Below are 115343 nucleotides of genomic sequence, written 5' to 3' on the forward strand. Positions count from 1 at the left end.
TTGTTTTCCGGTGTGCGGATTTCGAGGCGTACCGCAACCCGGCTCTCATACCGTTCCGTCTGATCCGTGGTGAAAGCGCCCTTGAGGCCCTTCTTGATTTTCAGCGGGGTTTCGGTCACCGAGGCATCGGTGATCACCATCACCAGCTTGTCCGGACCGCCTGTGGCCTGCAGTACATCCTGAGCCCACCTCTCTGCGGCCGGGCCAGGTGCGACGGGCATCTTGTGCTCCACATTGGGCGCGGCGAAAGGCATGCGGAACTCGTTGATCACCTCGACCGAACCGACGGCAAGCCGGATCGGAGTCTTGTGCCGGAAAGTCAGCTCCGGAAACTCCACTGCCGGCGGTGTGGCACAGGCACCGAGCAGCGGTGCCGCGAGGACAAAGAGAAGAAAAGCGAATCGGACCCGCATCGAGACCCCCATGGATTCAAAAGATTAATGAGCCGAGAGACCCATTCTAACCCAAGTGGTGCGGCAGCATTGTGATCAATCGTCAGTGCCGGCCCGAAGTTTTTCCATGCCGGCTTCGTCATAATCCCAGCGCGTTTTACAGAACTCGCAGACGACGAAAATCAGATTATCCACTGTCATGTCCTGGATTTCCTCGTCGGACAGCGACTTCAGGACGGATTCAACCCGATCTTTCGAGCAACGGCAGCGTTCAGCCACGGGTTGGGCCGGATAGGCCCGGATTCCGCTTTCGTGGAACAGGCGGAACAGCAGGCGGTCGGGCGCAATGCGGGTCCCGGCGATTTCATCCGGAGTGGCGCTGCTGACCATCACCATGGCGGTGCGCCAGGCATCCTCGTAGGCGTCCATGTCGTGCACTGTGCGGGCCTTGCCCGGCTCCGGTGCCTCGCCGCCGTCGAGCGGCATGCGTTGCAGCATCAGTGCGCCCGCGCGCCAGATACCGAACTCGTCCTTGCGCACGGCGACATTAATGCCGGTCTCGAGCTGCTCCGACTGGCGGAAATATTCGTGCGTGCATTCCGCCAGCGTCTGTCCGGACAGCGGCACGATGCCCTGATACCGCTCTGTGTCCGCGCCCTGGTCGACAGTGAAGGCGATATAACCGCCGCCGATCATCCGGGGAACGGTCGCTTCGCCGTTTTCCGCTGCCTGTTTTGCGGCATCTTCATCGAACGCGGCATAGCCGCGCAGATGTCCGTCGCTGGTGAAATCCGCGACCATGGTGCGGACCGGCCCGTCGCCCTTGATTTGCAGCGAGAACACGCCCTCGTATTTGAGCGCGCCGGCGAGGCAGACCGTGATGGTCATGACCTCGCCGAGCAGTTTTGAGACCGGATCCGGATAGCCGTGCCGGTCCAGAATGGTGTGGACGGCCGAATTCAATCGCACCATGCGGCCGCGCAGGCCGAACGGATCGACCTGGAAAGGCAGCAAAAGATCGTCGTGACCCGACTCTGCGAAAATGTCGGCGGTGCTCATCTTGATCTCCGGATCAGGCGTAATGGTTCTACGAAAGGCACCAGTTGAGGACGGCCTTCTGCGAATGCAAGCGGTTCTCCGCCTCGTCGAAGACGATGGATTGCGGGCCGTCGATGACTTCCGCCGTCACTTCCTCGCCGCGATGCGCCGGCAGGCAATGCATGAAGATCGCATCCGGCTTCGCCTTCGCCATCAGATCTCCGGTCACCTGGTACGGGCCGAGCTGATTGTGCACGTTGGAGCTGTCGTCGCCCATGGAGACCCAGGTATCGGTCACCACGCAATCCACGTCCCTGACGGCCTCTTCCGGATCGTGCGTCAGGATGACGTTGCCGCCATTCTTCTTCACCCATTCCAGCAGGGCCGGGTCCGGGCTGCGTTCCGGCGGGCAGGCGATGCGGAGCTCGAAGCCGAACTTCGTCGCCGCGTGAATCCAGGAGGAGGCCATATTGTTGCCATCGCCACTATAGGCGATTGTCTTGCCCCGGATCGGTCCGCGATGCTCTTCGAAGGCCATGATGTCGGCCATCAGCTGGCAGGGATGGGAATGGTCCGTCAGGCCGTTGATCACGGGAACGGTGGCATGCTCCGCCATCTCGCGGATCGTAGCCTCGTCAAAGGTCCGCATCATGATGCAGTCGACATAGCGGGACAGCACCTTGGCGGTATCGCTCACGGACTCGCCGCGGCCAAGCTGCAGGTCGGCCGCGTTCAGCACGACGACTTCGCCGCCGAGCTGCTTCATGCCGACTTCGAAGGACACACGGGTCCGGGTTGACGGTTTCTCGAAAATCATCGCCAGAGTTTTACCGGCGAGTGGCTTTTCGGTGCCGGCATCGCCGCGCTTCATGGCCATGCCTTCATCGACAATGGACCGAAGGGTCAGCGCATCGATCTGGTCGAGATCGAGGAAATGGTTCTGTTGGGTCATATCGAAGTTCCAGAATCGGGGGCGGACACCGGCCGGTCCATCATCGGGACCGGCCGGGTGCCTTTTCAGGCGTCCCAGTCCGCGCAGACTTTCTCGAGAATGTCGCACGCTTCGGCGACATGGCTTTCGTCGATGATCAACGGCGGCAGGATACGCAAAACGTTCCCGGCTGCGCCGACGGTCAGCAGGCCGGCTTCGCGCAGCTTGCCCTGGAGGTCCGCATTCGTGACCTCGCAGACCAGACCGAGCATCAGTCCCTTGCCTTTGACCCCCGAAATGATCTTCGGATAACGTGATGCAATCGCTTCCAGGCGCTTGTGGAAGTCGTCGCCAAGTTTCGCGACGCGATCCAGCAGGCCCGGCTCCAGCAGTACGTCCAGCACCGCGTTGGCAACGGCCATCGCCAGCGGGTTACCGCCGAAGGTGGAGCCATGCGTGCCCGGCGCCATGCCGGAGGCCGCCTTCTCGCTCGCCAGGATGGCACCGACCGGGAAGCCGCCGCCAAGACCCTTGGCAAGCGTCATGATATCCGGCGCGACCCCGGCCCATTCATAGGCCCAGAGCTTGCCGGTCCGGCCCATGCCGCACTGGATCTCGTCGAAAATCAGCAGGGCGCCGAATTCGTCCGCCGCCTGGCGGAGCGCCTTCAGATACTCGACATCGGCGGTGTTGATGCCGCCTTCGCCCTGGATCGGCTCGACCAGGATGGCCGCGGTCTTGGCGCCCATCGCTTCGCGCATCTCGTTCATGTTGCCGAAAGCGACATGACGGAAGCCTTCCGGGCGCGGGCCAAAGCCGGTCCGGTAGGTCTCGTTATCGCCAGCCGACAAAGTCGTCAGCGTCCGGCCGTGGAAGGCGGAGGTGCAGCAGACGATCTCGTTCCGCTCCTTCTCGCCGCGCTCCCACTGGTATTTGCGGGCAATCTTCAGCGCGCCTTCATTCGCCTCGGCACCGGAATTCGCGAAGAACACCGTGTCGGCGAAGGAATTCTGTACCAGCCGGTCGGCCAGCCGTTTCTGTTCCGGAACCTCGTAGAGGTTGGAGACATGCCACAGCTTTTCCGACTGGCTCTTCAGCGTTTCGACCAGATGCGGATGGGCGTGACCAAGGGAGTTGGTGGCGATCCCCGATGCGAAATCGAGATATCGTCGGCCTTCGGTGCTATACAGATAAGGGCCTTCCCCCCGCTCGAAAGCGATATCTATACGCCCGTATGTGGGCATCACCGTGGTAACCAACGTCCTTCTCCACCATAAAAAATGGCGGCACCGAAAACCGGCGCCGCCGGATATCGAAAAAAGCACGGAATCCGGGGGACGCCAAGGGGAATATGGCGCCGCACCGGGGATATCCCGTGAATTTGCGCGAATCGAGGCCGGAGGCGTGCTTCCGGCGACACCGATCATAGTCGTCAGGTCCAGCGAAAGAGACCAAGCGCCGAGCGCACCTCGTCCAGAGTGGCCTGTGTAATCTCCCGCGCCTTGTCGGTGCCGTCACGCAGCATCCGCATCACCTCGCCGGGATCTTCCGCGAGCCGGGTCCGGCGCTCTCGTATCGGCCAGATCAGGGTCTGCAGGATCTCTTCGAGGTGGTTTTTCACTTGTATGTCGCCAAGCCCGCCGCGCCGGTACCGGGCTTTCAGGTCAGAGACCGTGCCCTGATCGTCCGAGAAAGCGTCCAGGTAGGTGAAGACGACATTGCCCTCGACTTTTCCCGGGTCGCTGACCTTGAGGTGATCGGGGTCCGTATACATGCGCCGGACAGCGTCGCGGATCTCGTCCGGGGAGGCGGAAAGCGGGATCGCGTTGCCAGCCGACTTACTCATCTTGCCGATCCCGTCGATGCCCGGCAGGCGGCCAACAGCGGGGATCAGGGCGCGGGCTTCGGGCAGGACGTCGCAACCGGCCAGTCGGTTCATCCGCCGAACGATCTCGTTTGTCTGCTCGATCATCGGTGCCTGATCCTCACCGACCGGCACCAGCGTCGCCCTGAAGGCGGTGATGTCGGCGGCCTGGGAGACCGGATAGCAGAGGAACCCCGCCGGAACGTCCCGCTCGAAACCGCGTTGCTGGATCTCGGTCTTGATCGTCGGGTTCCGTTCCAGCCGGGAGACGGTGACATGGTTCAGGTAAAGCATCGTAAGCTCGGCAAGCGCGGGCAGGGCCGACTGGACCGCGATGGTGGTCAGCTCCGGATCGATGCCCACGGCCAGATAGTCGAGCGCAACTTCCAGGACGTTATTGGCGACTTTTTCAGGGTCGGCCGCATTGTCCGTCAGAGCCTGGGCATCCGCGAGCAGCAGATACTGCCGATGGGAATGCTGGAGCGCGACACGGTTCCTGAGGGACCCGGCATAGTGGCCGAGATGCAGGGGGCCGGTGGTTCGGTCTCCGGTGAGAATGACGGGTTGAGTGTCGGTAGCTCTGTCGGGCGTGTGATTGGGGGCGATGTTCATTGGCTGCTCCGGGAAGGAAGCCGCCGTAATTCGGAAAGATGTCAGGAAAAGTCCCATGCTCGCCGGATCGCGGCGGCAGGGATCGAAAAATGAATAACGACGTGCCGCTCCTAAGGGGAGGGCCAGTAAAACCGAGTCTGAGTTTGCGCGTGGTTATCCATGGGAGATTGATGCCATTTCCGAGCCCTGCAATGCAATGATCTTTGGTGCGGAGCTGGAATTAAAGCTCGTGGGGCAACGGATATCCCCACCCCCTGTTTCTGAAAAGTCGGAAAAGTCCATAAAATCCAATGCGATCCTTCATGACTCGTAAAGCTCTGGCGGATATAGTGCAGTCACTTGAATAAGCGGAATCACCAGAAAGGAGTCCGCCATGACCGCACCCGTGCAGTCGAGCCTCGCTGTTTTTGCGTTCCGCGCAGACAAGCAGCAGCAAATTGTCCAGGCCCAGGTTGTCTCCAGTGCCGTTGAAACGGCCAAGCAGATCGCCCAGTCGACTGGAGCGCAGAGCGCTTCGTCATCAGGTGTCGACATTACGGTCTGAGACCAGACGACTCTCATACATTTAAACCGACGCGGTATGCGGGCTTTTTGATGCCCCTGTTCCGCGCCGGTTTTGTTTTCAGCGCCGGCGTTTTTTCAGCCGGTCGATCTCCCGGAGCTGTACCTCGAACGCTTCGATCGCGTGGCGCTCCGCCTTGTCCAGCGTGCTGCGGTCCAGCTTGTCGACCAGCACCTGCATCGCCTCGCCCATACGCCCGAGCTGACGGCCGTAAGAGCCGACCTCGGTCAGGATTTCCTGCTCCAGATCGGGATCGGATGAGCGGCCGAGATTGACGTTGATCAGGCTGAAATTGCTCCCGGCCCAGTCGAACACCCATCTCCACGGATTGATCGCCTGCGTGACGTTGCCGGAGAGCGGCAGATTCACGGTGCGGGGGGAAACGCTATCTGGCATCGCGGCGCTCCTTTTCGAAAAATGAGACCAGCATCTCACAAATAACTACACGTCATAATAGAAAAATAGTAATATAAAATTACTCAACTATTTGCGGAGAGGGATGCGCGATGGCGGATGTGCTGGATGAGGCGCGGGTCAAAGACCTGCAGGAACTGCTGCCCGGCGCTTATTACGGGATGGTCTGGCTGGGGCTGGCGAATGCCGCCTACACAAGTGAGTGGAAGCACAATGTCGAGAGCATGACGGAAGATCTGAAATGCGCCATCCAGGACCCGCAATTCATGCCTCTGCTCCCGCAGCCGGGAAATGTCGGCAAGAAAGACGCCCCGACGCTGGCAGGGTCATGGTCTCTTGACTGGGGGCCTGCGATTGCGTCGGACTGGAGCAATCTTGTCTATATTGCGTCTTATCGCAGTGGACCCAGCCAAACCGGTGCGCCGCTCTTCTTCGTTGTCGGCATTCGCGGCACGGATACCAGCACTGGCGGCAAAGGTCTGCTCGACCAGATCGATCAGGATCTGCGCTCTTTCACTACCCACCCGTGGTCGGACTATCTGAACGATGGTGTGAAAATCGGATGGATAGAGAAAGAAAAGGTGGGACCGCCGCCGACTCGTCGATCTGGACAAGCCGCTATCGCCGGCAATGTGGCGACCGGAACCATCCAGGGTTTCAACAAAATCGCGGGCCTGTCCGGCCGCTTCCATCGGGACGGCGATCTGCAAAAGCAGGCGTGCCCTGTTGTGGAGGCTTTGGAGGAGCTTATGGGGGAGGCGAATGTCCCCATTATCGTCACGGGGCATAGCCTCGGCGGCTGCCAGACGCAGGTCATGACCTCTTATCTGGCCTGGCAATTCCCCGATCAGAAGGTGATCGGGCATCCGTTTGCCCCTTCGACAGCCGGGGACGCCGATTTCGCCAAGCAGGCGGCCTTTTCGACCGGGTGCTTCTGGTGGAACTCCCTGGATTTTGTCCCCTGTGGTTACGGTCCGCTCTCGGATTACCTGCCGGGCGCGGAGGGTGGCTACAAATTCAAACTGGCCATCGCCTGGGCGATCGGGAATTTCTGGACCCGGTATGATTGGCCGGATACCGATCCGGCTGAGGCCGGGCCTCCTTTGCCTGCGAAAGATGTGCTGGAGATCGCGCTCGGTCTTGGTGGGCGCGATGTGGAAAAGCTCGATTTCGAGCGCCCGGTGCTTGGTGGTATGGCGGACATGAAGCTGAACGGCAAGCTGCCGAGCTTCCAGACAATGCGTGCGTTTCTGATCGCCGAAGGGCAGAAAAACCCGGATCTGAAATCGTCACTCAATCAGCTGCTCTGGCAGCATTTTCCGCCGAATTACCGGCTCCTGCTGTGGGACGATTACAGCTCCGAGATGGTCTATTTCGATTACGAGACCTACGATCCGCGCAAGCATCAACTCTGAAACGATGCAGGTCGCGGTTTCATACCGGCGACGTGCATCGGTGGGCGGTTAGCTCCGGAAATGCTTGCCGAGCTTCAGGCCCTGGCCCTGATAGTTCGAGCCGATGCCGCCGGCGCCATAGATCTTGTCCGGGATCTCGATCAGCGGCTCGTAGACCAGGCGGCAGACGATCTGTCCGTCACTGATGACGAACGGCACGTCGTGGGAGCGGACTTCAAGCACGCCGCGGGTCGCCTCGCCGCCGGCCTCGGGCATGCCAAAGCCGGGATCGAAAAAGCCGGCATAATGCACCCGGAATTCGCCGACCTTCGTATCGTAGGCACGCATCTCGGCGGCATAGTCGAGCGGTACGGAGAGATATTCCTTCGAGGCGAGGATGTAGAATTCGTCCGGATCCAGCACCAGTTCCGCCGGGCGGTCCTTCTGGCGGTAGAGCGGCTCCCAGAAGTCCTGCACGTCGTAGCTGCCCGGCCGGTCGATATCGATCAGGCCGGTATGCTGCTTCGCCTTGTAGCCGATCAGCCCGGTCTTTGGCTCGCCGGTCAGGTCGACACTGACAGCGACCCCTTCCTTGATATCGGCCTCCTGGCCATGCACCAGCACCACGCTGTCCTGCAGCCGCCGCATTGCCGCGTCGCTGGCGACCGGATGGCCGCGCCGGAAACGGAGCTGGTTCAGCCGGGAGCCGGTACGGGCCAGCACGCTGAAGGTGCGTGGGCTGATCTCGGCATAGAGCGGGCCCTCATACCCTTCCGGCACGCTCTCGAACTCGGTGCCGTAATCGGTGATCAGCCGGGTGAAAATGTCGAGCCGGCCGGTGGAGCTTTTCGGGTTCGCCGTGCCGGAAACTTTTGCTGGGAGCGAGACGCTTTCCTGCAGGCGGACGATATAGACGCAGCCCTTTTCCAGCACAGCCCCTTCGCGCAGGTCGATCCTGTGCATGGCGAGGCTGTTCAGCCGGTCATCCACGGTGGCGTTCCGGCCGGGCAGGAAGCTGGCGCGCACCCGGTAGGCCTCGTCGCCAAGCCGCAGATCGATACTGGAAGGCTGGATCTGGCCGTCGATGACCGGCGTGTCGGACGCGATCTGTCCGTCCCGGATCATCTCCCGGATGGTCTGGCTCGGCAAAATCCCGGTGGTGCGCTTTTCGCGCGCGGTCAGGGTGCCGCCGTCCGGCGCTGTCATCGAGGCGTCTGCGGGCATGTCTTAATCCGCCAAATAAACCGTAATCGGCGCAAAATAGCAGACGCCGCCGCCGGGACCAGCGGTTTTGTACGTTAGCTGCGGATCTTGTAGCCGCGCTTCAGCAGCATGTAGCAGAGCGCCATCAGGATTGCGTTCATCACGATCAGCACGGCAGCGCCGATCAGCGGGTCGCTGTCGGACCAGCCGATCAGCCCGTAGCGCACGCCATCGATCATGTAGAAGAACGGGTTGAGGTGCGCGAGCTGGTTCCAGATGCCGGGCAGCCGGTCGATCGAGTAGAAGGTGCCGGAGAGGAATGCGAGTGGCTGGATCACGAAGTTGGTGACCGAGGAGAGATGGTCGAACTTCTCCGCCCACATGCCGGCGGCGATGCCGATCAAAGCCATGGCGAGCGAGGCGGAAACCGCGAAGAAGATGGCCACCGGCCAGTGCGCCGCATGGAAGCCGACAGCGAGCGACATGGTGACGACGGTGGACACGCCGACGATCATGCCGCGCGTCACGCCGCCGAGGGCGAAGGCGGCCAGCAATTCGCCCGGTCCGAGCGGCGGCATCAGCACATCGACGATATTGCCCTGCACCTTCGAGATCATGATCGAGGAAGAAGTGTTCGCAAACGCGTTCTGCATCATCGCCATGACGACGAGGCCGGGCGCCAGGAACTCGGCATAGGAAATACCGCCGCCGAGTTCGATCGAGCGCTGCAGGGCCAGGGTGAAGATGGCAAGAAACAGCAGGGAGGTGACGACCGGGGCGAACACGGTCTGGGTGATCACCTTCAGGAAACGCCGGACCTCTTTCTCATAGAGTGTCCAGACACCGATCCAGTTCACCATTCCGACCCTGCGTACAGTCGGAATGGGTATGGTGTTCGCGTTGGTATTCGAGGCGAAAGGGCGGTCGGACATGAACTGGGCCGTTGGCTGGGGTGCGTTGCCGGCGCACAATAGGCGCGGACAGCATGTGACAGCAACCAGATGGGGTGTGAGGCGCGCTAAGCAAGCCGCGCCGGACCCGGAACCCGAATGAGTGATTTCACCGAAGGTGGCGGCGCCCCTAATAAACGCCGCGAGAAAAAGCCCCCGAAACCCATCACTGAGAGCTATCTGCGCAATGTCGCGCTTTGGTATATGGAGCGCTATGCCAGCTCGGCCGCGAACCTGAAAGCGGTGCTGATGCGGCGGGTCCGGCTGTCCTCCGCCTATCACGGTAGCGATCCGGCGGAAGGCGCGGAGATGGTCGATGCCGTGGTCCAGCGGTATACCGAGGCGGGTATTCTGAACGACCGGCTGTTCGCCGAGACCCGGGTCCGGTCTCTTGTATCGCGCGGCACCTCGACCAAAATGATCAGACGGAAGCTGATGGAAAAGGGTGTTTCGTCGGATGATATCGACGCGGCGCTGGCCGAAGTACTCGATCAGGAAAACGGTGAGCTTGCATCGGCGGCGCGCTATGCAAGACGGCGGCGGATTGGGGCGTATCGGCTGGCGGAAAAGCGCGAAGAGAACCGCGACCGCGACATGGCGGCACTGGCCCGGCAGGGGTTCGGTTTCGGGATCGCGGCAAAGGTGGTAGACGCGGAGGATCCGGAAGCGCTGGAGGCGGAAATCGAGGGCGCGAACGGACGCTGGGACGGGCGCTAGGGGCTGCGCCCTGAGGTGTGGGGACGCAGCGCACAAAAATCGCTTAACCGTAGAGAAACGGTTGTTATAGTTACGGCCAATTAAACATAACGAATGCGGTGGTCAGACCGCGCAATACTCAAGGGGGTAACAATGTGGGACGTGCATGATTTTCCGGTGCCGGCGGACATCGCCAAGACGGCCCATGCGGACGCAGCCAAGTACGAGAAAATGTACAAGGAGTCGGTCGAGAACCCGGAAGGTTTCTGGGCCGAGCACGGCAAGCGGCTCGACTGGATCAAGCCTTACAGCAAGGTCAAGGACGTCTCTTTCGACGCCAAGGACCTGCACATCAAGTGGTACCATGACGGCACCCTGAACGCGGCCGCGAACTGCCTCGACCGGCATCTCGCCGAGCGTGGCGACCAGGTGGCGATCATCTGGGAAGGCGACGATCCGAAGGACGACAAGAAGATCACCTATCGCGAGCTGCACCGCGATGTTTGCAAGTTCTCCAATGCTTTGAAGGATCTCGGCGTCAAAAAAGGCGACCGGGTGACGATTTACCTGCCGATGATCCCCGAGGCCGCGGTCGCCATGCTGGCCTGCGCCCGGATCGGCGCGGTGCATTCCATCGTTTTCGGCGGTTTCTCGCCGGACGCGCTGGCGGGGCGTATCCAGGATTGTGAATCCGGCATCGTCATCACCTCGGACGAAGGGTTGCGCGGCGGCCGGCCGATTCCGCTGAAAGCCAACACGGACAAGGCGCTGCAGGAATGCCCCGACTGCAAGACAGTGGTTGTGGTCAAGCGCACCGGCGGCAAGATCGATTGGGTCGAAGGCCGGGACCACTGGTATCACGACATCTGCGATGCGGCGTCCGAGGAGTACCCACCGACGGAAATGGGCGCGGAAGATCCGCTGTTCATTCTCTACACCTCGGGCTCGACCGGTAAGCCGAAGGGTGTGCTGCACACCACTGGCGGCTACATGGTCTTCGCCTCGATGACGCATGAATATGTCTTCGATTATCAGGACGGCGAGATCTACTGGTGCACGGCCGATGTCGGTTGGGTCACCGGGCACAGCTACATCATCTACGGGCCGCTGGCGAACGGTGCCACGACCCTGATGTTCGAGGGCGTGCCGAACTATCCGGACTACAGCCGCTTCTGGCAGGTTTGCGACAAGCACAATGTGTCGATCTTCTACACGGCACCGACCGCGATCCGGGCGCTGATGCGCGAAGGCGACGGGCCTGTCAAGGCGACCAGCCGCAAGAGCCTGCGCATCCTTGGCTCGGTCGGCGAGCCGATCAATCCGGAAGCCTGGATGTGGTATCACGAGGTGGTCGGCGACAAGCGTTGCCCGATTGTCGATACCTGGTGGCAGACGGAGACCGGCGGCATCCTGATCACGCCGCTGCCGGGGGCAACCAATCTGAAGCCGGGTTCGGCGACGCTGCCTTTCTTCGGCGTGAAGCCGGTCCTTGTCGATGCGGACAACAAGGTGCTGGAAGGGGCGGCAGAGGGCAATCTCTGCATGGCCGACAGCTGGCCGGGCCAGATGCGCACGGTCTATGGCGACCATGAGCGGTTCATCCAGACCTACTTCACCACCTTTCCCGGCCGCTATTTCTCCGGCGACGGCTGCCGCCGGGACGAGGACGGCTATTACTGGATCACCGGCCGCGTCGACGACGTGATCAACGTCTCCGGTCACCGCATGGGCACAGCCGAGGTCGAAAGCGCGCTGGTTGCGCACGACAAGGTCGCCGAAGCGGCGGTGGTCGGCTATCCGCACGACATCAAGGGCCAGGGCATCTACGCCTATGTCACCCTGAATGCCGGGCTGGAGCCGTCGGAAGAGCTGCGCAAGGAGCTGGTGACCTGGGTGCGTAAGGAGATCGGCCCGATCGCTTCTCCGGACCTGATCCAGTGGGCTCCGAGCCTGCCGAAAACCCGCTCCGGCAAGATCATGCGCCGCATCCTGCGCAAAATCGCCGCCAATGAGCAGGACCAGCTGGGCGACACCTCAACGCTGGCTGAACCGGCCGTGGTCGACGATCTGGTCGATAACCGGATGAACAAGTAGGGACTGAAGCTTTCGCCGACTCCGATCTGTCGAGTCCGGCGATCCTAGCTCTCACTCATTAAAAAAAGCCCGGCTTCAGCCGGGCTTTTTTGCGTGATGAAGCCGGCGGGCTCAGGCGGGATTTCGCTGGACAAGTTGCTTGGCGATGATCAGGCGCTGCATCTCGTTCGTGCCCTCAGCGATGGCGAGCAGCGGGGCATCCCGGTAATAGCGCTCGATATTGTATTCCTTGGCATAGCCATAGGCACCATGCAGCCGCATGGCCTCCAGGCTGTTATGCAGAGCGGCTTCGGTGGCGAAGAGTTTCGCCATGCCCGCTTCCATGTCACAGCGCTCGCCCCGGTCGTAGGCGGCGGCGGCCTGTTCGGTCAGCAGTCGGGCAGCCTCGACCTGGGTTGCCATGTCGGCGAGTTTCAGCTGGATCGCTTGATGTTCCGCGATCGGTTTGCCGAAGGTCTTGCGGATCTGGGAGTATTGCACCGATTCCTCAAGGCAGGCCCGGGCGATGCCGACGCCGCGCGCGGCCACATTGATCCGGCCGAGCTCCAGACCGCCGAGGATCTGCTGCATACCGCGGCCTTCGACATTGCCGACCAGGTTTGCGTCCGGCACGAAGCAATCGTCGAGAGTGAAGCCGGCGGAATCGATGCCCTTGTAGCCGAGTTTCTCCAGCTTCTTGGTGACGTTGAAGCCCTCACCTTTTTCGATCAGGAACAGGCTCATGCCTTTGTGCCGGGGTTTTGCCTCGAGATCGGTCTTGGCCAGCACGGCGAGTATATGGCCGTGATAGGCATTACTGATCCACATCTTGGTGCCGTTGAGGAGATAGCCGCCCTCGGTCTTGTCGGCGCGCAGACGGATGGCCTGCAAATCGGTGCCGGCGTCTGGTTCGGTCAGGGCGATGCCGCCGCGCAGCTCACCGCTGGCGAAGCGTGGCAGCCAGGCGGCCTTTTGCGCTTCCGTGCCGGAGCGCTCGACCGCGGCGGCCATGATGAGATGGGAGTTGAAAATGCCGGAGATCGACATCCAGACCCGGCTGACCCGCTCGACGATTTTCGTATAGGTCGAGGCCGTGAGGCCAAGCCCGCCCCATTCTTCGCCGATGGTGGCACCGAACAGGCCGAGCTCCGCCATCTTGCCGACAATATCCTCCGGCCAGGCATCTTGGGCTTCCAGCTCATGGGCATAGGGCGCGACATCGCGGGTGAGGAAGCGCTCGACAGCGTCCAGAATCATGCGCTCCTGTTCAGCACGCTCTTCGAGCGACAGGCCGGACTGGTTCGCGGCGACAGCTGCGTTCATGGATTTTTTCCTCCCGGGAATCCCGGTTCTAGGTACTGGCGGAACGCCATTGGTTTTTGTTTTTCAACCGAAAATACCGGTTTCTCTATGTCTTTGAACTTAGAATATAGCGGAAGATCAGTCCTGATAGGGCAATAACCAGAAAAATCCGGATTATGTGGAAGGCCGCGATCAGCGGAACGCCGAGTTCCAGCACGGCGGCGGTGATGCTCATTTCCGCCATGCCGCCGGGAGAGACGGAAAGCACCATGGTGGCGGCCGGCAGGCCGGTCACCTCCGCCACGCCGAGACCGAACAGGATGTTAAGCCCAACCAGAACCAGCGTGCTGAGCAAGGCGTGGGGCAGGAAGCGCTTCAGCGGCAGCACCAGCTCGCGGCGATAGCGCAGGCCGATGAAACAGCCGATCAGGACCTGAGAGAGATTGAGCAGCTCACGCGGCATGCCGGAAAGATGCAGATCCAGCACCGTTACCAGAGCGCCGGCGGCAAGCGGGCCGAGCAGCCAGCCGTTGGTGATCTTGCGCCAGGCCATCAGGCCACCGAACAGCAGGGAAAGGATGATCAGGACCGGAAAGCCCTGCAGGTCGAACGGGAGATTTTGCGCCTCGAACGGCGAATGCCCGACAGCCCCGATAAGGGTGAGCGTGGTCGGGATGGTGGTGACGACGCAGAGAATACGCAGGGACTGGGCGAGCGAAACCGGCGCCATCTCGCCGCCCCACTTCGTTGCCTGCAGGGCCATCTCGACAACGCCGCCGGGCACGCTGGCGAAATAGGCGGTGGCCATGTTCACTTTCGCGACCTTGCGCAGATAAAGTGCGGAGAGCAGCCCGAACAGGATCGAGGCCAGCGCGCAGATCACCATTACCGCGATATGGTCCACCACGAAGGCGGCGACGGTGGGTGTGAAATTGAGGCCGATGCCGGTGCCGAGCAGCAGCTGGCCGGTCTGCCGCGCGCCTTTCGGCATGGTGAGCGTGAGTCCGGCCATGCTGAGAACGCCGACCGAAAGCATGGGGCCGAGCAGCCACGGCAGAGGCACGCCAAGGAAGGCAAATGCCCCGCCGGCTCCCGCCGCGAAGGCGAAGCTGGCGAGATGGCGAACGGGCGCTGGAATGGACATGGCGGGCGGGCCTGGCTTGGCCGGTTTCCGGAGTCGGTTGCGCGGCCATCAAATGAGTTGATGCCTGCACTTAGGCAGGCTGCGGCGTTCCGGTCAATCTGTTGACGGCGCTTTGGTGCCCGTGCATGGGATGAATTCCACAAGGTCGAAAAACAGGGGCCCGTCGATGACCGAAGAGAGCTTGCAGGATCGGTTCCTTGGGATGGTGCAGGATAACCCGGTGAACCGGATCGTTCTGGAGCGGATGCCCGATCTCGGTGTCGAGGATGGCTGGCTGGTCGCCGGTTGTCTTTTTGGGACGGTCTGGAATGTGCTGTCCGATCGACCGCTGACCGAGAATATCCGGGACTACGATATTTTCTATTACGATCCGGACACCAGCTATGAAGCGGAAGACGCAGTGATCCGCCGTGGGGCGGATCTGTTCGCCGATCTCGGGGTCGAGGTCGAGATCCGCAATCAGGCACGGGTTCCGCTCTGGTACGAGGCGCGGTTCGGGGTGCCTTATCCGCCGATATTCGAATCCCGCACCGGTATCGATCGTTTTGTGGTGGCGGGTACCTGCTGCGGCATCTCGCAAGAGGGCGAGGTGCATGCGCCTTATGGCTTCGAGGATATGTTCGCAGGCGTCCTGCGCTACAATCCGGTGAACCCGACGCCGCACCAGTTTCAGTTCAAATGCGGAAGTTACCGGGAGCGCTGGCCGTGGCTGAAAATCGTGGAAGAGGAAGCAACCGCGCGTACCTCTTGAACAAGGAACCGTGCTAGTCACATCTGCATAGTGAAAGGGGACGAGCATGGATGAGAAGCAACAGCCTGACGATGTGCCGGATACAGCGGGCGTAATCCTGCCGCCGCCGGTCATTCTGTTGATCTTCATTGTCTTCGGTGCGGTGCTGGAAATTTTTGTGCCGCGTCCGTTTGCGCCTGACTGGGCGCAGACCTATCTCGGCCCGGCCCTCGTCGTTGGAGCGGTTGCCGTCGCCATCATCGCCGAGCGACAATTCAAACGCGCCGGGACCAGCGCGAAGCCCTGGGTGCCGACGACGGCCATTGTCACCACCGGATTATTCTCGGTCAGCCGTAATCCAATGTATGCCGCCCTGGTAGCCCTGTTGTTCGGCCTGGCGTTTGCCGGCAATACGCTGTGGATCCTGACGGCGACCGTCGGATTTGTTGGCGTCATGCATTACGGCGTCATCCTGCGCGAGGAAGCCTATCTCGAACGTCTCTTCGGAGCGGCCTATACGGATTACAAGGCGCGGGTCCGGCGCTGGATCTAGAAGGCTGTCTTTCCTCGATTAGTGGTCACTATTTCTTTTTCGTGCGTCACCTGCGTGCGACAGTCCGGTCTGTTCTTTTGCGGGGGCTCTGGCCATGGGCGAACGGATAATCCTGATAACGGGCGCGGCCAGCGGCATCGGCGCCGCGGCAGCCCGGAAACTGGCGCAAAGCGGCGACCGTTTTCTGCTGCATACGCGCGCTAATCTCGATGGCCTCAATCGCGTGGCGGAGCAGGTGCGTTCGAAAGGCGCAACCGCTGAAACCGAGCTGAAGGATCTAGGGGAGCCGGGCGCGGGCCAGTATCTGATCGAGGCCTGTGTCGAGCGCTTCGGCGGGCTTGATATCCTTGTCGCCAATGCCGGTTACGCGGACAAGGCACCGTTGGGCGAAGCCGGAACGGAAAAGTTCGAGCAGGCGCAGAACGCCATTTCCCGCTCCTTCTTCGAGATGGCGGAGGTGGCCCTGCCGCTGCTGCAAGCTTCGGCCCGGGGCCGGGTTGTCGCGGTGGGAGCCTTTGGGCCGCATGTCTGGCGCACCGACCTGCCCGCCTTTCCGGCGACGGCGGCGGCAAAGGCTTCGCTTGAGGCAACGGCGCGCGCCCTTGCCCTCACGCTGGCACCGTCCGGGGCGACCGTGAATGTCGTGGCGCCAGGCTTCATCGAGAAAGATCCGGGCACGCATTCGGCCATGACGCCGCAGGGCGTGGCGGCACTCTCTGCCCGTATTCCGATGGGGCGGCGAGGCACGGCGCACGAGGTGGCGGCGGTGATCGGCTTTCTCGCGTCCGGCGAAGCGAGCTACGTTACAGGGCAAGTTATCCATGTGAATGGCGGATTGATTTAGGGGAAAGTAATGACTGAAGGACGTATCGCCGGGGTTATCGGCCTTGGCTCGATGGGGATGGGCGCGGCCCGCTCCCTTGTCGCGGCCGGGGTCGAGACCTGGGGAACGGATGTGCGCGCCGAGTCCGTCGCGGATTTTGCGGCGAACGGCGGCAAGGGCGCGGCAAACCCGGCAGAGCAGGCATCGAAAGTGGATGCGCTGCTGGTGCTTGTGGTAAACGCGGCCCAGACCGAAAGCGTGCTGTTCGGCGAGACCGGTGCGGTCAAACATATGAAAAAAGGCGCCGTCGTTGTTGCCAGCAGCACGGTCCCTGCCGCCTATGCACGAGAGCTTGAGGGCCGGCTGGCGGAGCATGGCCTGCTGATGGTTGATGCGCCGGTCAGCGGCGGCGCGGCCAAGGCGGCGACCGGCGAGATGACGGTGATGGGCTCCGGCACGCCGGCGGCATTCGAGGCGGCGGACTTTCTGCTGAACGCGATTGCCGCGAAGGTCTACCGGCTGGGCGATCAGGCCGGGCCGGGCTCGACCGTAAAGACCATCAACCAATTGCTTGCAGGTGTGCATATCGCGGCGGCGGCGGAAGCCATGGCGCTTGGCATTCGTGCCGGTGTGGCGCCCACAGACCTGTTCGAAGTGATTTCCAATTCCGCCGGTGCTTCCTGGATGTTCAACAACCGGGTGCCGCACATCCTCGACGGGGATTACGCTCCGCTCAGTGCGGTGAATATCTTCGTGAAGGATCTTGGCATTGTGCTGGAGACCGGCAAGGAGCTGACCTTCCCCTTGCCGCTGTCGGCGGCGGCACACCAGCAGTTCCTCGGTGCGGCAGCGGCCGGGCTGGGAACAGAGGACGATTCCGCCGTCATCAAGGTGTTCCAGAAACTCGCCGGGATAGACTTGCCGGAAAGCAAGGACGATTGATCAGAGCAGGCAGAGCAGGCCGTAACAGGACGCGCCGAACAGCTTCACCGCCAGCAGGTAGCCGATCAGGTCGAGCAGCAACGTGAAACCGAGAATCGGCAGGGCAACGAAGCCCATAAAATAGAGCGCGGCCCAGCGTGTGAAGCGGCGGCCGGGAATCCGGTGGCCGTGAATCACGGGCGGTTTTTTGAATTGTGCGAGCACGGACATGGGCTAAGACTAGCCGCGGAACGGGGACGGGGGAACCTTGAATGGCGGCTGCCGCCAAAGCCCAGAAAGCCAAAGAGAAAAGCGACCGGCCACTGAAAGATAAGCGTGGTGAGGAGCAGGACGGCATCGTCGCGCTCTGGGACGCGGTCGATCAGCGGCGCTGGGACGAGCTGATCGCAAAGGCGGACCGCTCGGCGCTGGAGCAATCATCGGCGTATGGCATGGCCATGTCGCGCGCCTCCGCCTATACCCCCGTCACGGCGGTCTTCATGCGCGGCCCGGAGCGGGTGGCGCTTGCCCTGATCCTCGAATGGCGGTTTCCGGGCGGTTTTCGGATTGCCAAACTAACGCGGGGCCCGGTCTTCCTGGCGGATGTTTCGGAGACGGAACGCGCGGCGATCTTCAATCTCATAAAACAGCGTTATCCGGTCGCTCGGCTCAATCTCTTCTTCATGACCCCGGAACTCCCCGCCAGCGCGGACAGCGATGCGCTCCTGCGCGGCATTGGCATGCGCCCGATGGTGACCGGCTACAGCACTGTCTGGCTGGATCTCCGGCGTGACCTGGAGACGCTCCGGGCCGGTTTGCATATGAAATGGCGGAACCAGCTCAAGCTCGCGGAAGCGGAGCCGATCCGGGTGCGCAGCGGTTTTGGCGGCGCGCCGCTGGAATGGCTGCTGACCCGGCATGACCAGCACAGGAAGCGGCGCAAGTTCCGGGCACCGGCAGGCGCCTTCGTTGCCGCCATCGCCGATAGCGGACGCGACAAGCGCGCGACACAGGTTTTCACCGCCTATGTCGGCAGCGAGCCGATCGCGGCGATCCTCACCATCCGGCACGGTAATTCCGCGACCTACTATGTCGGCTGGACCGGTGTGGAGGGGCGCGAGAAGCAAGCCCACAATCTGCTGCTCTGGAAAGCCATCATCAAGCTCAAGGAAACCGGTGTGGAATGGCTCGATCTCGGCGGCGTCGACGGCTTGCACATGCCCGGCGTCTCTCGCTTCAAGCTCGGTGTTGGCGGCGAGTTGGTGACGCTGGCGGGGACGTATCTCTAGCGATCAGGTTTCTTTCGTTCTCGCCGCAGCTTTGGCCCGGAGGGCCGCGAAGCCGACCAACCGGTCTTCAACCAGCCGATTGACGCTGCCCGACGGATATTTCCCGCCGGCCCCGCGCTTGCCGGCCTTCTTTCCCGTCAGCACCTCGATGCCTTCCGCGATCGTGGCAATTGGCAGGATGCGGAACTTCTTCTCGCGGCAGGCCTCGACGACATCTTGCCGCAGCATCAGATGCTTTATGTTCGAGGCGGGTATCAGCACGCCCTGTTTCCCGGTCAGGCCGCGCGCCACGCAGACATCGAAGAACCCCTCGATCTTTTCGTTCACGCCACCGATGGCCTGAACCTCGCCCATCTGGTTCACCGAGCCGGTGACGGCCAGAGACTGGTCGAGAGGGAGCTTGGAAAGAGCCGACAGCAGGGCGTAGAGCTCTGCCGAGGAGGCGCTGTCTCCGTCGACGCCGCCATAGGACTGCTCGAAGGTCAGCGTCGCCGCGAGCGCCATCGGGGCATCTTCGGCGTAATTCTGCGCCAGATAGCCCGAGAGAATCATCACGCCCTTGGAATGCAGCGGGCCCCCAAGCTCGACCTCGCGCTCGATATCGATGACCTTCCCGGCACCGACCCTGACCGTGGCGGAAATCCGGCTGGGCTTGCCGAATGCGAAATTGCCGATGGACAATACTGACAGACCGTTGACCTGGCCGACCTTCGCGCCGTCACTGTCGATCAGCACCGTGCCGCGTGTGATTTCCTCGACCGTCCGCTCCCTGAGGCGATCGGCCCGATGAATTTGCGCGGTGATGGAGGCCTCCACATCCGAGCGGGAGACGCTTTTCCTGCCTTCTTCACCGGCCCAGTAGTCGGCCTCGCGCATCAGGTCGGCAATCTGGCCGACACGGGTCGACAGCCGTTCCGAATCCGCAGCCAGCCGGGCGGCGTGTTCCATGACGCGTTCGATCGCTGCGCAAGCGAAGGGCCGCAGCTTGTTGTTGCGGGCGATGGTCGCGACCAGCCGGGCAAACAGCTGGTCGTTTTCCGGTGTCCGTTCCATCGCTTCTTCGAAGTCTGCGGCAACCTTGAAGAGATCCTGAAAATCCGGGTCGAGTGCCGAGAGCAGCAGATAGAGCCGGTAGTCACCGAACAGCACGATTTTCAGGTCGAGCGGGATCGGGTCCGGCTGCAGCGAGACCACAGTCGCCGTTGCCGTGGTCATGTTGGGGGCCTCTATGGTTATCTGTTCAGCATAGAGTGCGCGTTTCAGAGCTTCCCAACTCATCGGGTTCAGCAGCAGTTTGTCCGCGTTGATCAGCAGGAACCCGCCATTGGCCCGATGCAGGGCGCCGGACTGAATGAGCGAGAAGTCCGCGATCAGTGTGCCCATATGTGCGTAGTATTCGATCCGGCCGATCAGCTTGCTCAATGCCGGATGGTCTTCGACGATGACCGGTGCGCCGCCCGCCGGGCGGTTCGCGACCAGAACGTTGACCTGGTAGCGATGCATCGGGTCGTTCTCGACCGCGCTTTCGCCGCTGTCGTTCGGGATAGCGTCCGGGCCACCTTCCTCGGTGTTCAGGAACAGGCCGATATTCTCGACCATATCGTCGGCGACGGCCTTCAGGTGCTTGAGGGCCGCATCGGCCCCGGTCATTTCCTTTTCGACGTCCGCAATTTCTTGTTCGATGACGCGGCGGGCGGTCTCGCGGTTGATTTTTCTCAGGGTACGATGGCGGTCTCGTTCGATATTCGGCAGGGAGCGGAGGGTTTTTTGCAGCACCTCCATCATGCTCTTGGTCGCGTCCTGATAACGCTTCCGGGCGGCCTCGGGGAGCTTCTGGAAGGTTTCGGGTGCCATCGGCGTCTTGCCGGAAAGCGGCGCGAAAGCGAAGCCCTGGGGCGTTCTGATCAGCGTTAGTCGTTGTTTTCGAGCCTTTTTGTCGACGGCTTCGAGGGCATTCTGCTGCTTTTCCGCAGCCTCCTTGTTCACGGCATCGATCCGCAGGCGGTAATCCTCGCTTTCGAACAGCGCAGGGATCACCGCATTGAGGTCGGTCACCAGCTCCAGCATGGCGCGCCGGAACGGCTCGGCCCGTCCGGGGGGCAGGGCAATTGCGGTTGGCGTGTAGGCGTTCTCGAAATTGTGCACATAGACCCAGTCCTGCGGTGCCTCGAGCTCTGCCTTGCGCTGTTCCAGGAAGCGCTTCACCGCCATGTGCTTGCCGGAACCTTTCGGCCCGATGACGAAGAGATTGTATCCTCGCTGCTGCATTCGGGTGGCGAAGCGCACGGCTCCGAGAGCGCGTTCCTGACCGATCAGGGCCTCGATATCTTTAAGGTCTTCGGTGCTCTTGATTGAAAGCGTCCCGAGATCTGTCCTGGTGTAGAGGTCCTTGGCGGCGAGGGGCTTCACGGGCATTACTGGATTCCTTAGGGGCTGACCCTAATACGGGTCGCCGGATCGAAGCGGGTGAAAACCTTAGTCTGTAGAAGGCTGATTGGGCTAGTCGCCGCCGTCGCGAATTTCCAGCACGCGGTCGCGCAGCCGGGTCAGACCCCGGTCAGGCATGCCCAGCTCGTCGAGATGCTCTACCGTGTTGAAAAGATAGTCCGCGCAGGGGCCGAGAAAGCCGCTGGCCCGCTCGATTGTCTGGGCCATCTCCTCTTCGGGGAGCTGGCCGACATAGCGTTCGTGGGTACGGTTCATCACGAAACCGAGGGCCTTGAAGGGGCCGTCCGGCCCGGTCATGGAAAGCCAGCGCGGAATATAAGCATCGCTCACCATTTCCCGACGCCAGACAATTTCGAGTTCCTCGGCAGCTTTTTCCTTCTCGATGCGGAAAGCGACGCCGCGGCAGCATCCGCCCCGGTCCAGGGCGAGCGTCAGGCCGGGCACCTCGGGCGATCCGCGTCCAAGATGCGTCTGCAGGCAGAACCGCCGGTGATAACCGTGGGCGGTAGCGCAGCGCTTCTCGGCGAAATGAAAAGACGGGTTCCAGATCAGTGATCCGTAGCCGAACAGCCATACGTCCGTCTCGGGCTGGTCAGCAGCAAACATGGAGATGAGAGATGCGTGAAGCTCCTCGTCACTCAGTACCTTGTAAGTGAGGGCATGTTTTCGGATCAGGTCGCGGATGTGACCCGAGCGGATCGTGTCGCGATTGAGGGGGACATGTTGCTGATCAGCCATGTAAACGAGCCTAGCGGACTTGGCGGGCCGGGCAAGTCCGACAGTTGGATCGGTCTTGTGCGATTTCAGGTAGAATGAAAGGGGTTACACACCGGTTCGATATTGCGCGGCGAACCGCATGGTCGTGACCGGGCGATCACAAATGCGTGTGTTCGTCACGCCAAATGCGTGAAATTATGGTCGATCAACCCGTTCGGGCGGCTGAGATTTGTGACTGGCGCCGCATATGGTACGGATTGTGCGTGCGGATTTTATGGGAAGGCCTTGATAGCTCTCAAAATCCAAGCGGGCGACCGCATCGGGTTTAAGGTATAGGTCAGGTTTTCGGGGGAAGGCATATCCGTTCATGGCGGAAAAAGTAGATTTCAATGGCGTCCATTTTTTGATCGTCGACGGCAATGCGCTTTCGGCTGATCTGGCGCGTGACCTGCTGCTAACGATGGGGGCGGTGACGGTGTTCGTGGCGCACAGTTTCGATGAGGGAATTGAGGTTCTCGGCTCCGATTCCGTTGACGTCCTGTTGACCGAACTCCATTTGCCTCCCCGCAGTGGCCTCGAGCTGATCCGCATGGTGCGCGACGGTAAAACCAGAGCGCACAAGCAGATGCCGATCCTGGTGATGTCCGCGATGTCGGCGAAAGAGCATGTCTTCGAAGCCCGCGACGCAGGCGTGACCGAATTCATTGCAAAGCCCTACGGCGTTGAAGGTTTCTACCGGCGGATGGTCGGTATCGTTGCGCGGCCGCGTGCTTTCGTAGACAGTAACGAGTATTTTGGTCCTGACCGGCGCCGCCGTCAGGTGCCTTATAATGGGCCGGACCGGCGGGATTAGCAGCTAGGATGTCGAATTGACTGTGGCAAAATCAAAGCTTTTGCCTCCGGCGGAGGATTTGACTCAGCGTGCCGCCAACAGCACGACCGGGATGGACTTGCGCCTCAGTCCCGGGGTCCTGCGCCGTCTGGAAGAAGTGGTCAATGAATCCCGCGAGAAGTTCGTGGTCGATCTTGCGGCACGCCTGCGCAAACTGCGGGCAAGCACGCAGGCCCGGACCGATGGCCAGATGAGCGATGTGGATCTGCTGAAGCTGGTGTTCGAGGAAAGCCTGCAGATCAAGGGCATGGGCGGCACAATCGGTTATCAGGTCCTCAGTCTGATCGCGACGACCCTGAACGATTTCGTGACCGAGCGCCAGACGCTGGGCCGTATCCAGTTTGAAATCCTGCAGCTGCACATCGATGCCATGTATGTCGTGATCGCTGACCGCATCACGGATAATGGCGGGATCCTGGAAGATCAGGTGCTCAGCGGTCTCAGGGCGGCTGTCCGAAAATTCAGCTGAGCGCAAACTCGTGACAGAATGACGTCGTGCCCTTATCTTAGGAGTACGTGTTTAACTGGAGCCTCCGATGGCCGACTTCGACAGAACGGACCGCAAAGCACTGGGCATTCTTTCGGATACGGTTTCCGAGAAGCTGGGGCCGTCCGACAAGGTCACCCGGGAAATCCGGCGCGCCTATACGTCAGGCAAGCAGATCGACCGTTTCATGGCCCGTGCCGCTTTCGACGCCTTGCCGGACTGGCAGCGTAGCGACATCGGTTCGGCCGCTGAACACTTGGCCCATGCGATCATCCGGGAAGAGCTCGGGGAGGCTGCCCCGTTCGGTACCGAGCGCGATTGGCGGGATATGGACGCATCGCAACGCAGGGCGCGTCCGGCAAGACAACCGGCGGCTGGTGGAGACATGCAGTCGCCGCCGCGCTTTCTTTCCCGCACAACCCGTTAGCGAGCGGGGCGTGCGCGTCGCCACATGCCCAGCCCCCAGTTGTGACTGTTTTGAATGATCGGCATTGTTTTTCGATGCCCGTATCGGCTAGTGTTTGGCGCAATTTGAATATAATTTTGTTTTGCTGGACGCGATCGCGATCCACTTAAAGATTAGGGCTGGTATTTGACCGGCTGAGCGAGCCGGTCCAGTTGAGGAGTTGACGATGCGCGGCAGGGAGCCGGTGCAACAGTTCATTGTCGTTGAACATGTTGCCAAAGAATTCGCGCGGTTCCTGAACCGTGTCCAGAATGACCAGGTCGATATCCTGGGCTCGTTCCTGATCGAGAATGAGTGGGAGAAATACAAGAAAGACAGTGAAGGCGTCGTTCAGTCGCTTGAGCTGGCTGGCTTCGCGATCGTCCCGAAGGAGCCGACGGACGGCATGATCGCGGCGGCCGACAAGACGCTTGCCGGCGGCCTGATGGGGCAGCGTGGCGCTCGGGTCTATGTCGAAGCGGTCTTCGGCGCCATGGTTGACGGCTGGATCGAGACCTACAATCCGAACCTGATCCTCGACATCTTTTCGATGGCCCTGTCACGGGCATCCAATCCGCGTGCGCGGCGCGACAGCGGCGGAATGGATTCCTCGTTCCAGCGTTTCCGCAAGCATTCCCAGGATATGCTGGCCGGGCTGATCAAGAACGGCCAGGTTGTCGTTCCCGACGAGCCGACTCCCGAGATGGTCGCGGCCGGGGTTGCCGAGACTGCGGAAATCCGCAACCAGACGAACCAGCAGGTCAGCATCGGCGCGGATCCGACCTACCTTGCCAATCTCTATGAAAACATGGTCGAGGCGCGGCCCAAATAAGGACCGCCTCCGGTTCCGGGATTTTACGGCTTCAGGATTTTCCGCCCGGTTTGAACGCGGCGGCCAGAAGAGTGACCGCCTGTTTATGGCGGGCACTGCCGGCCGGTGGCGGCGGTGCGGAGCTGCGGGTGCTCGACATGGTCTGGGCCCCGCCCTTGCTGATCGCTTCCAGAAGTGTTGCGGCATTGTCCTTCGGACGGGCGCGCTTGCTCGCCGGTTTGCGCCGCGGGGCACCGGTGGACATCGCCCGCTGCACCGCAAGAGCACAAAGATTGTTGAGAAACGGTCCGACCAGCGCGGATTTCAACTTGTCGTCGCTCTCGGCCCAGACCCTGAGCAGCAAGGCAGCCTCGTGACGATTGTTGCCTGTTGCCTCCAGCGCTTCGAGGGCTTTTGTTCGGGCGTAGTCTTTAGCCATTCGTCACCTGCCAGATCGCGGACCGAATCCGTTCCCATACAATAGCATAGATCAGGTCGGTCCGCGCATTCCGTTACTGAGCCGAAGCTTTCAGTCTTGTTTCGCGCCGCGCATTTCGATCACACGCTGCGGGAACGGAATTTCGATACCGTTGGCGTCGAGAGCTTCCTTCACGGCTTTGTTGAAGGCGAACAGGGTCGGCCAGTAGTCCGACGCATTCACCCAGAACCGGAGGCCGATATTGACCGAGCTGTCGGCCAGCTCACGCACGGTGACCTCAGGTTTCGGGTCGGCCAGAACCCGCTCGTCATCCTCGGCCAGTTTCATCAGGGCGCCGAAAGCGGTGTCGATATTGCTGCCGTATCCGATGCCGACGACGATATCGATGCGCCGGGTCGCGTGCCGGGAGAAGTTGCTGACAGCACTGTTGATGATCTGGCTGTTTGGCACCGAGATGAAGACATTGTCCGGTGTGGTCAGCTCGGTGGTGAAAAGCCCGACCTCGGCTACGGTGCCGCCAGTGCCGCCCGCGCTCACATAGTCGCCGACCTTGAAGGGCCGCAGGAACAGGATCATCACGCCGGCCGCAACATTGCTGAGCGTGCCTTGCAGGGCGAGGCCAACGGCGAGGCCGGCGGCACCGAGCACGGCGATGATACTGGTGGTCTGCACGCCGAAGCGGTTCAGCACCGCGACAACGGTAATGATGACCACGAGATAGCGGACGATGGAGGAGATCAGCGGTTTGATCGTGCCGTCCATCCACGCGATCTTGTCCACGGCACCCCGTGTGGCGCGTCCGGCCCAACCGGCGACAATCCAGCCGAAGAGGAGGATCAGAACAGCACCAAGGACATCAAGGCCATAGGTGGCCAGGGCAGCCTGGGTTTCTTCCCAGAGAACGTTCACTTCACCGGCAACATCAATTTCCATGAGCCGAATCCTTCATTTATCTAAAATTGTTTGTTGATTTGGTCGTCAAAGCGGAGGCGGTGTCAAGCGCCGCGCCAGATGGATCAATCCGCCGAGGCCGCCAGTTTGCTCAGGGCGTCGCCTGAAACCGTGTAGCGCAGAGCGTTTTCTTCATGTTCGAAGCCAAGGCTGCGATAGGCCTCGCGGGCCGGGTTCCAGTCCAGCACGGTTAGCGATATCCGGCCGTGCCCCTCGGCAATCGCTTCGGCAGCCACCGCCGCGACAAGCCGGCGGCCGATCCCCTTGCCACGTGCCGCCTCGGTAACGAAGAGATCGTCGATATAGCAGGCGGACCGGCCGATCCAGGTCGAGTAATTGGCGGAATAGATCACGCTGCCAAGCAGCTTGCCCGTGCCGTCGTCTGCGACGAAAGCCTTGAAGCGAGGAACAGCACCGAAGCCGTCCCGCAGCAGGTCTTCTTCCGATGCGCGCAGCAGGTGGGTTTCCTTCACATAGTCCGCGAGTCCGCGGACCATCTCGAACATCTGGTGAACGTCTTCGCGGGTGGCGCGGCGGATGGTGATTATGTCGGTCATGGTCAGTTCCGATGGAGCATGAGAGAGGGTCAGGAGGCGCGGGATTTGATGTCTTCGAGAAGATCGTCGGGGATATCGACACCGTCGCGTGCCGCTGCCTCACGGAGCTTCAGACGGCGGTCGCCGGGGAGCCGGGCACCATCCTGTGCCAGGATCTCGCCGAACATCTCCTCGGCCCGCTCGTCAAAACTGTCGGCACCGCCGAACGCGGCGGGATCGAAGAGCAGGATCATGTGACCGATGGAGGGCGGGGCACCGGTCGGCTCGAAGAAAGACGTACCCTGATAGCCGAAGTTAGAGCCGGTGAGCGCGCCACAAAGCAACTCGATCATGAGCGCGAGAGCCGCGCCCTTTGCGCCGGCCCCGGCTCCGCCAAGCGGCGCCATGGAGCCGGCAAGGGCCGCCTTTGCGTCGGTCGTCGGATTGCCGTCCGCATCGAAAGCCCAGTCGGACGGGATCGGCTCTCCTGCTTTTGCAGCAAGTGTGACCTTGCCGCGGGCGACGGTGGAGACGGACAGGTCGATCACCATTGGTGTTTGGTCGGAGCGCGGCCAGGCGAAAGCAATCGGGTTGGTGCCGTAAAGCGCGCGGGACCCGCCCCAGGGTGCGATGGCGGATGGGGTGTTGGAAAAGGCCAGGGCGACCAGTCCGGCATTTGCCGCGTCCTCGACATGATGGCCGGCGGCGCCGAAATGATGGGAATGGGCGATCCCGATGGCCGCCATGCCAGCTTCACGAGCCGCTTTTATTCCTTCTTGGAGGCCCAGCTCGACGGCCGGGAAAGCAAACCCGATATGGCTGTCCACATTGATCACGCCCGGGCGTGTGCGGTTGATCGTGGGCTTGGCGAAGCCGTCGACTTTTCCGCATTTGGCCTGTTCCGCATAGGGCGGGACACGGGCGACGCCGTGCGAGGAAATGCCGTCCGCCTCCGCCCGGACCAGAGCTTTCGCCACGATCTGCGCCGTATCCGGAGCCACCTTGCTGTTCTCGAAAGCTTTCGCGATCAGGGTCTGCAGCGCGTCGAGCGAAATCTGCATGGGGCGTTCTCCGGTGAGGTTCGTCCAAGGGAGCCAGGGCGTGGCTGAACTTGCGACGGGCCTTCTTTCTTGTCAACGCGACCTTACCGGCATGCGGGCGGGTCCGGATTGGCAACAGACTCTATCTTGGTTCTGGCTTGGCTTTGGCTTGCAGCCAGCCCGGTTTGGAGTACTCTTTCGCTCCCGCCATGCGCTAATCCGCGTCTTCCTTGACTGGAGTCCTTATGTCCGACACTACCCTCATCTGGAAAACTGCGACCGAAATCCGAGACCTGCTGGCAAAGGATGAGGTTTCACCGCTTGATCTGTTGGACTCTCTCGAAACACGGATTGCCGAGGTCGAGCCGAAGATCAACGCGTTGCCGACCCTCTGTTTCGAGCGCGCCCGCGACGCGGCCAAGGCTCTGATGGAGAAGCCCAAGGACGAGCGCGGCACGCTGCTGGGGATGCCGGTCGCGATCAAGGATCTGGAAGAGGTGAAGGGGGTCCGCACAACGTACGGCTCGCCAATCTTCGCGGATCATATTCCCGACCACTCCGACCTTGTCGTGCAGACGCTGGAAAAGAATGGCGGTGTCGTTTACGCGAAAGCCAACACACCGGAATTCGGCGCCGGCGGAAACACCTTTAACGAAGTGTTGGGTACCACGCTGAACCCGTGGAACCAGAAACGCAGCGTTGCCGGATCTTCCGGTGGGTCCGCTGCGGCACTGGCCTCCGGCACAGCCTGGCTGGCTCAGGGCTCGGATACCGGAGGTTCGTTGCGCAATCCGGCCAGTTTCTGTTCCATCGTTGGCCTGCGGCCGAGCCCGGGACGGGTTGCACGCGGCCCGGACGGTCTGCCGTTCGCAAACCTGCCGGTCGCGGGGCCGATGGCGCGGAACGTGACCGATGTGGCCATGATGCTGGACGCCATGTCGGGCGAGCATCCGCGGGACCCGATCTCGCTGGCCTCTCCGCTGGAGAGCTTCAGCGATGCGGTCAAGGCTCAGCGACTGCCCAAGCGGGTCGCTTTCTCGCGGGATCTGGGATGCACGCCGGTGGACCCGGAAGTTGCGAAGATCTGTGAGGAAGCCGCGCTCCGGTTTGAATCCCTCGGCGTGAAAGTCGAGGAAGCGCATCCGGATTTTCATGACGTCCAGGACATCTTCCAGGCCTTGCGCGCGGAAGGTTTCTACATGACCAAGCGGAAGCTCCTGGAAGAGCATCGCGACAAGCTGAAGCCGGAAGTAATCTGGAACATCGAGAAGGCGCTGGATTACAGCATCGAGGATTTCACCCGTGTCCAGTTGGCGCGCGGCGCTTATATCCAGCGGGCTGTGGACTTCTTCGAAACCTACGATCTGCTGCTGTCTCCGGCGACCTGCGTGGCGCCCTATCCGGTTGAGCAGCGCTATGTCGCGGAATGCGACGGGCATACGTTCGACAATTATGTCGAATGGCTGACCATGGCCTATGCGATCACGCTGACGACGTTCCCGGCCCTGTCGATGCCGGCCGGGTTCACCTCGGAAGGGCTGCCGGTCGGCCTGCAGGTCGTAGCCGGTCCGCGCGGCGAGGGAGCCTTGCTCTCGGCTTCCGCTTTGCTGGAGACGGTTCTCGGTCAGGCGACAGCGGTGCCGATTGACCCAATCTGAGGCCACTCCGGGATGGGCTCTATTCGGCGGGAGACGGCTGGAGTAGGATGTGAGGGTCTTCGTTGAACGTGCAGAGTGATCGTGACGCCGAAGCCCTGGAAATCCTATATCTCGCCACTACCGTCGCCAGGCCGTCAGTTTTGTCTGCACGCTGTCGATGTGCCGGTGGGGCGGTTTGGTGCTCTGGGGGCGTTTGTCCAGATCTGGCGGGACAAATGGCGTGACGGCAAGCTGCCGTCCTGGTCGGCCTTCGATTTCTATGATTTCGGCGGCTGGCACGGCTGGATCCATATCGACGAGACCATCTCGGAAAGTCCTTTCGAAATGCGCTGCCGCCTCTGGGGCTCGGAGCTCGTCGATCGTCTCGGGATAGACGAGACCGGCAAGTTGCTGAGCCACTCACCGGCCATGGTCGAGCGAAACCTGATCCCTTTCTACCAGGATATTCTCTCGATTCCGGCCATCGGCACCAATTCCGGCTTCGTCACCAGCTATGATCGGGCATCCGAATGGAGCGTGATCAAACTTCCCTGTCCCGGATATGGCGCCGAGCCGGATGTCATCCTGTCCTGCAGCATGGCGGGTACGGCGCTCGTCTTCCAGCCGGAGGATTTACTGGAAGGACGTGCGGACTAGGACTGTTCGAGCGGGCTAGACAATCTCGACCGAGACCTCTCCGAATTTCCCGAACCGTGCCTTCACCTGATCTCCCTTGTTGCCGAAATGGACGCTCGTTGTTGTGCCGGTGCTGACGAAGGCTCCGGCGGGCAATGCCACCCGGTCTGCAAGCCATGCCAGCACACCAAGCGGTCCGCCATCGACGTTGCCGGCATTGCCTGTTGCAACCTGATCGCCATCGACATGCAGCGTGACTTCGGCATTCATCAGGGTATCGACATCCCAATCCGTGATGGGCTCTCCGTGTACCCAGCCGTAGGACGAGCCGTTGTCGGCAATCACGAGGGCCGGGCCGGCGCGGGTCCAGTCCTTGTGACAGGAGGAGACGATCTCGAGCGCCGGCAGGACCGCGTCCACGGCTCCGGCGACGCTTTCGGCCGTGTGCGGTGCGCCTTCCGGTCCGAGCGGTTTGCCGAGCCGCAGCGCGAATTCCGGCTCCAGCACGATGAAAGGATAGTCGCTGCGCGCGATCCGGGCCGGGCTTGCCATCGCTGTGTCCGATAACAACGCGCCATGAAACGGACCGTTCAGACCGAGCAGGTCACGCGCGGACTGATTGGTGCAGCCGACCTTGCGGCCAATAACCTTGCCGCCGCGGCGACGCTCCATCCCTTTGAGAACATTGATCTGAACGCTGTAGGCGTCGTCAATATCGGTGTTGCCGCACCAGTGTTCGGTCTGCGCGGGCATCTTTGCGTCCAGCCGGGCAGCCAGAATGCAGTCCGCCAATTTATCCATATCAATCATGTGGTTGGTTTCCTCCCGTTTCTTGCGCCTATCTAAGCAGTTGAGGGGGGCGTGCTCCATGGATATATTCCTTTGCTGCAGTGCAAAAAAATATGTCGGGAGGTCTAATGTCACCTGTTGTTTCTCACGCTCCGGAGAAGATCGGACGCTACTTTCTGGAAGATCTGGAGATCGGTATGCGCGCCGAGTTCGAGCGCCAGGTGACCGAACCGATGGGCGAGGAATTCGCGGAAGTTACGGGAGACCGGAACCCGCTCCATTTCGACAAGGAGTATGCGCGCGGCACCATTTTCAAGGACCGCATTGCGCACGGGATGATTTCGGCCGGGTTCTTCTCCACGCTGTTTGGCGTTGTGATGCCGGGGCAAGGCAGCATTTACCTGAAGCAGAATTTGAAATTCACGGCCCCCGTCCGCTATGGCGATGTGGTGAAGGCCGTCATCGAGGTGGTGAAGATCGAGCCCGAGAAAAGCCGGGTTCTGTTCGCTACGCGTTGCTCGGTGGATGAGCAGTTGGTGATCGACGGGGATGCTCTGATCATGGTACCCAGCCGTCCTCTCTAGGATGGCGGGATCATGCGGATCATACGTAGCCTTGCGGACGTAACCACCGATGACCGCGGCGCAATAGCGGCGGTCGGCAATTTCGACGGTGTCCATCTCGGGCACAAGGCGGTCATCGGACAGGCCCAGCACGCGGCGCAACTCGCCGGTGCACCTGCGGCCGTCCTGACCTTCGAGCCCCATCCCCGCATGCTGTTCCAGCCGGACGCTCCGGCTTTCCGGCTGACCTCCGCTGCGGCGCGCGCGGAAGCCATTGCCGCGCTCGGAACCAACATCCTGTTCGAGCTGGGCTTCGATGCGGAGTTTTCCCAGGTTTCAGCCGAAGATTTCATCACCGGTATTCTGCACCGCGGCCTCGGGTTGCGGCATGTGGTGATCGGCCATGATTTTTTCTTCGGTCATCGCCGCCGCGGCACACCCGAGATGTTGCAGGAATACGGTATCCGGCTCGGCTTCGGGGTCAGCATTATCGACCCGGTGACGGAACAGGACGGAGCGGTCTATTCCTCCAGCCGGATCCGGCAATGCCTGAAAGAAGGCGATCCGCGCGGAGCGGCAGCCCTGCTTGGCCGGCCGTGGGAAGTGATGGCGACCGTGATCCAGGGTGACCAGCGCGGCCGCACGATCGGGTTTCCGACGGCTAACCTGCAGCTTGAAGACATCATGCACCCGGCGCATGGCGTCTACGCGGTTCGCGCACACGACGAGGACAGTGATATCTGGTGGTCCGGGGTGGCGAATTTCGGACGTCGGCCGACCGTGAATGATCGGGGCCCGTTGCTGGAAGTGAACCTGTTCGACGTCTCGCCCGATCTCTATGGGCGAAAACTCCGCGTGCAATTCATTGACTTTATCCGCCCGGAAATGAAATTTAGCGGCCTTGACGAGCTGAAGGCGCAGATCGCGCGCGACGCAGATGCCGCGCGCCAGACACTGTCCGAATAAAAGGCGCGGGCCTTAAGAGTGCCCGCCAAGAGAGAAAACCGATGAGCGTGGACTATAAGACGACCGTCTTTCTGCCGAAGACCGACTTCCCGATGCGCGGCAACCTGCCGACCCGTGAGCCGGAGATTCTGGCGCACTGGGAAGAGATCGGCCTCCGGAAGAAGCTGCGCGAGAGCCGCGCCGGCGCCGAGAAGTTCATCCTGCATGACGGCCCGCCCTACGCGAACGGCAACCTGCATATGGGCCATGCGCTCAACAAGGTGCTGAAGGACGTCATCAACCGCTCGCAGCAGATGCTCGGCAAGGACGCGAACTACGTGCCCGGCTGGGACTGTCACGGTCTGCCGATCGAGTGGAAGATCGAGGAACAGTACCGGGAGAAGGGTCTCGACAAGGACACTGTCCCGGTCATCGAGTTCCGCCGCGAATGCCGCGAGTTCGCCCAGAAATGGGTCGATATCCAGACCGAGGAATTCAAGCGGCTCGGCGTCTCCGGCGACTGGGAACAGCCATACCTGACGATGACCTTCCCGGCGGAAGCGCAGATCGCCCGCGAGATCGGCAAGTTCATCATGAATGGCGGGCTCTACAAGGGCGCCAAGCCGGTCATGTGGTCGGTGGTCGAGAAGACCGCTCTGGCCGACGCCGAGGTCGAGTATCACGATCACAAGTCGGTCACGATCCATGTCCGGTTCCCGGTAGTGGAAGCGAAGCATCCGGCCGTCGAAGGGGCCGCGGTGGTGATCTGGACCACCACTCCCTGGACCATGCCGGGCAACCGCGCCGTCGCGGCCGGTGAAGAGTTCGAGTATGTGGTCATCGAGGTTGGTGAGGTCAGCGAAAACAGCCTCGCCAAGCCGGGCGAAAAGCTTGTCGTCGGGGTGGATCTGCTCGACCAGGTCAAGCAGGCCGCAAAGATCGAAAGCGCCACCGAACTGGCCCGCGTGACCGGTGCCGATATCGCCGGTTCCGTTCTCGCCCACCCGCTGCGCGGGCAGGGCTATGATTACGACGTGCCGCTGCTGCTGGCCGATTTCGTCACGACCGATGCCGGTACCGGCTTTGTCCATATCGCGCCGGGCCACGGCGCGGATGACTTTGTGCTCGGTAACGAGAACGGCCTCGAGATCCCGCAGACGGTGGCGGACGACGGTTATTTCTACGATCACGTTCCCATCTTCGCCGGTATGCATGTGCTGGAAGATAACCTGAAGATCTCCGCCATCCTGCGCGATGCGGGCGGCCTTCTGGCCCGGGGCAGCATCACCCACTCCTATCCGCATTCCTGGCGCTCCAAGGCGCCGCTGATCTTCCGCAACACGCCGCAATGGTTCATCTCCATGGAGACGAACGAGCTGCGTGAGACCGCGCTGAAGGCGATCGACGAGACCCGCTTCGTGCCGCAGGCCGGGCAGACCCGACTGCGCTCGATGATCGAGCAGCGGCCGGACTGGTGCATCAGCCGTCAGCGTACCTGGGGCGTGCCGATCCCGGTTTTCGTCGAGAAGAAGACCGGTGAAATGCTGCGTGATCAGGCGGTGATCGACCGGATCGGGGCTATTTTCGAAGAAGAGGGCTCCGACGCCTGGTTCACCAGCGAGCCGTCCCGGTTCCTCGGCAACGATTACAACGCGGACGATTACGAGCAGAACAAGGATATCGTCGAGGTCTGGTTCGAAAGCGGGTCGACCCACTCTTTCGTGCTGGAGCAGCGCCCGGACCTGCAATGGCCGGCGGATCTCTATCTCGAAGGCTCCGATCAGCATCGCGGCTGGTTCCATTCCTCGCTGCTGGAAAGCTGCGGGACTCGGGGACGCGCGCCGTATAATGCCGTGCTGACGCACGGCTTCGTGCTGGACGAGAACGGCCGCAAGATGTCCAAGTCTCTTGGCAACATCACCGCGCCGCAAGATGTCATCGGCCAGAGCGGCGCCGACATCCTGCGTCTCTGGGTGGTGAATTCGGACTATTCCGAGGATCTGCGCGTCGGCAAGGAAATCCTGAAGCATCAGGCCGACCAGTATCGCCGCCTGCGTAACACGCTGCGCTATCTGCTTGGCAATCTCGACGGCTTTACCGAAGCCGAACGGCTGCCGGTTGACGAGATGCCGGAACTGGAGCGCTGGGTGCTGCACCGGCTCTGGGAGCTGGATGCCATGATCCGGGAAAAGGTCGAGGCATTCGATTTCCACGCGCTGTTCACCCAGCTGCACAATTTCTGTGCCGTGGATCTGTCGGCTTTCTATTTCGATATCCGCAAGGACAGCTTCTATTGCGACCGGCCGGACTCGGTCCGCCGCCGGGCCGCGCGCACGGTGCTGGATGAGGTCTTCAACCGGCTGACCGCCTGGCTCGCGCCGGTGCTTTGCTTCACCGCAGAAGAAGCCTGGACAACACGCGGGATGGGGGCGGAGGAATCCGTGCATCTGCGGACCTTCCCGGAAACGCCGGAAAGCTGGCGCGACGATGCGGTTGCGGCACGCTGGGCCGAAATCCGGAATGTCCGCCGCGTCGTCACCGGCGCGCTGGAACTGGAGCGCAACGCGAAGCGGATCGGCTCCTCCCTGCAGGCAGCCCCGGATGTCCATGTCAGCGAAGCCGCCTTGAAGGCGTTCGACGGTCTGGATGCAGCCGAGATCTTCATTACCTCGGGTGCCGAGTTGATTGCCGGTGAAGGTCCGGAAGAAGCTTTCCGTCTCGAAGACGTGGAGGGCATTGCGGTGGTTCCGGCCCTTGCCGATGGCGGCAAGTGCGAGCGCTGCTGGAAAGTCCTGCCCGAGGTTGTCGAGCCGCCGGTCTGCAAACGCTGTGCGGACGCGGTCAGCACCCTCGAGACTGCGGCCGAGTAATCAGGTGCCGGGTAGTCTGAAACGCAACCTCACCGTCGGCGGCTTGTTGGCCCTTATCGTCGTGCTCGCCGATCAGGTGACCAAGGAGTGGGCGCTGGCGACCCTGTTTCGTGACGGGGCCGTCGTCGAGGTGACGCCATTCTTTAATCTGGTCGCGGTATGGAACCGGGGGGTCAGCTTCGGCCTCTTGGCGAGCGACGACCCGATGACGCCATTCTATCTGTCCGGTTTCGCGGTCGCCGTGGTGATCGGGCTTCTGGTCTGGTTGGCGCGGGCTCCAAGCCAGTTGCTGCGGATCTCGCTCGGCCTGATCATCGGCGGGGCGATCGGGAACGTGATCGACCGGTTGCGCTATAATGCGGTCGTCGATTTCATCGACTGGCATGCGTTCGGGTACCATTGGCCAGCTTTTAATCTTGCCGATAGCGCGATATCGGTTGGCGTAGTATTTCTGTTGTTTGATAGCTTTCTTGGTGACTCGCATCGCTCCGATCCCCAGATGACAGGGAAAGACGGAGAATGAACGGGACAGCCATCGACCGGAGTAGCATGGAATGATCAGGGTCAGTCGTACTGTCGGCTTCGCCCTCTGCGCCGCAGTAATCGGCCTGCAGGGGTGTAGCGATATTCAGAAAGCGATCGGCAACACCAAACAGGCACCGGATGAATTCGCGGTGGTCGCGCGCCCGCCGCTCAGCGTGCCGCCGAACTTTGCCCTGCGCCCGCCGACCCCGGGGGAGCCGCGGCCGCAAGAACGTGACGTGACGAAGAGTGCCGAGCGGCTGGTGCTGGGAAGCGGCAACCAGAGCACGGTTTCCGGCACTGCAGGAACGGTTCCGTCGTCGGCGCCGAGCGCGGCTGTTTCCCGGCAAACGCCAGGCGAGTCGAAGATGCGGCAATTGCTGAATACGGCCAGTGCCGAGCCGGGTATCCGTCAAACGGTCAATCAGGAGACCGGCTCTTTCGTCTACGAAGAGGAATACCTGATCGACAATCTGCTCTTCTGGCGTGAGAAGGCGCCGCGCGGCGTTGTTGTCGACGCACAGGCCGAGCAGAAGCGGTTGCAGGAAAATGCAGCACTCGGCAACGAGCCGACAGCCGGCGATACGCCGATCATCCAGCGCAAACGGAAGGGCCTGTTCTAGGCGGGTCGGCCGGCAGATCGACGAAGATTGAAAGGCGCGGTGTTCTGAACCGCGCCTTTTTGTTTTGACGAATAATGGCGATCCGGCGCGGCCGCCTTGTTCCTGCCGTAAACTTTTCCATATCTCGTATTGCCGGAATTCAGGGACAGGCCGTCACCCGAGGCAGGAGACTGACAGTGAAATCAAGGATGATCCCGGAACGCATGATGCTGGCTTTGATGGCGATTGCGGTTCTGATGATCGGCGGAGCGGCCGACGCGAAAGTCTACGAGCCGGAGAGCATCACGCTCGCGAACGGCATGCAGGTCGTCGCCATCACCGATCGCCGGGTACCCGTGGTCACCCATATGGTCTGGTACAAGGTCGGCGGGGCGGATGAGGCGCCGGGCGAGACAGGCCTCGCGCATTTCCTCGAGCACCTCCTTTTCAAGGGCACCGAGACGGTTCCCTCCGGCGAGTTTTCCCGCACCGTTTCCCGCAACGGCGGGGAAGGAAACGCTTTCACCGGGTACGACTACACCGCTTACTTTCAGACCATCGCCTCGGACAAGTTGCCGCTGGTGATGGAAATGGAAGCCGACCGGATGGTGAACCTGACGCTGGACCCGGACGAGGTCGCGTCGGAGCGCGAGGTGGTGCTGGAAGAGCGCCGTTCCCGGATCGACAACAGTCCCGGCTCGTTGCTGGGCGAGCGTACCAACGCGGCGCTCTATCTGAACTATCCTTATCGCCGCCCGCTGATCGGCTGGGCGCATGAGATCAAGGCGCTCACCCGGGAGAACGCGCTGGCTTTCTACCGGAAATGGTATGCGCCGAATAATGCCGTGCTGGTGGTGGCGGGCGACATCACCATGGATGAGCTGAAGCCGTTGGCGGAGAAATATTACGGTGTCATTCCGGCGCGGGCGGTGCCTGACCGTAACCGGCCGATGGAGCCGGAGCAGATCAGCGCCCGCCGGGTCGCATTTTCGCACCCGCAGGTCGGCCAGATCAGCTGGAGCCGCCGCTATCAGGCGCCGAGCCGGTTCTACGGCGAAAGCGATCAAGTCATGCCGCTCGCCGTGCTGGCGGAAGTGATCGGCGGCGGGGCGACCAGCAGGCTCTACAAGGCATTGGTGATAGACCAGAAAATCGCGCTCTCGGCCGGTGCGTCCTACAGCGGCAGCAGCATCGGTCCGGGAACATTTTTCTTCTATGCCGTACCGGCGGAAGGAAAGACCGTCGAGGAACTGGAGGCGGCTTTTGAAGCGGAGCTCGCGGCCATTCTGCGTGACGGCGTCGATGTGCAGGACGTTGCGCGCGCGGTCAAGTCGATGAAGACCAGCGCAGTCTATGCCCGCGACAGCGTGACGGCTCCGGCCCACGCCGTGGGGCAGGCGCTTGCCATCGGGCGCACCATCGAGGAAATCGAAAGCTGGCCGGACCAGGTGGGTGCGGTGACACAGGAACAGGTCATGCAGGCGGCGCGGGCAGTTCTGGGAACGCCGGCGCATGTCACCAGCATCCTGCGCCCGAAACCGGCTAGCTGAGGAGAGAATGATGCGGACCCTTTTCGCGCGGGCTTCTGTCCCGTTTCTGATTCTCGCCACTCTCCTGCTGGCCCGGCCGGGAATGGCGGAGGCCATCGAGATCCAGCGTGTGGTCAGTCCCGGCGGCATTGAGGCCTGGCTGGTCGAGGACCACAAGAACCCGATCATTACTCTTTCCGCCAGTTTCGCGGGCGGTGCCGCTGCCGATCCGGAGGGCAAGGAAGGCCTGGCCGTCCTGACCGCGAGCCTGCTGGATGAAGGGGCCGGTCCCTACGACAGCGATGCTTTCCGCCGCAAGCTGGAAGACATGGTCATCGGGCTTCGCTTCAATGCCCGCAATGACAGTTTCGGCGCCAGCCTGCAGACCCTGACCGAGAATTCGGACGAGGCCTTCGATCTGCTCCGTCTTGCCATGACAGAGGCGCGGTTCGATGCCGAACCGGTGGAACGCATCCGCGCGCAGATCGTTGCCGGGTTGAAGCGTAACGAGAACAGGCCGCAGACGATTGCCAGCCGGGTCTGGTGGCGGGCGGCTTTCCCGAACCATCCCTACGGCCGCCCTTCCAGCGGCACGGTGGAAAGCGCCGGACGTATCACAACGGCAGACATGAAGGCATTCGCCAAACGGGTGCTGACACGCGGCAGCCTCAAGGTTGGCGTGGTCGGGGACGTTACGCCGGAGCGATTGGGCGTACTGCTCGATAAAACATTCGGCCCGTTGCCGGAAAACGGCGCCGCGACACCTGCTGTGCCGGCGGAACCGGCAGCCATCGGAGAGACCTTCGTGGTCGAGAGTCCGGTGCCTCAGTCGGTTGTCGTGTTCGGCCATCGGGGCATTCCCCGGGATGATCCGGACCGGTTCGCGGCCTCCATCCTGATGGAAATCATGGCGGGCGGGTTCGGCTCGCGTCTGACGAATGAGATCCGTGAGAAACGCGGCCTGACGTATGGCATTTATGCCTACACGCTGCCGCTTGAGGATGCGCAGATGATCATGGGCGGCGTTTCGACCCGGAACGACAAAGTTGCCGAGACGGTCGGGCTGGTGCGGGAGATCTGGGCAGACATGGCACAGAATGGTCCGACCGAGGAAGAAGTGCGTGATGCCAAGACCTATATCAACGGCTCTTTCCCGATGCGCCTGACCAGTTCCCGGCCGATTGCCGGATTGCTGGTCTCGCTACAGCGGGACGGGCGGCCCATTGATTATCTCGATGGCCGGGCGGACCGGATCAATGCGGTCACGATGACGGACCTGAAGCGGGTGGCGAAGCGCTTGTTCCTGACGGACGAGCTGACATTCTCCGTGGTCGGGCAGCCGAAAGGTCTGACCGCTACGGCTCCGGCGCCGGAGTCGCGCTCCTGAGCGGGCGAGGATGCGATTATATGCTTGAAGGCTCCGTTCCGGTGGTGGCTCCCGTTCAGGGCATCTGCTAGATTCTTTCATCATGAAGACGTGTCCCTTGGTGGCCGGCCCGCTCCGGCATGATTTTTCCGCGACATTCGAGGACCGGATCGGCGATGCCGGTCTCTCTGTTGCCGGTCTTGAGGCGTTGGCTCCAGCTGCAGCACAGTCTCTGGCGGACCTCCGGAAAAAGAAGGAGAGCGGCACCTTGCCATTGCTCTCGCTGCCCTGGCGGCGGGACGACCTTGAAGAGGGCGCACTGCTGGCAGCCGAGCTGAGTGCCTGGGCCAGACACGTACTGATCCTCGGCATCGGCGGCTCCAGTCTTGGTGGGGCGACGATATGCCGTCTGGCGGAGAAGGGCGGCACCTTCTCGCCGGACGCGCCGAAGCTTCATTTCCTCGATAATATCGACCCGGCAACCTTCACCTCGATCTTCAAACGCATCGCGCTGGAGAAGACGGCGGTGCTCGCCATCTCCAAATCGGGTGGTACGGCGGAAACGCTGTGCCAAACCCTGATCTGCCACGATGCTTTCGTTGCGGCAGGGCTCGATCCGGCGGAACATTTCATCACGGTCACCGAACCCGGACCGCGCCCGCTTCGCCAATTTGCGGAGGAGACCGGGTGCCGTTGCCTTGAGCACGATCCCCATATCGGCGGGCGCTATTCGGGCCTGACGTTGAACGGATTGCTGCCGGCCATGATCGTCGGACTCGACGCCGAGGCCATCCGGCGCGGGGCAGCGGCGGTAACCGATGCGGCGCTTGCGCCGGCGAACCCTCTGGAAAGTGCCCCGGTTCTCGGTGCGATGGTCAATATCGGCCTCGGGCGGGAGCGTGGCGTCACCCAGACCGTGCTGATGCCCTACAGCGACCGGCTGGACCGGATGGGCGACTGGTTCACCCAGCTTTGGGCGGAAAGTCTCGGCAAGCACGGTAACGGCACCACACCGATCGGCGCGCTTGGTGCTGTCGATCAGCACAGCAGCCTGCAGCTCTTCCTCGACGGTCCGCGCGACAAGCTGGTGACACTGGTGCAGAGCGCGGTTGCGGGCACGGGCGGTACGGTCGGTGCGAACGCGATGGCGCTGATGGGCGACGGGCTCTCTTATCTCTCTGGACGGACCATGGGTGATCTGATGGATGCCGAGCAACGGGCGACGGCGGAAACCCTGATTGCCAACAGGCGGCCCACCCGGATCATCCATACCGATGCCATCGACGAGGAAAGTGTCGGCGCGCTGATGATGCACTTCTTCCTGGAGACGATGGTAGCGGCCGATCTGATCGGCGTCGATGCGTTCGACCAACCCGCCGTCGAGGATGGCAAGGTCCTGGCGCGGCGCTATCTGGCGGAGATGGCCGGGTGAGCGGCAACGCTTCCAGGATTGAGGAAACCGTCGGACGGATCCGGCGCCTGCCGGACGGACTGGTCAACCGGATCGCCGCCGGCGAGGTGGTCGAGCGCCCGGCCAGCGCGGCCAAGGAGCTGATCGAGAACGCGCTGGATGCCGGGGCGACCCGCGTTGACGTGGTCATGCGCGACGGCGGCCGGACCGCTATCGCCGTGACCGATAACGGCATGGGCATGAGCCGGGAAGAGCTGGAAGTCGCGGTCGAGCGGCACGCCACCTCCAAGCTGAAGGGCGAGGATCTTACCCATATCACCAGCCTCGGTTTCCGGGGCGAGGCACTGCCTTCCATCGGCGCTGTCAGCCGGATGACGATAACCACCCGCGCGGCGTCTGCGGGCCCGGAGGAGAGCGCTTGGAGCCTCTCTGTCGAAGGCGGCAGGGTCACACCGCCGGAGCCTGCCGCGCTCGGCCAGGGCACGCGCATCGAGGTCCGGGACCTGTTCTATGCCACGCCCGCGCGCCTCAAGTTCCTGAAAGCGCCGCGCACGGAATACAGCCACGCTGTCGATGTCATCGAGCGGCTGGCCATGGCGCATCCCAACGTCGCCTTCACGCTCGGTGACGGCAACCGCACGACGATCCGGCTGAACGAGGCGGAAGGCGACCTGTTCCAGGCCCGGCTGGTCCGGCTCGGTGCCGTCATGGGCCGTGATTTCGAGGATAACGCCCTGCCGATCGAGGCGGAGCGCGAAGGCATCCGGCTGTCCGGCTATGCGGGCCTGCCGACCATCAACAAGCGCACCACCAGTCACCAGTTCCTGTTCGTGAATGGCCGGCCGGTGCGGGACAAGCTGCTCTATGGCGCGGTGCGTGGCGCCTATATGGATTTCATCTCGCACGATCGGCACCCGCTGTTGGCGCTGTTCCTCGACGTGCCGCCGGAAATGGTCGATGTGAACGTGCACCCGGCCAAGACCGAGGTCCGGTTCCGTGAGCCAGGACCGGTGCGCGGGCTGATCGTCGGGGCGTTGAAACATGCGCTTGTCGCGGCGGGTCATCGAGCATCGACCACGGTCGCCAACGCGACGCTGGGGGCGCTCGGGCGGTCCGTTGAAAACCAGATGCCGCAGACAAGCTATGCCTGGCAGCCGCAGAACCGGTCGGGATACGGCAGCACGGTATCGCGTGGCATGGCCGAGGCCGGGATGGCGTATCAGGCTCCCATTGGCCAGCCTTCCGCCGATCACGGGGCTGGGGGGATGTGGCAGGACGAGGCACCGCAGGCCCGTTCCGAGGCTCCGACCCCGGAAAGTGCGGCGCTGGAGGCTCATCCGCTCGGTGCGGCCCGGGCCCAGTTGCATGAGAATTACATCGTGGCCCAGACTAGCGAAGGCATGGTGATCGTCGATCAGCATGCGGCCCACGAGCGGCTGGTCTATGAGCGTATGAAGAAGGCACTGGAGGCCGACGGTATCAAGCGGCAGATGCTGCTGATCCCCGAAGTGGTGGATCTGGACGAGGCGTCGGTCGAGCGACTGGCGGCGCGGACGGAAGAATTTGCTGAACTTGGCCTGGTGTTGGAGCCGTTCGGCGGCGGTGCCGTGGTGGTGCGCGAAGTTCCCGCGCTGATGGGTGAGGCGGATGTGGCGGGTCTGGTACGTGACCTTGCCGAGGAGCTGACCGAGTTCGGCGAGGCCATGGCCCTGAAGGACAAGCTGGCGCATATCTGCGGCACTATCGCCTGTCACGGCTCGGTGCGCTCGGGACGTCGGCTGACCGTCGAGGAAATGAACGCGCTATTGCGCGAGATGGAAGTCACTCCGCATTCCGGGCAATGCAATCACGGCCGCCCGACCTATGTGGCGCTCGGCCTCAATGATATCGAGAAGCTGTTCGGCCGGCGCTGAGGGAGCTTGAGTGGTCCGCATCAGGGAATATCGCAAAGCGGATCTTCCGGCGCTCTACCGGATCTCGGTGATGACCGGTGACGGTGGCGGTGACGCACGGCACCTTTACCGGGACCCCGATCTCATGGGGCATATCTATGTCGGGCCTTATGCGGAATTTGCACCCGATCTCTGTTTTGTCGCGGAAGACGATCTTGGTGTTGCCGGTTATATCGTTGGAACAGTCGATACGCGTCCGTTCGAAGACCGGCTCGAACGCGAATGGTGGCCTGCCTTGCGCGAGCGTTATCCGGACCCCGGCACGGTGCTGCAGCCAGACTGGGACGCGGACACGAAGCGGGCACACCGGATGCATCATACGGCGGTGATACCGGACGCTGTTGTTGCCGAGTGCCCCGGCCATCTTCACATGAACCTGTTGCCGCGCCTGCAGCGCCAGGGCATCGGGACCAGACTGCTCGAACGCTGGTTTGAGACGGCGCGAAAGGCCGGTGCCGGGCGGGTCCATGTCGGCGTCAATCCCGGTAACGCGGACGGCCTTGCCTTTTGGCAGCGGGCCGGGTTCGAGCGGATCGTGCTTCCGGAGGCGGATGATTCCGGGCGTGCCATCTGGCTCGGCAGGCCCGTGCCGTGATGCAGGGTTAGGCCAGCATCCGCTCAAGGGGGGCGTTGCCCTGCACCAGATCGGCAAGAGTGCTGCGGTCGAGTTCCGTAAGGAAGGCGGTGACGGCACTATTGATCACGCCTTTCAGACGGCAAACGGGCGTGATCAGGCATTGTCCCCGCCCCGCCTGAAAGCATTCGACCATGGCGAAATCATTTTCCATGCAGCGGACGACCGCGCCGACCGTGATCTGCTCCGGCGGCTTTGCCAGCTTGAGGCCGCCGGAGCGCCCGCGCACCGATGTGACGAACCCCTCATGGGTGAGGGCGCTTGCCAGTTTCATCAGATGGTTTCGGGATATGGAGAACCGGTCTGAAACCTCCTGGATGGTGACCAGCCGGGAGGAATTCACCGCCAGATGCATCAATAGCCGCAGGGCATAGTCCGTCTGGGTGTTGAGGCGCATGCCGGCTACTCCGTGTAATTCAGCGCAGTCATGGCTTGGGGCCGCGAGCGCGCTGCAGTTCCGGCACGCCGAAGATCGCCAGTTTCAGGCTCTCGGCAATGCGCCGGGCACGCTCCATGAAATAGGGAGGCACGCCTGGTGTCGGCGCCGTCGCTACCAGCGTTTTTTCGAACAGGGTGAGCCAGTGATCGAAATGCCCGGCCTCGATTTCCGTGATGGCGTAATGCACCGGAACCGGTTTGCCGGAATATTGCCCGGTATAGAGCGCGACCGACCCCCAGAAGGCTTTCATCCGGGCGAGATGCGGGTCCCAGTCATCGCCGATGCGGCGCTCAAAGATCGGGCCAAGCATGGCGTCCGCGCGAATGCGCTCATAGAAGCTGTCGACGAGGGTTGAGATGTAAGCCTCGGTAATGCCGAACGCTGCCGCTTCGGCGCGAAGGTCATCCCTTGAGGCGGGCCTGCTGCGGATTGGAATGGAGGTCATGGTCCGAGCTCCAATGTTAAAAGATGTATTTAATACGCACCTTAAATGACGAAGCGCAAGACGTCCGGGCCAGGTGCGACAATCGGCTCGGCAGGAGCCGATCAGTCGGCGTTGGCTTCGATATTTTCCATGTCGTCGTCGGAGAAACCGTAATGGTGGCCAATCTCATGGATCAGCACATGCCGGACGATGTCACTCAGAACCTCTCCGGTCTCGCACCAGTAATCGAGGATCGGCCTGCGGTAGAGGAAGATCCGGTTGAGGTCAGACGGGCTCGCCAGTGTCACGGCCTCTCCGAACGGGATGCCGGCATAAAGGCCGAGGATCTCGAACGGGCTTTCGGCGCCGAGTTCGTCCAGCACGTCCTGTTCGGGAAAGTCGGTAACGAGGAATGTCACATCGCCGGTCTGCGCGCGAAACGCGTCCGGGATCGTCCGAAACGCTTCGCGGGCGAGGGCCTCTATATCGTCGAGGCTGGGCGGTTCCATGGGGTGCTCCACGGGCGGCTGAACAGGCTGGCTCATGCTTCCGCTATAACCGGCGCGGGGATTTTACGCTAGTGTGGTGGTGAACGGACAGGGAGGTTGCCTTGGCAGACAAACTCACCGATCAGGAACGGGAGTTGGCGATGGCCGCTCTCACGGCATGGGACGCGGTCGCAGGCCGGGATGCGATCCGGCGCAGCTACAAGTTCCCTGATTTCAAAGCCGCATTCGGTTTCATGAGCGCAGTCGCCGAAATCGCCGAGGAGCTGGATCACCATCCCGAATGGTTCAATGTCTACAACCGGCTGGACGTCACCCTCACCACGCATGATGCGGGCGGCCTGACGCTGCTTGATATCGATCTCGCGAGGCGGATGGACGCGGCGGCGGAAGACTTCGGCGCCTGAAACTCAGGCGTCCCCGGCGAGCCAATCCTCGATCAGCCGGCGGGCGATGGAATCCTTGCTTGGCAGTCCCTTGCCGAGGGCGCGGAAATTCATCAACTCGTCGCGGCTGAACCACTGGGCGTCTTCCAGCTCGTCGTCGCGCCGGAAGATTTCCGATGTCTTCGCCTCGGCATGAAACCCGAGCATGATCGATGCCGGGAAGGGCCAGGGCTGTGAGGAGTGATAGCGCACGTCGCACACTTCGACGCCGGTCTCTTCCAAAACTTCCCGGGCAACGGCTTCTTCCAGTGTCTCGCCCGGCTCGACGAAACCGGCGAGGGTGGAATAGCGCCCTTCCGGCCAGACAGCCTGGCGCCCGAGCAGGGCCTTCTCTCCGGCCGCGTCATGCACCAGCATGATGACGGCGGGATCGGTGCGCGGGAATGCCGGGGTGTTGCAGCTCTCGTTCGTGCAGCTGCGCTGATGCCCGCCTTTCGCGATCCGGGTGGGCGAGCCGCAGACGCCGCAGAAGCGGTGACGCTGATGCCAGTGCATCAGACCCCGGGCATAGGCGAGGACGGAGCCCTCGAAGCGCTCCAGCACGGGGCCGACTTGCCGCAGATCCATGAATTCGCCGGCATCGCTCACAGCAGCCGCCGCTTCTTCCTCTTCCAGGTGGGAGAGATCGACCGCGACATGCGCCTCGCCGTTCCGGTTGCCGAGAAAGATGACGGTCTCGGAACGTTCGACCAGGACAGCGAACTCCCGCGCGTTCAGCAATGAGGCGGCCGGGGTTTCGCTTTCCGCGCCGAAGACGAGCGAACGGCTGCGCCAGACCGGCACCAGCCGGGTCGTGGCGTCACCGACAAGCCGTTCAAGCCAGCCCTCCTCCTCGCGGAGGTGAGCGCTGCGGTCGAGGCCACTGAAGCCGTAGATGTTCGGCTGGCGGCGGGTGAGGTCGAGAGGATACTGATCGGACATGGCGCCGGAGTTTACACGCTCCGGCGGGCGCGGCAATCACCGGTTGGTGGCTGCCGCGCCGTCTGTGCGTCTTAATCGTTGAGCGCGGCCTCGAAAAACGCATCGGCAGTGTCACTTTCGATCAACCGGCCATCCTCGATCCGCCAATAGTGTGTTGCCACAGAGCGGATGAAAGCCCGGTCATGCGAAACGAACAGGCTGGTTGCCTCATGAGTCGTCAGCTCACTTTCAAGGGCCAGCTGGCCTTCGATATCGAGATGGTTTGTCGGCTCATCCAGCAGATAGAAATTCGGGGTCGAGAGGTGCAGCACAAGCATCGCGAGACGGGCTTTCTGCCCACCTGACAAAAGCCCGGACGGTTTTGTCTGCCGATCGATGGCGATCCCCGCTCCGGCCAGCATGGTACGGGCACGCTGGTCGCCGATATCGAACCGGTCGCAGATAATCGAGAGCGGGCTGGCGTCATCCGGAAGATGGGACAGGGCTTGATCGAGATAGCCGAGGGCGAGAGACGGCGTTGCCTTGATGCCGGGCTGTGGGGTGCCCGGGGCGATAAGAGCCGTGTGTATTCTCGTCAGCAATTGCGATTTGCCGCATCCGTTCGGGCCGAGCAGGGCAATCCGGTCCCCGCGATGGATACGCCGTAACCCGGTCTTCATCAGCGGGACGCCGTCAGGTGTCGCGACGGACAGATTGTCCAGGGTCAGAAGGACGGTGGCATGGCTGCCCCGGTTGCCGAGACGGATGCGCCCGGCCGATCTCTCCTGGTGTGCCGGGCGTGATGCATCTTCCAGCTCGTCCGCGCGCTGCTTCAGTTGCTTGGTCTTCGTCAGCAACAGATCGCTTCCGGAATTGATGCCGATATTCTTGAGTTTGGCGGCCTGGTGGCGGAGCTTCCGCGCTGTCTTCATATCATCCTGAAAGCGCCGCTCCATCGCCTGGTCGATATCGTCCAGCGCCGCTCTCGCTGCGGAGTAGGGCAGGGAGAAAGCTTCCGAGCGGTCTGGGCGGAGAAACAGTGTCCGGTTTGTCACCGCGTCTAGGAACGCCCGGTCGTGGCTGCTGACCAGAATGCCGGTATCGCGCGGCAAGGCGCTCAGCCAATTTTCAAGGCTGGCGATGCGGGCGATATCGAGATGGTTTGTCGGCTCGTCCAGCAGCAGTACGTCTGGATCGGTAACGGCCGCCCGGGCCAGAAGCGCGGCTCGTTGCCAACCGCCGCTGAGTTCCTTCAGCGTCCGCGTGCGGAAGGTGTCCGGAACTTCCAGCACCTCCAGCAAGACGTCGGCGCGCCACGATTCTGCTTCCGCCTCGGCCGGGCTCAGGGCATCGCAGACAGCTTGCCTGAATGTACGGTCCGCCAGCGCGGGGGAAAGATGCTGTTCGACATAGCCGAGGGTCAGTCCCCGCGCGCGCAGCACGTCGCCCGATGTCGGCTCCAATGTGCCTGCGATGCAGCGAAGAAGCGTGGATTTTCCACGCCCGTTGGCGGCAACGAGGCCGATCCGCTCGCCTTTGGAAAGAGTAAAGTCAACGTTGCTGAACAAGGGCTCGCCATAGGCAAAGCCAAGGCCGCGCAGTGTGATCAAAGTCATGGGATATCTTCCAGTCCGCCGGGCGAACGCAATGCGGAAGGCCGCTCAGGGCGGTTCCGGCATTCAGCCCGGTATATCTGCAGAATGCGTCTCTCGCGGATCATCAATCCGGCAAGATCACGCTCTCTCAAGGGCAGACCAAGAAGAGGATGCTAGAGGTGCGTCTCGGTCAGCCCTGCAAACGCATTTGCAGGGCATCAACAGGGCCACGCTGGCGATCATGTTGAATGAGAGGGGCCATAAAAACGCCGTCACTTTGTTGCAGGATGTTGAATATCACTACAACCGGTGCTTGTCACGGGTCGATGGTCGTCAATGCCAAACTTGGAATATCACGCGCTCTCATGCACGCATTCGAAAGTGCCCACCGGAACCTGATGCACAGAGAGCCCGGCTCCTTCCTGCCAGTGCAGGAGCTGGATCTGTGGTGGCTCCATGAAGACCTTGAAGCCCGGCTGATGAACCAGGTCGAGGCCCATCTGGTGGGCGGTGGAAGAGCAGATGTTTGCCGTTGTTCCTGCCCAATTGCGGTGCATCGAGCGATGGAAATGACCGGACAGGACAATTTCGACATTGCTGAATTGCTCGATGACCGCGCCGATGGCATCGCCGTCGCGGCAACCGATTTCGTCCAGCTTCATGCCAGTGGGAAAAGGCGGGTGGTGCAGCATGACGATTGCGGGCTTGCCGGAAAGAGTTGCCAGCGTTTCGCCCAACCAGTTGCATCGTTCCGCGCCGAAAGTGCCGTAAGGCTCTCCCTCTTCAAGCGTGTCCAGTGCGATGAGCGTGAGGGGGCCGAGATCGACGGCATAGTCGAGCGGGCCCGTGGCGGGCATGTAGCCGTCCGGGGCGAAAGCCGCGCGCATGAGCTCTCGCGCATCGTGGTTTCCAGGGGTCACGTAGGCCGGGATGCCAAGGGGCGCTACCATTTCGCGGAATAGCGTATAAGAGCCCGCCGTGCCGTCTTCCGATACATCGCCGGCGACCAGCAAGGCATCCGGCTTCGGTGTCAGGGTGGCGATTGTGGCGACGGCCGCGTCAAGATGGGCTTTGGTGTCTATCGTGCCGTAGGCCGGGACGCCGCCATCCATCAAATGTGTATCGGTAATTTCGGCCAGAAGCATGCCCCTACCCTCTCATTTCTGAAGCAATTGCACGGGTCTATTCACCGCTTGTCCAGTTTCTTTCCCTTTGCATTTCGCCGAATGTGACTTAAGTCACGTTAACAAGGGATCCGGTGTTTTTAGGTGGATGGCGAGCCATCCGCACGTCCTGCTGTCGGGTTCCGGCGAAATTAACAAGCGAGAACAGGAGAGCGAAATGGCCCTCGAACTGCCAGCCCTTCCCTACGATTACGAAGCGCTTCAGCCGTACATGTCGAAGGAAACCCTCGAGTTTCACCACGACAAGCACCATCAGGCGTATGTCACCAACGGCAACAAGCTGCTGGAAGGCACGGGTCTTGAGGACAAGTCCCTCGAAGAGATCGTGCAGACCGCCTACAAGGAAAAGATGGCCGGCCTGCTCAACAACGCGAGCCAGCATTGGAATCACCTGCAGTTCTGGCAGATGATGAAAAAGAATGGCGGCGGCGCTATCCCCGGCGCGCTTGAGAAGAAGATCATCGAGGACCTCGGCTCGGTCGCCGATTTCCAGGCAGCTTTCATTGAGGCCGGTGTTACCCAGTTCGGCTCCGGCTGGTGCTGGCTGGCCATGGGCAGCGACGGCAAGCTCAAGGTCACCAAGACTCCGAACGGCGAAAGCCCGATGGCCTATGGCGAGACCGTTCTGCTCGGTTGCGACGTGTGGGAGCATTCCTACTACATCGACTACCGCAACCGCCGTCCCGACTACGTGAAGGCCTTCATCGAGAACATGGTGAACTGGGACTATGTCGGGGAGCTGTTCGCCAAGGCGAGCTGATCCGGCAAGACCCTGCACTGAACTGCGACGGGCCCGCCATTGGTGGGCCCGTTTTCGTTTTGATACCGGCAAAGCGAATGGCCCAGTGTTTCTGGAATCGTGAGGGTCAGCCCTGTCATGAACTTGCTGCCCTCATTCGCACAGCTATGAGGCAAGCCAGCCTTGAATTAATGAATTTCGGCTGAACAGAGAGAACTGAAGCAGCTTCTACAGCAAAGCAGCTCATAGAAAATAAAGTCCAAGGAGACTAAAAATCCCAATTTAAAAATTTGTTCAGCATTTGAGTGGTTTGCTTGCGGATCGCATAATTGCTGTAATGCTGCGCATGCGGGGAGTCTTATTTTGGCTGAGCCATATTCGAGACTGCTGACTTTGGCCATATGCTGCAACTTGATAGTGCTGGCCGTCTTCAGCGCGGACTGGACCGGCCTTGTGCAAGTCAGTACGCCCTTTTCAGCTCTCGCTCTCGGCCTTCTTTTCGCTGCGTCGCTCGTTCTGGCGCTCCTTCGGTCCAGGGCCCGCGTCGTCGAAAGCGATCTCGAGCGCCTCAGGGTTTCGGAATCCCGGCTCGGCACGCTCTTCGAACATTCGCCAATCTGCATGGATCTCAAGGACGTTGACGGGCGCTATCTGCTGGTAAACGCGGCCTATTGTGATTGGCTCAACAAATCAGCTGACGAGATTCTTGGGCGAAGCAATGCCGAGGTATACGCCTCGGATCCGGTCCGGCGTGCGAACGTCGACAAGATCGAACGCAGGGTCGCCCAGACCGGCCAACTCTTGAGACAGCAAGTTAAAGTGCGACGCGGGGACAAGGTTCACGAGCGGTTGCTGGTCAAGTTTCCGATGCGGGATGAGCAGGGGGATGTTGTCGCCGTCGGAACCTGTGCGGTCGATCTCACGGTGCAGAAAGAGACCGAGGACGCGCTGACGAGGGAGCGGGAGCGCGCCTCGCACCTTGAAGGCGTTCTTCGGGAAGCGATCATGGCGATGCCTGCGGCATTTGCGATTTTCGACTCGGAAGACCGGCTGGTGATCTGCAATTCGGAATTTGCGCAATATTACCCGTCATTCGAAAGTGATCCCGAACTGGGCGCAGGACGTGCTTTCCATGGATTGGTCGATGAACTCATCGCAGCCGGCCACATACCGGTTACGACTCCGGAGGAGGCCGCAGAGTTTGTTGCGCTCAGAATGAAACAGCATCGCGAAGCCGCGGGGACGCCATTTGAAACGCTCGTCAAGGACCGGATCTTCGTCAATACCGAGACACGCATGCCCGAGGGCGGGACGATCATTTTGCGTCAGGACATCACCGAGCAAAGGCGGTTGGAAAAAGAGCGTCAGGACGCGGAGGACCTGCTCCGTAGTCTTTTTGAACATCTCGATCAGGGAGTCACGATCCGCGACCTGGATTGCCGGGTCGTTCGACTGAACAAGGCCGCCTCCTACTGGGGTGAATTGCCTGTAACGGAGATCATCGGCAAGACGACGGAAGAATTACTGCGACTGACCGGTCATCATCAGGAGGCTGAAGGGGTTATAGACGAGGAGCGCGCCTTGATGGCTGAGCGCCGGCGAGACGTGTCGATACGCAAGCGCGTCATGTCGGACGGATCGACGCGGCATATACGCCTCAGCCGTTTTCCGATCATTGGCAGCACCGGCGAGGTTCAGGGCCTTGGGGCCTTGGGCTACGACGTGACGGAGTTGATCGAAACCCAGGAAGCGCTTCAGTCAGCCAAGGAGCATTTGGAAGTTACCGTCCTGGAGCGGACTGGCGAGCTAAGAGCCAGCGAGAACCGGTTTCGCAATTTGGCTCAGGCCTCGGCCGATTGGTTTTGGGAATGCGATGCGGACTACCGGTTTAGCCATCTTTCAGAAAGTTTTCCGGTTCCTGATGGTTTGACCCGCAACGATCTGATCGGTATGGCGCTTTCGGACTATTTCGAGGCCAGTGCCTTCGAGCCGGATGTCCGCCAGAGGCTCATCGATGCATTGCGAAAGCATGAGCCGTTGCGGGATTTCGAAATTACGCGCCCAGTTGGCAGCGAAATTCGAATGTATCGTATAACGATGATGCCAATCTTCGAGGATGGCATTTTCACTGGTTATACAGGGTCGACGGCCGATATCTCCGAGCTCTATGAGGCACGACAGAGTCTTGTCGAGGCGGAACGTCTGGCGTCCCTCGGAGCGTTGGTAGCCGGCGTTGCGCACGAGATAAATACGCCTATCGGTGTTTGTGTTACCGCGATATCCACCGTCTTGGCAGATGCAAAGAAGCTGCATTCACGGTTGGGGGACGGCAGTCTCAAGCGTAGTGAATTAGAGAACGGTACTTCAAATATCGTGGATGGAGCGGTGCTGGTCGAATCGAACCTCGCTCGCGCGGCGCGTCTGGTGTCGAGCTTCAAGAGCGTCGCGGTCGATCGGACTAGCGAGGCGGAACGCGATTTCAATCTGATCCGTTATACGCGCGAGGTTGTTGAGAGTCTGAGCCCGCATCTCGGCGGCGATCGCATTGCGGTAAGGGTCTTCGGGGATGAAGATATCGAGCTTAGGAGCTATCCCGGCGCGATCGCGCAGATCCTGACGAATCTGGCCATGAATTCCATCATTCACGGGTTCGAGGATATGGCTTCGGGGAACATCGAGATCGAGATCGCGCGTGAGGGCGCCTCGGCGATATTGCTCTACCGGGACGACGGCTGCGGAATGCCCGCTGAAACCGTGCGCCGGGTCTTTGACCCCTTTTTCACCACCCGCCTCGGCCATGGCGGTAGTGGTCTCGGAATGCATATTGTCTTCAATCTGGTCGCACAGGTCTTGCTGGGGGCCGTGCAGTGTCGCAGCGAGCCTGGAAAAGGCGTTGAGTTCGAGATCCAGTTCCCGATCCGGCCGCCGAGTTGATCCGACTGGACCCTGGACTCCAATACGACAGGCCCGCCATCGGCGGGCCTGTTTGCATTCCGGAAAATCACGCCTGGACGCTTGCTTTCCGAGTCTGAATCGGCACACTTCCGGCTGGGAAATGACCATGGGGTTGGACAATGTCCATGCAGGCCGGAAATGCGATCCGCAAAGTTGAGCAGGGGGATATCGCGGCACCCGTGAAGCTTCCACGCTGCGCCGGGGAAGAGTTCAGTCTGATCGCGGACGAGGTATCCGGAGATTTCAACATATTGGTCCTGCTGGGGCATGACGCTGCGGCGAACAAGGCGGCGGCAGTGGCTTTTGAGGCCGCGCGGGAGCGGTTCGCCGGGCACGGCGCGCAGATCTATTATGTGGCGCCGGGCAAGAAGAAGCCGGGTCTTCCTAAGCCGGTTACTGATGCCTCGGTTCTGATGGATGCCGATGGCAAGGCTTTCGCGGCCTTCGGCCAGCAGGCGCCGTTCGGGCGGCCGCTGAATGCGGGCCCGACCACGGTGTTGATCGCGCCGAACCGGCACATCCTGAGGCTTCTCGATGCGGACAAGCCCGATCATCCTGAGATCGTGGGAAGTGTGCTTGAGGCCCAGTCCGCGCTCCGGGCCGAGCAGCCCTACCGCATGCATCCGCCGGTGTTGCTGGTGCCGGATGTCTTCAGTCCGGCCGACTGCGCGCATCTGATGAGCGTCTATGCCATGCAGGGGCAGGAATATGTCGAGCCGGGGCACAACACGCTGCAGAACCGGACCACGGACTGCAAGATGCGGATCCCGGAATATGGCCGCGGCGACCGGATCGATCACTGGGTTATCAATCCCGAGACGCAGAACTATATCGACGAGCGAATCGCCGGCCGGCTGCTGCCGGAGTTGCAGAAATCGTTTCATTACAAGGTCACCCGCCACGAGCGCTATCGCATCGCCTGTTATGAGGGCGAGCGTGGTGGCCAACTGCACGGGCATCGGGACAATACGGATGCAGCGGTTGCCTATCGGCGCTTCGCGGTGACCATCAACCTGAATTCCGATCAATATGAGGGTGGCGAGATCTGGTTTCCGGAATTCAGCCAGCAGTCCTACAAGCCTCCGGCAGGCGCGGCCATTGTGTTTTCGTGCTCGCTGCTGCATGAGGTTCTGCACATGCGCAAGGGGCGCCGTCTCGCGCTCCTCGGTTTCCTCTTCGGCCAGAGCTGATTCCAATCACCATTTTCAATCGCCACAGGACTGACCGAGGCTCTCAAAATCTCGGTCTACGCACCCTGCTATAATGCCGAGCGGACTTATCGGGAATCGTGTCGGGTCCATCGATTCAGTCGGTGCGGCCGATCGCAGGCGAAGCTTTCATATGACGCAAGATCATGAGCAGAAGGTCGTTGAAAATCCTCGCTTTCTGTTTGGGGTGATCACGGTTCGCGAAGTAGAGTTCTTTTCGTTTTCAATGGTTAAGCTTTCGTCATAGAGGCTTTCCAGTAAATTTTAGCCCGGCAGTTCACAAGGACATATCCAATGCACAGATTGTCGATCTTGGTTGGAGGTCTCAATTTTGCGTTGGCGATTGTCCTCGCGCTTGTGTGGGCCGATGGGGCGTATCGGAGCGCGGGCTTTCTGAATGTGGCTGCGGGACTGGGGGGCGTAGCTTTTATTCTCGGGGTGATCCTTGTCTTCAAGACAAGAGCCGCCGAAAAAATCCTCGGGGACCTGCGTAATACAGAATTTCGGCTTGGAGCTCTCTTTGAGCATTCTCCCATCTGCATGAACCTGAAAGATCCGGACGGCAGGTATCTTATGGTGAATCAGGCTTATTGCGACTGGTTCGGCAAATCCGCCGGGGAAATTGTCGGCAAGAGCGGGGCTTCAGTCCTGCTGAGCTCTGAGGAAATCTCATCGGGTATCCAGTCCATGGAGGCCCTTGTTGCGGAAACGGGTCAAGTCGCGACGCGGGAAGTTCAGGTTGTCCGTGCCGGAAAGACACACCAGCGCTTTCTGGTGAAGTTTCCGGCGATTGATGATGAGGGCAAGATTGTCGGTCTGGGAACGATTGCCTTCGACATGACGGATCAAAAGGCTGCTGAAGCCGCACTCTCCGCGGAGCGCGACCGGGCGTCCCGGCTTGAAGCAACTCTCAGGGAAGCGATCATGGCGATGCCTGCTGGCTTCGCCGTCTTTGACGAGTCAGACCGTCTGGTCATCTGCAACAAGCAATACGCTCAGTTCAATCCTTCCTTTCGTAACGATCCGGAGCTCGCGGCGGGATTGAGCTTCCGCCAGGTTATGTCGGAGACCCTCGATTGCGGGTTGGTCGCCGGTGTTACGCCTGACCGGTACGAGTCAGTTTCAGAGGGCCGGATGCAGCGGCACAGGGAGGCGACAGGTGTTCCGTTCGAGCAACGGCTTGGTGATCGGATTTGTCAGACGATCGAGAGCAGAATGCCGCATGGCGGCATTATTGTGCTCCGTCAGGACGTAACCGAGCAGCGGAGGCTTGAGCAGAAGCATCAGGATGCTGAAGACCTGCTGCGCAATCTTTTCGATAATTTCGGTCACGGGATCATGATCCGGGATCGCGATACCCGCCTTGTTCGGGCGAACAAGGCGGCTCTTGGGCAAATCGGTCTTGCCTCCGATCAGGTCGTCGGCAAGACCACCTCTGAAATGTTCGCGGCGATGGGCATAGAGGATCTCACCGGCGATGTGACCGAACGGGAAATCGGGATGATGGATCGGCGCGAGGCAGATGAAAGTCTGATCGCGCGGCCCGGCCCGGACGGTATGCAGAAATATGTTCTGCTTAGCCGTTTTCCATTGATCGACCGGAACGACGAGGTCAAGGGGCTTGGCGTTCTGCGGTATGACGTTACTGAACTGATCGAGGCCCAAAAAGCACTGGAAGCCTCAAAGGCCAATCTTGAGCAGATGATTCTGGAGAGAACGGAGGAACTGCGTGTCAGTGAGCGGCGTTTCCGGGTGCTGGCGCATGCTTCCGCAGACTGGTTCTGGGAGTGTGACGGGGATCTCCGCTTCACGTACTTGTCCGAGAATTTCCCCGTTCCTGACGGCGCGGCGCCTTCCTCGCTGATCGGCCTCGATATTGCCACGTATCATAAGAAAGTATGGGGTAATCCTGACATTGGCAGGGCTCTGCTGTCAGCCTATGAAGCTCGGGAACCGGTCCGGGATTTCGAGGCCGTTCACAATTTAATCGACAGGTTCGGATGCTATCGAATCAACGCCACCCCGCTCTGGGAAAATGGCGTTTTCGAAGGCTATGCCGGCGCCACGACAGATATCTCGGAGTTGTATCAGGCTAGGGAAAGTCTCGTTGAGTCCGACCGCCTTGCATCGCTGGGTTCAATGGTCGCGGGGATAGCTCACGAGATAAATACGCCTGTCGGGATCTGTGTCACTGCAGGAACGACGGTACTGAGTGCGGCTCAGGCGCTGCGAGAGGGAGTCGCGGGTGGAAGCCTCAAGCGAAGTGAGTTCGAGGCTGCACTGACGAAAATCACCGAAGGGATGACGCTTGTCGATTCCAACCTGGCGCGAGCCGCCCAACTGATCTCAAGCTTCAAGAGCATCGCTGTCGATCAAGCCAGTGAAGCCGAACGAACGTTTCATCTCGTTGCATATTTGCAGGAGATCGCAAACAGCCTCAGCCCAAATCTGAAGTCCAAGGAAGTCTCGGTCGACATTTCGGGTCCAAGCGATATGGAGTTGAAGAGCTATCCCGGTGCTTTCGCCCAGATCGTCACAAACCTGGTGATGAATTCCATGTTGCACGGTTTTGCCGAGCGGGATGGAGGCAGCATTGCCATCGCGGTTTCCGAACAGAGCGGTTTCGCGGAGCTGCGCTACACGGATGACGGCATCGGCATGGAAGAGGAAACTGTGAAGAGGATCTTCGATCCATTCTTCACAACGAAGCGTGGGCAGGGCGGCAGTGGTCTTGGTATGCACATTCTGTTCAATCTCGTCTCGCAGATCCTCCGGGGGACCGTTCGCTGCAAGAGTGCGCCTGGCGAAGGCATTGAGATTGTGATCCGGTTTCCGATCATCCCGCCGGGGGACTGATCGGGAGGCTGGACTGCGCGTTAGACTGGGTAAGCTTTTCTGAAATTAGAAACTTTCTTTCTCAGGCGCCCAGCCTTTGAGGTCTGATTTTCCAATCAAATTTTAGCCTCGTTAGAGGGAATGACGTTGCGCATATCATATTACGCGCCTATTCTGGTAAAAAAAACAGGGATTAATGAGGCGCGTGATAGAAACGGATCTCATCTATCAAAACGGCTTTCAACTCCTGAAAATCAAAGTTCAGGGAACTATGACTGGCGCGGTTGTCGGGGCCGGTATGGAAGCACTCAATGTGTATGAAGAGTATGCTGCTGGAGTCCCTGTCTTATGGGATCTTCGGGAAGCTGATCTGTCGCAGTACACGACGGCTGAAATGGAGATCACCAACCAGCTCCTCCAGCATCATCCCGGACGTCGCAATGTAAAATCGGCGAGTTTGGTTCCTGATCGCGGTGCAATGCTTCTGGCACGCCTCTGGGAAGTCTATGGCGTTGACCGGTTTCCGTTGCAACGCCGGGCATTTCTGAAGCTGGAAGATGCAATGGAGTGGCTCACGTCGGACGCCGGAGCGTAATGATTTCTCTGTTTGGCGGCCGTCAGCGCATCAGCTGATAGGGGATGTAGAGCGCCAGGTCCTGCCAGAACCAGAGCAGCACTGCCGTTGCCAGCATGATGACGGCAAACGGCACCGCGCCGCGAGCCACGTCCTGCAGGCTGGCCTTACCGACGGCCTGGATGACGAAAAGGTTCATGCCCACGGGTGGCGTGATCAGCGCGGTTTCGATCAGCACGACGAAGAAGATGCCGAACCAGATCGGGTCGATATTCATGTTGAGCACGGCCGGCAGCATGACCGGTACCATGATCAGCAGCATCGACAGGCTCTCCAGAAAGAAGCCCATGATCAGCAGCACGGCTCCAACAGCGAGCATGAACAGGCCCGGCGTCGAGATGCTCTCGGTCAGCAGCGCCGAGATCGACTGCGGGATCAGGTAAAGCGTGATGGCGTAGGAGAACACCTTGGCGCCGGCGACGATGATCAGCACCATCACGGAGGTGCGGAGCGAAGCCTCGACAGCTTCCTTTAGCTTCGGCCAGTCCATCCGTCCCATGGCGAATGTAATGATCAGAGCGAAGACGAACCCGAGCCCCGCGCTTTCGGACGGTGTGGCGATGCCGAGATAGATCGAGCCGACCACGGCGGCGGCCAGCAGGATGGTCGGCAGGGCTCCCAGGGTGGCGGAGGCCCGTTCTCTCCAGTTTGCCCGGCTGACCGGCTCGTAAGTGCCGGAGAAACGTGCGTGGACCATACCGTAGAGCGTGAAGACGGCGGCCAGGAAGAGACCAGGGCCGATCCCGGCCAGGAACAGGGTGGGTATGGAGGATTCCGAGATCACGCCGTAGATGATGAGCGGGATCGAGGGCGGAATCAGGATACCGAGCGTGCCGCCAGCGGCGAGCATGCCGAAGACGAAGCGCTTGTCATAGCCGCGCGCCACCATTTCCGGAATGGCGACGGTGCCGATGGTCGCGGCGGTTGCGACCGACGAGCCGGAGATGGCGGAGAACAAAGTGCAGGACAGGATGGTGGCAACGCCGAGGCCGCCCGGCCAGTGACCGACCCAGCTTTGCACGGCGGCATAGAGATCGCGGCCGACTCCGCCTTTCAGCAACACGTTCGACATCAAGAGGAACATCGGCACGGCCAGCAGCTCGAAACTGTCCATGGAGCCATGCAGCCGTTGCGGCACCGCCACCATGGGCAGGCCTTTGAGCGCAAGCAGGATGACGCCGAGGCCGCCGAGGGCGAAAGCGACGGGAGTGCGCAGCAGCAGCAAGGCGATCAGGGCCGCCAGGATCAGGAAGGCTTCCATCAGTGCGCGCCTTCCAGCACATCGTCCTCGGGCAGGTCTTCAGTCCAGACCCGGACGAGTTGGGCGAGGCCCTGCAGCACGAGCAGCGTGTTGCCGAGCCAGACCGGTGCCTGGGTGAACCATTTCGGCGGGGCGAGATACGTGTCGGTGGTGTGCCCGGCCAGCGTGTCGTGCAGCCAGAGCGAGAAGCCATAATAGATCGCAGTTCCGGCGAACAGGAACATCACCAGGATAGCGAGGGTTTCGGCGAGGCGGCGCCAGAGTGTGTTTGGATTGCGCAGGATCAGCTCGATGGTGACCATCTCGCGGTGCTTCAGCACGAAGGCGGCGGCGAGATAGACCACCCACACCTGCAGGATGCGGCTGACCTCGTCGACCCAGATGGTCGGCGCGTTGAAGACGTAACGCATGACGATCTCGAAAGTGATGAAGAAGCCGACCGCGACCAGGCTCCAGGCGCAGAGCTTGCCGACGAACTCGGACAGGGCGTCCACCCAGCGCACAAACATACCGGCCTCTTTCCTCGGATCGTGTTGTGGAGCGAGGATACCGGAGGCGGGACGGTCCAGCCCCCGGTGTCGCTCGGTTTAGTTGGCTGCAGCGGCCTTGACGGCTTTCACGGCGGCGGCACCCTTGTCGCCGGTTTCCTTGACGAAACGGTCGACGATGCCGGCGGTGGCTTTCACCCAGGCGGCGCGCTGGGCGTCGGTCAGCTCGACGACATTCATCTTGCCGCGGGATTCATCGACGGCGGCGGCCTGCTGGGCGAAGATCTGGTCGCGGAGCTTCTGTTCGACCTCGCGGGCGGCGTCGTCGATGATCTTCTTCTGGGCGTCGGTCAGGCCCTCGTAGAAGTCCTTGTTCATCACCGCGACGAACTCGATGGCGGTGTCATAGGTCAGGGTCATGTGATCCATGACTTCATAGAGCTTGCGCGACTTCACGGCAGACGCGCCGGTCATGCCGACATCGACCGCGCCCTGCTGGTAGGCCAGGAACTGCTTGGAGCCGGACATCAGGGTCGGCGCGCCGCCGAGGGCCTCGACGGTCCAGCCCTGGATCTTGCCATAGGTCCGGACCTTTTTGCCCTTGAGGTCGGAAGGCTCGACGATTGGCGCATCCTTGCCGAGATAGATGTTGAGGCCGAATGCCTGCCACCAGAGGATCTTGTTGTTGGTTTCCTTCAGGATGGAGGAATCGATTTCCTTGCGCAGCGCCGAGCCCGGGGCCACGGCGGCGCGGACATGCGCCTCGTTCTCGAAGATGAACGGGATGGAGACCACGTCGACGGTCGGCACCGAGCCGGCGAACCGGCCGATGAAGGCGGAACCGGCTTCAACCGCGCCAGAACCCACCGCGCCGGGCACTTCCTTGTCCTTGAAAAGCTGGGCGGACGGGAACAGCTGGATCTGCAGGTCGCCGCCTGACTTCTCTTCGACGATCTTCTTGAAGGCGAGCCAGTTCTGGCCGAGCGAATGCTTCTCCGGAAGCTGCAGCGTGACCCGGATGGTCGTCTCGGCAAAGGCCTGGACCGGCGCGGTAACCAGGGCAGCCGCGGCAACGGCTCCCAAAATCCAACGCTTCATGGTTTCCTCCTGGAAATGGATGTTCTGTGGTTTATCGAAAGGTTCGTTCAATTTGCATCCCGTCAGGGCAACGGTCGCATTCTGTAGAAAGGAATTCGGCACGTTTCATATCCGAATTTGCGCACGGGTCAACAGATGTGATCCGGAAAGCGAAGGCTGAACGGTGCAATGTATGGAGCGGGTTGAGCTTGGCGCAGGCAATTCTCGCCGTTCCGTTGCGATGTTGCGACAATTCACCTGACGCTGTTTTCCGTCGGCCGGCCTATAGTCGGCTTTCCAGTTAGTTTTGCATTGATGGTCGCACAGTCAGAATGAGTTCCGATCTTGTAGGCTTCTGGTTGATCTATGACGGCGACTGCCCTGTCTGCCGCTCAACCGCTCATGCTTTCGCCATCAGGAAAGAATATGGGGTTTTGAACCTTGTGAATGCCCGCGCCGCGCCAGATCATCAGGCGTGCAAGAGAGCGCGGGCAGAGGGACTTGATCTCGATGAGGGGATGGTGATTTTCGCCGACGGCGCGATTTATCACGGTGCGGGGGCTGTATCCTTTCTGGCGGCTTTTGGCGAACCAGCAAGTCTGCTGACAAGGGCTGGCTTGATGCTGCACCGCTCACCTGGGCTTTCGGTTTGCGTTTACAGAGCGCTGCGCGGTCTCCGGAATATCCTGCTTCGACTGCGGCGCATCGGGCCGATCAATAATCTCCGTCGTTCTGATTGAATCAGAAGGATCATCTGCGCGACGCAGGCCGAAGAGTGCTTACGGTTGTTTCTCGGTCGCTGCATGAGCGCCGGACTCTCTGAATTCCATCGCGTCAGCCGGACGGAAATTGTCGGCCCGGGCGAGGTTCCACGGGGTGGCGAAGGCGTCCGGGCAACCCTCTTCGAAGAGCTGTCCCGGTGCCAGCCGGTGGTGCAGGATGCTGTCCGGGTCGGTGGCGCGAATGTGCAGCGTTTCGGGCCGGATCTGACTCGGATCGTCCAGACCCATCGCACCAAGCATTTCCGCGAAGCCGCGCAGCGTGTTGCGGTGGAAGTTCGCGACCCTCTTGTACTTGTCCTCGACGGAGAGGCCGCGCTGGCGCGTCGGGTCCTGGGTCGCCACGCCGGTCGGGCAGCGGTTGGTATGGCAGGCGCGGGCCTGAATGCAGCCGATCGAGAACATGAAGCCGCGGGCCGCGTTGCACCAGTCGGCGCCGAGCGCGATGGCGGTGGCGATGTCCGCGCCGGAGATGATCTTTCCGCTGGCCCCGATGCGGATATGCTCGCGAATTCCAGCGCCAACGAGCGTCATATGCACGAGATGCAGTCCTTCGCGTAACGGCATGCCGAGACTGTTGGTGAACTCCACGGGAGCTGCACCGGTGCCGCCTTCCTTGCCGTCGACGACGATGAAGTCGGGATAGGTTCCTTGCGCGATCATCGCCTTGCAGATCGCCATGAACTCGTGCGGATGACCGACGCAGAGCTTGAAGCCGACCGGCTTGCCGCCTGACAGTCGGCGCAGCTCGCCGAGGAAGGAGACAAGCCCGGCCGGGGTCGAGAAAGCGGGATGCGCGGCCGGGGAAACACAATCCTGTTCCATCGGGATGCCGCGTGTTTCGGCGATTTCGGGTGTGATCTTGGAGGCCGGCAGAACGCCGCCATGGCCGGGTTTCGCGCCCTGGGAAAGCTTGAGTTCCACCATCTTGACCTGAGGGTCGGCAGCCGTCGCGGCGAATTTCTCCGCATCGAACATGCCGTCCTCAGTGCGGCAGCCGAAATAGCCAGATCCGATCTGCCAGATCAGATCGCCGCCAAAACGCCGGTGATGCGGCGAGATCGAACCCTCGCCCGTGTCGTGCGCGAAGCCGCCGGTCGCCGCTCCCCGATTAAGTGCCGCAATTGCGTTGGCGCTGATGGCCCCGAAGCTCATTCCCGAGATGTTGAGCAGGGAAATGTCATAGGGCTGCGTGCAATCCGGCCCGCCGACATGGCGGCGGAAGTTGTTGTTCTTGGGATGCAATGGGGCCAGGGAGTGCGTGAAATAACCGTATCCCGCCTTGTAGACGTCCATCTGTGTGCCGAAGGGAACCGTTTCCTGCTCCTGCTTGGCGCGTTGATAGACGAGCGAACGTTGCTCCCGGTTGAACGGAAAGGCGTCGGCGTCGCTTTCAATCAGATACTGTCGGATTTCGGGACGGATGCCCTCGAACAGCCAGCGCATATGGGCGATGACTGGATAATTGCGCAACAGGCTGTGCCGACCCTGAATGAGGTCCCAGATGCCGAGAAGCGTCAATGGCGCGGCGATGGCGAAGGCTATCCACCCCCATCCGATACCGGCTAGTCCAAGACCAAGTGAGGCGAGGGCCGCTATGATGATGGCAACAAAGAATGCGAAACGCACTACGGTCTCTCCCCGCACTGATAAAGATCCGGCCGCCAAGGGTAGACGCGGTTTAGACTGTCGGGAAGAGGGCGATAGATTTCAGCGGTCGACGATTGTTGAACAAGTCGACCCTTTGGGTTGGTTTAGGAGTGCTTCCTACAAAAGGTCGTTTACCCAGTAGGCGATGCCTTCATAGGTATATTGCGGCAGGGTGGCGACCACACTGTCTCGCTCGCTTTCCGAAACGGTATAGAAGTGCGTTCCTGTGTCGGAGTTGAGCAGTCGATACAGCGCCTGTGAGCCTGCGACCTCTCGCGTATAGGCGTTATACATCTCGCCCTCGTAAGTATAGGAGGGAAGCTGAGAAATCACGTTATCCCGCTCGGCTTCGGATTGGGTAAAGAAATGAGTACCCGCGTCGGTATTGTAGAAGCGGAAGACCGGGGCCTGAGCGTCGGTTTCGTGGCCTGGGGTAGCACTACGGAACGGGATGCCCTCATAGTTGAACTGCTGGATGTTATTAATAACGTAGTCTCGTTCTGTCACATTGGTGCTGTAGAAATGCGTACCGGTCAGAACATTATAAAATCGATAGATGCCTTCTGAAATGTCACTTGGCGCGATTATGTCCGACAGCTGAAATGTGCCGTTCGAGAATGCGTAATACTCTGTCTGATAGACCGTGTCGGTGTCATCGCGTCTGGAAATAGAGTCCTGGATTACGACTGCTAAACCCTGTTCGCTGACGGTGTATTCCGAGGATCGTCCATTGAATAAGGCCCTGTCGGTTCCTTCGTCGCCATCGATGATGTCGTTGCCGGCGTTGCCATAGAGCGTGTTGTTCAGTGAATTGCCGACCAGCGTATCGGCGAAGGCGCTGCCGGTAGCATTCTCTATATCCCCCTCGAGCCAGAGGAAGGTTAAGGGCGAGGAGTAGTTCAGCTGTGAAAGAGGCGTTGCGAAGCCGAAACGCTCTCCGACAATGGAGGAGAGAATTGTTTCCGGAAGCTCAATATACCATCCCTGCGATGTTTGACTGGCATCCACCGTGTCGGTGCCACCGGCATCCCAGATTGTGTGATAGTTGGAGTATTGGTTAAGAGAGTATGTTGTGCTGCCGGCGTTGGTCGACATGTCCTTGCCGTAGAGTGCCTGGAGGCCGATGACGTCGAGGACCATGGGCGTGACTGGATCAAATTGGATCTGGTCAAAATCGTAGTCGTCCGCGTAGGACATCATACTGAACCAGTCTTTGTCGAAATCACTGAGACCGATATTCGAAAGTGACGGACGCCCGTTAAACGCATCGTGGGTGTGTTTGAGGCCTAGTGCGTGTCCCAACTCGTGCAGCAACAGAAACCAGCCCTGGCTCCCAAGTTCGTAGGACAGATAGCTGGCGGGGCTATTCAGGTTCAGATAAACGTCCCCGCTCTTTCCAGCATAACTTCCAGCGCTAAAATCGAATTGTGTCGTCGGCCAATTCCCGACCGCCCAGGCGCCTTGAGTAAAGGCGTTGTACTGATCCAGAGAAACGTTGATTTGGGATCCGAAGTAATTCGCCCAACCTGGATTGGCATAGTAATCCGTGTAGACGAAGTCGATTGGGATGTACTGCTCAATCGTCGTCAGCGCGAGATTGATCCGATCGTAAGCATAGTCCGGATTGCTCCAGTATTCGCCGTACCATCCGTCGCTGAATGACCAGTAGATCTGGTCAGAGCTTGACGTCTGCCAACTCCAGCCAGACGTACTGGCATCAACAAGCGTGTCGCCCGTTGGTGGCGATACGTACGATGTTGGACTGGCCATCCTCACGCCTCCATGCAAAATAGATCAGAAACCGGCGGCAGCTTAAATAGCCAGCGCCATCGCTTGGCTCTTGATGGCTTCCGTCCGGCTCCTTACAGGGTTAATACAACCTATCATATCAACCGGAAACATTCTGAATCAGACTCGTAGACAAGTGGAATGCTTTGACTTTTGATGCAATCGAGCTCCCGGTATTGACGCCGCCAGCCGCAGGGGAGGTCCACATATGGTCGGCGGAGTTGACGTTGGACGTTTCGCCAGCTTGCCTTGACGACGAGGAACGGGACCAGGCGTCAAGATTCATCACTGCCGAACTTTCTCGCCGTTTTACCGCCGGCCGGGTTATGCGGCGGATGGTGCTGTCGAAATATACCGGCCTTGCGCCCCATGCCCTTCGTTTCGGCGAAATAGGGCAGAAAAAACCCATCCTTCTGGGACTGCAAAGCCCGCTCGAATTCAATCAAACGAACAGCGGTGACCTGGCTCTCCTCGCAGTTTCCAGCGATATGCCGGTTGGAATCGATCTGGAAGTTCCGAAAGACCGTTCCGCAGCGCTCGATATCGCGAAGCATCAGTTTCACGAGCTGGAAAAGACCGCCATTTTCTCGAGGTGTACTGAGAATGAGCAGGTGGCGGCTTTTTATCGCTGCTGGACGCGTAAGGAAGCCTTCGTCAAGGCGCTCGGCCTCGGGCTTTATTTGCCGTTGAACAGTTTCGCCGTCGATGTGAACGGCCAGGAAAGAACAAAATTGCTCGTTTGTCCGGATGAGCATGGTCCCCCGGCTATGTGGGAGATACTAGATCTCGGCGTGCCCGGCGGAAATTTCGCGGCTTTGGCTATTGCGCAGCCTCAAGCCCGTTTGCAGTGCTTTAGTTATGCATTCGAGCGATGCTAGAGTCCTTTCGGAACTCCAAATGAGTGTTCAGGGGATCTGATGAGAGAACGCGTCGTCGCCCTAGCGACCATGAAAGGCGGCAGTGGAAAGAGCACTGTCGCAACCTGCATCGCCGGATATTGGTGGGCCAAGAAGCGCAAGACGGCCTTGATCGACGCGGACCCTCAGAAGTCAGCCGCGCGGTGGCTGGAAACGGGCGAGGCCTTGTCAGGCTTGCGCTGTGAGGTCGCCAACGAGAAGAGCATTTCATCTAAGATCGAGGCCCTTCTGGAAGAGGGATATGAGCGGATCGTGATCGACACGCCCGGGTTTCGCGCATCGGTCACCGATATTGCCCTCGAACATGCCGGCCTCTGCCTGATCCCGGTTCGTCCCTCGCCGGTCGATTTCGAAGTTGCTGCGGACAAGGTGGATTTGATCGACAAGTTGAGAAAAGCCGGCGCCGAAGGACCGGTCGCCCTGCGTCTTTTGCTGACTCAAGTGGTCCGCAATTCCGTTGTCGGACGGCACATGCGGAACGAAATGAGCCATGCGGGCTACAAGTTGATGAAGTCGGAGATCTGCCATCGGGTCGGGTATACGGAGGCGGCGCTTATGGGCTCGGTCCCGACCCTCTCGCAGCCACGCGGTGCAGCGGCTCTCGAAATCGCGGCACTCGCCCAGGAAGCTGATAAAATATTAGCGCGATCTTAGAGTTATCCAGGAGATCTCGATACCAGCCAGAGATGAAATGGACGTGCCCGAACCGGTCATGATCCAGTCACCGTCGCCTGCGATCGTCGAAGCTCAATGAATGGGCCAGACCTCGGGTGGCTAACCAAGATAGAAAAACTCTTAGAAGACGGCTGGTAAAACCGGGATCGCCGGTGCATGGTGTGTTTCTGACCTTGGGGGGGGGAATGAAGAAATCGGTTTTTTTGTTTTGGCCGGTAATTTTTGTCGCCTTGCTGATCCAAGCCCCGCTCGTCCAAGCCCAGCATGCGATGCCTGTCGTTGCTGAAGACGTTACCGTTCAGGACGTAGAGGCCGTTTATCGAACTCTCGGCAGAATTTTGGCGCAGCGGGATGCCATCGTGACGGTTGAAAAATCGTCACGCATCAAGGAAGCCAAGATCGGTGATGGTGAGCGCGTTAAGGCGGGGCAGACGCTCTTTTTTCTGGAGAGCGCGATCGAAGAGGCGAGCCTCGCCGCTGCGAAAGCCGACTTGGATGTGCGCGTCAAAGCCCTTGAGAGGCTGAAGAAACTGGTCAAGGTCAAGGCCGCGCCCGCTGCCGATATCCCGGCGAAAGAAGCCGAAATCGTGGCTGCCAAAGTTGGTGTCCGGGTGGCTGAGCTTGATTTTGAGAAGACAATCGTTCGCGCGCCGTTTGCCGGCGTTCTCGGCATCTTAGAGACCCATGCCGGAGACTACGTAACTCCAGGCGAGGTTCTCGTCATCATTCATGAAATGCCGCCTCTCAGGGTCGCATTTGAGTTACCCCAAAGGGACTTCGAAAAGGTGGCGGTTGGCCAGTCGCTTAAAATCACCCATTCCTTCGGCCAGAAGCATACGCATTCGGGGGTCCTTAAGACAATCAATCCCACGCTTGATCAGGAAACGGGCTCTATCCGGATGATTGGCGCCATCGACGAGGCCGATGAACTGCGGCCAGGCATGGTTGTTGAGGTTCGGGGCATAATCGAGACCCGCCGCAATGTCACAATGGTGCCGGAAACAGCGCTTGTTCCGCGGCCAGATGGATTGATCATTTTCAAGATAGTGGATGGCAAAGCAAAGCTCGTGAAGGTCAAGACAGGCGTGCGGCGCGATGGATTGGTCGAAATCAAGGGCGGGCTTGAGGCCGGCGATAAAGTGGTTGTGGAAGGTCAGTTCCGTCTCCGTGACGGCGCACCGGTCGCAGCAGCCAAGAGCAGCTGACGGCGGTCAAGATGTCACTTCCAAGCTTTTGTATCGAACGGCCGATATTCACGATTGTTCTCAATATCCTCGTCATCGTTTGCGGCGTGATTGCTATTGAGCACTTACCGGTCCGCCAGCTACCGCGCGTGGAAACACCGGTCATCTCCGTTACCACGTCTTACGGGAAGGCGGACTCGGCTCTCATCGAACAACAGATCACGACGCCGCTGGAAGAACAGCTTGGTGGCATTCCCGGATCGCTCTTCATGACATCGACCAGCAATGATGGTGTCAGTACAATCTCCATTAATTTCGGTCAGGACACAGATATCAACGAAGCGGCGAACGAAGTGCGGGCCCGCGTCGACTTGGCCGTTTCTGCGCTTCCGCCCGACGCCGAACGCCCAAAGGTCGCAAAAACGGACCCGGACGCTCAGCCAATCATGTATTTGGCGTTCGAAAATCCAAATATGACGGATGTCGCTATCTCCGACTATTTGGACCGGTTTGTGCTGAATGGTATCCGCGCGATACCGGGCGTTTCCCGCGCAATAAAGTACGGGGCCCGCGATTTTGTTATGCGGATCAAGGTCTCACCGGAGAAACTTGCGGCTTATGGCTTGTCGGTGACCGAGCTGGCAGCCGGAATTCAGAACCGGAATGTCTCGGCACCTGTCGGGTCCATTGATATCGGACCGCGGAAATACAGTCTCAAGCTCAAGAGTACGCTCGATTCCACAAGTGAGTTTATGGATACGGTTGTTGCAAAAAGCGCCAACCGGTTAGTGCGACTGGCAGATGTGGGAGAGGCGGTTGTCGATGGCACCGATCCAGCCACTCTCATGCGGATTAACGGCAAGCCGGCTGTCGGAATCGGTGTAATTCGATCAAGCGATTCCAGTCCAATGGAGGTAGCCCGCGCTGTTAAGGACTATCAAAAATCTCTCCAGGAATCGTTGCCTGCCGGCATGACGGGGAAAATCGTCTTCGATCGTACAATCTTCATTGAAAAGTCCATCGAAGAAGTGTTCCAGACGATCGGCGAGGCCTTTGTGCTCGTGGTTTTGGTCATCATCCTGTTTCTTGGCTCTCTGCGAGCGGCAGCGATCCCCGTCGTCACCATTCCTGTATCGTTAATCGGCGTGTTGGCCATCATGGCCATGCTCGGCTTCAGCATTAATACAATTACGCTGCTGGCCCTGGTTATGGCGATTGGACTTGTCGTCGACGATGCGATCGTCGTCGTAGAGAATATCCACGGCAAGATGAAGCCTGGCGTGACGCCGAAACAGGCGGCGCGCGACGGCATGGCTGAAATCACCGTCCCGGTCATTGCCATGACGATCACTCTTGCGGCTGTGTTCGCGCCTGTTGGCATTATGCCAGGGACGGTCGGTCAGTTCTTCAAGGGGTTCGCATTTACGCTTGCAGCAGCAGTTGGCATTTCGGGGTTTGTTGCGCTCACGCTGTCACCAATGATGTGCGCGTATCTTCTTCGCGAGGGTGAGCCAAACCGCTTCCAACACATGACGGAAGCAGCAATGGACAAACTCGCGGACGGCTATGAGGTTCTCTTACGTATCGCGATCAAAGTCCGCTACGTGATGGTTCTCGTCGGGTTGGGGATCGGCGGCAGCGCTTGGTTTCTTTACAACGACCTGCCGCAGGAATTGGTACCCACAGAGGACCAAGGTTATTTGATTGTCTTCTATCAAGGGGCCCAAGGCGCGAGCCTGGAGGCGTCCGCGGCGGAGGCGGAGAAACTTGAGAAGATCATAAAAGACTCCAGCGAAATGATTGAAAGGGTGATCAGCGTCGTCGGAACGCCGTCGCGAAATGGGGGAATCATGATGGTCTCCCTGAAACCCTGGGATCAGAGGCCCGGGTTTTCCGCCAAGGATCTGCAGGCCATTCTTTGGCCCAAACTATCGTCTTTTCCGAGTGCCCTTGCATTTCCGATTATTCCGCAGGTTTTCGGCTCAGGGGCTTCCGGCCAGCCGGTCCAAATCGTCTTCCGAACGGCTTCGGGATATGAGGAGCTCGACACTCTTATGCAGAAGCTGGTCGGCAAGGCAGCAGAGAGCAAAGCCGTCACAACACCGAGAAGCGACCTGCGTTTCGACACTCTCACCTTCTTGATAAGTCTGCAAAAGGACCTGGTCGCTCAGCTCGGAATTGAAGAGTCTCAGATAGCGGCTGCAACAGGTGCTTTGTTCGGCGGACATAACGCCGGCAGGTTTGAGTACAACGGCCGTCAATTCGATGTGCTCGTGGAAGCGGAGAATGACCGGCGAACCGAACCCGACGATGTCAAGAATGTCTATGTGGAGAGCCGGACCGGCAACATGATCCCGCTTGCCAGCGTCGTCACGGTGACGTCGGAGATCGGGGCGGCAAGCCTCGCGCACTATGACCAGCTTCGCTCCGCTACTCTGCAAGCGGGCCTTGCGCCTGGGGTCACGTTGGGCGACGGTTTGAACGAAATCTTAGCTGAGCTGCGGCCGATGCTGCCTGCATCCACTCAATTGGCATTTTCCGGTCAGTCCTACGAGTTCTTTCAGGCCCAGAGCGGGGTCGCTCTCGTCTTCAGCCTCGCTATCGGCGTAATTTTCCTGGTTCTAGCGGCCCAGTTTGAAAGCTTCAGGGATCCGGTGATTATTATGGTCACGGTGCCCCTTGCGATCGTTGGTGCGCTCGTCACGCTGATCGCGGTTGGGTCAAGCAACAATATTTACAGCATGATTGGAGTGATCATGCTGGTGGGGCTCATATCGAAACATGGCATCCTGATCTGCGAGTTCGCCAACCGTCTTCAGGAGGTCGAAGGCTTGAGCAAGGTGGATGCTGCCGCTAAAGCCGCAAAACAGAGGCTGCGGCCTATTATCATGACAGCGTCCACCATGGTTTTGGGCGTGGTTCCATTGGCGATTGCAACGGGGCCGGGTGCGGTTGGCCGTCAGTCTATCGGCTGGAGTGTTATCGGCGGCTTGATCTTTGGAACGATTCTGACGCTATTCGTCTTGCCGCCCCTATATGCGATCCTGGCTAAAACGAGGCGGCTGCCCGACGACGCGAGCTAGTCAAGCGGGCTTGGCTTTTTCGTATTCTTGATAAAAGTAATCCTGCTTAGCGGCGGGGTCGAAGTCGAATAGATTCCCTCCGCTTTCAAAATGCTGGATGAAAACCAACCCCATTGCGCGGGTAGAGGTTGCGGCAAGAACGGAGATGGTCGCAAGTCCGACACCCCAGCCAAGAACCGGAGTTGCTTTGACCAAAAGTCCAGCGAGACCGGCGCCCGCTGCCCAGGGAAAGACGCTGCCGACGAGTGTGGAAATAATTGCTCTCCCACGGTTCGCCGAAAAGGGCACATCGTATATTTTCGATATCTCCCGCAGCATGGTCAACTGGACTGCTGCGATTGCTGCGATATCGACGAACGGGACTGGAATCACTCCTCCCGCCGCAGCCCACTTTACGCGCCTGTTAACGACCGCAATGGCGCGATCGAAGTTGATCGACATGCCCGCTTGGCTCGACCGGGAAATGATTTCGGTTTCGATCGGCTTTCCATCATGTTCGGCCGAGACGGAATGGATAGTGTCCGAGCGCTTTTGTTGAGCGCGGCTTTGGGTGCTATGCGATTTGCTTTTCCCCGCGTGGGAGCGGGGTCGTGTTTTGGCTTTTGACCGGGACGGCGAGGCCGGATCCGCTGACGTGTCTTCCAACCCGTCTCCCTCGACGTTAGGCGACGGAGCTTCAGGCATTGCCGTTGCATTTGGTGCACGACGGTTGAGACCGGGCAGCTTTTTCATGGTAGGCCTCAAATTATTCCAACATTAGTCAAAATTGAAACGGGAGGAGCCTGATGGAGGATCGTCCAATTTCTGGCGTGTTCGCCAACAAAATCTGGTGACCAAACGGCTTGCGAAAGAAAATCGAGCGGTGGCGCGACTGGGTCGTTGATCGCCTGCAGCAGAGGGGGCAACCCCCACGTCACTCTTTCCTGATCCTACCGACAGCCAAGGCTGCCGGCAGGAATAGGTATTTTGGGAGAGATCGGAAGACGGAGTCGGTTTAGCTTGCCATTGCTTGCGGTTCCGAAGCGACGCTGTCTTCTTCCTTGTCTTTGCGACGAACCAAGGATTTTGCCTTTTCCTTGCCCGTCTTATAGAGCTCTGCCAGCTTCCCGCTATAGTCTTTCGTGTTGAAGTCGAGCAAAGTTCCGCCCATCTCAAAATGCGCGATGAAGATCTTCCCGACGGCATAGGTGAATGCGGTGTTCGCGATCGGGAGGGTCAACATGCCGGCAGCCATCCCGGCGCCAGGAATCAGTTTGCCTACACTGAGACCCAAGCCACCCGCGAGGCCAAGAGAGCCGACAGCACCACCGATACCCGTGAGCGCGCTTTTGGCGATGTTGCTCTTGAAAGGAACATCATAGATTTCGCAGAGGCGCTTGACCAACATGACGTTGGCGCCGATGAATGCGGCGACATCAACGACAGGAATCGGGATCAGTCCAAAACCGGCAGAGGCTACCATGTAGTTATGAAGCGTGTTATTGGCACGCGACATCTTGGTCTGCTCTCCTTCAACGGTCTCGGTATCTTCCGTCACGGCTTCAGGTTCTTCCGTTACGGCTTCAGGCTCTTCAGTTTTCTTGGTTGCCATTGAACTCTCCTTAGCATTCGCGGGACGCAGCTATCAGCATCTTCCGGTACGTTTAGTCGAATTACAACTATCACGAAAAGCCGGACGTACGAAACGGAATAGCGGACCGGGTTTTACGCCTTCAAACGTCAGATCTCGACGAGCTTTCCATAGTCCAGCTTGATCAGCTTGTCCGCGTGTTCGAAGTAAGCGTCGTCGTGTGTGACGACGATAACGGTCTTGCCGGCGGATTTGAGGGACGGAAGTATGTCCTCATAGAAAATTCGGCGGAATTGAGGGTCCTGGTCGGCCGCCCATTCATCGAAGACAAGAATTGGTTTGTCTTCCAGCATGGTGATCACCATTGCCAGTCTTTTCTTCTGACCGGTGGAGAGGTCGATATTGCTGAAGGCGTTGTCAACATACGAGGTCTTGTTGTCTATCTGCATTTCTTCCAGAAGGCGGTGAACCTCATCTGGGTTCACATCGCCCAAACCGTAGAGCCGGTCGAACAGGTGAAAATCGCTGAAGATCGCGGAAAACAGCTCGCGATAATCTGGATAGTCTTCGACTTTGATCGGATGTCTATCCACCCGAATTTCACCAGATTTTGGCAAGTAAAGGCCGGTCAGGACTTTCAGGAGGGTTGATTTCCCGCTTCCGTTCCCACCGGTGATAAAGGTTAGTTTCTCGCGCTCAATTTCTAGATCCAGCGGTCCGATAGAGTAGGTTTCACCGTCTCCTGGATACTGAAACTGGAGCCCCTTGAGGGAAATCGTTTTGAAATTCTCCCAGCTTCGGCCGTTCGGTTTGTAAGAGACATCTTGCTCCTCCAGCGCCGCGTCGAGCTTTTCTTCGAGTTGCTCGATGTTCTTGAATGCGACTTCCGCTTTGTTATGAAAGTAGTAGGCGGTGAATGCTACTTCCAGCGGCGAAATGATGAACAGGCCGGCGGCCGTCAGCTTCAAAATCCGTTCGGGATCAGCGAATTCCATGGTTGGAAAGACGAAAACCAGAGTCGCAATCAGCAAGTAGAGGGATGTTTGTGAGCCGACGAGGTAGGTGACATATCGAAGACCGGTATTGACCATCACGGTCTCGGTTTGCTTTGCGATCTCGGCAACCCGTTCCGTCACCTCATCGTTTTTGCGGTGATTGAGTTTGATTTCCTTGAAGCCGTCGACCAGATGGCTGAGCGCGTCAAAAAACTGCGCTTCTTTCGCGGTAGCTGTTCTCAGATCGGCGACAATGAGGCGAGAGTTGCGGACATATGCAAACCCAATCACTGACAGAAACAAGATCGTAAGTATGCAGGCGATCCAGGAAACGAAAGCGATGTAAATCAGGCCCGCCACGAGGATGACTGCCGATTGATAGCCATTGAAGATCATCGGAACGGCTTGTGAGATCGAGGCCGTGTCCTGAGTTAGACGCGCGTAAATATCACCGCGCCCGGTATTCTCGACGAACAACAGCTCGGAATGGCGGATTTTGTCGGCCAAGCGTATCCGCACTTCACGGATAGCGCGTTCTCCTGCTCTAGTCGCACGCGAAAGAGCGACGCGTTTAGTGACCGTGAAAAAGAGTAAGGTCAGTGCGAAAATCGCAAAAAACCGCAACTGCACTTCGCTGTTCGCGGCCATTTCCGCGGCTGTATTGATAACCGCGAGCAAGAGGCCGCCTGACATCCCTGAGGCGGCCACGAGCATGAGAATGAAGCGTCGGGAATACTGTCCCTTTTCCGCGAAAAAGCTTAGAATTTTCATGAGGGTGAGATCTTTAGGAGCCTAATTCGCTTTGGTTAACTTGTCTTTCTTCGAGTCCGATGCCAGCAAGATGATCAATCCGATGACCGGAGAAAGAATAAGAGAAATAAGAAACATCAAAGCGAAACCCAGTTTTCGGTTTGACCCCATGAGGCCGATTATTAGGGATGCTAGGATCCATACGACAACAATGATGGGTGAGTTAATTACCATGATTTGGCTCCTGTTTTTTGTGTAACGTTTAGGAGATTAACGCTTAAATCTCTGGGTTATTCAGGTAGCCGTTGAGTGCGGCCTAATTCGAGTGTGAGTTTTCAACAGGCTTTTCCATTCCGCGTTCATCCTGATACCCGCTCGAATTGGCTTCTCTGGAACATCCAACGTTGGACATGTCATGCGTGTCTCTCATGATCCGCGATGGATCGTGATGCTCAATATACAGCTTGCCGTCAGGCAGGTAAGTGATGAAGTTGAATGCCCGGTCTTTTAGGTCTCCCTTAAGATCAAAGGCAATCGGTCCTGTCACGCCCTGATAGGCTCCAGTGAAAGGCAATGCGTGCAGCGTGGATGAAATTTTCGCCGCAACTAAGGACTTGTTTTGTTCTATGGCAGCGACCACGACATTTACCGCGTCGTAAGCAAGCGCCGCTTGCTCGTTTGGTTGGGAGCCGAACCGGGCCTCGAATTCGCGCACGAACTGGTCCCATTGTTCACTGTTCGCCGAGGGGTCGAACATGGAATAGGTCGTGATGTTATAGAAGGCGTCTCCAGCAAGGGATTTTGTTCTTCTTTGGCTCAGCGCATTGTTGCCGAAAATGGGGGCCGTAATCCCGAGTTGTCGCGCGATCTGGATGAACTCTCCTCCATCTCCCGCGTTCGCAACCAAGTGGATCGCATCGATATCGTCAAAATCGAAGATCGGATTGTCTAATAAGTAGACCAGGAAATCTTTAAAATTACCCGTATTCTCCGGATAGGATGCCGATAGAACAATCTCTATGTCGTGGCTGCCTGCCATTTGAGAGAAGCGTAGCGCGGTTTCCATTCCGTAGGTGGTGACGGGCCATATTTGGATAACTTGGCAAAGCCCCATTTTGCTCGCGTGATGCGCCAACCCTTCGTTAATGCCCTTGGCGGTAAGATTCATTCGAAAGACTGTGCTGAATGAATGTTGGGTAAGGGAATCGTCTGAGTCGTTGGTTGATAGAAAAAGAATTCCTTCATTTTGGTAGACGGTTGACGCCGCGATTGCCGCGCTTGATTGAGTGTGTCCAATAACCACAACGGGTCTCTGGGTCGCCAACTTTTTAGCTTGTTCGCGGCCCCTGTCCGCAACAAGTCGTTCATAGATCGCGGGTTTACCGTCCAGTTCAGGCGGATATTCGACGATCACAGCAAGGGGGTGGCCTAGAACCCCACCTTTTGCATTGATCTGTTCGATCGCCAATTTGGCGCCGTTGAGAATGTTTTGTTCGTGAGCGATATCGGTGATCGCCATACCAACTTTGATCGGTGCGTCGGGCAGGAGGCCAAGCTCATCGGCATGCACCTCACGCAGACTGACAGTCGCAACGATGAGCGAGAGACCGATCCTGATCCAGGTCATCATTTAGTCTCGGTCTTTGCTGGGGCTGTTTCGATGTCTCTAACGGCATCCAAGGGCGGCGGCGGGGGAGCGTCCGCATTTCCCAGGATAATCGGCAGGCCGTCGGGACCAGAGCCGATAATCACGGTTTTTGCGTTGGGGGAAGTGGCGAGCTCCCTGGTTGCATTCACACCCTGCCAGCGAATGATGTCCTTGGTCAGGGATTCCTGAACAGTTTTGTTGTAGTCACGAATTCCTCGGGACTCGATGCGCTTGCGGTCCGCTTCTTTCTCCTCAAGCCTCAGCCGGAATTTATAGGCCAGCTGTTTCTGTTCGTAGACGAGTTTTTCCTCGATCGATTTGCGGATGGGCTCGGGTAACTCAACCGAGCGGATCATGACATCATCAATGGTCACGAAACGGCGTTCGTTTTGCTCCAGTGCACCCAGGACGATACGGTCAAGGAGGCCACGCTTCGTAGTGTAGACTTCGACAGGGTCGTAATTTCCGATATTTCGGCGCAATTCAGAGATCGTTTCCGGTAGGACGACTTTGTCCACATAGTCCGGTCCAACCTGAGTGTGTAGGAGGGTTAGTGTCTTGTAATCCGGCCGGTATCGGATGACGACTGTGAGTTTGATCGGCAGTCCGCCTTCCGTCAGCGCCTCGATGGTTCGCGACACCGTTTGAACGCGTGCGTTGTAGACGTACATCCTGTTCCACGGCCAAATGGTGTAGAGGCCTTCCGGATAAACCTTGTCCAATTCGGTGCCGCTGAAGCGCCGGAACATTACACCCGCTTCGCCGGAATGGATGGTGATAACCACAAAAGGCCAAAGGACCAGAACTCCGATGGCTACCAGGACGGAAATCAGGAATATTTCCAGCTTACGCCGATTCATGAAGGTTTCTATTGGCTTTAGGTAACCGATAAGAGCGTTTCGCATGTTTAGGAAACCAGTGTCTGGATGATGCCAATTTTCGCGTCCGCAACCGCGGGAGGCACTTTAGGCTTAGCATGCCTCCAATACAATAAATGGAGTTTGGACAGTTTTCGGCTCCTTCGACATCCCGGTTTGACTGACCGTTTGCGCGATCCCGCCACCGTCAGTGACCCGTTCTCCGGAGATCTAATGAGTGCACTGAGCCGCCCGGTGAGCCGTCACCCGGGAAGCCTTCAAAGATGTCCCTGTAACAGGCAAATTCCCGCATAGATCTGCTGGGCGGGCAGATCGTGCGCGGGCCTTGCGAGTCCAGCCGGACCTGAGTTTAAAACGCCGTGCGAGCTGCTGCTGGTTGCCGTTCCTGTGTCCAGTCTTCAACTCATATTTGGCGGTGCAGCATATTTCGTGCTTCTCTCTTCGGTTGAAATAAGTTGTTTGGAATCTTGCCTTCCTGTCCCGGCCTGGAGTTGAGGGCAGAAATTCATGATAAATTTTGTGCATATTTCATGGGATCTCATGCTCCGATGGTAGCGTAGTTGCCGATTAAGTCTCTCATGAGGCACGTGACACCCTTGAAAGCGACGCTTTTTTAATGTGAGGTAGGGTGAAGGTTCGGCGCCTAAGGCCAATGTCGGGCTACATAAATAGAGGCTCACCGTTTGTTAAAGTGCATGAATGCCATGTTGCACGGCTTTGTGGCCGTCCCGGTTGTGAGCGCCTGTTCCAGGAACGGGTTGTTCGATCGCTTGGCATCCACCGAAGGCGCGACGACCCAGGAACTCGCGGCTGACACTGAAGCCCGAGAGGGTTATCTGATGGCAGCCCTCGAATTGCTGGAATCGCTGGGATGGGTCTCGCGCTCTGATGACGGCCGGTTCCGTGCAACCGGAAAAGCCGCATTCCACCGCGAAATACCAAAAAATATCAATGAACTGCTGCTGTTTCCCTATGACGATTATCTGACTGCATCGAGCCGGACCCTAACCCTGTCAGCTTGGGTGGAGCACGCCAATGCCGGCTGGGGTTTTTCGGATCCGCTGTTGGGTGATCTACTGGACGGTGTTCTCGTTATCCCGCTTGTGATGGCGCTTGATCGACATGGCCTCGTTGACGGTACGGACGACCCCGTACTTTGTTTTCCAGAATCGATGCTGCCGCAGGTGCGATCGGAGATTTGCCGGTTGTTTGACCGTCTGCAGTGGACGGAGCCCGGCAACCCTGACCAGAAAAAGATCAAATTAACCGAGACGGGGCGGTTCTTCCTCGGGCGGCGGTTCAATTTCGCGATTTCGTTCTCCTACCTACCCATGCTGCAACACCTGTCTGAGTTGATCTTCGGCGACAGCGACATAGTGTTTCAGCAGTCGCCCGAAGGCGCCGAAGGCCATGTCGATCGCGGACTTAATGTGATCGGGAGCGGATTCCAGCACCAGCGGTACTTCGCTGACATGGAAGAAATCATCCTCGACCTCTTTGATACGGACGATTTTTCGAATCAACCGCGCTACATTGCGGACACCGGGGTCGGTGATGGAGCTTTGCTCAAGAAGATCCACGCTATTGTTCGAGACAAGTGCCGTCGCGGTAAGGTGCTTGACCAATATCCGCTGACTCTCATCGGGATCGATCTGAACAGGGCGGCCCTGGCGGAAGCGGAAGCCACGCTGCGCGATCATGATCATATTCTGGTCGAAGGCGACATCGGGAACCCTGCCGAGATCCTGTCGAACTTGCGGTCATTCGGTATCGATGACCCGGACAGCATTCTGCATCTGCGGTCGTTCCTTGATCACGATCGCCCGTTCCGCCCGCCCGAGGACATTGCTGCGATCGAAGCGCGGACCGGTATCGATCCCGGTGGTGTCTTCATCGACAAGAGCGGCCGGCCGATCTCCAGTCACGCCGTATTCCAGAACCTGGTCGAGCATTTCGCCAGATGGTCAGACGTCGTCGGCCGCCATGGCTTGATCACGCTTGAAGTCCATTCCCTGGACCCGGCGACGGTTGGAGAGTTTTTGCTGCAAAGTGAGAACCTCCATTTCGACTGCTTGCACCGGTTGTCGCACCAGCTCCTGCTTCCGGCGGGAGATTACCTCTCCGCGGCTGCGGAAGCGGCCTTGCTTCCGGCCCGGGAAAGTTTCCGGCGTTATCCGAAGACCCTTGGCTACAGCCGAATAACGCTTCAGCACTTTCAGCGCCTGCCTTACCTGATCAGACGTGCGCGGATGTCTGACCTCGAAGCACTCGTGCGGTTGGAGGCGAAATGCTGGGCGCCGACGCTCCGTGCTTCCGAAAGCGCGTTGAGGCGGCGTCTTGATAACCACCCAGCGGGCCAATTCGTCGCCGAGATCGATGGTCAAGTTGTTGGTATTTGCTATACGCAGCGGCTGGAAGACGCCCGGCAACTGGAAGGCGTCACATACGATCAGGTTGAGGAGCTTCATTCAGTAGGGGGCGGAGTCGTACAATTACTGGCGATCAATATCGCGCCGGAAACCCAGGAACTTCAGCTGGGCGACAGATTGCTGGAGTTCGCCTTACAACACTTCAGCGTAACGCCGGGTATCAAGAGCGTCGTAGGTGTTACAAGGTGTAAGAATTACCGGGCCTCGGAGCATGGGGCCTTGGAGGACTATATCCGCCTCCGCAACGACGTCGGCGTCATTTCGGATCCGATCCTCCGCTTTCATGAGCGTCATGGTGCGCAGATCCTTGATCTTGTGACGGGTTATCGAGACGGAGATAAGGAAAATGGCGGCCACGGCGTTCTGATTGCCTATGATCCTCGGAACCGCCTGCGGACCGATCTGACCGGCGCTTCGGTTAATACCGTATCGGAAAAGGGCCCCGGAAACCCTGCCGAATTCATCGAGCAATCTGTAAAGCAATGCCTCGGACCGGAGGCTGCCGCTTCGTTCGACTGGGATCGTCCGTTGATGGAGCTGGGGCTGGATTCAGCCGATATGCTGGAGATCACCGAGCGGCTGGCTGGGGCGTTCGGCTATGAAGCAAAGGGCACATTCCTTTTCGAGCATAATACGCCTGCAAAGATACGCGCCTTCATCGATGCCTATGTTTCCAAGGACGAGGTGGGTGAAAGGGCTAAACCAGCCGATGTCCACACGCGATCAAGAGCCGGCTCTAAGAGCTCGGTCCGCAAGCAGCAGTATCGCGATGACGACGTGGCGGTTATTGGCGTTGCCTGCCGTTTTCCGGGAAATGTCGAAAGCCTGGAGGATTATTGGCGCCTGTTGAAAGACGGCCGAGATGCGGTCGGAGAACTGCCTTCCGGCAGATGGCATTGGCCCACAGGGCAAGGACCGTCCGAACTCCCGGGGATCGATCAGGGCGGTTTCCTTGAGGACATCGCCGGGTTTGATGCGCCTTTCTTCAAGCTGTCCAGGCTCGAAGTCGAGGCGATGGACCCGCAACAGCGTCTTTTGCTGATGTTGAGCTGGGAGGCGTTTGAGAATGCTGGTTATCCGCCCCGAAGTTTAGCCGGCTCATCGACCGCTGTGTTCATTGGCGCCAGCGGTAGCGATTACGGACGCCTGATTGATCAGATGGACATACCGGCCGAGGCTTATACCGCCATTGGCAACGCGCCGTCGGTCATGGCTAACAGGCTGTCGTATTTCTACGATTTTTCCGGGCCCAGTCTTCAAATAGATACCGCTTGCTCGTCTTCTCTGGTCGCGGTCCACAAAGCGGTTCGGTCATTGAGGGAAGGTGAGGCGGACTTGGCGATGGTTGGCGGCGTCCATGTGATGTGCCATTCCGCCAACAGTTTAGCGTATTACAACGCAGGCATGCTGTCGCACTCGGGGCGGTGCCGAACCTTCGACAACGACTGTGACGGCTATGTTAGAGGAGAGGGCGCGGCAGTCCTGCTGTTGAAACCGGTCAATGCCGCTCTTCGCGATAACGATCGCATTCAAGCGGTTATCAAGGGAAGTGCGTGCAACCACGGTGGTCGGTCCGGTGGATTGACCGCGCCAAATCCCAATGGTCAGGCCGAATTGGTCAAAAGCGCTTGGCGAGATGCCGGGGTCGAAGGCCGCACGATCAGCTATATCGAAACTCATGGAACGGGCACGCCTTTGGGCGATCCGATCGAGATTCTGGGGCTAAGAAAAGCCTTCGACGGAGAGCATGATGCTGATTGTGCCCTGGGCGCGGCCAAATCCAACATCGGGCATTTGGAAGCCGCAGCCGGACTGGCCGGGGTGGTGAAAGTGATTGCCGCCCTTAAGCATCGGGAATTGCCGAAGACACTTCACTTCAGTCAATTGAATCAAAACATTGAACTCGCGGGAACGCCTTTTTCGATTCTGGAAGAGCACAAGGCTTGGCGTCCCGGCGAAGACGGCCCATTGCGAGCCGGTGTCAGCAGCTTCGGTTCAGGCGGAAGCAATGCGCATGTCGTATTGGAAGGCGTCCCCGACATCGAAGCATCGACCCAGGATGAAGGAGATGCGGAGCTGTTCCTCCTGTCTGCGTGCGATGATTCAGCGCTGCGGCGGTACGCGGAAAAGGTCGTTACATGGCTCGCCTCACCCGAGGCGGATGAACTGGCGTTCGCAGATATTTTGCAGACGTCACGTATCGGCCGCCAAACGATGGACACCCGTTTGGCTTTGGTCGTGTCCAATAAAAAAGGTCTGGAGAATGGCCTTCGGGATTTCCTGGTAGGCAACACGGACCGGCCCGGAATCTGGAGCGCGTCCGTTAAAAAATCGCAAGGAGTGAACGGTACGCTGGCATACAGCACCGCGGGCCGGAAGGTGGTCGCAGCCGCCGTCGCCGAAAAAGATTACGAAACGCTGGCGGCTCTCTGGATTGCAGGCGCAGATATCGATTGGACGAAGATGCGCTCCGAAGGGGCGCCGCCGTCGGTGTTCCCGACATACCCATTTGAGTTGGAACATTATTGGATTGCGGACCAAGCGAAACCTGCTGTTCCGTCGGCCCAGAACACTCCCGACCTTTCGAACATCTATTCGTTCGAAGAGGTTTGGTCACCCTGTCGTGACGACGTCGTTCAGAATGTCGGGGATGCGCAGGCACTAACCTGCATTCTCGGAGAGGACGTCTCGCTTGATCCACAAATCGTGCGGGCGGCTGCTTCGAAGCTCCCGGGCGATGTTCGTATCGTTCAGACATGGAAGGACGTGACGCCCGATCAACTCGCGGCGGACAACCTCCTCTTCTGGGGGCACGCACTGGACACGGAGATTGTCGCCGAGCTCCTGCGCGCGATTGAACGGACGGGCGTGCACCCTAAAAAGCTGGTCCTGGCGGGGTGCTTTAAAGACGGACTTGAGCGCAGCCATCTGGAATCGTGGATCGGTTTCGAACGGACGCTGAACCGGGAATGGTCCGATACAGCAATAACAATTGTAATCGGAGACAACACGCGGAATGACGTTTCGCTGGAAGGCTGGCTGACGGTCTTCTGGCGAGAGCTTGTCTTGAAAAGCGACTATGGCGCGGTCCTGTATAGCGGTGGAGATCGACAAACGCTCAGTCTGCGCTCGGTCTCGAACCCGTCCACCAGTTTTGACTTTTCCGGTGTCGATACGGTGCTCATTACCGGTGGTACCGGTAAATTGGGCTTGCTGTTCGCCAGACATCTGGCTCGCAAGGGCATCCGGAACCTGATCCTGACGGGCCGCTCGGACTTGAGCCCAGACAAGAGCCGAGCGATCGCGGACCTGGAACGCGAAGGAGCGGAGGTCCGGTATCTGGCGGTTGACGTCGCAGACAAAGAGGCACTGGAACGCGGCCTCGCATCCGCTATGGAGTACTTTGGGCCGATCCAGGGAGTCGTCCACGCGGCCGGTATTTGGAATGGCGGCAAGCTTCGCGACAGCGATGAACGAAGCTTTCGAGATACGACCCTCCCCAAAATCGGCGGGGTGCTCGCGCTTGATGCAGCTCTCAAGAATGAGCGGCTGCGTTTTGTCTGTTATTTCTCGTCAAGTTCCGCTGTCCTCGGCGATTTCGGCTGTTGTGAATATGCTGTCGGCAACCGTTTTCTCGCCGCCTATGCGCAGTATGGGCGCCAAAGTGTGCCGAAAGCGCATGTCATCGAATGGCCACTTTGGGCCGATGGCGGAATGTCGATTGGCGGACCCGCCGAGATTTCACTCTATGAAGACCTGACCGGTCAAACGCCCCTGAAGAGTAATGAAGGGGGCAGGATATTCGATCGGATACTGAGCGGTTCGGGTGGTCCGATCCTGGTGATGACCGGGGATGAACCCAAAATTCGGCAGCTTCTCGGTATTGATCGAAGTACCCCGGCCCGGGTGGAGGCAATATCCCGGGTGGAGCCAGTACAAAGAACAGAACAGCGCCCGAGCGGAGATATGGCGCAGACCTTGGCAAGGCTGGCCAGTGATCTGTTACGCACGCCGGCAGAGCGACTCGATCTCGACCGGAATTTAGCGGATTTCGGCTTTGATTCCATTCTCCTTGCCCGCTTTGCAAGGATCCTGTCCGACCATTTTGGTCTGGAAGTCATTCAATCGGATTTCTATCGGCACACAACCCTCGCAATGATTGCCCAATATCTGGCGGGGCGTTTGGGGGAACAACGCGCAGATCAGAACGCCCGGCCGAAAATCTCTACCACCCGAAGTTTTGCTGAGAAGTCTCCAATCCGGGCCAATTCGGATGACGGGATTGCGGTCATCGGTATGAGTGGCCGGTTCCCGGGCGCATCGTCAGTGGACGAGTTCTGGCAGAACATTTCCGGATCGATGTCAAGCTTCGGGCCGGCTCCGAAAGATCGGGAGGATTTCGGCGGGACCAGCGAAGTCACAGGGGCTTTTCTGTCGGACATAGACATCTTCGACGCGCGTTTCTTCGAAATTCCACCGAGTGAAGCGGCGAAGATGGACGTTCGCCACCGCCTCTTTCTCGAAACGGCATGGCATGCGCTGGAAAGTGCCGGTTACGTCGGTCGGAGAAGAGAGACAGCCAAATGCGGTGTCTATGTCGGGGTGGAGGAAGGCAATATAGGCCTGTTCCCCGATGACGGGTACTTGAACAGCCAGCAGACTTCCACATTGGCTGCCCGCATCGCCTATCATCTGAATTTGAACGGACCGGTTCTTGCGACATCGGCCGCTTGCGCCTCCTCTCTTGCCGCGGTTCACCAGGCCTGTTCCTCTTTGCGTCTCGGTGAATGCGATCTCGTTTTGGTCGGCGGAGTCAGTCCGATCCTATCCGGCAAGGCTTTTGAGCATTTTAAGAAAGCCGGCATTCTCTCCGCTTCCGGATCGTGCCGCCCCTTCGGTGAAGGTGCTGACGGCCTGCTTCCAGGTGAAGCTGTAACTGCGGTCGTGTTGAAACCGCTGTCTGCTGCGCTTCGGGATGGGGACAACATCCTCGGATGCATTCGTGCCAGCGGTATTAATCACGATGGGCGGACCAACGGCATCACCGCGCCGAATCCCGACCGGCAAGCCGAACTGATCAAAACGGTGAACCGGACATTCTCGATCGATCCGGAATCCATACAGCTGGCGATGGCCCATAGCGTGGGTGCCGAGACAAGCGATGTGCTCGAGCTGGATGCATTGCGCGATGGCCTGGGCGGATCATCCGTCAGTCCGTGTGTCGTTTCATCCGTGAAATCCTATATCGGTCATACCTTCGCCGCGTCCGGCCTGGTCAGTTTGATCGCGGTCTTATTGGCAATGCGTCATCGCGTTATGCCGGGGGTGGGGGCTTTCCGGACGCTCAACAAAAACATCGAAGCCCGGGCCTCACGGTTCACATTTCCACAAGACAGTCAGGCTTGGCAGGCAGGCGGAAGCAGTGATCGACGGGCCGCCATCAGTGCGACCGGGATCAGTGGAACCAACGCCTACATTGTTGTTGATGCGGTCGAGCAGGAGAACCTGCGGCCGGCGGCGGATAGGGCTTCGTTCGAAACGGTTCTCCTGTCTGCTCAGGACAGGGAGAGCCTCTCAGAAGCCATCAAAAACCTTCATTCCCATCTCTCCGAAAATCAGGATCAGCATCTAAACGATATCGCATACACGCTCCAGGCTGGCCGGGCCGTTCTTCGTGAGCGAGTGGCATGGGTTGTCGGATCCCGCGCCGAACTGAAGGCGTGCCTGGAACGTTACCTGGAACAGGGCCCGGCCGACCCGGGCGGGATCCCGGACGGATCTCTGGGGCCAGATCGTGCCGACGCGCTCAAGCTGGCGGAAAGATGGATGTCCGGTGGAACTGTCGATTGGGACATGGAAGGACGCGGCGCGACGGGCCGGATCGTTTCATTGCCAGGCTATGCGTTTCTCAAGCGTTCCTTTGCAAGCAAGCCCAAAGCGATTGACGGGCAGAGCGGAGCGGAAAGGCGAAAAGTCGTTTCCCTCTATGAGGAAATCGCAAAGGACGGAAAAAACGAGTTCCACGGCGGTTATGTGACCTTCTTTCCGCTGCCGGAACGGAAATCGGGCTTTTCCATCACGCGCGTTGTCAACAATCCGGACAAATATCCCGACGAAGCCGCGTTGGTTCGCGAGAAACAGCGGGAGAGCCGGAGGGTCTTTTTCGACTGCGTACCCTTTTCTGAAACAGAGAAGATTCTCGATTTCGGTTGCGGCTATGGCACCGATGTCATCGGTATATCCGAGCTCTACCCTCATATTCAGGCGCACGGTTACACAATCACCCCGGCGCAAGCCGATTACGCCAACGACCGGATTCTGGAAAAAAGGCTGAATGCACAGGTCTTTAACCGGGACAGTGCGGCGCATCCCTTCCCGTTGGACTATGACCTGATCTTCGGTATCGAAGTTGCCTGCCACATCGAGGACAAGCAGGGGCTGTTTCGAAATATCCACAGGAACCTCAAGGAGAACGGGCACCTTCTGATCATGGATTTCGTTGCCGACCTTCAGGGCTGGATCATCGATTCCAAGGTGTCCGTTTATATTCCGACCCGATCAGGCTGGGCAAAGCTCCTGGCGGAACACGGCTTTCTCATTGAGGAAGTCATCGATCTATCAAGGGAAATCGCGAACGGTCTCTTTGATCCCGATTGCGAAGACAACATCCGTGATCTCCCGCCGGTGGTCCGGGACTCTTGGCGCAATTGGACCAACAATGCGGTTGCGATCGAGCGCGGCTGGGTCAGTTATTGCCAGTTCCGCATCAGGAAAGCGGAGGCTGGGCAATCCGAAGCGGAGTTGCGAGCGCTGAATGATCACCGGCTCGCGAATGTGAAGGCTTATTCACAAGCCCTGCGGGAACTCGAGGCGCGTGGTAAGGTCGGATATCCGTCATCGGAGGACGCTGTTGCGCCCGTCGTTAAGGGACCGGGGCCGGCAGAGGATGCCATTCTGCCCCTCCTGCAAGACACATTCCGCGACGTGTTGGCCCTGAGGGAAGACGAGCTTTCCGACAGCCTGCAGGAACTTGGACTCAGCTCGATCAATGCTGTCGAGTTACTGGAGAGCATCAACCGGCGTTTCGGTCTGGAACTGCCGACAAGTGTCGCGTTCGAGTTCCGAACCCTGACGGCATTGGCCCAATACATCGCCACCCAGAAGCCGACCTTGCCGCGGGCGGCTGCTCGATCCGCCGATACCTCCCGCAACATGATGGCTGGAAGTTCCAGTGGTTCAGGGGACGGGGACATTGCAGTCATCGGTTATGCGTGCCGAAGTGCCGGTGCCGGGACCGCGGACGATTATTGGCGGCTGATCTCGAATGGTGAGTCCCATATCACGGACATCACCGATCCGAATTGGTTGGCCTATTTCGACCGCCTGGCGGACCCGGGCCTGCCGGCCCGCTATGGTGCGATCGACGACAAAGACTGCTTCGACCCCCTGTTCTTCCGGATTTCCCCGAAAGAAGCCGCGTCCATGACGGCCGCGCAGCGAATGCTGCTGCAGGAAAGCTATCACGCGCTGGAGGATGCTGGGATTTCACCTGCATCTCTGAATGGGTGTCCGGTCGGAACCTATATCGGGACCATGGGCGACGCGCCGGTCAACGAGGAATGGTCGCATCTGTCCATGCTCGGCGGGGATTCGAGCGTATTGGCCGCGCGGCTTGCCTATTTCCTCGGTCTGGAAGGACCGGCCATTGCCATAGACACGGCCTGTTCCTCTTCGCTGGTGGCAATCGACACGGCGCGGCGCGCCCTGGCGACAGGCGATGTGGATCTGGCGGTGGCCGGTGGCGTGACCGTCTGGAACCATCCCGGCGTCTTCATATCGATGCACCGCGCTGGAATGCTGTCTCCGGACGGTGTGTGCCGACCGTTCGACAATAAGGCGAACGGTATTGTGGTCGGCGACGGTGTCGGGGTCGTTGTTCTGAAACGCCTGAAAGATGCCGTCAGGGACGGCGATCCAATTCGCGGCGTTATCAGGGCGAGCGGAACAAACCAGGACGGACAGACCTCCGGCCTCACCGCGCCGAGCTTCCTGGCCCAAAGCCGGCTGCAAAGCCGTGTCTATGAGAAGACCGGGATTGATATAGAGGACATTCAATATGTTGAAACCCACGGCACTGGCACCGTCCTGGGCGACCCGGTCGAAATCCACGGGCTGACAGACAGCTTCCGCAAATTCACCGGAAAAACCGGGTTCTGCGGCATCGGCTCTGTAAAAGCGAATATCGGACATACCGGCGCGGCTGCGGGTGTGATGAGTCTGATCAAGGTTCTCCTGGCCTTGAAGCACAGGCAGGTCCCTCCTTCGATTAACTTCGACGAGGCCAATGCCAATTGCGATTTCGCGGGAAGCCCTTTCTATGTGAACCAGGACTGCCGGAACTGGGGCGAGAGCGGCCATGCCAAACGCTTGGCGGCAGTCAGCGCGTTCGGATACAGCGGCACCAATGCGCATTTGGTGGTCGAGGAATGGATCCAACAGCACGCGCCGCCGGTTTCCGCTCAGCCTCACATCTTTCCGATGTCGGCCCGCACTTCCGATCAGCTGGAGCAAGTGGTTTCCAATCTGCTGGCTTATGTCGAGGGGTGCCCCGAAGCCGAATTGGATCTCGAAGCCTTGTCCCGCACTCTGCAGGTGGGGCGGGACCCGCTCGAACATCGCCGCGCCGCAATCGCGACCAGCAAGAGAGAATTGCTGACGCAGTTGGGCCGCCGGGATTTTTCAGATACGGCCTCAAATGTCGGATTGCCGGGCGATCTTGTGAAAGTGGCCAGAGACTGGGAAGCCGGGCGAGAGGTGACTTGGCCGGCACGGAGAGATGATGGCGCCGCGGCCGCTACACCTAGGCTCCAGTTGCCGGTCTATCCATTCGCACGCAGCCGCTATCCGTTGCCGACAGTTGATCTGGTTCCCGAAGGCCGAAACCAGGCGCCCTCGGCCGATCGTATCGAGCGCATCCTGTCCCCGAACGATCCAGTGATCGGACATCACAGAGTTTTTGGGGAACCGGTGCTTCCCGCTATGGCGACCATCGAGATCGTCCAAAGTGCGATAGCAGAAAAACTCGGCTCAGACGTCAGCGCAATAAGCCTGGAGGATGTCACCTGGCTGAGGCCCGTCGTGGTCAGCGCAGATGAGACTGTCATCGAAACGCATCTGAAGCAGGATGGAGCTACAGGCAGTTTTGTCATCGAATTCGAAGGGAAACAACATGCAGCAGGGCGCTTTCTCTCTGCCGAGAGCGTATCCCGATCGGTCGATCTAGATCAGCTTCGCGGCGCACACCGGCTCCGGACCATCAGTTCGACGCAGTGCTACGCGGATTATAGGTCGGATTCCATTGACTATGGTCCCGCTTACCGGGGCATCCAGGCTATCCATGTCGGTGCCGGTTCGCTTTTGGTCGAAGTACGACTTCCTGACGCGGCGCGCCACATCCGAGGTGAGGTCAATCCCGTCATCCTCGATGCGGTTTTTCAGCCGTCTCGTTACCTTCTGACCGATACCGGGAACGAGGCACCGCTCCTTCCTTTTGCGTTGGACCGGATAGATATTTTCGGGCCGACATCATCCGTCATGTGGGCTCATATCTTCCTGACCGACGATGCCCCTGAGCGCGCGGTCCCCGGGATATCAATGCACCTATATGATGGGACGGGGCGTCAAATCATCCGGGCTCAGGGACTTTCCTGCCGCAAACTGTCGGTGGCCGCGGCGGAGCGATTGGTGCCTGTTTGGCAGTTGGTGTCCGAGGAAGATCATGATCGTGCTCGGATACGTCCGGCCGGGGACACCCTTGTGTGTCATAGCGGACATGTCCCCCGAGAAATCCTGTCGGGTGTTTCCGATATCTATTCCGATGCGGTCTGGCTGTCGTCGGCCGAGATCAATGACGGCGCGCTGACGAAGCGCCTCAATGGATCCGGTTCTGTCACCAACGTCATATGGCTGGCCTTTGGGCAGGCACCAGAACTTGACGCTGGAGAAGATTTCGGGATCCGGGCCCGGTCTGAGCTCTTGGCCTGTTTCCGGTTGATCAAGCATCTGCTGAGTACTGGTCATGACGCTTTGGAGCTGAACTGGTCCGTCCTGACAGACCGCGTGTTCCAGGGCAACCCGCTCAGCGCCGGGTTGCACGGCCTGATCGGCTCCATGGCACGGGAATATCCACACTGGTCGGTACGTGTTGTGGATTGCGCCGGACCCGTCGCAGGTAAGCTTGAAATGCTGCTTGCGTTGCCGTTCGAAGCACCGTTGAAGATTGAGAACGGGAAGGTATCGAGGCGCGTATTGCAGCCTGTGGGGACAGATACCGTCCACACACTTTCCCCTGTCTATAAACCGGGCGGCGTTTATGTCGTGATCGGCGGGGCGGGCGGAATCGGCATGGCCTGGAGCCGTGAGATGATCGAGAAATATGGCGCGCAAGTCATTTGGATCGGTCGTCGGCCCTTGGACGACGCGTTGCAACGGTCCATCGACGCGCTTTCCGCCATAGGCGGTCCTGTTCCGATCTATGTTCAAGCCGACGCAACCCATTACGGATCGCTCAAGCCAGCGTTTGACGACATAAAGAAGAGATGGCCCAGGATCGACGGACTGGTCCATTCCGCGATCGTTCTGAAGGACAGCGGTCTTCTGAAAATGCAGGAGTCTGACTTCGATGCGGCGCTTTCGCCGAAGTTGGATGCCACCATAAACATGGCCCGCGTTTTCGGCGGCGAGGAACTGGACTTCGTTCTTTTCTTCTCGTCTATGTCTTCCTTCCTGACCTTGGCCGGTCAGAGCAACTATGCAGCCGGATGCACGTTCAAGGATGCGTTCGCGCACTATCTGAAAGGCCTCTGGGATTGCCCGGTCAAGATCATGAACTGGGGTTATTGGGGCAGCATCGGAATCGTGAAAGACGATGCCTATCGAGAGCGGTTATCGCAATCGGGGCATGGTTCAATCGAACCCGCAGAGGCCTTTGCCGCGCTTGAGGCGCTATTGCAGGGACCGTTGGACCAGATGGCGCTGGTCAAGCGGGCAGAACAGATTGAGGCTAATGTCGAGCAGCGTGTATCTGCTGCATCGGAAACCCATGACACTGGTGATGAGAGCGACCTGCGCGACGGGGCCATTGAGCATGTCAAGGGACTGGTTGCCAGGACGCTTCAGATCCCGATCGGCGACATAGAGGCGGACAAACCTTTCGAGGTCTATGGCCTAGACTCGATCCTCGCCATCCAGATGACCAATGCGCTCCGCGAGGACTTCGGGAAAATCGGCAGTACGCTGTTCTTCGAGGTACAAACCATCGATGCGCTGGCGGACTATCTGCTGGAGAACCGACGGGAAGACCTGCAAAAACTTCTGGGCGCGGGCATGCCCTCCCGCCGTTTGGATACGGTACCGCCGCCGTCAAAAGCGGCGAGCAACCCGGTTGCAAAGGTCGTTGCCCCGGTGCTGCTGGAACGGGCGGAGCGGGTAGCATCCGTCGGTGACATTGCCGTTATAGGCCTCGATTGCCGCTTCCCAGGCGCACGAAACGCGGAGCAGTTCTGGGACAATCTGTGGGCTGGGCGATGCTCGATCGGTGAGGTTCCTCTCGATCGTTGGGATTGGCAGCAGTATTTCGACGCTGCTCAAGGCAAGGAAGGTTCCAGCTACAGCAAATGGGGCGGGTTTATCGACGAAGTCGACAAGTTCGATCCGCTGTTTTTCCAGATCTCTCCGTACGATGCCGAGCGAATGGACCCGCAGGAGCGTCTTTTCCTGCAAACCGCCTTCAAAGCCCTTGAAGATGCCGGATATACGCCGGCGACTTTCGCCGCCGGCGGCCGGGTCGGTGTTTTTACCGGCGTTATGAACAGCATGTACGGCCGCCAGCCCAAGGCCTGGTCGATCCCCAATCGGGTCTCTTACCAATTTAACTTTCAGGGGCCGTCGATCGCTCTCGATACGGCCTGCTCGTCGTCTCTGACCGCGCTTCACTACGCGATCGAGAGTTTGCGTAGCGGTCAGTGTGAGCGGGCGATCGTCGGTGGCGTGAATTTGATCCTCGCGCCGGATCATTTCATCGAACTCAGCGAAATGATGGCGTTGTCGCCGACCGGGACCTGTCGTCCATTCGGTGAAGGCGCCGATGGGTTTGTCGATGGTGAAGGTGTTGGCGTCGTCGCACTGAAGCCACTGGAGGAGGCGGAGGCTGACGGCGATCACGTTTACGGGGTTCTGAAGGGAAGCATGGTCAATGCCGGCGGCAAGACCAACGGCTATACTGTTCCCAACCCGCTCGCCCAAAGCCGTCTGGTCGAGGAAGCCGTCGCGCGATCCGGGGTTTCCGGCGCGAGCATCACCTACGTCGAAGCCCACGGGACCGGGACGGCCTTGGGCGATCCCATAGAAATCAACGGTTTGTCCCGCGCATTCCGGAAGATGGGCGATGACGGGTCAAACCGCTGCGCCATCGGTTCGGTCAAGGCGAACATCGGACATCTGGAAAGCGCCGCCGGCATCGCCGGGTTGATCAAGGTCTTGCTTCAATTCCGGAAAGGGAAGATCGCGCCGTCGCTGAATTCAGAGACGACTAATCATCATATCGAATTCGAAGACACACCGTTTTTCGTGCAGAAGCAGGGTACGGACTGGCACAGGGCGGTCGTGGAACAGGGCGGTGATGCTGTCGAACTGCCGCGGGCAGCCGGAATTTCGTCTTTCGGTGCGGGCGGTTCGAACGCTCATCTGGTGGTCGTTGAACATGTCCCGTCGGCCGGGCGAGTCGAAACGTCCGCTGATACGGTAGAAGCAATCATTTTGTCTGGACAATCCGGGGAGGCATTGAGTCAGCGTATCGACGATCTTCTCGGCTTCCTGGATCACAAGTCCGGCGAAGAGCCCCGGCTGGCCGATATTGCGTTCACCCTTCAATCCGGACGCATCCCGATGGATCACCGGATCGGTTTCATTGCTGGGTCGATCACCGAACTCAAGGACAAGCTGAGAGCGTACAGACATTCCGATGGGAATTTGGCCGGGATTTATTCCGGTGATGTCAAAGCCCAGAAGGGCGCACTTTCCCTTCTGCTCGGGGATAATGACCTGAACGATGTCGTAAGCGCCTGGCTTGCCAAATCGAAGCTTGAAAAGCTGCTCGCCGCTTGGGTTCAGGGCCTCGACATTTCCTGGGCCGATCTGAGCCGCGGGCGGAATGTAAGACGGTTGCCATTGCCGACCTACGCTTTCGCGCGCGAGCGCTATTGGTTGCCTCGGGATATGGCGGACGGTGCGCGGGCCACCCCGGCACCGCAGCATGGAGCGTCGGCCGCCGAGACGGCTTCCGAGGTGCCCGAGCCCTCTCGCTTGTTGGACATGATGCTTGTCCCGTTATGGCAGACAATTCCGTCCCCGGAGACAGAGCATGCCGAGACCGCGTTCGCCCTGATTGGAGGAACGGTGTCGCAACGAGCGTCGGTCGAGGAAACCTTCCCCGAGGCGCGGCTCCTCGAAGTGGATCTGGCGGATCCGGATCTGGCTTCGTTCGACGGTGTCGGACACCTGATTGTAAAGATCCCCGACTTCCCGGTTACGGGCCTGACGGATGACAATCTCGTCGAAGGGCAAACGCACGGCGTCTTGTTCCTGTTCCGGCTGGTGAAGAAACTGCTGTCGGCAGGTTTCGCGAACAGTCGGCTCAAGCTGATGATTGTCACGACCAATTGCCTGAGCCTCAGCGACAACCGGGAGGCGAACCCCGCCCACGCCGCGATCCACGGGTTTGCCGGTTCGCTCGCCCAGGAATATCGTGGGTGGTCATTTCGTCTATTCGACTTGGATGGTGAGGATGATTGGCCCATCCACGAGATGCTGGCCGCCAACGATGCAGAGGATGGCCGGGCCGATGTGAAAATGCACCGGAACGGTCAATGGTTCTCGCAATCCCTGGCTCGCGCCGAGGCGCTCCCAAGCCACCCAGTTTCTTATCGCGACGGCGGTGTTTACGTTGTCATTGGTGGCGCCGGCGGGCTTGGAGAGATCTGGTCGCGTCATGTCCTCGAGACTCACAAGGCGAACGTCGTTTGGATCGGGCGCCGACCCATCGACAGCGGGATTCAAGCCAAGATCGACCAGTTGGCCGCCGCCGGTCCCAGACTGACCTACATTTCAGCTGACGCTTCCGATTTCCATGCCTTGCAAGAGGCGTTCGCCGAGATAAAGCATCGGTTCGGGACGATCAACGGCGTCGTTCACTCCGCGGTCGGTGCATTTGACCGTTCGATAGCGGACATGGACGAAGGGGCATTCAGGGGCGTTCTCCGGTCGAAAGTTGATGTCAGTGTCCGGATGATGCAGGTCTTCGGCAAGGAAGACCTGGACTTCGTTCTGTTCTTCTCGTCGATGTCATCCTTCATCAAGGCCGGCGGGATGAGCGGCTATTCGGCTGGATGCACGTTCCAGGATGCTTATTCGAAACAACTGAACCAGCGGCTTCCCATGCCGGTGAAGACCGTGAACTGGGGATATTGGAATACGGGCACTGGCCTTACCATTCCGGACGCTTCGAAGCGGCGCATCGCTCAGTTGGGCGTCGCGTCGTTGTCGCCCGCGGAGGGAATGGCGGGACTTGGCTTCCTGATTTCATCTCCGTTCGATCAGGCCGTAATCCTAAAGGCGAGCGATTATTCAATTTTTGAGGGCGGCCTGGGTCCTGAAAGAATTGTCGTACTCAGGGAGGCAGAGACGCCCGCGCTGGCGGATCTCGAAGAGTGGATGCCTCCGCAGTTGCCGGTCACTGATGAACTGCGCAAAGCCGCGGTTTTTTATGGCAGTGACATGGAGGATATCCTGGCGCGGCTGCTGCGCGCGACTCTTAAGGACTTGGGTATCCTGGCAGAGGGCGAGGCGGGCGGCCCGAGCTTTTACCGCCGCTGGCTGGCTCAATCCCGCGCCTTCCTGGAGCAGTTTGAGGGGGAGCCGGAAAGCCTCGAAACCCTCTGGGCCGAATGGGACGCGGGACAGAAAGATCTCTTGAGGTCTGCAGATACCCGCGCGGCAGCCATCCTCGTAGAGCGCTGCATGCGGGCTTTGCCTGAAATCCTGAAAGGTGACAATCCGGCGCCGAATATCCTGTTCCCCAATTCTTCGATGGAGCTGGTCGAAGGAATTTATAAGGGCAATTTGGCGGCCGACCATTTTAACGGGGTCCTGTCGGATACCCTGACCGCTCTGGTCGATATGCGCGCGCAACGCGGTGGCGCGAAACTGAAGGTCTTCGAGATCGGGGCCGGAACCGGAGGAACGACCGCCGGGATCGTGAAGCGATTCAAGGATCGTCAAAGAGACATTGGAGAATATTGTTACACCGATCTCTCCAAGGCATTCCTGTTCCACGCGCAAGAGAATTTTGCACCTGATGCCGACTACCTGACGACGCGGATTTACGACGCAGCGCGGTCGCCTGCCGAGCAGGACATACCGCTGGGCAATTATGATGTGGTGATCGCTGCCAACGTTCTCCATGCGACGGCGAACATCCGGCAAACTCTGCGCAATGCGAAAGCGCTGCTTGGAAGCGGCGGTGTGCTCGTTCTGAACGAGCTGAGCGAAGCGTCCCTGTTGGCGCACCTTACCTTCGGACTGCTGGAGGGCTGGTGGCTGAATGAGGATGATGGCATTCGAATTCCCGGCTCTCCCGGTTTGACGCCGGACGCCTGGGAACGGGTGTTGCAAGAGGAAGGGTTTAGCTGCGTCAAGTTTCCTGCCTCGGCCGGATTGGAGCTCGGGCAGCAGATTATCGTCGCGGAAAGTGACGGCGTGATCAGGGTCACCGGCCCGGCCGCTGCGCCGGCGGGGTTGGAGACGCATCTCGGTGCAATGGTCTCAAGCACGCACAAGGAGCCGACCCCGGCAATCCCCTCTCCGATGAACGTGGAGTCGGATGATATCCGCGAGCGCGCGGATGCGAGGGCCGCCCTCGGCGATGATTTGCGAAGCTGGACCGGCGACTATGTCCGGGAGTTGGTTGCCGATACGTTGCGTATCGAGCCGGATAAAATTGACCCGGCCGAGCCACTGGAACGCTACGGAATTGATTCGATATTGATTTCCCGCGTGACGTCTGTCCTGCAGGAACGGTTCGATGGTATCAGCTCCTCTCTTCTTTTCGACACGCGAAGCGTAGACGAACTCGCCGACCATTTGATCTCCGAGCATCGCGCACAGCTTGCGGCACTCTCGGGACTGGGCTCAACTGCTGAAGCGGCGCGGCGGACATCGCCCGCGTTACAGGAAGCGGCGGACGCGGGGGCGTCCGTCTCCAAACCGCGGCGAGCTGCTGAAACCGCAATTGCTATTGTCGGAATGAGCGGTCGATATCCTGGCGCTGGGGATATGAACGCGTATTGGCGCAATCTTCTGCAAGGCCGGGATTGTATTACCGAGATCCCTGAAGACCGGTGGACGATGGACGGATTTTACGAGCCCGATCCAATCAAGGCTCAGGAAACCGCCCGCAGCTACGGGAAATGGGGCGGGTTTGTCGACGGTTTCGCCGACTTCGACCCGCTGTTCTTCAATATCTCGCCGCAAGAAGCGCTTTGCATCGATCCGCAGGAGCGGCTGTTCCTGCAAACGGTCTGGCATGCGCTCGAAGATGCCGGATATACCAGACAGCAACTAAGCGGAACCTACGGCGGACATGTCGGTGTATTTGCCGGTGTGACGAGGGTCGGCTACGGACTGTTCGGTCCGGATGTGTGGCGAAAAGGGGAGGCGATGTTCCCCTACACGTCCTTCAGTTCCGTCGCGAACCGTATCTCGCATTTCCTCGATATCAACGGCCCGAGCATGCCGATTGATACGATGTGCTCCTCGTCCCTGACAGCCATTCATGAAGCGTGCGAAAGCCTTCTGAGAGGGGAGTGTGAACTCGCGATCAGTGGCGGTGTGAACCTCTATCTGCACCCCTCAAGCTACGTCAATCTCAGCGCCAACCGCATGCTGTCCGCGACCGGGAAATGCAAGAGCTTTGGAGCGGAGGCCGATGGCTTCGTCCCAGGCGAAGGTGCGGGTGCGGTTGTCTTGAAGCCTTTGGCACGGGCCGAAGCCGATGGCGACCAGATCCATGCCGTCATTCGGGGAACCGGCATCAACCATGGAGGCCGGACGCACGGCTACATGGTGCCAAGCCCGAAGGCGCAGGCGAGCCTTATTCGGCAGGTCCTGGACAGAGCGAAGGTCGATGCACGCCGCGTCGGATACATCGAAGCGCACGGGACGGGTACCGAGCTTGGCGATCCGATCGAACTGGACGGTTTGACCAAGGCGTTCCGCGATCAGACGGACGATAACGGGTTCTGCGCGATCGGGTCCGTCAAGTCTTCGATCGGACATCTGGAAGCTGCGGCTGGGATTGCGGGGCTGACCAAGGCGGTCCTGCAACTCAAGCATGGAAAGCTGGTGCCGAGCCTCCATGCGGAACGGATCAACCCGAAGATTGCTTTCAAGAAAACGCCCTTCGTCCTGCAGCGGGAAGCCTCCGATTGGGACGTGGAGGCGGGTGGGACACGCATCGTGGGCGTGTCCTCCTTCGGCGCCGGTGGGGCGAACGCCCATGTGATCCTGGAAGAGTATCGGGTGCAGCCGGCGAGGGTTCCGGAGGACGGAACACCACAGGCGGTTGTCCTGTCGGCCAGGACCCGGGAGAGCCTGCGGCAAATGGTTGGGCGCCTGGCCGTCTTCCTGAGGGAGGCCCGCGACGTCCCGCGCCTGATCGATCTGTGTTTCACATTGCAGGCCGGCCGGGAGGAGATGGATTTCCGTTTTGGTTTCGTCGCGACGTCGGTTGACGAGGTGATCGAGAAACTTGAGCGGGCATATGGCGATTGGGCGACCGGCTTTGCGGACGGGACCTATCTCGTGGCCCCGGAGGGGAATGAAAGCCCTGCCAGATCGGAGATGAAGGCCGGCGGCACTATCGCTGACCGGGACCTGATCCGCTGGCTCGGTGGCAAGACGGTCGATTGGGGGCGGTCCTATGGCAATGACCGTCCCGGTAAAGTCTCGTTGCCCGGTTATGTATTCGCGACGGAGAAATACTGGGCGGTCGAACAGTACGGGTTGGAGGACGATCATCGGTTTGCGCCGGAGAGGGCATCCGGAAAGGCTGCCGTCGGGGTGGTCGGGGTGGAGACCCGATTGTACAGACCTGTATGGACAGATGCCGCTATGGGGCTTGCCGGACAGCGGGATGTCTATTCCAAGCATGTGATCGGAACCTGCGATCTCCAACAGGTAGACGACTGGTTCCAGTTGACGCCTGCAAAGGGTAATCCGGCGCGGCGCTATACGTCGGCTTCAACCCAGTTGCTGGATCAAATCAAGCTGGTCATCGGCTCGCTCAACGGCGGCAAGGTGCTGTTGCAGTTATTGGTTCCGTTGGATGGGAACCAGTCCTTGTTCGGCGGATTGGCAGCCCTGCTTCGCACAGCGGCGGCAGAAACACCGCAACTCGATGTGCAGCTCATTGAGGTGCCGAGAGAGACGCCCGTCGAAAAAATGACGGACATCGCCGGCGCTCTGTCGAGCCGAACCCAATTTGACCACGTCCGATATGGCTCAGACCGGTACGAGGTTCCCAGCTGGCAACTGGCACCGGCGCCGTCGTCGCTCAATCCATGGCGGGATGAGGGCGTCTACCTGATTACAGGTGGGCTCGGTGGGTTGGCGAAGGTCCTGATACAGGATCTCCTGGAGAAAACCGACAATGCAAGGATCGTCCTTTGCGGCCGATCAGACGCATTGGCGGAAATGCCGGACCGCCGGGTTTCCTACTATCAGACGGATCTGTCGAGGCGGTCCGAAGTCGATAAGTTAGCGAAGAAAATACAAAATAAATTCAGAAGGCTGGATGGAGTTATCCACGCGGCGGGTGTGCTGCTGGACGGGCCGGTTTCCGGGAAAAGTGCAGCCGACCTTCGTAAGGTGTTTGCTCCTAAGGTCGCCGGTATTTTGAATCTGGACAATGCCACCCGGGACCTGGAACCGGCCTTTGTTCTGCTTTGCTCTTCCTGCGCGGCGATTGGCGGAAACCCCGGTCAAGCCGATTACGCAGCGGCTAACGCCTTCCTCGATTTTTATGCGGAAAGCCGAAACCGTGATCTGAAATCTGACGGCAAAGACGAACGGATCCTGAGCGTCAATTGGCCCTTATGGCAGACCGGTGGCATGGGAATGGGGCAGGCCCGCGAAGCGGCGGTACGCCGTGAAACCGGAATGGTCCCAATGCCCAGCCAAGCGGGTCTGGATGCGCTTTACAAGGCAATCGCCTTGGCCGAGAGCGGTGAGGCCAGCCGCGCCATGGTCCTTCACGGAGAAATGCCGAAACTCGAGCGGACATTCGTCGGACCAGAAAAACCGCACGGTGAGAGCGTCGCGCGGCAAAGCCCTGGTCGCGGTGCCCGTGAAGGCATTGTCGCGGTTATACACCGCGCTCTGAAGATTCCCGCTGGAAGCGACGTGAATGAAAAGGCCAGTTTTGTCAGTCTAGGGATCGATTCGATCCATGTTGTCCGCTTCGTCGCTGAGCTTTCCAGGCTGATATCGCGGGACCTGCCGGAAACCATTGTATTCGACTATCCGAGCATCGGCGCGATGGCGGACTATCTTGTCGATCAAGGGACTACCGTGGCGGGCGGCGAGGGAGAACTTGCGGAGCCGGCCATGCCGGATTTGGGGCTCCATAAGGAATTGGTTTCTTTGAGCGAGAACGGATCGGGCCCGACCTTGTTCTGTGTCCATCCGATGTCCGGCGATGTCGGGATCTACTCGAAGTTGGCGGAGGCTGGAGCGGGCCAGTTCAACATCGTCGGCATAAAGGCGACAGGGTTCCTGGACGGTGGCCAACCCGCTGCATGCGTCGAAGCCATGGCAGACCGCTATGCCGAAATTATCCGCGACACCCAACCGAACGGGCCATGGCATCTGCTGGGGACCTCCATGGGGGGGAGCGTGGCCTTCGAAATTGCCCGCCGCCTGAAAGATTGGGGAGAAGTCGCGAACCTCTTCCTGGTTGAACCTCCACTGATCGCCTGTAGCGACGAAGAGTCCGCGTGGAACACGGATGCGCGGCGGAATTTGGTCATGAACGCCAATTTCCTGTTGATCACGATGTTGCATCTGGACCCGGAATTCCGCCGCAAGAAATCCGATGGGGAAATCAGGTGGTCCGACATCGAAATTAGTGAGGACCAGGTTGCAGCGGCAGGCACGGAGGACGAATTGATCGCTGCCATTGTCGAGCTGGTGTCCGCGCGCGGCGTCAAACAGGACAAGTCACTCCTGGCGGACCGGTTGCGGAACATGGCGGAGGTCCATCTTGCCAATCTCACCGCCTTGAAACGGTACAGGGCGAAACCCTTGAGGCCGGGAGACGCGCTTAACGCTGTGCTTCTTCGCACAGACAGCGCCACCGCTATTTCCGAGAATGTCTTCAATCCCGACTATCTGGTGAACGTTCAGCGCCAGATGGGCGGGCTCGACCAGTTGTTGCAAAACTGGGATGGAATTATTCCTGGCTTGGAGACGCGGGTCTTGTCTGGCGACAACCATTTTGAACTGTTCGGCAACCGCAAGAATATTGATCAGCTAAGTCATCTGATTGCCGGAAGAATCCGCCGGGAACCGGAGATGGCGAACAGCGGCATGGCAGGGATGGAAAAGGGCGCTATTGCCGTTATCGGCATGTCCGGCCGGTTCCCGGGCGCCGCAGGTCTGGACAATCTCTGGGCGCTTCTCGAAAGCGGAGAGACAGCCTTCTCCACATGGCCTGGCCGAAGCGACGGATTGCGAGAGCGTGGCCGGGAGGGTGAGCAGCTTTACGGCGGCTACCTGGAGGATATCGATCAGTTCGATCCCGGCTTCTTCCAAATCACGCCGAACGAGGCGAAATGGATGGATCCGGCTGAACGTCTGTTCCTGGAAGAAGCCTGGAGAGCGGTGCGGCAGGCCGGATTTGATTCGGAAGATCTGGCCGGGGAACGATGGGGCGTGTTTTGTGGCGGCAGCGGAAACTACACGGAATTGATCGCCCAGAAAGAAGGCTTGTCGCCCCATGTCACGGTTTCAAACATTCCGGGTCGTGTCGCTTATACGTTCGGATTGACTGGTCCGTCGATCGCGGTTGATGCGGGCTGCGCATCCTCCTTGCAGGCTCTGGCTCAAGCCTGCGATCAGCTTACTTTGGGGAATTGCGAAGTCGCGATTGCAGGCGGTGTCACGATCCATACGACACAGAACCTGATTAGGGCGTCCGAGCGGACGGAGCTGTTGTCCTCGGAAGATAGAGCCAGCGCTCTCAACCGGGAAACCAACGGCATGCTGCCGGGCGAAGGTGTCGGGGTTGTTGTCCTGAAACCAATGGAGCGTGCGCTGAGCGATGGAGACGAGATCCATGGCGTCATCGATGCCTGGGGCAGCAACCATAGTGGCCGGACGAACGGAATGTCGGCTCCGAGTTCGAAGGCGCAAGAACGCTTGCTTTCCGGGCTGTTGGCAAAGCAGGGCATTGATCCGGCGACGATCGATCTTGTTGAAGTCAATGCGACCGGTACGCCCCTCGGGGACAAGGTCGAGATCAGTGCGCTTCGGGAGGTTCTGGAGAAGGGCGAGGAGCGCGACACTCCATGTGTTCTCGGGACGGTCGAAAACAGTATCGGCCACGCCTATCATTCTTCAGGCATCGCCCATCTTCTCAAGGTCTTGCTCTCTCTCAGGTTCGAGACGATCCCGCCGACCCCGAATGTGAAAGACCCGGTTTCGGGTGACGATTTCATCGTCAATGGCGATGGCTTGCCATGGCGAATGGACAACGCGCGCCGGCGCCGGGCGGTTGTCAGCTCGTTCGGGGCGACCGGGACGAACGTACAGCTTCTGGTGCGCGATCATGCCGGGACACCGGCGTCGAACCCGCTCACTCCGGCCGTCCCATTCAAGCGAAAGAGCTATTGGCTGAAGGATGAACCGGCACCGGAACGCGCCAAGAAGCGTGTCGGAGAGCCAGGCGTGTCCGCGGTCATTCTGGATTTCCTCTGCGATATCACCGGGCTTGAGGCAGATCAGGTCGAGCCTGATATCCCGCTGAGCAGATATGGAGCGGACTCTCTGATCACTACGAGACTGTTGGCTCTTTTGAACGACAGGTTCGACACTGATCTTCAGTTGTTGGATTTGGCCGAGAATCCAAGCATTCGGCGTCTTGAGAAATTGATCGCCGCGAAAGGGGAGCTAAGCGAGCCGTCGGGTTCAGCGGAACAGAATTCTAGAATCATACTCTCCACTGGCAGCCCGAAAGACTGGTTGATGGGGAGGTTGATGTGAGCGGCCGCGATGATCTTCATATGCTGACGCTGCCGAAGGCGGGTGCCTCTGCGCGGAGCGACCTCGATCCCGGTCTGTTCGAGACGCTGCTCTCTTCCCTCTTGGGACAGGGGCTCGCCATCCTCAATGCCGGTGCGGAACTGTGCTTTACAGCATCCCGCATCGTCGACATCCAGGCCGTTCTTGATGAGTTGCCGTCCGGTGGGCTGGCGTTGCTGGGCGACCGGCTCCCATACGGGGAGCTGGTTCTCGCCGCATCCGGAGAGCAGGAGAGAAATCTCTATCAATCGGAGGTTCTGGGTCAAACGGTCTGGAACGTTCAGCAGGTCTTCGAAGTCGACCGGCCGTCTCTGGATGTCAAGCTTCTGAACAGGGCCTTGGCACTCTTGTCGGGTACGCAAGATATTTTGAGGACTCGGTTTGCTTTGGTTGACGGCCGGTGGATGCAAGCCATCACCGTGTCCGAGGATCTCACCCGGCCGTTTGTGTTTTCCGAACTTCAGATGGTCGACCGTGACCGTTTCCGGGCCTTTGTCGCCAAATGCCGGGCAAAAAGGATCAAAGCGGACAGAGCGCCTCTGTTCCAAAGCTGGGTCTGTTCGGCCGGTGGAAAGTCCTACCTCGGTTTTGTCGCTCATCACGCCGCCGCGGATGCCTTCACCTTGCCGCTGTTGTTCAATCAGATAATGGCAATTTATGAGTCGCTGGAGAGCGGTCGCGAAGTGTCGCTTCCGAATGTCGGTGAGCAGGTCTGGCAATATACGCTCAAACAGTTCGACGCATTGTCCTCGAAAAGACGGGCGGCGCGGAGCTATTGGGGTGACAAATATGCGGGCACGCCCGGCAAGAACGAACTGCCCTATCGCCAAGTCCCGGATGATGCGGAGAGCCGTGGGCCGGAACGATCCGACAGCCTAGCCATCGAACTGGATGACGATCTGAATGACAGGATCGTCCGTCTGCAGAACGAATTCGGCATTCCCTACGCCCAGCTTTTCACGGCCGCCGTCTGTTTCCTCCTGGTGCGGGGCTATGGGAATTCGCAGGCCTGGATCCAAAGCTTCCATAGCAGAAGACATAAGGTGGATTTGTTCCAAACCCTTGGCGAATTCACCAATGTCCAATCGGTGCCATACAACCTGAACGAAGAGGGCGATGTCCTTGCCTGGTTGACAGAAATCAAGAAGCGCAGCCACGAAGCGATCGGCCATCATTTGGAATTCTCTGAATTCCTCAGTCTGTCCGGCATGGCGAAGGACGACCGCATGGCGTCCCTTGCAGAATACTGCAGCCCTAGGGGCGAGGTAATGATCGACAGCGCCGATTTGGACACGGCTGGTGTGGATGTCGGATATGGGCGCTCTCTATTTGCCGAAAGCCTCGTCCGATCAGAAGAGTCAGGCGTGGGACGTCTCGGGGAAGCGGTCGCGACCCTGTTCTTCCAGCTGCTGAAGATGAATGGGCGGATCACGGTGGTCTGCTCCTGGCGGCACGACCGGTTCGAGACCGCCATCATGCGGGAAATGATGGATCAATTGCTGCGTGTCACTGGGTGGCTCGCCGCGAATCCCCGCGCGCCAATCAGCGAATTGCACCGGCTTCAATTGACACCCGGAAAACGCGTCGCGGCCCGCAAGCCGTTCTTTGTGGAATGCCAGCTGCTGAACCGCACAAATGAAGGTTCGGAGGGGAGCGACAAACCAATCTTCTGGGTTCACGGCGCGTTCGGCGATGCCAGCGTCTATCTGCCGATGGCACAAAAGATCGAGAGACCGGTTTACGGCATTCAAGCGCGCGGGCTTTTCGATGAGAAAAAACCGTTCGACGGCGTTGAGCGGATTGCCGGGTTCTACAAAGAAATGATCCGCACGATTCAGCCGGACGGCAGCTATGATCTTGGGGGGTATTCCATCGGCGGGACCTTCGCCTATGAGATTGCACGGCAATTGCAGGCTGAAGGTGCTCAGGTTGATAGTCTGACTCTGGTCGACGCCCTGTATCCGTCGGATCATGGCCGTATCGGGGGCGACTATTACGATCACCTTTATTTCGTCGCGCTTGGATTGATCGCCGTTGCGTGGCGGAGCGATGCCTCTTCCAAAAAGAGCGCTGGCGATCTCGGGCCAAGACCGAGCCGAGATGAGCGCGCACCCCTAGCTCTGCGCGATGCTTTCGCCCGGTTCTGCTGTGATGCCGGGGTCAAGAAACCGCTGAAATGGATCGTCGACTATCTGGATCGGATGGTTCGGATCCAGGAAGGCTATCGGATCGAAGACTACGAACCGAAGCGCTTGGCGCGGCCGATCGACAGGGTTCATTACATCAAGAACCGGGACGGTCTGTTCTTCGGTACGCAAAGCGCGTTCATGAATGCCAATCCGGAGGATCCGCTTCGAGGCGTCGACTATTGGTCAGCATGGCGGGCCTTGTTGCCCAACCTGACGATGGAGTCGTTCGACGTTGACAGTCATATCGAGATGCTCGCAAGCGACGCGGTCCAGGATGCCGTCGCCGACCGGTATCGTGCCGCGCCTCCCGTCGAGGCTGCGAACGTCGAGGACGGAACTGGACTGAATGCTGCGGTGGGGCCGCTTTTGGTTTATCTCCGGCAGCAATTCGCCAGAATACTCGATCGGGACATAGCCGAGATCGCGCCGTCGGTCCCTGTCGAGGAATTCGGCATGGATTCCCTCATCGCGACGGAGCTTACTCAACGCATTCAAACGGACTTGGAAGAACAGGTTCCAATCACCGTTTTCTTCGAATGCCGAACCATCCAGCAGCTGGCGGATCGTATCGCGGCCGATTTCAGTCAAACGGTCGCACGGCGTTTTGCGACGTCCGAAAGGGCTGCGACGCAACGAGCCGCGACGACGCCTAACACCGAGAGCCGCCGGACAAATGGTAAACCAAAGGCGGAGAAGTCCCGCCAGGTAGCCATCGTCGGATTGGCCGGACGCTATCCGCAAGCAAAGGATATGGAGGCTTTCTGGACTGTTCTTGCAGAAGGACGGGACTGTATTTCCGAAGTTCCCTCTGGTCGCTGGGACTGGCAGGACTTCTTCTCATCCGACCGGACGGCACCGGGCGCGCATTACAGCAAATGGGGCGGGTTCCTGGAGGACGTCGATAAGTTCGACGCCAAATTCTTCAACATATCCCCACGCGAAGCGGAATTCATGGACCCGCAGGAAAGGCTGGTCCTGGAACAAACGTGGGCCGCTTTGGAGGATGCAGGGTATCGTCGTGAAGATATAGGCGGGGAGCGCAATTACAGCGCGCCGGTGTCCGTATATGTCGGAGCGATGTATGGCGAATATCAGTTTCTGGGCATCGAAGCCCAGGAACGAGGCGACCGTAGGGCGCTCGGCGGAAGCTTCGCTAGTATCGCGAACCGCATTTCTTATTTCCTGGATCTGCATGGCCCGAGCATGGCCATCGATACCGCATGCTCGTCTTCGTTGACGGCGATACACATGGCCTGCCGGGATTTGCGTGAAGGTGTCAGCGATATGGCGATCGCCGGGGGCGTGAACCTGACCCTGCATCCGAACAAGTATTTGATGCTGAGCGAAGGGCAATTCATATCCAGCAAAGGGCGCTGCGAGAGCTTCGGTGAAGGCGGTGAAGGTTTCATCCCGGCCGAGGGTGTTGGCATTGTCGTTCTAAAGCGCCTGGATGACGCCGAACGCGATGGTGACAACATCTACGGCGTGATCAAAGGGAGCGCGGTAAACCATGGCGGCAAGACTCATGGCTACACCGTGCCAAATCCGAAAGCACAAGAACATGTCATCAAGTCTGCTTTGGCTGAGGCAGACATCGATCCGAGTTGGATCTCCTACATTGAGGCGCATGGAACCGGCACAAAGATCGGCGATCCGATAGAAATCGCCGGTCTGTCGCGCGCTTTCAGATCGTCGTCCAAAAGGTCGGCCGCGTGCTGGATCGGCTCGGCAAAATCGAATATCGGGCACTGCGAGGCCGCAGCGGGTGTGGCTGGATTAGCGAAAATCCTGTTGCAACTCCAGCACAAGCGGATTGCTCCATCGCTGCATTCGGAAGTCCTGAACCCTCATATCGAGTTTGCCGATACACCGTTCACCGTGAACCAGGACCTGCGTAAGTGGAAGCGCCCCAAAGTCGGCGGAGAGACACGGCCCCGGATTGCAGGGATATCTTCCTTCGGGGCGGGCGGCGCAAACGCGCATTTGGTTGTGGAGGAGTATCAAGCAGCTCTGAGTGATTCCGGCCAGGTCACAGGTCCGACTGTCATTGTCTTATCCGCCAGGAACGTAGAGCGCCTGAAAAAGCAGGTGTCGAATTTGGCCGTTTGGCTCCGGCAGCCCGGTCGGAAACGCAAAACCGGGTTGGCGGACCTCGCCTACACCCTGCAAGTCGGCCGGGAGGCGATGAGTTATCGTTTCGCGACGGTCGTAAAGAGCTTCGATGACTTGCAAGAGCGGCTCGACGCTTTTGTCGCGAGCGGGAAAAAAACCAAGAAAGTCTTCGTGGGGCATGTGCGTCATGAAGTTGTGGCAAATGAGCAGCCCGAGGGTGAAGCTGCACAAACGGAGAAGGTTGAGAGAGCAATCGAGCGCGGCAAGTTCAAGAAACTTGCAAAAATGTGGGTCCGTGGCGGACCAATCGATTGGCAAAAACTGCATCAGCCCGGCTCGCGGCGTCGCGTCAGTTTGCCGACCTATCCGTTCTTGAAAGAGCGGCACTGGTTCGAAAGCAACAGTCAGGGCCAGGTCCGGAAAGAGGACCTGCCGGCCGACAAGGCGCATAGTTTGCTGATGGCGACCTCCAACTGGAGGCCCGTGCCGATGGCCGGGAGAATCGCGAGTCCGACGCTGGATCGCCGGGTCTTTGTCTGCGGGTTCGGCACGGCAGCGCCGTCCGAACAATGGACCAGTATCGACTCCGAGAAAGAGGATACCGGGGAACGCTTCCTGGATGTTGCCGGACGGCTCTTCAACGAGATTCGCAGTTTTCTGCAGGTCAAACGATCCGAACAGAGTTTGATCCAGGTGATTGTGCCGGCGAAAAGCGTCCATAGGGCATTGTCTGGGCTTCTAAGAACGGTTCGCCGTGAAGCCGTCGGGGTTTCGGCGCAACTGATAGAGTGGGAGCCTGATACGGACTCCCGGTCTATCCAAGAGATCGTTGAAGCGGTGTCGGAGGAAAATGCAGCCCGTCCGATGGACCCACACGTTGCCTATCGGAGCGGGCAGCGCGGTGTGCTGGGGTTGGATGAACTCTCCGCCAGCACCAGTCTGCCGCAGCACCCCTGGCGCGACGGCGGCACTTATGTGATCACAGGGGGGCTTGGCGGGCTCGGCCGAATTTTCGCATCCGAGATCGCGGCGCGGGTCAAAGCGCCGGTGCTTGTTCTGATCGGACGTTCTGCCTTGTCGGAAAGCGGCAAGGACGCTGTTCGCGAGCTGGAAGCCGTTGGTGCCCGGATCCTTTACCGTCAATTGGATGTTGCCAACCGCAGCGAGGTTGTCGCGGTTATCAACGACCTCGTTGATCAGGGACTGGCACCGGATGGTGTCATCCACAGCGCCGGAGTCATCCGGGACAACTTCATCGCTAATAAGTCCGACGAGGAGTTCTTGAGGGTCGCGACCGGGAAAGTTCTCGGATGCGTTAATCTGGATGAGGCCACTCGTCACCTGGATCTGGACCTGTTCGTCTTGTTCTCTTCGGCGGCAGGACTCCTGGGAAATGCGGGCCAGGCCGATTATGCGACAGCAAATGCTTTCCTGGATGCATTTGCGGCGGACCGCAATCGTTTCGTGCAGACGGGACAGAGGTCAGGTCGAACCCTTTCGATTGATTGGCCACTGTGGCGTGACGGGGGCATGAGCGTCGACAGCGCGACCAAACACGCCATCGAGCGCCGTTCGGGCATGGTCCCGATGGAAACCGACAACGGCCTTACCGCGTTTTATCGGATGCTGTCGCGGGATGAGACCCATATCGCTGTCTTCGAAGGCGATCTCGACCGTTTGCGAGACGGTCTTCTCGACAGGTCTCCAGTGTCCACAGAAAAGGCAGGCCTGACGGAAACGCCCCAACAATCGATACCGGTCCCTGACCGTTCCGAAGAGGTCTTGCTGCGTCCTCTCAAGCGCCTGTTCGGAAATGTCATCAAGCTCTCAGAAGACAAGGTCGAAGAAGAAGAGTTGCTCGAGGTCTATGGCCTTGATTCGGTGATGATCACCCAGCTGAACACTCAACTGGACGCTCAATTCGGAGAGGTTCCGAAAACACTGTTCTTCGAGTTCTCGCGGCTCAAGGACATCGCAGATTATCTCTACAAGACATATCCCGAAGCATACCGCGATTGGTGCGGCATGGAGCCGACTGGGCAAGGTGGGTCCGAAGGTCCAGCACGTTCGCAATTGACCACAGCCGCCCCGGCACGTCGGGTGTCAGATCTTGAGAAAACTGACGACGCCATCGCTATTGTCGGGATGAGCGGACACTATCCGCAGGCTGAGAACCTTGAGGAATTTTGGGATAACCTGAAAGCTGGAAAAGACTGCGTAAGCGAGATTCCGGCGGATCGGTGGTCGCTCGCAGGGTTCTTCGAACCAGACAAGACGAAGGCTGTTGAGACCGGCAAGAGCTACAGCAAGTGGGGCGGCTTCATCAGCGGTTTTGATCGCTTCGATCCGTTTTTCTTCAATATATCCCCGCGCGAAGCGCGCCTCATGGATCCTCAGGAAAGGGTGTTGCTCAAGACCGCCTGGGAGGCCATGGAGGATGCCGGTTACACCCGGGAGAGTTTGAACGCGCACCATGACGGGGCAGTTGGCGTATTCGCCGGGATCACCTCTACCGGATTTGATCTATATGGGCCGGAGCTTTGGAAGCAAGGGGACACGGCTATTCCCCGTACCTGCTTTGGGTCGGTGGCGAACCGTGTTTCCTATGTCCTGAATCTGCATGGACCGAGCATGGCCATCGACACGATGTGCTCCTCGTCTTTGACGGCGTTGCATGAAGCGTGTGAGCAAATCCGCAGGGGCGCATGCAACGCGGCGATTGTCGGTGCGGTCAATCTCTATACCCATCCAAGCAGCTATCGAAACCTGAGTGCAGCGCGAATGCTGTCGGCGGATGGCCGCTGCAAGAGCTTCGGCAAGGGAGGCGACGGTTTCGTCCCGGGGGAAGGGGCCGGCGCGGTTCTGATCAAGCCGTTGTCCCGGGCGCTGGCAGACGGCGATCACATCCGCGCGGTCGTCAGGGGAAGCCATCTCAATCACGGTGGGCGCACCAATGGCTACACCGTGCCAAGTCCGGCAGCTCAGGCCGACCTGATTAGTGAAGCCCTGAACAATGCCGGTATCCGCGCCCGCGAGATCAGTTATTTCGAAGCGCACGGAACCGGAACGGACCTCGGGGATCCCGTTGAAGTGGAAGGCATGTTGAAAGCCTTCCGAAAAGATACCGATGACAGCGCATTTTGCGCATTGGGATCGGTCAAATCGAATATCGGTCATCTGGAAGCCGCTGCTGGAATGGCGGGGCTTTCCAAGATCATTCTGCAAATGACCCATGGTGAACTGGCGCCGAGCCTGCATGCCCGGGACCTCAATCCCAACATCAGGTTCGAGGGATCGCCCTTCGTCGTGCAGCGCGAGAGAAGCGAATGGAAACGGCCCGTTCTCAATGGCCGGGAGCTACCGCGCTCGGCATGCCTGTCTTCGTTCGGCGCCGGAGGTTCCAACGCCCATATTGTGCTCTCGGAAGCTCCTGCATCGGAAGATCTACGCGAGCCGGCCGACCTCTCGACCGCTCTGCCGTTTATCATTTCGGCAAGATCGCGAGACAGTTTGTTCCGAAGCGTCGAGAACGTCTTGGCTGCTCTGGACCGTTCGAATAAGCCAAGCGTATTGGCGGATTGCGCTTACACGCTGGCGGTTGGCCGGGAGGCAATGCCATGCCGATTTGCAGCAGTGGTCGGATCGCTCGACGAGGCCCGGAAACGACTGCACGATTTTCTCGCCGGACATGTGAAGGAAGACGCCTTCCATCGTCAGGATGTCACGCTCCTGAAACCGGACGACGCCTCGCGGGACAGCATCGCCAAAGGGATGACGGGGGCAAACCTTGGAGACCTTTGCCGTCTCTGGTCCGAGGGATATGCGGTTCCGTGGGAGACTCTGTTCGCTCCGCTGGCCAGCCAAAATGCCGTGCGCAGGATGCCTTTGCCGACCTATCCGTTTGAGGAAGGCCGGTACTGGTTCAATCTTGAACGCGACGCCACACCGGATCAAACGGCAGTGGATCGTCCGGCATCGGAATGGGACGGCTTCAGCTATCTGACGCGATGGCAACCGGACGATCGCCCCGCGACCGCCGGAGCGAGTGCTCCCGATCAGATCTGGGTCCTGCATGGAGGCGACCGCAATGCGTTCGTTCGCGCCCTGGAGGATCGGGTGGCGCGCGATTTCCCGGACGCCGACATTGCGGTGTTTGATCCGAAGAGCCAGCCTGACAGCATATGTGGCTGGACTCTCCGAGTTTACTTTGTGGCGCAGGGCCGCATCGATGAGTTGGGAGCGGATGACGCCGAGCACCTCAGTTCTGCAAACGAACTGCGCTTGCTGAAACTGGTTCAGCAAGTGATGTCGCAAGATGCGGATGGCCCGGCGCTCGATCTGTTTGCACTGAACTTCGAACCCCGAGCCAACCCGTTTGGCGGAGGACTTTCCGGCCTGTGCTTTGCGATGGCACAAAGCGACCATCGGCTGCGTGTCCGGTCGATGCGCCTAAACGCACGCGAATTGGAAAATCGGGAAAGCCTCGACCGGATTTTCGATATGGTTCAGGCGGAGCCTCGTTCGGCGAGAGGAGAAACAGTTCTCTTCGACAACGGCGTCCGCAAGCAGCAGAGTTTCATCCCCTGGCTTACCTCCCGCTCGGCCGCGTTGCCGAAGGCCGACGGTGGGGCTGGCGAGGCCGGTTTTCAGAAAGGCGGCCGCTATCTCATTCTCGGCGGCAGCGGAATGGTCGGACAGGCAATCTCCCGGCGGCTGATCGAGCGCTTCGAGGCAGACCTCGTCTGGGTCGGCCGCTCGCCTGTCGACTCCCCGAATGTTCAGAACGCGTTGGCCCAGTTCGGGCGCGCCTCGAAAGCGCCGGTCTATTTCCAGGCGGATGCCTTGAACCCCGAAGCGCTCGAACAGGCTCTGACGCATGCGGTCGGAGACGGTGGTTCGCTGGACGGCGCTTTGTTTGCGGCCAAGGCGATTGCCCTGAATGATCGGTTAGCCGACTCCAGCGCGCAAACCTTCAAAGAGATCCTGGATACCAGGACAAAAGGCGTTCTGAATTTCCATCATGCGGTCGCGAAATATCGCCCGGGGTTCGTGTGTTACCTCTCGTCGATGCAGGCCTTCCCGTTCCTGCCGGCCAATGAGAGCGTGGGCTATGCCGCCGCCGTTACCGCCGAACAAAGGCTGGTCGCGGCCCTGAAAGAGGAAACCGACTGTCCCGTCGGCATCGTCAACTGGGGGTACTGGCAGTCCAGTGTCGCGGGCACCGAAGTGGAAGACCGGCTGTCGCGGCACTACCGGTTCATCGATGACGATCAGGGGTTCGATTTGCTGGACATGTTCGTCAAGGAGCTCCGGGACAACGGTCTGGATCAGGCGGTCTTCGCCGGCATGCGGGAGAGCGTCGCGCAGTTCATGAACCGCGATGAAACCGACATGGTCAGACAGGTGGACGGAGACGCACGCCTCGAGAGCGGTTGTGAGCAGCTTTCATCCTCCGTTGCCTTCGCGCGGCAATCCGTCCGCCCGAGGATTGTTGCGGGCCGGAGTGCGCGGGATGAGCTCAACACGTGGGCTGCGCGCTTGCTGGGGCACCAGCTTGGTCGAACCGACAGACAGCGAATTCTCGCCAGACACCATCGGCTGGTCAGCGAGATCGAAGCCATTTCCACGCCGGACTTGTCGCAGGATGACCTCTGGGGCGAATGGGAAGGGTACCGTGCCGGGCTGAGCTATCCGGAACTCATCGCCGCCGCCAGTCTGGTCGATGGCGGCGTCAGGGCTCTGCCGCGGATCTTGACGGGAGAGGCGCAAGCAACGGAGGCGCTGTTCCCGGGAGGCTCTTTCGAAAAGGTCGAAGCGCTGTATCGGGAGAATGCGCTTTCTGACTACTTCAACGAGGTGATTTCCGTCGTTGCGTCTCGGTTGGTAGAGGGGCGATCGGGGCGAGTCCGCATTCTCGAGATCGGCGCGGGGACCGGTTCTACGACCGGGCATGTTGTTGGCGCGCTACGTGAGCTGTCGGACAAGGTCGAGAAATATCACTACACGGATATTTCCCAAGGCTTCCTGACAGAAGCGAAGCGCAAGTTCTTGCCGCAATGCCCGTCGATGACCTTCGGGCTTCTGGACATCCAGAACCCGGTCGCCGAACACGGCTTGGAGATCGGTAGCTATGACATCGTCATTGCGACCAATGTCCTGCATGCCACCCGCAACATGCGCGAGACGATGCGGAACGCCAAGGCGCTGCTGCGGCGCGGAGGCACGTTGATCGTCAATGAAGTGGTCGAGAAAAGCGCGGTCGGAACCGCGACCTTCGGATTGCTGGATGGCTGGTGGTTGTTCGATGACCCGGACGTGCGCATACCGGGCTCACCGCTATTGGATATTGAGGGTTTCAGGCGCGTTCTGGATGACGAGGGCTTCCGCCATGTGACCGAGGTGACGGGACAGGCGGCGGAATTCGGGCAGGAGGTCATCGCCGCACAAAGTGACGGGATGGTCGTGCAGCCCCGGCGTCAGGACGGTCACGTAAGGCCGCAGGTTCCGCAGCCGCAACAGCTTCGGATTGAAGATAGTCTGAAGCTGGTCGGCGAAGGAAACGCGCCTGCCGAGGAAAACCCCGGTCGACTCGATATCGGCCGTTTCGTTCGTGACGCGCTGGTCCAGGCTCTCGATGCGAACGATCTCACGATTTCGGACGAGGTTCCGTTCGCGGATTATGGCGTCGACTCGATCATTGGTGTCGGGTTTGTCGACAAGATCAATAGCGGGCTTGGGCTCGATCTGAGCGCCACGGTCCTGTTCGAATTCACCTCGCTCCGCAAATTGACCGATCATATTTCAGCGGAGCTGACATCCGCTGCCACGGCGTCATCCGAGCCAGTCGCAATCATTCCGGAGGAGCCAGGCAGCGCGGATGGCATCGCCATCATCGGCTATTCCGGTCGGTTCCCCGGGGCAAGCGATCCGGAGGCTCTGTGGGAGTGCCTGATGACAGGTAAACCCCTGTATGGCGAGCTGCCCGAGAGCTTCACGAACAGCTCGGGAGGCTATCGCTGGGGCGGCCTGTTGGACGGACGAGACGAGTTCGATCCGCTTTTCTTCAATATCTCGCCACGCGAAGCGGAATCCATGAACCGGCATCAGAGACTGGTGCTGCAGGAGGGCTGGCATGCGCTCGAACATGCCGGTTACGATCCGAAGAGCTTCGAGAACAAGCGTGTCGGCGTCTTCGTCGGGGCTGAACCCTCGACGCCGATGGGAACGTCTTTTACCGGCGGATCGGACGCGATCATCGCGTCCCGCCTGTCCTATTATCTGGGGCTGAGCGGCCCGGCGCTGATCGTTAATACGGGCTGTTCATCCTCCGGTGTGGCGCTTCATTTGGCCTGCCAAAGCCTCCGCAACGAAGAGAGCGAGATTGCGGTAGCCGGCGGGGCGTCTGTCGACCTGGATCCGGACATACTCGACCGGCTGGCGGAAACAGGAATGCTGTCGCCAACCGGCAAGTGCCTAACCTTTGATCATCGGGCGGACGGCACCGTGATCTCCGAAGGGATTGGTTTGGTGGTGTTGAAGCCTCTGGCCAGGGCGTTGGCCGATGGGGACACCATCCATGGCGTGATCGAGGGGGCTGGCATCAACCAGGACGGGGCCAGCAATGGAATAACGGCCCCCAGCGGGACAGCCCAAGAAAACCTGGTCAGAGAGGTTCTGGATCGGTTTGACATCGACCCGGGCGGCCTTTCCTACATCGAGACACATGGTACCGGAACGGCGCTCGGCGATCCGGTCGAGGCGAATGCACTAGCCAGGATTTTCCGGCAACTTTCTGGCAGCGAGTTCTCCTGCGTGCTCGGCAGTGCCAAGGCGCATCTGGGGCACGCATCCGCTGCGTCGGCGGTCATCGGACTGATAAAGATATTGTTGTCGATGAAGCATGGGACGCTACCGCCGATCCCCGGATTTGAAAGGTTGAATGAACGGATCGAGTTCGCGGACACACCGTTTTCGATCCCCCGGAATGCGGTTCCCTGGACTGGGAACGGACGGCCGCTCAAAGCGGCCCTCAGTTCCTTCGGTCACAGCGGGACCAACGCGCATTTTGTGATCCGCGAAGCTCGTCGACCTGTGGAGCGGCATGCGGGTTGGCGCGGGCCGATCCTTATCTCCGCGCGGGATGACGAGCGCCTGCAGGCCGTCGCGGAGACACTCTCTGCCTTTATCGAGGCGAACCCCGAAACGGATCTGGCCAACCTGGCCTATACACTTCAGGTTGGGCGCCATCACATGGAGGCCCGCGCCGTATTCGAAGCCGGAAGTCTCTCCGAATTGCGAGATGCGCTGCGTTCTTATCTGGATGGGGAAAACGTATCCGGTGCGCTACCGGATACAGCACGGCGCTGGGTCTCCGGCGAACAGATAGACTGGCAAGCCTCGTGGCGCGGCATGACCGGGCTGCGCCGAATTCCTCTGCCTACATATCCCTTCGCCAAGGATGTCTTCGCGCCGCAAGCAATGCAGCTGATTGCGGCCCCAGAAGCTGTCGTTCGCCATGAGCATCCGCTTTGCCAGCGCAATAGATCCGGTTTTGACGGCGTTCGCTTCAGCTCGATGTTCGACGGAACCGAATTCTTCCTGACGGATCACAAGGTCCATGGCGCGCGCGTAATGCCCGGGGTCGCCTATCTCGAAATGGCGCGGGCCGCGGTCGAGCTTGCAACGGGTCAGTCGCCCGGCCGGCTGGAAAACGTTCTCTGGGAAAGGCCGTTTGAAGTCGATGATGCGCCGGTCGAGTTGCAGATAGAATTCGCGAAAGGCGCAGGCGGTAAAATTGACTTCTCGATCACCAGCGAAGACCGGTCCGGTGATCGTCGCGTCCATAGCCGCGGGGTTGCGGTGATGGAGGCCCATTCCTTGAACGAGACGGTCGACATTGGTGCCGTTCGGGAATCATGTGGAAAAAGGGGGCCGTCGCTTGTCGATTGCCGGAACGCGTTTGACGCGCTTGGTATCGAATACGGTCCGGACTTTTCGCTCACCCAGGACCTAGTTGCTGGCGCGGACGGTATCCTGGCCAGGCATGTCGTGAAGCGAAACGTACCCGGTTTCGTGCTGAAGCCGGGCCTGATGGATTGCGCCTTGCAATCGGCCATGGCGTTGACTCTGCAAGACCACGGCGGCGCTGTTCCGGACTGTCCGTCCGTGCCGTTCCTTCTGGAAAGCGTGGAGATTTACGGCTCGTTGCCGGATGAGGTGACGTCCTGGGTCCGCAGGTCCTCCGGCGATGGGGCCAGCAGGGACCGGGAACAAATCGACATCGATCTCATGGATGATAATGGGTGTGTTCTGGTCCGGATGCGGGGCCTGACCTCGCGTCGCCTTAAGCCGGAAGTGCCGACTTCGGATCAAGGCTCCGAAAAGACGCCCCAGGATGAAGACGATGTCACTGCACAGGAACAAACGATCTTCGCGCCGGTTTGGCGGGCCTTGTCGAATCTGGGCGATCAACCTCCGTCCGCGGATGAGCGCGGCGTCTTGGTCGCCGGAGGCAGCGCCGAGGATCTAGAAGTCATCAAATCAATCTACCCGAATGCCCGCCATCTGCCCTTCGCCCCGTTCGCAGGGACTGGTGAAATCGAACTGCGTCTATCGGAACCCGTTCGTCATCTAATATGGATCGCGTCCGATCCCATCGATGAGAATGCAGCTCCCATTTCGCCGGACTCCGAGAGCCTGATTACGGAGCGGCACGAAGGTGTCGGCGCTTTGTTCGAGTTGATCAAGGCACTTGTCCGTGCCGACTACACACTTGAGGAAATGCGCTGGACCATTCTCACCACGCAGGCGCGGCCGGTCAGCCAGGATGAACCGGTTTACCCCGGCCATGCCGCCATTCACGGCCTTGTGGGCTCCATGGCGAAGGAGTTCCCGCACTGGAAGGTTCGTTTGCTCGACCTTGAAGCGTCGCGGAACCGTCCTTTGCACGAGGCATTGTCAATGCCTTTCGATCCGAATGGAGATGCTCTGGTTTGTCGGGGAGGCTCGTGGTTCACGGAAAAACTGGCGCCAGTGACCCTGAAAACCGTCACGCAACCAGAGTACCGGAAAGATGGAGTCTATGTCGTTCTGGGCGGGGCCGGTGGGCTTGGCGAAGTTTGGTCACGCCACATGATCAATGAACACGGCTCACAGATCGTCTGGCTCGGCCGGCGGCCGCTGGACGCGGCGATAACCGCCAAACTGGACGAACTGGCCCGTTTCGGGCCGCGCCCCGAATATATCCAGACCGACGCAACCAACGCACTTGAATTGAGACGTGCAAGAGACGCCGTCTTGAATCGCTTCGGGCGGATCGACGGTCTGGTGCATTCCACTTTGATCCTATCCGACAAAGGCCTGGTGGCTATGAGCCGGCAGGAGTTCCATCGCAGCGTGGATGCGAAGATCGTGACTGCGGTCCGTATGGCCCAGGTATTTGGCCGCGACGACCTCGAGTTCGTGTTGTTTTTCTCGTCG

Annotated in this window: 73 protein-coding genes and 1 pseudogene (1 of these 74 running past the window's edge); 39 read left to right on the forward strand and 35 right to left on the reverse strand. The window is 59.6% G+C overall.

What is annotated here, in order from left to right; genetic code table 11:
* The 5 genes from IG629_RS17830 to trpS form a co-directional block, all read right to left on the reverse strand.
* On the reverse strand, positions 1-413 hold a 413-nt coding region (locus IG629_RS17830; RefSeq protein WP_193173280.1), incomplete at its 3' end, for a hypothetical protein.
* A 75-nt stretch (positions 414-488) separates the two neighbouring features.
* On the reverse strand, positions 489-1451 hold the full coding sequence (locus IG629_RS17835; protein WP_193173281.1) for an Hsp33 family molecular chaperone HslO: 963 nt from the start codon (positions 1449-1451) through the stop codon (positions 489-491).
* A gap of 28 nt (positions 1452-1479) precedes the next feature.
* Positions 1480-2382 carry an ornithine carbamoyltransferase gene (argF, locus tag IG629_RS17840; RefSeq protein ID WP_193173282.1) on the reverse strand — a complete coding sequence of 301 codons (903 nt, stop codon included), beginning with the start codon at positions 2380-2382 and terminating at the stop codon, positions 1480-1482.
* A 65-nt stretch (positions 2383-2447) separates the two neighbouring features.
* Positions 2448-3620 (reverse strand): aspartate aminotransferase family protein, encoded by a 1173-nt coding sequence (locus IG629_RS17845; protein ID WP_193173283.1) that lies wholly within the window; start codon positions 3618-3620, stop codon positions 2448-2450.
* A 173-nt stretch (positions 3621-3793) separates the two neighbouring features.
* On the reverse strand, positions 3794-4837 hold the full coding sequence (trpS, locus tag IG629_RS17850; protein WP_193173284.1) for a tryptophan--tRNA ligase: 1044 nt from the start codon (positions 4835-4837) through the stop codon (positions 3794-3796).
* A gap of 373 nt (positions 4838-5210) precedes the next feature.
* On the opposite strand from trpS, the gene IG629_RS17855 reads away from it, so the two are divergent.
* A complete protein-coding gene (locus IG629_RS17855) occupies positions 5211-5381 on the forward strand; it encodes a hypothetical protein (protein WP_156901522.1) in 171 nt (56 codons plus the stop codon).
* Positions 5382-5459: 78 nt separating this feature from the next.
* Here IG629_RS17855 and IG629_RS17860 read toward each other — a convergent pair whose 3' ends face one another.
* Positions 5460-5795: a hypothetical protein gene (locus IG629_RS17860; protein ID WP_193173285.1), complete on the reverse strand. Its 336-nt coding sequence runs from the start codon at positions 5793-5795 to the stop codon at positions 5460-5462.
* Between the two features lie 110 nt (positions 5796-5905).
* On the opposite strand from IG629_RS17860, the gene IG629_RS17865 reads away from it, so the two are divergent.
* On the forward strand, positions 5906-7228 hold the full coding sequence (locus tag IG629_RS17865) for a lipase family protein (protein ID WP_193173286.1): 1323 nt from the start codon (positions 5906-5908) through the stop codon (positions 7226-7228).
* Positions 7229-7276: 48 nt separating this feature from the next.
* On the opposite strand, the gene IG629_RS17870 is transcribed toward IG629_RS17865, so the two are convergent.
* Together IG629_RS17870 and IG629_RS17875 are read right to left on the reverse strand one after the other, a co-directional pair.
* Entirely contained in the window at positions 7277-8431 is a 1155-nt protein-coding gene (locus IG629_RS17870) for a 2'-deoxycytidine 5'-triphosphate deaminase (protein WP_226886903.1), read from the reverse strand.
* 74 nt (positions 8432-8505) lie between these two features.
* Entirely contained in the window at positions 8506-9342 is an 837-nt protein-coding gene (locus IG629_RS17875; RefSeq protein WP_193173287.1) for an ABC transporter permease, read from the reverse strand.
* Positions 9343-9459: 117 nt separating this feature from the next.
* Between IG629_RS17875 and IG629_RS17880 the strand changes: the two genes are divergently transcribed.
* Together IG629_RS17880 and acs are read left to right on the forward strand one after the other, a co-directional pair.
* Positions 9460-10077 carry a regulatory protein RecX gene (locus tag IG629_RS17880; RefSeq protein ID WP_193173288.1) on the forward strand — a complete coding sequence of 206 codons (618 nt, stop codon included), beginning with the start codon at positions 9460-9462 and terminating at the stop codon, positions 10075-10077.
* A gap of 132 nt (positions 10078-10209) precedes the next feature.
* The gene (gene acs / locus IG629_RS17885) at positions 10210-12150 is read left to right on the forward strand and encodes an acetate--CoA ligase (protein WP_193173289.1); all 1941 of its coding nucleotides are present in this window, start codon (positions 10210-10212) and stop codon (positions 12148-12150) included.
* A gap of 111 nt (positions 12151-12261) precedes the next feature.
* Here acs and IG629_RS17890 read toward each other — a convergent pair whose 3' ends face one another.
* Both IG629_RS17890 and IG629_RS17895 read right to left on the reverse strand, forming a co-directional pair.
* Positions 12262-13452 (reverse strand): acyl-CoA dehydrogenase family protein, encoded by a 1191-nt coding sequence (locus IG629_RS17890; RefSeq protein ID WP_193173290.1) that lies wholly within the window; start codon positions 13450-13452, stop codon positions 12262-12264.
* 85 nt (positions 13453-13537) lie between these two features.
* Complete coding sequence (locus tag IG629_RS17895; protein ID WP_193173291.1) at positions 13538-14575, reverse strand: AbrB family transcriptional regulator; 1038 nt, start codon at positions 14573-14575, stop codon at positions 13538-13540.
* Between the two features lie 166 nt (positions 14576-14741).
* Between IG629_RS17895 and IG629_RS17900 the strand changes: the two genes are divergently transcribed.
* The 4 genes from IG629_RS17900 (at position 14742) to ltnD (ending at position 17623) form a co-directional block, all read left to right on the forward strand.
* Positions 14742-15326, forward strand: coding sequence for a nucleotidyltransferase family protein (locus tag IG629_RS17900; protein ID WP_193173292.1), 585 nt, complete (start codon positions 14742-14744; stop codon positions 15324-15326).
* Positions 15327-15372: 46 nt separating this feature from the next.
* Positions 15373-15858: a methyltransferase family protein gene (locus IG629_RS17905; RefSeq protein WP_193173293.1), complete on the forward strand. Its 486-nt coding sequence runs from the start codon at positions 15373-15375 to the stop codon at positions 15856-15858.
* Positions 15859-15952: 94 nt separating this feature from the next.
* The gene (locus IG629_RS17910) at positions 15953-16702 is read left to right on the forward strand and encodes an SDR family NAD(P)-dependent oxidoreductase (protein WP_193173294.1); all 750 of its coding nucleotides are present in this window, start codon (positions 15953-15955) and stop codon (positions 16700-16702) included.
* A gap of 9 nt (positions 16703-16711) precedes the next feature.
* Positions 16712-17623 carry an L-threonate dehydrogenase gene (gene ltnD / locus IG629_RS17915; RefSeq protein WP_193173295.1) on the forward strand — a complete coding sequence of 304 codons (912 nt, stop codon included), beginning with the start codon at positions 16712-16714 and terminating at the stop codon, positions 17621-17623.
* Here the strand turns inward: ltnD and IG629_RS17920 are convergent, their stop codons facing one another.
* Entirely contained in the window at positions 17624-17833 is a 210-nt protein-coding gene (locus IG629_RS17920) for a hypothetical protein (protein ID WP_193173296.1), read from the reverse strand.
* A 41-nt stretch (positions 17834-17874) separates the two neighbouring features.
* Between IG629_RS17920 and IG629_RS17925 the strand changes: the two genes are divergently transcribed.
* Positions 17875-18891, forward strand: coding sequence for a lipid II:glycine glycyltransferase FemX (locus IG629_RS17925; protein WP_193173297.1), 1017 nt, complete (start codon positions 17875-17877; stop codon positions 18889-18891).
* A 3-nt stretch (positions 18892-18894) separates the two neighbouring features.
* Here IG629_RS17925 and IG629_RS17930 read toward each other — a convergent pair whose 3' ends face one another.
* The gene (locus IG629_RS17930) at positions 18895-21306 is read right to left on the reverse strand and encodes a Lon protease family protein (protein ID WP_193173298.1); all 2412 of its coding nucleotides are present in this window, start codon (positions 21304-21306) and stop codon (positions 18895-18897) included.
* Positions 21307-21390: 84 nt separating this feature from the next.
* The gene (locus tag IG629_RS17935; RefSeq protein ID WP_193173299.1) at positions 21391-22077 is read right to left on the reverse strand and encodes a gamma-glutamylcyclotransferase; all 687 of its coding nucleotides are present in this window, start codon (positions 22075-22077) and stop codon (positions 21391-21393) included.
* A gap of 346 nt (positions 22078-22423) precedes the next feature.
* Here IG629_RS17935 and IG629_RS17940 point away from each other — a divergent pair, with 346 nt between their 5' ends.
* From IG629_RS17940 to IG629_RS17955, 4 genes are all read left to right on the forward strand, one after another.
* Entirely contained in the window at positions 22424-22909 is a 486-nt protein-coding gene (locus tag IG629_RS17940) for a response regulator (RefSeq protein WP_193173300.1), read from the forward strand.
* Between the two features lie 58 nt (positions 22910-22967).
* Positions 22968-23417, forward strand: a complete 450-nt coding sequence (locus IG629_RS17945; protein ID WP_193173301.1) for a hypothetical protein — start codon at positions 22968-22970, stop codon at positions 23415-23417.
* Positions 23418-23484: 67 nt separating this feature from the next.
* Complete coding sequence (locus IG629_RS17950) at positions 23485-23862, forward strand: hypothetical protein (protein WP_193173302.1); 378 nt, start codon at positions 23485-23487, stop codon at positions 23860-23862.
* 205 nt (positions 23863-24067) lie between these two features.
* Positions 24068-24712, forward strand: a complete 645-nt coding sequence (locus IG629_RS17955) for a hypothetical protein (RefSeq protein WP_193173303.1) — start codon at positions 24068-24070, stop codon at positions 24710-24712.
* Between the two features lie 31 nt (positions 24713-24743).
* Here IG629_RS17955 and IG629_RS17960 read toward each other — a convergent pair whose 3' ends face one another.
* The 4 genes from IG629_RS17960 to IG629_RS17975 all read right to left on the reverse strand — a co-directional run bounded on the left by IG629_RS17960 (position 24744) and on the right by IG629_RS17975 (position 27678).
* A complete protein-coding gene (locus IG629_RS17960) occupies positions 24744-25130 on the reverse strand; it encodes a hypothetical protein (protein WP_193173304.1) in 387 nt (128 codons plus the stop codon).
* 90 nt (positions 25131-25220) lie between these two features.
* Positions 25221-26063 (reverse strand): mechanosensitive ion channel family protein, encoded by an 843-nt coding sequence (locus tag IG629_RS17965; protein WP_193173305.1) that lies wholly within the window; start codon positions 26061-26063, stop codon positions 25221-25223.
* Positions 26064-26146: 83 nt separating this feature from the next.
* The gene (locus IG629_RS17970; protein WP_193173306.1) at positions 26147-26638 is read right to left on the reverse strand and encodes a GNAT family N-acetyltransferase; all 492 of its coding nucleotides are present in this window, start codon (positions 26636-26638) and stop codon (positions 26147-26149) included.
* A gap of 29 nt (positions 26639-26667) precedes the next feature.
* On the reverse strand, positions 26668-27678 hold the full coding sequence (locus IG629_RS17975) for an Ldh family oxidoreductase (protein ID WP_193173307.1): 1011 nt from the start codon (positions 27676-27678) through the stop codon (positions 26668-26670).
* 224 nt (positions 27679-27902) lie between these two features.
* Here IG629_RS17975 and IG629_RS17980 point away from each other — a divergent pair, with 224 nt between their 5' ends.
* Together IG629_RS17980 and IG629_RS17985 are read left to right on the forward strand one after the other, a co-directional pair.
* Entirely contained in the window at positions 27903-29315 is a 1413-nt protein-coding gene (locus IG629_RS17980) for an amidase (RefSeq protein ID WP_193173308.1), read from the forward strand.
* 81 nt (positions 29316-29396) lie between these two features.
* Positions 29397-29951, forward strand: coding sequence for a hypothetical protein (locus IG629_RS17985; protein WP_193173309.1), 555 nt, complete (start codon positions 29397-29399; stop codon positions 29949-29951).
* Positions 29952-29966: 15 nt separating this feature from the next.
* Here IG629_RS17985 and IG629_RS17990 read toward each other — a convergent pair whose 3' ends face one another.
* Positions 29967-30740, reverse strand: a complete 774-nt coding sequence (locus tag IG629_RS17990) for a 2-keto-4-pentenoate hydratase (protein ID WP_193173310.1) — start codon at positions 30738-30740, stop codon at positions 29967-29969.
* A 107-nt stretch (positions 30741-30847) separates the two neighbouring features.
* Between IG629_RS17990 and IG629_RS17995 the strand changes: the two genes are divergently transcribed.
* The 10 genes from IG629_RS17995 (at position 30848) to IG629_RS18040 (ending at position 43074) form a co-directional block, all read left to right on the forward strand.
* Entirely contained in the window at positions 30848-31303 is a 456-nt protein-coding gene (locus IG629_RS17995) for a MaoC family dehydratase (RefSeq protein ID WP_193173311.1), read from the forward strand.
* Positions 31304-31315: 12 nt separating this feature from the next.
* A complete protein-coding gene (locus IG629_RS18000) occupies positions 31316-32248 on the forward strand; it encodes a bifunctional riboflavin kinase/FAD synthetase (RefSeq protein ID WP_193173312.1) in 933 nt (310 codons plus the stop codon).
* 41 nt (positions 32249-32289) lie between these two features.
* Positions 32290-35097, forward strand: a complete 2808-nt coding sequence (ileS, locus tag IG629_RS18005; RefSeq protein ID WP_193173313.1) for an isoleucine--tRNA ligase — start codon at positions 32290-32292, stop codon at positions 35095-35097.
* 4 nt (positions 35098-35101) lie between these two features.
* The gene (lspA, locus tag IG629_RS18010; RefSeq protein ID WP_319025123.1) at positions 35102-35620 is read left to right on the forward strand and encodes a signal peptidase II; all 519 of its coding nucleotides are present in this window, start codon (positions 35102-35104) and stop codon (positions 35618-35620) included.
* Positions 35621-35651: 31 nt separating this feature from the next.
* Positions 35652-36242, forward strand: a complete 591-nt coding sequence (locus tag IG629_RS18015) for a DUF3035 domain-containing protein (RefSeq protein ID WP_193173315.1) — start codon at positions 35652-35654, stop codon at positions 36240-36242.
* A 176-nt stretch (positions 36243-36418) separates the two neighbouring features.
* Complete coding sequence (locus IG629_RS18020) at positions 36419-37771, forward strand: M16 family metallopeptidase (protein ID WP_319025124.1); 1353 nt, start codon at positions 36419-36421, stop codon at positions 37769-37771.
* A 10-nt stretch (positions 37772-37781) separates the two neighbouring features.
* Positions 37782-39137, forward strand: coding sequence for a M16 family metallopeptidase (locus IG629_RS18025; protein ID WP_193173316.1), 1356 nt, complete (start codon positions 37782-37784; stop codon positions 39135-39137).
* An 82-nt stretch (positions 39138-39219) separates the two neighbouring features.
* Positions 39220-40548 carry a glucose-6-phosphate isomerase gene (locus IG629_RS18030; RefSeq protein ID WP_193173317.1) on the forward strand — a complete coding sequence of 443 codons (1329 nt, stop codon included), beginning with the start codon at positions 39220-39222 and terminating at the stop codon, positions 40546-40548.
* Entirely contained in the window at positions 40545-42440 is a 1896-nt protein-coding gene (mutL, locus tag IG629_RS18035) for a DNA mismatch repair endonuclease MutL (protein ID WP_404923910.1), read from the forward strand. The genes IG629_RS18030 and mutL overlap by 4 nt, the downstream gene beginning before the upstream one ends.
* Positions 42441-42450: 10 nt before the next feature.
* Positions 42451-43074, forward strand: coding sequence for a GNAT family N-acetyltransferase (locus tag IG629_RS18040; protein ID WP_319025125.1), 624 nt, complete (start codon positions 42451-42453; stop codon positions 43072-43074).
* Between the two features lie 7 nt (positions 43075-43081).
* Here the strand turns inward: IG629_RS18040 and IG629_RS18045 are convergent, their stop codons facing one another.
* From IG629_RS18045 to IG629_RS18055, 3 genes are all read right to left on the reverse strand, one after another.
* Complete coding sequence (locus IG629_RS18045; protein WP_193173318.1) at positions 43082-43510, reverse strand: RrF2 family transcriptional regulator; 429 nt, start codon at positions 43508-43510, stop codon at positions 43082-43084.
* A gap of 28 nt (positions 43511-43538) precedes the next feature.
* Positions 43539-43997, reverse strand: a complete 459-nt coding sequence (locus IG629_RS18050; RefSeq protein WP_193173319.1) for a group III truncated hemoglobin — start codon at positions 43995-43997, stop codon at positions 43539-43541.
* A gap of 101 nt (positions 43998-44098) precedes the next feature.
* Positions 44099-44485 carry a metallopeptidase family protein gene (locus tag IG629_RS18055; protein ID WP_226886904.1) on the reverse strand — a complete coding sequence of 129 codons (387 nt, stop codon included), beginning with the start codon at positions 44483-44485 and terminating at the stop codon, positions 44099-44101.
* 101 nt (positions 44486-44586) lie between these two features.
* Between IG629_RS18055 and IG629_RS18060 the strand changes: the two genes are divergently transcribed.
* Positions 44587-44889 (forward strand): 4a-hydroxytetrahydrobiopterin dehydratase, encoded by a 303-nt coding sequence (locus IG629_RS18060; protein ID WP_193173321.1) that lies wholly within the window; start codon positions 44587-44589, stop codon positions 44887-44889.
* 3 nt (positions 44890-44892) lie between these two features.
* Here the strand turns inward: IG629_RS18060 and nudC are convergent, their stop codons facing one another.
* The 3 genes from nudC to IG629_RS18075 all read right to left on the reverse strand — a co-directional run bounded on the left by nudC (position 44893) and on the right by IG629_RS18075 (position 48568).
* Positions 44893-45849, reverse strand: a complete 957-nt coding sequence (gene nudC, locus IG629_RS18065) for an NAD(+) diphosphatase (RefSeq protein ID WP_028467582.1) — start codon at positions 45847-45849, stop codon at positions 44893-44895.
* 71 nt (positions 45850-45920) lie between these two features.
* Entirely contained in the window at positions 45921-47444 is a 1524-nt protein-coding gene (locus IG629_RS18070) for an ABC-F family ATP-binding cassette domain-containing protein (protein WP_193173322.1), read from the reverse strand.
* Between the two features lie 332 nt (positions 47445-47776).
* Complete coding sequence (locus tag IG629_RS18075) at positions 47777-48568, reverse strand: phosphodiesterase (RefSeq protein ID WP_193173323.1); 792 nt, start codon at positions 48566-48568, stop codon at positions 47777-47779.
* A 196-nt stretch (positions 48569-48764) separates the two neighbouring features.
* On the opposite strand from IG629_RS18075, the gene IG629_RS18080 reads away from it, so the two are divergent.
* Complete coding sequence (locus tag IG629_RS18080) at positions 48765-49367, forward strand: superoxide dismutase (protein ID WP_193173324.1); 603 nt, start codon at positions 48765-48767, stop codon at positions 49365-49367.
* Positions 49368-49820: 453 nt separating this feature from the next.
* Here the strand turns inward: IG629_RS18080 and IG629_RS22895 are convergent, their stop codons facing one another.
* Positions 49821-49955, reverse strand: a complete 135-nt coding sequence (locus tag IG629_RS22895) for a hypothetical protein (protein ID WP_264299836.1) — start codon at positions 49953-49955, stop codon at positions 49821-49823.
* 12 nt (positions 49956-49967) lie between these two features.
* Between IG629_RS22895 and IG629_RS23020 the strand changes: the two are divergent.
* From IG629_RS23020 to IG629_RS18100, 5 genes and pseudogenes are all read left to right on the forward strand, one after another.
* Positions 49968-50258, forward strand: a pseudogene (locus tag IG629_RS23020) (PAS domain-containing protein); the annotation flags it as partial.
* 93 nt (positions 50259-50351) lie between these two features.
* On the forward strand, positions 50352-52280 hold the full coding sequence (locus IG629_RS18085) for a PAS domain S-box protein (protein ID WP_226886909.1): 1929 nt from the start codon (positions 50352-50354) through the stop codon (positions 52278-52280).
* A gap of 146 nt (positions 52281-52426) precedes the next feature.
* On the forward strand, positions 52427-53491 hold the full coding sequence (locus IG629_RS18090; protein ID WP_193173326.1) for a 2OG-Fe(II) oxygenase family protein: 1065 nt from the start codon (positions 52427-52429) through the stop codon (positions 53489-53491).
* 312 nt (positions 53492-53803) lie between these two features.
* Positions 53804-56365 (forward strand): PAS domain-containing sensor histidine kinase, encoded by a 2562-nt coding sequence (locus IG629_RS18095; RefSeq protein ID WP_193173327.1) that lies wholly within the window; start codon positions 53804-53806, stop codon positions 56363-56365.
* A 184-nt stretch (positions 56366-56549) separates the two neighbouring features.
* The gene (locus IG629_RS18100) at positions 56550-56939 is read left to right on the forward strand and encodes a hypothetical protein (protein ID WP_193173328.1); all 390 of its coding nucleotides are present in this window, start codon (positions 56550-56552) and stop codon (positions 56937-56939) included.
* Between the two features lie 22 nt (positions 56940-56961).
* On the opposite strand, the gene IG629_RS18105 is transcribed toward IG629_RS18100, so the two are convergent.
* The 3 genes from IG629_RS18105 to dctP form a co-directional block, all read right to left on the reverse strand.
* On the reverse strand, positions 56962-58239 hold the full coding sequence (locus tag IG629_RS18105; protein ID WP_193173329.1) for a TRAP transporter large permease: 1278 nt from the start codon (positions 58237-58239) through the stop codon (positions 56962-56964).
* On the reverse strand, positions 58239-58748 hold the full coding sequence (locus tag IG629_RS18110; protein WP_193173330.1) for a TRAP transporter small permease: 510 nt from the start codon (positions 58746-58748) through the stop codon (positions 58239-58241). The genes IG629_RS18105 and IG629_RS18110 overlap by 1 nt, the downstream gene beginning before the upstream one ends.
* 78 nt (positions 58749-58826) lie before the next feature.
* A complete protein-coding gene (dctP, locus tag IG629_RS18115; protein WP_193173331.1) occupies positions 58827-59825 on the reverse strand; it encodes a TRAP transporter substrate-binding protein DctP in 999 nt (332 codons plus the stop codon).
* Between the two features lie 338 nt (positions 59826-60163).
* Between dctP and IG629_RS18120 the strand changes: the two genes are divergently transcribed.
* Positions 60164-60544 (forward strand): DCC1-like thiol-disulfide oxidoreductase family protein, encoded by a 381-nt coding sequence (locus IG629_RS18120; RefSeq protein ID WP_193173332.1) that lies wholly within the window; start codon positions 60164-60166, stop codon positions 60542-60544.
* 39 nt (positions 60545-60583) lie between these two features.
* On the opposite strand, the gene IG629_RS18125 is transcribed toward IG629_RS18120, so the two are convergent.
* Positions 60584-62212 (reverse strand): FMN-binding glutamate synthase family protein, encoded by a 1629-nt coding sequence (locus tag IG629_RS18125; RefSeq protein WP_193173333.1) that lies wholly within the window; start codon positions 62210-62212, stop codon positions 60584-60586.
* Positions 62213-62350: 138 nt separating this feature from the next.
* Entirely contained in the window at positions 62351-64003 is a 1653-nt protein-coding gene (locus IG629_RS18130; RefSeq protein WP_193173334.1) for a M10 family metallopeptidase C-terminal domain-containing protein, read from the reverse strand.
* 245 nt (positions 64004-64248) lie between these two features.
* Here IG629_RS18130 and IG629_RS18135 point away from each other — a divergent pair, with 245 nt between their 5' ends.
* The 4 genes from IG629_RS18135 (at position 64249) to IG629_RS18150 (ending at position 69880) form a co-directional block, all read left to right on the forward strand.
* Positions 64249-64899 carry a 4'-phosphopantetheinyl transferase family protein gene (locus tag IG629_RS18135; protein WP_193173335.1) on the forward strand — a complete coding sequence of 217 codons (651 nt, stop codon included), beginning with the start codon at positions 64249-64251 and terminating at the stop codon, positions 64897-64899.
* A gap of 39 nt (positions 64900-64938) precedes the next feature.
* Positions 64939-65592: a ParA family protein gene (locus tag IG629_RS18140; protein WP_193173336.1), complete on the forward strand. Its 654-nt coding sequence runs from the start codon at positions 64939-64941 to the stop codon at positions 65590-65592.
* 206 nt (positions 65593-65798) lie between these two features.
* Positions 65799-66818, forward strand: coding sequence for an efflux RND transporter periplasmic adaptor subunit (locus tag IG629_RS18145; protein ID WP_193173337.1), 1020 nt, complete (start codon positions 65799-65801; stop codon positions 66816-66818).
* Positions 66819-66829: 11 nt separating this feature from the next.
* Positions 66830-69880 (forward strand): efflux RND transporter permease subunit, encoded by a 3051-nt coding sequence (locus IG629_RS18150; protein ID WP_193173338.1) that lies wholly within the window; start codon positions 66830-66832, stop codon positions 69878-69880.
* Here IG629_RS18150 and IG629_RS18155 read toward each other — a convergent pair whose 3' ends face one another.
* From IG629_RS18155 to IG629_RS18175, 5 genes are all read right to left on the reverse strand, one after another.
* Positions 69881-70612 (reverse strand): YcjF family protein, encoded by a 732-nt coding sequence (locus IG629_RS18155; RefSeq protein ID WP_193173339.1) that lies wholly within the window; start codon positions 70610-70612, stop codon positions 69881-69883. It lies immediately after the preceding gene.
* Between the two features lie 262 nt (positions 70613-70874).
* Complete coding sequence (locus tag IG629_RS18160; protein WP_193173340.1) at positions 70875-71471, reverse strand: YcjF family protein; 597 nt, start codon at positions 71469-71471, stop codon at positions 70875-70877.
* Between the two features lie 128 nt (positions 71472-71599).
* On the reverse strand, positions 71600-73216 hold the full coding sequence (locus tag IG629_RS18165; RefSeq protein WP_193173341.1) for a cyclic peptide export ABC transporter: 1617 nt from the start codon (positions 73214-73216) through the stop codon (positions 71600-71602).
* 295 nt (positions 73217-73511) lie between these two features.
* On the reverse strand, positions 73512-74825 hold the full coding sequence (locus IG629_RS18170; protein ID WP_193173342.1) for an ABC transporter substrate-binding protein: 1314 nt from the start codon (positions 74823-74825) through the stop codon (positions 73512-73514).
* Complete coding sequence (locus IG629_RS18175; protein WP_193173343.1) at positions 74822-75703, reverse strand: prohibitin family protein; 882 nt, start codon at positions 75701-75703, stop codon at positions 74822-74824. Before IG629_RS18175 ends, IG629_RS18170 begins: the two co-directional genes overlap by 4 nt.
* Positions 75704-76416: 713 nt before the next feature.
* Here IG629_RS18175 and IG629_RS18180 point away from each other — a divergent pair.
* Together IG629_RS18180 and IG629_RS18185 are read left to right on the forward strand one after the other, a co-directional pair.
* A complete protein-coding gene (locus IG629_RS18180) occupies positions 76417-100524 on the forward strand; it encodes an SDR family NAD(P)-dependent oxidoreductase (RefSeq protein ID WP_449867057.1) in 24108 nt (8035 codons plus the stop codon).
* Positions 100521-115343 carry the 5' portion of an SDR family NAD(P)-dependent oxidoreductase gene (locus IG629_RS18185; RefSeq protein WP_193173345.1) on the forward strand. 372 nt of this gene lie beyond the right edge of the window, so only the first 14823 of its 15195 coding nucleotides appear in the window; the start codon lies at positions 100521-100523; the stop codon falls past the right edge of the window. Before IG629_RS18180 ends, IG629_RS18185 begins: the two co-directional genes overlap by 4 nt.

The organism is Nisaea nitritireducens, assembly GCF_014904795.1.
Lineage (GTDB): Bacteria > Pseudomonadota > Alphaproteobacteria > Thalassobaculales > Thalassobaculaceae > Nisaea > Nisaea nitritireducens.

What these genes read in the sequence shown, in the direction of transcription:
- IG629_RS22895 (WP_264299836.1), bottom strand. Translation starts at nt 49,955, where the DNA reads ATGTTCGAAGAGCGTGCCGAGCCGGGATTCCGAAACCCTGAGGCGCTC.
- IG629_RS18095 (WP_193173327.1), top strand. Translation starts at nt 53,804, where the DNA reads ATGCACAGATTGTCGATCTTGGTTGGAGGTCTCAATTTTGCGTTGGCG.
- IG629_RS18140 (WP_193173336.1), top strand. Translation starts at nt 64,939, where the DNA reads ATGAGAGAACGCGTCGTCGCCCTAGCGACCATGAAAGGCGGCAGTGGA.
- IG629_RS18150 (WP_193173338.1), top strand. Translation starts at nt 66,830, where the DNA reads ATGTCACTTCCAAGCTTTTGTATCGAACGGCCGATATTCACGATTGTT.
- IG629_RS17930 (WP_193173298.1), bottom strand. Translation starts at nt 21,306, where the DNA reads ATGCCCGTGAAGCCCCTCGCCGCCAAGGACCTCTACACCAGGACAGAT.
- IG629_RS18055 (WP_226886904.1), bottom strand. Translation starts at nt 44,485, where the DNA reads ATGGAACCGCCCAGCCTCGACGATATAGAGGCCCTCGCCCGCGAAGCG.
- IG629_RS17960 (WP_193173304.1), bottom strand. Translation starts at nt 25,130, where the DNA reads ATGGCTAAAGACTACGCCCGAACAAAAGCCCTCGAAGCGCTGGAGGCA.
- IG629_RS18000 (WP_193173312.1), top strand. Translation starts at nt 31,316, where the DNA reads ATGCGGATCATACGTAGCCTTGCGGACGTAACCACCGATGACCGCGGC.
- IG629_RS17920 (WP_193173296.1), bottom strand. Translation starts at nt 17,833, where the DNA reads ATGTCCGTGCTCGCACAATTCAAAAAACCGCCCGTGATTCACGGCCAC.
- trpS (WP_193173284.1), bottom strand. Translation starts at nt 4,837, where the DNA reads ATGAACATCGCCCCCAATCACACGCCCGACAGAGCTACCGACACTCAA.
- IG629_RS17925 (WP_193173297.1), top strand. Translation starts at nt 17,875, where the DNA reads ATGGCGGCTGCCGCCAAAGCCCAGAAAGCCAAAGAGAAAAGCGACCGG.
- IG629_RS17955 (WP_193173303.1), top strand. Translation starts at nt 24,068, where the DNA reads ATGCGCGGCAGGGAGCCGGTGCAACAGTTCATTGTCGTTGAACATGTT.
- IG629_RS17855 (WP_156901522.1), top strand. Translation starts at nt 5,211, where the DNA reads ATGACCGCACCCGTGCAGTCGAGCCTCGCTGTTTTTGCGTTCCGCGCA.
- acs (WP_193173289.1), top strand. Translation starts at nt 10,210, where the DNA reads ATGTGGGACGTGCATGATTTTCCGGTGCCGGCGGACATCGCCAAGACG.
- IG629_RS18085 (WP_226886909.1), top strand. Translation starts at nt 50,352, where the DNA reads ATGGCGATGCCTGCGGCATTTGCGATTTTCGACTCGGAAGACCGGCTG.
- IG629_RS17835 (WP_193173281.1), bottom strand. Translation starts at nt 1,451, where the DNA reads ATGAGCACCGCCGACATTTTCGCAGAGTCGGGTCACGACGATCTTTTG.
- IG629_RS18090 (WP_193173326.1), top strand. Translation starts at nt 52,427, where the DNA reads ATGCAGGCCGGAAATGCGATCCGCAAAGTTGAGCAGGGGGATATCGCG.
- IG629_RS17865 (WP_193173286.1), top strand. Translation starts at nt 5,906, where the DNA reads ATGGCGGATGTGCTGGATGAGGCGCGGGTCAAAGACCTGCAGGAACTG.
- IG629_RS17990 (WP_193173310.1), bottom strand. Translation starts at nt 30,740, where the DNA reads ATGATTGATATGGATAAATTGGCGGACTGCATTCTGGCTGCCCGGCTG.
- IG629_RS18160 (WP_193173340.1), bottom strand. Translation starts at nt 71,471, where the DNA reads ATGGCAACCAAGAAAACTGAAGAGCCTGAAGCCGTAACGGAAGAACCT.
- ltnD (WP_193173295.1), top strand. Translation starts at nt 16,712, where the DNA reads ATGACTGAAGGACGTATCGCCGGGGTTATCGGCCTTGGCTCGATGGGG.
- IG629_RS17910 (WP_193173294.1), top strand. Translation starts at nt 15,953, where the DNA reads ATGGGCGAACGGATAATCCTGATAACGGGCGCGGCCAGCGGCATCGGC.
- IG629_RS17900 (WP_193173292.1), top strand. Translation starts at nt 14,742, where the DNA reads ATGACCGAAGAGAGCTTGCAGGATCGGTTCCTTGGGATGGTGCAGGAT.
- IG629_RS17890 (WP_193173290.1), bottom strand. Translation starts at nt 13,452, where the DNA reads ATGAACGCAGCTGTCGCCGCGAACCAGTCCGGCCTGTCGCTCGAAGAG.
- IG629_RS18050 (WP_193173319.1), bottom strand. Translation starts at nt 43,997, where the DNA reads ATGACCTCCATTCCAATCCGCAGCAGGCCCGCCTCAAGGGATGACCTT.
- IG629_RS17895 (WP_193173291.1), bottom strand. Translation starts at nt 14,575, where the DNA reads ATGTCCATTCCAGCGCCCGTTCGCCATCTCGCCAGCTTCGCCTTCGCG.
- IG629_RS18080 (WP_193173324.1), top strand. Translation starts at nt 48,765, where the DNA reads ATGGCCCTCGAACTGCCAGCCCTTCCCTACGATTACGAAGCGCTTCAG.
- IG629_RS17940 (WP_193173300.1), top strand. Translation starts at nt 22,424, where the DNA reads ATGGCGGAAAAAGTAGATTTCAATGGCGTCCATTTTTTGATCGTCGAC.
- IG629_RS17905 (WP_193173293.1), top strand. Translation starts at nt 15,373, where the DNA reads ATGGATGAGAAGCAACAGCCTGACGATGTGCCGGATACAGCGGGCGTA.
- nudC (WP_028467582.1), bottom strand. Translation starts at nt 45,849, where the DNA reads ATGTCCGATCAGTATCCTCTCGACCTCACCCGCCGCCAGCCGAACATC.
- IG629_RS18045 (WP_193173318.1), bottom strand. Translation starts at nt 43,510, where the DNA reads ATGCGCCTCAACACCCAGACGGACTATGCCCTGCGGCTATTGATGCAT.
- IG629_RS18165 (WP_193173341.1), bottom strand. Translation starts at nt 73,216, where the DNA reads ATGAAAATTCTAAGCTTTTTCGCGGAAAAGGGACAGTATTCCCGACGC.
- IG629_RS18110 (WP_193173330.1), bottom strand. Translation starts at nt 58,748, where the DNA reads ATGTTTGTGCGCTGGGTGGACGCCCTGTCCGAGTTCGTCGGCAAGCTC.
- IG629_RS18175 (WP_193173343.1), bottom strand. Translation starts at nt 75,703, where the DNA reads ATGAATCGGCGTAAGCTGGAAATATTCCTGATTTCCGTCCTGGTAGCC.
- IG629_RS17860 (WP_193173285.1), bottom strand. Translation starts at nt 5,795, where the DNA reads ATGCCAGATAGCGTTTCCCCCCGCACCGTGAATCTGCCGCTCTCCGGC.
- IG629_RS18105 (WP_193173329.1), bottom strand. Translation starts at nt 58,239, where the DNA reads ATGGAAGCCTTCCTGATCCTGGCGGCCCTGATCGCCTTGCTGCTGCTG.
- IG629_RS18070 (WP_193173322.1), bottom strand. Translation starts at nt 47,444, where the DNA reads ATGACTTTGATCACACTGCGCGGCCTTGGCTTTGCCTATGGCGAGCCC.
- IG629_RS18025 (WP_193173316.1), top strand. Translation starts at nt 37,782, where the DNA reads ATGCGGACCCTTTTCGCGCGGGCTTCTGTCCCGTTTCTGATTCTCGCC.
- IG629_RS18170 (WP_193173342.1), bottom strand. Translation starts at nt 74,825, where the DNA reads ATGATGACCTGGATCAGGATCGGTCTCTCGCTCATCGTTGCGACTGTC.
- IG629_RS18075 (WP_193173323.1), bottom strand. Translation starts at nt 48,568, where the DNA reads ATGCTTCTGGCCGAAATTACCGATACACATTTGATGGATGGCGGCGTC.
- IG629_RS17875 (WP_193173287.1), bottom strand. Translation starts at nt 9,342, where the DNA reads ATGTCCGACCGCCCTTTCGCCTCGAATACCAACGCGAACACCATACCC.
- dctP (WP_193173331.1), bottom strand. Translation starts at nt 59,825, where the DNA reads ATGAAGCGTTGGATTTTGGGAGCCGTTGCCGCGGCTGCCCTGGTTACC.
- IG629_RS17975 (WP_193173307.1), bottom strand. Translation starts at nt 27,678, where the DNA reads ATGCAGATTTCGCTCGACGCGCTGCAGACCCTGATCGCGAAAGCTTTC.
- ileS (WP_193173313.1), top strand. Translation starts at nt 32,290, where the DNA reads ATGAGCGTGGACTATAAGACGACCGTCTTTCTGCCGAAGACCGACTTC.
- IG629_RS18030 (WP_193173317.1), top strand. Translation starts at nt 39,220, where the DNA reads ATGAAGACGTGTCCCTTGGTGGCCGGCCCGCTCCGGCATGATTTTTCC.
- IG629_RS18180 (WP_449867057.1), top strand. Translation starts at nt 76,417, where the DNA reads ATGAATGCCATGTTGCACGGCTTTGTGGCCGTCCCGGTTGTGAGCGCC.
- IG629_RS17880 (WP_193173288.1), top strand. Translation starts at nt 9,460, where the DNA reads ATGAGTGATTTCACCGAAGGTGGCGGCGCCCCTAATAAACGCCGCGAG.
- IG629_RS18155 (WP_193173339.1), bottom strand. Translation starts at nt 70,612, where the DNA reads ATGAAAAAGCTGCCCGGTCTCAACCGTCGTGCACCAAATGCAACGGCA.
- IG629_RS18130 (WP_193173334.1), bottom strand. Translation starts at nt 64,003, where the DNA reads ATGGCCAGTCCAACATCGTACGTATCGCCACCAACGGGCGACACGCTT.
- IG629_RS18145 (WP_193173337.1), top strand. Translation starts at nt 65,799, where the DNA reads ATGAAGAAATCGGTTTTTTTGTTTTGGCCGGTAATTTTTGTCGCCTTG.
- IG629_RS17870 (WP_226886903.1), bottom strand. Translation starts at nt 8,431, where the DNA reads ATGCCCGCAGACGCCTCGATGACAGCGCCGGACGGCGGCACCCTGACC.
- IG629_RS17980 (WP_193173308.1), top strand. Translation starts at nt 27,903, where the DNA reads ATGTCCGACACTACCCTCATCTGGAAAACTGCGACCGAAATCCGAGAC.
- IG629_RS17970 (WP_193173306.1), bottom strand. Translation starts at nt 26,638, where the DNA reads ATGACCGACATAATCACCATCCGCCGCGCCACCCGCGAAGACGTTCAC.
- IG629_RS17935 (WP_193173299.1), bottom strand. Translation starts at nt 22,077, where the DNA reads ATGGCTGATCAGCAACATGTCCCCCTCAATCGCGACACGATCCGCTCG.
- IG629_RS17995 (WP_193173311.1), top strand. Translation starts at nt 30,848, where the DNA reads ATGTCACCTGTTGTTTCTCACGCTCCGGAGAAGATCGGACGCTACTTT.
- argF (WP_193173282.1), bottom strand. Translation starts at nt 2,382, where the DNA reads ATGACCCAACAGAACCATTTCCTCGATCTCGACCAGATCGATGCGCTG.
- IG629_RS18015 (WP_193173315.1), top strand. Translation starts at nt 35,652, where the DNA reads ATGATCAGGGTCAGTCGTACTGTCGGCTTCGCCCTCTGCGCCGCAGTA.
- IG629_RS17965 (WP_193173305.1), bottom strand. Translation starts at nt 26,063, where the DNA reads ATGGAAATTGATGTTGCCGGTGAAGTGAACGTTCTCTGGGAAGAAACC.
- IG629_RS17950 (WP_193173302.1), top strand. Translation starts at nt 23,485, where the DNA reads ATGGCCGACTTCGACAGAACGGACCGCAAAGCACTGGGCATTCTTTCG.